The sequence below is a fragment of the Streptomyces sp. NPDC007157 genome, from assembly GCF_040634235.1.
In the GTDB taxonomy this organism is placed as follows: domain Bacteria; phylum Actinomycetota; class Actinomycetes; order Streptomycetales; family Streptomycetaceae; genus Streptomyces.
On record NZ_JBEYFE010000016.1, the window covers coordinates 1 to 113,935 of the forward strand.

Sequence of the window (113,935 nt, forward strand, 5' to 3'; positions counted from 1 at the left end):
CGCGGCGCTCCCCGGGGTCCGGCCTTCCCCACGGCCCCCTCCGGTCGGAGGGCCCCTTCGTCATGCCGTCACGCCTTCATTTCCGCGTGCCGTCGCGCGTCCTACGCGATGTGGTCTTCCTGCAGCTCCGCCGTGTGGCGGTTGGTGAAGCGGTTGACCATGCGCTCCGCGTCACGCTGCGCGAGCGTGATGCCGTAGGTCGCGTCCACGTCGCCCCGGAACTGGCTCGAACTGGGGTAGCCGCCGTCTATCGACTTCTTGAAGACCAGGTAGAAGTCCTCCTCGGTCGGCTCCGGAGAGCCGCCGCCCTCGCCGAGTTCACGGGTGCGGCCCGGGCCGGAGGGGATGGGGAAGCTGCCGGTCGTCTCCGACGGGGACTCCTCGGGCAGGCCCTGCTGCTCCGGCGGGAACTGCTCCTGCGCGAACTGCGCGGGCGGGAACTGCTGTTGCTGCCGGAGCAGCTCCTGCTGGTAGAGGTCCTGCTGGTACTGCTGCTGCGCCTGCCAGGCCGCCGCGTACTGCTCCTCGGTGTACTGGGGCTCGAACGTCGGGTCGTAGTCGCCGTGGTACTCGATCTGCTGGGGGTCCCTCGCGTGCAGCCAGGGGTTCAGCTGGGGGTCGGACGCATACGCGGGCTGGTCGGCGGCGGAGGCGGGGACCAGCTCGGGGCGCGGCTCGCCGGGAGGCGCCGCCTGCTGCGGGACGGGTGCCGCCCCGGCGGCACGGCTGCCCGCGGCCGAGTCGGGGGCGAGAGCGGGCGCGGCGGCCGCCGGAACGGGGGCGGGGACAGCTGCGGGCGCCGGAGCCGGCAGGAGCGCCGGCAGGTCTATGCCCGCCGCCGCCAGGCCCTCCGGAGCCGTCTGGGCCAGGGGGACGCCGTAGCGGGCCAGCCTCAGGGGCATCAGGGACTCCACCGGGGCCTTGCGGCGCCATGCCCGGCCGAAGCGGGAGCGCAGTCTCGCCTGGTAGACGAGACGTTCCTGCTCCAGCTTGATGACCTGGTCGTAGGAGCGCAGCTCCCACAGCTTCATCCGGCGCCAGAGGAGGAACGTGGGGACCGGGGAGAGCAGCCACCGGGTGAGGCGGACCCCCTCCATGTGCTTGTCCGCCGTGATGTCCGCGATCCGGCCGATCGCGTGGCGGGCGGCCTCGACGGCGACCACGAACAGGACCGGGATCACCGCGTGCATGCCGACGCCCAGCGGGTCCGGCCAGGCCGCCGCGCCGTTGAAGGCGATCGTCGCGACGGTCAGCAGCCAGGCCGTCTGCCGCAGCAGCGGGAAGGGGATGCGGATCCAGGTCAGCAGCAGGTCCAGGGCGAGCAGGACGCAGATGCCCGCGTCGATGCCGATCGGGAAGACGTAGGCGAAGTTCCCGAAGCCCTTCTTGATGGCCAGCTCACGGACGGCCGCGTACGAGCCGGCGAAGCCGATGCCGGCGATGATCATCGCGCCGGTCACGACCACACCGATGAGAACGCGGTGCATCCGAGTCAGCTGTATGGGCGCGGCCACCGGTACTCCCCTCCCCTTGCGTGTTGTTGCGCGCAACAGGGTGGCACATCAGTGCGGCGCGCGTGTTGCCGGTCAGCCCTTCTTGGCGGACGACTTGGTGGGCGACGCACTCGCGGAGGGCGACTTGGAGGCCTGCTTCGAGGGTGTCGCCGCAGGTGAACTCGGAGCGGTGGCCGAGCCGTTGGCCGTCGCGACCGAGGCCACCGCCTCCTTGGTGGCCTTCTCCGCGGACTTCGTGAGAGTGTCCGCGTCCGGCGTCTTCTCGCCGGCCAGACCCGCGCCGTTGTAGTCGACGGTGACGACCACGTTCGCGACCCGGGCCACGACCGTCTGCTGCCGGAAGGCGCCTTCCTTCTTCTTCAGGTCGTAGCGCACGACGGTCGCCTGGTCGCCGGTCCCGGTCACCGGCTGCGACTTGGTGTTCTTGGCGCCGGTCACGGACTGCGCCTCCTGCAGCTGGCTCGTGTAGTACGCCTCGGCCTGCTTCTCGCCGGAGCCGCGGCCGGCGTCCGAGTCGAAGCGGAGGAAGGAGATGTTCAGCCAGCGGAACTGCGAGCCCTTGACGCCGTTGTTGTCCAGGCTGCTCCAGGAGCAACTGCCCCGCGTGGCCACATCGTCCGAAGCGCCCTTCTTGCCCGACTTCGCACCCTTCGGTACGAGTGCGGTGAGCGTCTTCTTCGACAGCACCGCGCACGGCTCCGGCAGCTTCCGGTACTTGGCCGCCTGGACGGTCGGCGAAGCGGCGGTGCCGGAGCCGGGATCGGTGGGGGCGGTGGCCGGGTTGGAGCCGCCGCCCGTCTCCTTCGCGGCGTCGTCGGAGCCCGAGGAACAGGCCGCCGCGAACAGCGTCACGGCGGGGACGACGGCCGCACAGACGAGGCCGCGGCGCAGGCGCCCTGCCCGTCGCTGTGCGTTCCGTTCGTTCCGGTCGCGCTGGTCGGCTGGCTGGACTGCTACTCGCTGCATGGTTCCTTCACTCATACGTTCGGGGTTCCTGCGGTCGGATCGGGTCCGAGGGGCCACGGTACGCGGTGAGGGAGCTGTGCGGTTTCGGTTCGCGGGCTTTGTGGGCGGGGTGCGGAGGGCGTGCCCGGGTGCTCAGCTGTTGAGGGCCTCGGCCAGCTGCGCGGCCAGATTCTGGGCCCTGTCCTGCAGTTCCTCGCTGTCCGGAACGGTCCCGGTGGCCATCGGCTGCTCCTCGTACTCGATGGTCACCACGACGTTGGACGTGCGGAACACCACAGTCACCGTGCGCTGTTCGGCCGTCGAACCGGAGCCGCTGAGCTGGTCGTCGAGATACGCCTCGTCGCCGAGGTCGGCGAGGGTGCGGGGCTGGAGGTCGGCCGGGGGGGTCGAGGCGGACGCCGAGGTGGACGCCGAGGCGGTGGGGCTGGTGGAGTCCGAGGGGGACGTGGTCGACGCGGAGGCGGACGGGGACGGTGTCCCGGACGCCGCCCCGGACGGCGACTGCGACTCGGTCGGGCTCGGGGGTGCGGACTCGGGGATGCCGGCCGCCGACTCCCGCTGCGTGTAGATCGTCTGCGCCTCGTCGTCGTCGCTGACCGCGTTGTCGTAGGAGACCACGCGCTCGAAGTCGACGGAGAGCCGGTCCGTGGCGTCGGTGGACTCGACCTTCCAGCGGCAGCCGACCTTGCGGTCCGTGTCGTAGGTGAGCGTGGCCTCGCCCGCGTACGCCTTGTCGCGCTGCTCCTCGTCGGTGATCTGGGCGATGCCCGGGAGCAGGGAGTCGAGGGTGTTCTGGCCGACCGCGCCGCAGGGCTCGGGGAGGGAGCGGTACTTGCCGGGCTGTGCGGCGACGGTGGAGGTGCCGGTGTCCGCGTTCTTGTCGCTGATGTCGTCGCCACCGCTGGAACCGCTCGTGCAGCCGGCCAGCAGAGCCGCGAGGAGGGCGGCGATGCCGGTTACGTACGCCTTCCGCTGCACGGTCAGGCTCCCTTCCGTTCACTGGGTCGCTCGGTCCTGCTCCAGTGTCCCCGCTGGTTAATCGCTTGCCGCAGCGGGGCGCCCCCTGGAGACAATGTGTACCGCACGCACTGCCGTGAACGCCGGTCCCAAGTCCGATTTCGGGGGCCTTGGCGACGCATTTGCGTAATGACTTCATTAAGTCTTTTGTCCTTTTTTTGTTTGTCTGTCCGCGGGGGAATGGGGAAGTTATGTCGTACGTGGAGATGCCGGGCGCGAAGGTGCCGATCCGGATGTGGGCGGACCCCGCCGCCGTCGAGGAGGTGGCGCTCCAGCAGCTGCGCAATGTCGCGACCCTGCCGTGGATCGAGGGCCTGGCGGTCATGCCGGACGTCCACTACGGGAAGGGTGCGACGGTCGGGTCGGTCATCGCCATGCGGGGAGCCGTGTGCCCGGCGGCGGTCGGCGTCGACATCGGCTGCGGCATGTCGGCGGTGAAGACGTCACTGACCGCCAACGACCTGCCCGGGGACCTGTCCCGACTGCGGTCGAAGATCGAGCAGGCGATTCCGGTGGGGCGCGGGATGCATGACGACCCGGTCGAGCCGGGGGACTTCCACGGGCTGGCGACGGCCGGGTGGGGGGAGCTCTGGGGGCGGTTCGACGGGGTCGCCGATGCGGTCAAATTCCGTCAGGGGCGGGCTCATCAGCAGATGGGAACGCTCGGATCCGGAAATCACTTCATCGAGGTGTGCACGGATACGGCCGGTTCTGTATGGCTGATGCTGCACTCCGGTTCCCGGAACATCGGCAAGGAACTCGCCGAGCACCACATCGGCGTGGCCCAGAACCTTCCGCACAACCAGGGCCTGGTCGACCGTGACCTCGCCGTCTTCGTCGCGGACACCCCGCAGATGGCGGCGTACGAGCACGATCTCTACTGGGCTCAGGAATACGCCAAGTACAACCGCTCGCTCATGATGGCCCTGCTCAAGGACGTGATCCGCAAGGAGTTCAAGAAGGCCAAGGTCACCTTCGAGCCTGAGGTCAGCTGCCACCACAACTACGTGAGTCGCGAGCGGTACGAAGGCCTGGACCTGCTCGTGACCCGCAAGGGTGCGATCAGCGCCCGGGTCGGGCAGTACGGCATCATTCCCGGCTCCATGGGCACCGGGTCGTACATCGTGAAGGGCCTCGGCAACGAGAAGTCCTTCAACTCCGCTTCACACGGCGCGGGTCGGCGCATGAGCCGGAACGCGGCCAAGCGGCGCTTCTCGACCAAGGACCTGGAGGAGCAGACGCGGGGCGTGGAGTGCCGCAAGGACTCCGGTGTCGTGGACGAGATCCCGGGCGCGTACAAGTCGATCGACCAGGTCATCGACCAGCAGCGGGACCTGGTGGAGGTCGTGGCGAAGCTGAAGCAGTTCATCTGCGTGAAGGGCTGACAGGTGAGTCCTCCGGTAGGAGCCGGAGGACTCACCTCGTCGGTTACGGCGCGGCAGGTTGTGCGGCGCTCACTTCGCGTGCCGGATCGCGTAGATCATCACGAACGCGACGACGTGGATGCCGAAGAGGAAGTAGGCCAGGAAGTACCAGACCTGGCGTTCGTTCCTGGTCTCCTGCTTCAGGCGGCGTTCTTCCAGTTGCCGGTCCAGGGCGGCGGCGGGGTCCTCGTCCGGACGGCTCTGCATCACAGGTCCCGGTGGACCTTGGAGTTGGAGGCCTGGGCGCGGGGGCGGACCACCAGGAGGTCGATGTTGACGTGGCTGGGGCGGGTCACCGTCCAGGTGATCGTGTCCGCCACGTCCTCGGCCGTCAGGGGCTCGGCGACGCCCTGGTAGACCTTGGCCGCCTTCTGCTCGTCGCCGCCGAAGCGGGTCAGCGCGAACTCGTCCGTCTTCACCATGCCGGGGGCGATCTCGATGACCCGGACCGGCCTGCCGACGATCTCCAGGCGGAGCGTCTCGGCGAGGACATGGGCGCCGTGCTTGGCGGCGACATAGCCGGCGCCGCCCTCGTAGGTGCCGTGACCGGCGGTGGAGGAGACCACGACCACCGTGCCGTCGCCGCTCGCCTCCAGCCGGGGCAGCAGGGCCTGGGTGAGGTTGAGGGTGCCGATGACGTTCGTCTCGTACATCGTGCGCCAGTCCGCCGGGTCGCCGGTGGCCACCGGGTCGGCGCCGAGCGCTCCGCCGGCGTTGTTCACGAGGACGGCGATCGTCTTGAAGGCGGACGCGAACTCGTCCACGGCCGCGCGGTCCGTCACGTCCAGCGGGTAGGCGGTCGCCTGGTGGCCGGCCTCGTTGATCTCCTTGGCCAGCGCTTCGATGCGGTCCTCGCGGCGGGCGGTGAGGACCACGCGGTAGCCGGCGGCGGCGAGCTTTCGGGCGGTCGCGGCGCCGATTCCGCTGCTCGCACCGGTGACGACGGCGATGCGGGAGGCGGCGGACGGTGCGGTGGCCATGCGGTGCTCCTGATGCTCGGTGGGAGGTCGGCTCTCTCCAGCGTAGGTGAGGGTCAGCCGCCGTTCCTCGGCGCCCACATGATCACGGCCATGCCCGCCAGGCAGACCGCCGCGCCCGTGAGGTCCCAGCGGTCCGGGCGGTAGCCGTCGGCCACCACGCCCCACAGGATCGAGCCCGCGACGAAGATTCCGCCGTATGCCGCCAGGATGCGCCCGAAGTGGGCGTCCGGCTGGAACGTGGCGACGAAGCCGTAGGCGCCGAGGGACAGGATGCCGCCGGCGATCCAGAGCCAGCCCCGGTGCTCCCGTACGCCCTGCCAGACCAGCCAGGCGCCGCCGATCTCGAAGAACGCGGCGACGACGAAGAGGGCGGCGGAGCGGAGAATGAGCATGCCCGCAGCCTGCCACGCCGTCCGGTTGTCACCTGTTGGAGGGCGCCTGCGGCGGGGCCCGGGTGGCATACATCCGTACGAACGCCGGAGACGGACGGGACGGACAGCATGGACGGGACGGGTGGCATGGCGATGCGTCGTTACGGGCTTGCGGTGGTCGGGGCGGTTGCGGTGGGCGCGCTGGTGGTCGGGGCGGGCGGTGCCGCGTGGGCCGGGGACGCCGATCTGGAGGTGCACGGGTCGGTCGTGATGACGGGGGACCTGGTGGAGGTCAGGGTGACCCCGCGTGACCTCGGGCCGCAGGACGTCTCCGACGCGACCGTGCGGTTGAGCTGGTCGGCGCCGCTGGCGGACACGCAGCGGCTGCCGGCCGCCTGTGCCCGCTCCGGCGACCGGGAGGTGGTGTGCGGTACCGGGCCGCTCGCCGTCGACCTGCCCGGTGAGCAGCTGGTGGTTCCGGTGCGGCTGGAGGGGCAGCCGGCCGAGGTGACGCTGGAGGTAGACGTGGCGTGGGGCGGGGGCGCGGTGGACCACGACCGTACGAACGACCGGCAGCGGGTGCTGGTGCTGGCGACCGGGGACCCGTACGCCTTCTGAGGGCGCCTTCCGACCGGGCGCTAGGTCGTGCCGAAGGTCACCCGGTAGTAGCAGGCGCCCTTGCAGGGCATGGTCGCCGCGTCGTCGAAGGCGTACGAGTAGGCGTACGGTGCGGCCCGTTTGAAGACCTGGGTGTAGTCGACGGGCCATTTGGCGGGGACGCAGTGGTCGCGGCCCGCCCAGGCGCCGCGGCAGCAGTACGTGTCGCCGCCGAACGCCGCGCACGGCGGTTTGCAGCCGATCTCCCGACCGCCGGAGAGGGCTCGCATCGCCTTGGGGCAGTCGATCTCCGTGGTGCAGACGCCCCGGTAGCAGCCGGAGTCGCTGACCGGGTCGGTGGTCGTGGTGTGGGAGATGTTGATGTACATGGGCAGGTTGGCGCCGTCGACCATGCTGACGTCGTAGAAGTCCATGCCCGCGTACGCGTCGAAGGTGAACTCGCCCAGGGTGGTGGGCGGGTTGGCGCCGGTGCAGACACTGGTGCAGTCGCCGGAGGCGCAGGGGCCGGCGGCGGTGCCGGTGCATCCGGTACGGCCCCAGATGCGGCCGCCCCAGTTGTCGGCCACGGTCAGCGAGAGGCTCTGTCCGGGGGCGAGCCTGCGGCCCGCCGGGTAGACGGAGGTGTTGGTGACGACCGCCCAGACCGGTTGCGCGGTCCGGTTGACGACCGTGATCAGGCGCCGGCCGGCCGGGGCCGACGCCGGGGCCTGCCGGCGCGGCGCGGTGGCCGGCTTCCGGGCGGTCGTGGCCGACGGCTCGGCCGAGCGGGACGCGGACGAGGACGGAGACGGGGACGCGGAGGGGGACGGGGACGCGTTGTGGCCTGCGGAGGGGGCGGGCGAGGTGGCCGTCGGTGCGGCGGGGTCGGCCGCGGCCGTCCGGTGGTCCACGGTGCTCGCGGTGTCGGTTCCGGGTGACGGTGTCCATGCGCCGTAGGTGATCAGCACGGTGGCCGCCGTCGCGAGGGCGGCGGCCGCGGAGGCGTACCACCAGCGGCGTCGCGGTGGTCTCGCGCCGTGTCTTCTGCGTCCTCGTGCCATCCTCGGGCCTTCCTCGGGCGGTGGCGGATGTGTTGCCTGCCTCTCGGAGACCTCGTGCACGGCGGCCGTACAACATAAATTGCGGACCCGAACAGGTTTCGACGTCGGCCGCCGGTTTTCTGTTGTCCCCGTGCGTCTCGGGGGGTCTCCGTTCCAAGAGCCGGCCCCACAGCCGGTCCCACAGCCGGTCCAAGAGTCGGCCCCACAGCCGGATCCCTGCGCGGAGGAACAGACCCACATGATCGAGAACCACCGGAGGGGACCCGATCCCGGCCTGGTGACGGCCGCACGCGCGGGCGACGGGCGGGCCCTGGAGCAGTTGGTGGCCCACTGCCTGCCGCTGGTCTACAACATCGTCGGCCGGGCCCTGAACGGTCACGCCGACGTCGACGACGTCGTACAGGAGACGCTGTTGCGCATGGTGCGGGGGCTGCCGAAGCTGCGGGACACGTCGGCGTTCCGGTCCTGGCTGGTCGCGATCACGATCCGGCAGGTACGGAACCGGGAGAGCCTGCGGGCCACCGACCGCGACCGCCGGGCGCGGCTGGAGGACGCGGAGGTGCTGGCCGACCCCGACCTGGACTTCGCCGGCCTGACCATCCTGCGGCTGGGCCTGACCGAGCAGCGCAGGGAGACCGCCGAGGCGACCCGCTGGCTCGATCCGGACGACCAGGAGCTGCTGTCCCTGTGGTGGCTGGAGGAGACCGGTGAGCTGGAGCGCGCCGACCTCGCCGGGGCGCTGGGGCTGTCCGACCGGCATGCCGCCGTGCGGGTGCAGCGCATGAAGAAGCAGATGGAGGTCTCGCGGTGCGTGGTGCGCGGGCTGGGCGCCGATCCGCGCTGTGCCCGGCTGGACGAGATCGCCGCGCCGTGGGACGGCACGCCGAGCCCTCTGTGGCGTAAGCGGTTCGGCCGTCACATACGTGGCTGTGGGGAGTGCGCGGGCCTGGAGCGCGGGCTGTTGCCGATGGACCGGCTGCTGAGCGGTCTGCCGCTGGTGGCGGTGCCGGCCAGTCTTGATCCGGCGCGGGTGCTCGCCCACGTCACGGCGTCCTCCGGTACCCCGGGTACTCCTGGTACTTCGGGTGCGTCCGGTGCTTCTGGTACGTCCGGTACTTCTCGCGGGCGGCACGGGCATCCGGGGCGGCGGGTCCGGCGGGCCGGCCGGGCGGTGAGCAAGCGGGTCGTGGTCGGCGGCTCGGCGGCGGTCGCGGTCGTCGCGGTGGCCGCGCTGGTCGCGGCCCGGCTGACGGCGGGCCCGGCGGCCCCGGTGGCCCAGACGGCTCCGCGTCCGTCGGCGCCGGTGACGGTCACCTCCCCGAGCCCCACGCACTCGTCCTCCCTGTCGCCTTCCCCGTCCGCCAAGCCGAGCGCGTCCCCGAGCCGGTCCGCGAAGCCCACTCCGTCCAAGCACACCGTGGCTCCCGTGCGGGTGGCCTCCAGCGCCCGTAAGGGCGTCGGTGTGTGGTCGTTCGACGGGGTGAGCCAGGCGCTGGCCGCGAGCGGGGCGAGCTGGTACTACACCTGGAACACCCAGCACCAGGGCGTGACGACCCCGGGCGCGGCCTCCTTCGTGCCGATGATCTGGGGCGCCGCCTCCGTCACCGACGCGTCGCTCGCGCAGGCCCGTGCGCAGGGGCCGTACCTGCTGGGGTTCAACGAGCCCGACATGGCCCAGCAGTCGAACATGACGGTCGATCAGGCGCTGGAGCTGTGGCCCAAGCTGATGGGGGCCGGCAAGGTGCTGGGCAGCCCGGCGGTGGCGTACGGCGCGGACACGGCCGGTGGCTGGCTGGACAGGTTCATGTCCGGGGCGAAGGCGAAGGGGTACCGGGTCGACTTCATCACGCTGCACTGGTACGGCGGCGACTTCCGCACCCCGCAGGCCGTGCAGCAGCTGACCTCGTACCTGGCCTCGGTGTACGAGCGGTACCACAAGCCGATCTGGCTCACCGAGTACGCGCTGATCGACTTCTCGCAGGGGACGCGTTTCCCGTCGGCCCAGCAGCAGGCGGACTTCGTCACCGCGTCCGCGAAGGCGCTGGACGCGCTGCCGTACCTCCAGCGTTACGCGTGGTTCGGGCTCGGCGCCGACCCGTCGAAGCCGAGCAGCGGGCTGTTCACGAACGGTACGGCGGCCACGGCGGCGGGCCGGGCCTTCCAGTCGGCGCGCTGAGCGGAGGGGGCCGGTGCGACCGCCGTGCGGCGGTGGGCGCCGGCCCCCTCGGGGTCATGGGCTCACGCCCCAGGTGACGCGGTAGCCGCACTCTCCGGAGCAGGTGAGCACGCTGGTCGCGTCGTCGTTGACGTAGGAGTAGGCGTCGGGCTCGGCGGCCTTGAAGACGGCCGCGGAGTCGACGGGCCAGGAGGACGGGACGCACTGGGGGCGGGCCGCGTAGGCGCCCGTGCAGCAGGTCTGGTCCGTCTTGAACACCAGGCAGGCGCTGAGGCAGGCGACGACATGGCCGTCGCGGACGCGCTGGAGCTTGGTAGGGCAGGTGGCGTTGGCGTCCCGGGTGCAGCCGGCCGGGGAGCAGCCGTTCGCGTCGATCCTGTCGCGGGAGGAGCCGCCGAAACTGTTGATCCACATCGGCAGGTTGTTGCCCTCGACCAGGCTGACGTCGTAGAAGTCCATGCCGTTCCAGGCGTTCAGGTTGAACTCGGCGAGCGTGGAGGGGAATTCGCCCCAGGTCGAGCCGCACTGGAAGCGGCCGCAGTCACCGGTCAGGCAGTGGCCGTGGCCGGCGGCGTCGAAGGAGCAGCCGGTGCGGGCCCAGAGGCGGACGTCCCAGTGGTCGGGGATGCGGAAGGTCAGGCTGGCGCCGGGGCGCAGGACCCAGCCGGTCGCCTCGACCGGGTGTTTGGGGTCGGCGGCGATCGCGGGCCAGATGGTCTGGCCGAGGCGGTTGACGAGGGTGATCGTCCGTTTGCCGGGGGTGCCGGCGGTGGTCGTGGTCGTGGTCGTGGTCCTGGTCTTGGGGTGGGCGCCGACGGCGGGTGCCGTCCGTGGGGTGGAGGTGGGGGTGGGGGTCGCGGAGTGTGCGGGTGACGTCGTCGGCGAGGACGGGGTGGGGCGGGGAGTCGCGGTGCCGGCCGCGGTCGCGGTGGGTGCCGCCGCGGCCGCCCGGTCGGCCGGGGGCGCGGCCGGACGGGTACGGGCCAGCAGGACGCCGATGACTACGGCGAGGCAGGTCACGAGCGCGGCGGAGGCCAGGCCGACGGCTCTCGCCCGTCGGCGCCGGCGTCGGCTGCGGTCGCGGCTGCGGGACAACCGGCTCTGTTGCATGGCGGAAGGCTCCTGTCTGGTCCCCTGGCGATGGCTTCTGCAGGGGAGACCGGAGCGGTCGGCGCGGGATAACCGAAATGAGAGGGGAGTGTCCGGGTGCCGGTGGGTTGGGAGGGCTGGTCACGCCCCCGCGGCGGGGGCTGGTCACGCCCCGCGGCGGCAGCCGCGGATTCGGAACCGCCCCGAGCCCCCCTGCGGGCGCAGGGCGCCATGGGCGCTGGAGTTTTCCCGTGCCGTCTCAGAGGTCGGCCGCGGAGGCGTGGGGAGGCGGCGTGAGGAGGCGTGGGGAATACCGGTGGGTGGGGTCTCGTTGTCCAGGTATAGTTGAAGCGTAAACAACCTGGAGGGTGAGCGAGCATGCAGTTCGGGATCTTCACGGTCGGCGATGTCACGCCGGACCCCACGACGGGTCGGACGCCGAGCGAGCGGGAGCGCATCAAGGCGATGGTCGCGATCGCGCTGAAGGCCGAGGAGGTCGGGCTGGACGTCTTCGCGACCGGTGAGCACCACAACCCGCCGTTCGTACCGTCGTCGCCGACCACCATGCTCGGTTACGTCGCCGCGCGCACGGAGAAGCTGATCCTCTCCACCTCCACCACCCTGATCACCACCAACGACCCGGTGAAGATCGCCGAGGACTTCGCGATGCTCCAGCACCTGGCCGACGGCCGGGTGGACCTGATGATGGGCCGCGGCAACACCGGACCGGTCTATCCCTGGTTCGGCCAGGACATCCGGCAGGGCATCAACCTCGCCATCGAGAACTACGCCCTGCTGCACCGGCTGTGGCGCGAGGACGTCGTGAACTGGGAGGGGAAGTTCCGGACGCCGCTCCAGGGCTTCACGTCCACGCCGAGGCCGCTGGACGGGGTGGCGCCGTTCGTCTGGCACGGCTCGATCCGCTCGCCCGAGATAGCCGAGCAGGCCGCCTACTACGGCGACGGCTTCTTCCACAACAACATCTTCTGGCCTGCCGACCACACCAAGCAGATGGTCGAGCTGTACCGGGCCCGGTACGCCCACTACGGGCACGGCACGCCCGAGCAGGCGATCGTCGGCCTGGGTGGCCAGGTGTTCATGCGGCACAACTCGCAGGACGCGGTGCGCGAGTTCCGGCCGTACTTCGACAACGCGCCGGTCTACGGCCACGGTCCCTCCCTGGAGGACTTCACCGACCAGACCCCGCTGACCGTCGGTACGCCCGAGCAGGTCATCGAGAAGACGCTGGCCTTCCGGGAGTACGCCGGCGACTACCAGCGCCAGCTGTTCCTGGTAGACCACGCGGGGCTGCCGCTGAAGACGGTCCTGGAGCAGATCGACATGCTGGGCGAGGAGGTCGTGCCGGTGCTGCGCAAGGAGTTCGCGAACGGCCGTCCGGCGAACGTCCCGGAGGCGCCCACGCACGCGTCGCTGCTCGCCGCGGCCGCCTCGGAAGCTTCGGACGCGGAGAAGAAGGAGGTCGGGGCATGAAGCTCGTCGTCGTCTCGGCGGGACTGAGCGTGCCGTCGTCCACCCGGCTGCTGGCCGACCGGCTGGCGGCCGCGGTGGGCCGGCAGGCCTCCGGTGCCGAGGTCGAGGTGGTGGAGCTGCGCGACCTCGCGGTCGAGATCGCGCACAACTTCACCAACGGCTTCCCCGGGCGCAGGCTGGCGGCCGCGCTGGAGGCGGTGGCGGAGGCGGACGGCGTGGTCGCGGTCACGCCGGTGTTCACGGCCTCGTACAGCGGCCTGTTCAAGTCGTTCTTCGACGTCCTGGACAAGGAAGCACTGGTGGGCAAGCCGGTGCTGATCGCGGCGACCGGGGGTACGGCCCGGCACTCGCTGGTGCTGGAGCACGCGCTGCGGCCGATGTTCGCGTACCTGCGGGCGGTGGTCGCACCGACGGGCGTCTACGCGGCGTCGGAGGACTGGGGCGCGGAGGGCCTGGAGGACCGGATCGAGCGGGCGGCGGGGGAGCTGGCGGCGCTGATGACGGGGCTGACCGGTGCACGGCCGGCGAAGCCGGAGGCTCTGCCGGCGGTGGTGCCGTTCGGGGAGCAGCTGGCGAGGCTGGCGGCGAGCTGAGGTCGGCCGGGGGGCGCTTACCGGCGCCGGCAGCGTGCCGCTGCGCCCACCCTCCCCCCGCTCTCGGCTTCGCTGGAGATGGGGGACCCCCATCTCCAGCGGCACGACCGCCCGCGGCCAGGTGAGCCGACAGGCGTGCCCCCACCCGGCGACAGCCAGAACGCGACGCCCGTTGCCTCCGTGACGGTGAGAGCCAGGTAAAAAGGGTGATCGTAGGCCCGCTCACCCCGGCCGAACCGCCGAAGGCCTTGGCAGACTGGGTGCGTGCCCCAGACTGTGCTGCTCGCCGAAGACGACCGCGCCATCCGCCACGCCCTGGAGCGGGCCCTCACCCTGGAGGGTTATGAGGTGACGGCGGTCGCGGACGGTGTGGAAGCCCTGGCACACGCCCACCGTGTCCAGCCCGACGTCCTCGTCCTCGACGTGATGATGCCCGGCATCGACGGCCTCCAGGTCTGCCGCGTCCTGCGCGCCGGGGGCGACCGCACCCCCATCCTGATGCTGACCGCGCTGGTCGAGACCGCCGACCGGATCGCGGGCCTGGACGCCGGCGCCGACGACTACGTCGTCAAGCCCTTCGACGTCGAAGAGGTCTTCGCGCGGTTGCGGGCCCTGCTGCGGCGCACCTCCCCGGTGACCGCCGGCGGCGTCTCGGGCGGCACCGCCCCCGACCCCGGCCGGGAACCGCAGATCTCCGACCGGCAGATCGAGGCGGCCGGCCTGCGGATGGACCTCCAGGCCCGCCGGGCCTGGCGCGGCCGGCGCGAGCTGGAGCTGACCCGCACCGAGTTCGAGCTCCTGGAACTGCTCGCCCGCAACGCCGGGATCGTCCTGGACCACTCCACGATCTACGACCGCATCTGGGGCTACGACTTCGGCCCCGGCTCCAAGAACCTCGCCGTCTACGTCGGCTACCTGCGCCGCAAGCTCGACGAGCCCGGAGCCCCGCAGCTGATCCACACCGTCCGGGGCGTGGGTTACGTGCTGCGGGAGGACTGAGTGGGCCGCCTCCAGCGGCTCCGGCGGGTGCTGGTCGGACGGCGGCCCAGGCTCGTCTCCCTGCGCACCACCTTCGTCGTCTCCTTCGCGGCGGTCACCGCCGCCGTCACCATCGTCGTCGGCATCCTGTCGTACAACGCCGCCGCCCGGCTGGTCCGCGTCGACGAGCAGTCGGTGTTCGCCCAGGTCGTCTCCGACGTCCAGGACGAGGTCAAGCAGGACCGGATGGTCCCGGAGGACTTCTTCTCCTCCTCCCGGCCGGGACACGACCTGGTCCGGTCGGTCCGCACCGACGTCCAGGTGCTCGGCGCGCGGGGCGAGGTCGTCGACCACGGCAGCCCGGCGCTGCCCGTCACCGGCACGGACCGGGCGGCCGCCATGGCCGCGGCGGCCGGGACGACGGCCCAGCACAAGGACGTCCGGGTCGGCGACGACCTGTTCCGGGTCGCCACGGTGGCGCTCGGCGACGGCCGGGGCGCGGTGCAGGTGGCGCAGGAGTTCAGCGACACGGAGGACCTGCTGCAGGCGCTCCAGCAGCGGACGCTGGCGCTGATGGCGGCGGTGGTCGTGGCCGCGGGGCTGTTCGGCTGGTGGCTGGCCCGCCGGATCACCCGCCGGCTGGTGATCCTCACCTCCGCCGCCGAGGACGTGGCCCGGACCCGGCAGCTCGGCATCCAGGTCCCGGTGACGGGACTGGACGAGGTGGGCCGGCTGGGCAGGGCCTTCGACCGGATGCTGGGGCGGCTGGCCCAGTCGGAGGAGGACCAGCGGCGCCTGGTCCAGGACGCCGGCCACGAACTGCGCACCCCGCTGACCTCGCTGCGTACCAACATCTCCCTGCTCCGCCGTATCGACGAGCTGCCGCCCGCCACCCGCGACGATCTCGTCGCGGACCTCGGCCAGGAGGCGCGCGAGCTGACCGACCTGGTCAACGAGCTGGTCGACCTGGCCGCCGGGCAGTCCGACATGGAGCCGCCGCAGCGCGTCGACCTGGCCGACATCGCGGAGGACGTCGCCGGGCTGGCCCGCCGCCGTACCGGCCGCGAGATCCTGCTGCGCGCCGCCGGTGACACGACCACCGACGGCCGCCCCGGCATGCTCCAGCGGGCCGTCTCCAACCTCGTCGAGAACGCGGCGAAGTTCGACCGGGACGGCAAGGCGCCCATCGAGATCAACGTCACCGGCCCCGCCCGGCCGGGCACGGTCCGCGTCGAGGTCCTCGACCGCGGCCCCGGTATCGCCGAGGGCGACCTGATCCGCATCTTCGACCGCTTCTACCGCGCCGCGGACGCCCGCTCCCTTCCCGGCTCCGGCCTCGGCCTCTCCATCGTCCGCGAGGTGGCGATGGCCCACGGCGGCGCCCCGTTCGCCTTCCGCCGGGCGGGCGGCGGCGCGGTCATCGGCTTCACGGTGGGCGGCGGGTTCGCGGGGGGCGGAGTGCCACGCGGGTGAAGCCCGCCCCTGCGGCACGGGCCAGGGGGTGCGCGGGTGGCGCACGGCGCGGAGACGCGGGGCCGGTGGGGACCGCGCGGGCGGACTGGCACGAGCCGACGGGGGCTCACCGCTTGCCCCACAGGGCGCGAATGATCGCCGCGACGGCGGTGAGAATCCGTGCCCTGTCCTTGGACTCGGTGTCGCCGAGCGCGATACGGACAATGAGCACGGTGGCGACGGCCAGGATCAGAAGGACGACGACACGGCAGACGGCGGAGACGAGGACGGGGTCCATCGGGTTCCTTCCGGGGTTCGGATCGATGCCGCCGACTGTGCCCACGTGCCCGGCTCAAGGTTGTGGCCGATGTGCCCAAGTCCCGGTGATACCGCAGGTCAAGGCGGTAATCTGCGAGTTCGCGAGTCGTACGAGTCGTACGGGTCGGGTTGGGAGGGGGCGGCCGGTGACGTACGAGGAACAGCTGGAGAGGCTGGTCAAGGCGGCCGGGGGACCCAGTTCGGTGGCGGTGAGCGGGGAGATCGCGCGCAAACGCGGCCTCACTGTTCCGCCCACCACGATCGACGGCTGGCGCCAGTGCAAGGTCATTCCCAGGGACACGGCCAAACTGCACGCTTTCCTGCAGGTGTTGACGGAACTCGCGCAGATCCGCAACCCCGGTTCCGTGCCACCTCTCACACGGGGCCAGTGGGACCGCCTCGCGAACGCGTCCCGCAGAGCCCGCGAAGGCAGGGCGGCCGGACCCGAGGAACCACCGGTCCGGTCGGCCTTCGGCCAGCACTGGCTGGACGCCGTGACCACCTCCCGGGCCTGGCAGCTCGTCCTCGCCGCCGAGCGGGAGCGGGCCGTGACGGTGCGGGAGCGGACGCTCGACGTCGTACGACGGCTCGCGAAGCTGTACGACGAGCGGCGCGGCCCGCTGGACCAGGACCCGTGGCACGACCCGGAGTTGGCCCACCGTATGACCCAGGCGGCGGAGCTCCTGCTGCATGAGATGCACGGACGTCTGCAGCGGGCGAGCCTGGCCCCCGCCGAGGCCGCCCTGATCGCCCTGCTGCCCTTTCTGTACCAGGTGCACGGCGCGTACACCGTCGCCGAACTGGGCCACGTGGATCCCGCGAACCTGGACGACCGGGTGCGGGGCGGCCCGTACCGGGAGAAGCACAACGCCCTGCTGCGCAGCCACCGGCGGCTCGTCCGGCAGGCCGAGCGCGGCCGCACGCTGCCCGACCGCGGCGACGGGCGCCCGGAGATCGGCTGGTGGCTCTTCCACCAGTGGGCGAGGCAGGAGACCGGCTCCCTGCGCGCCCTGCTGGCCGAACTGAACCTCGCTGACACCGGCCTGGGCATGCTCCTCGACCGCCGACTGCTCGCCCGGCTGCTGGCCTGCGCCCATCTCCCACCGCGCAAGCTGTACGCCAGGGGCCACGACGGCCTGCTGAACCATGAACCGTTCCCGGTCGAACTCGAAGGCGGGGAGTGGCAGAAGGTCCGGGAGGACCTGGTGGGGCCGTTGTTCGCGATCGCCCACGCCATGGCCCTGGAGGCGACCGACCTGCCCATGGACGTCGTCGAACACGTAGGCATCCCGGAGCCGGTGACAGCCGCCTCGCTGCGAAGCGTGCTGAACGAGGCCCGGTGGATTCCGCGCGGCGACGCGCTCGGTCTCCAGGCGGCCTGCGGCCACCCCGCCGTGGTGGCCGCGCTCGTCGACCACACGCGGCACATCGACACCCTGCTGCGGGACGCGCGCCGCACCCGGCCCACGGACGAGATCGGCGAGTTGCCGGTGTACGCGCACGCCGACGAGGTGCACGAGGTCGACGACACGGGCGAGCCCAAGCGGGGCGGCGAGGTGATCCGCTTCCGCCTTGACGAGGCCCGCATCCAGGAACTCCTCATGGGCGAGAACCTCTACCGGGACCGCTCCCTGGCCATCCGCGAGCTGTACCAGAACGCCCTGGACGCCTGCCGGCTCCGCAAGGCCTGGGAGCACGCCCGCAACGGCGAGGACGACTTCAAGTGCCGGATCGAGTTCGAGCAGGGGTACGACAAGGACGAGCAGCGCTACTACCTGGAGTGCCGGGACAACGGCATCGGCATGGACGAGACCGTCCTCGCCGAGGTGTTCTCCCAGGCCGGAGTCCGGTTCGCGGAACACGCCCGGTTCCGGGAGGAGTCCGAGGCGTGGCGCAGGGACGGCATCGACGTCTACCCGAACAGCAGGTTCGGCATCGGTGTGCTCAGCTACTTCATGCTGGCCGACGAGATACGTGTCACCACCTGCCCCGCGAGAGGCGGTTCGGAACAGCTCACCGTCCTGATCACCGGTCCCGGGCACTACTTCCGGGTCAGGCCCAGTGAGGAGCGCAGGCGTGTCGGGACCACGGTCCGCCTCTATCTCCGGGACGGAGGCAACGCCCCTTCCTGTGTGCAGGAGCTGCGCAGGCTTCTCGGCATCGCCGAGTTCCTGACCCACGCCAGGCACGACAGGCAGGAGGCGACCTGGAAACCCGGAGAACTCCGGCCCCGGGAAGCTCCCTTCGGCGGACCGGACGGATTCCTGGCGCACGGCAGGACGGTCGGCCCTCCGGAGGGCGGCTACGGCGTCCACGGCCAGGTGGTGTGGTGCGAGCACGGCGGCGGCATCCTGGCCGACGGGATCTTCATCGAGCCCCGGGTGCGGCGTGGGGTACTGGCCGATCCGGAGGGCAGGCGGCGGCTGAGGGGTGCGGTCGTGAATCTGACCGGCCTGACGCGGCCCAAGGACCTCTCGGTCGACCGTACGGAGATCCTGGACACCGATGTCGGCGAGCGGGTCGAGGAACTCATCCGGGACGCGCTGCCCGTGTTGCTGGCGGCCGATCCACCGCTGCTCACGACGGAGTGGCTGGCCGATGTCGCCGGGCTGAGCCCTCGGCTCGCGGACCTGGTGACGGAGGTGGCGGGGGAGGCGGGGTACGAGCTGCGACTGCACGGGCAGGCGGCGCCCGTGGCCACCGTGGGGTTCTTTCCGCCCGATGAGGCCTTGGTCCACCAGGCGCATGCGGATCCTGAGCGGGAGGACAGAACCAGGGCGATCGACCCCACCGGCGTACCTGACGATGTCACCCTGCTGTGGCGGCTTCTCGCCCATCGGCCCAACGCCGAACTCGCCGCCCTGACCGAACTGGTTCCGGAACTCTCACGAGTCGAGGCGGTCCTCGCCGCCCGGCCCTCGGACGTACTGCTGCGCACCGTGGTGGGCTCACACTGGAACTCCCGGAACTGGCCCATACCGAAGGACTTCTCCGACGAACTCGTGAGCCCGGGGCACGCCTTCTCCATCGCCGAGATCTGCGCTCTGCCGTACCGGCAGGTGGTGTCACGGATGGAGTTGCTCGGGCTGGTGCCCGCACCGGCGTCAGCCGGTGACATCGAGGTCGACCCGACCGGAACGGCACTGCTCGACACCAAACTCCGCGGTGTGTACGACGACTCGGCGGCCGTCTGGTACGGGCTGGAGACGGACGTGCCGCCGGGGCACCTCCTCAAGGCGCACCTCATGCTGAACATCAGGATCGACGAGGCGCTGACCCGGATGAAGGCGCTCGGCTTCCGGACTCCCGCCGAGGGCATGCCGACGGACACCCCGGAACCCTGGGTGGTGGTCGTGCTCAGTTTGTCGCTGAACGCCGAGCGGCCTTGGCTGAAACTCGACGAACCCGTACCGGTCGGTCATGTCCTGGCCGCGATGGCGGAGACCGGTCGGTCATTTGCCGAAGTCGTCGGGGTCTTGCGGGTCTACGGATTGCGCCCGGACCTTGGCCCGATGGACGAGGCTACGGCCCGGGAGGTGGTACGGCGAAGCACACAGTGGGGCTGGAAGACCGCTGAACTGAGGCGACTCGACGTGTCTGCGCCGTTGCCGGTGGAGCTGCTGGCGCGGGCGGCGCTCGCGTCGGCCGTCTCCCTCCCCGACATGGCCCGTCAGATGGAAGAACTCTGCCTACCGGTCGGTGCCCTTCCCGACGAGGTGGCGCCGGCGGACATCAAAATCCTCAGCGCCCGGGCTCTTGGCCTGCCGGGGTGGCCCGTCCACGGGGTTCAGCTCCACTCCCTTGTCGAGGCAGCAGGGGACACCGGGGTGTCCCCGGTGTATCTGGCCGCGCGGCTTCGTGCGTACGGGCTGGAGCCTCCCGAGACGCCTCTTCCCGAACGCGTGGGATCCGACGATGCGGCGATACTGCGCGAGGTGGTGGATGCACTCGGCGGATGGGAAGGGCTCGGGCCGGAACGCAAGGTGCCCGTGAGCGCGGTGGTCCGGGCCGCCTACAAGACGGAGCAGGCACCGAAAGCCGTTGTCGACCGTCTGGCCTGCTACGGCCTGGACTCGCCGCTGACCGCGCCGCCGGCCACGCGCAGCAGATTCGACCCCGACCTGACCGGTGTGGAGATCCACGGCCTGTCGAAGCCGGGGGTCGAGTGGGACAGGCCGGTGCCGTTGTACCACCTCGTGTCCGTAGGCCGCAGTCTCCTGATGGAGCAGGAGGAGGTCGTGGCACGTCTGACGGCGTTCGGGTTCCGTATGCCCGGCCTCGGTGCCGACGACCTGGACGAGATCGATCGCAGCCTGTGCATCGACAAATACGACCAGGGGGGTTTCGCCAGGAACCTGCCCCTCGACCTGGGAAGCCCGATCTCCGACTATCTGCAGATCACCAACTACGCCGGGCTCTCCCTGGACGAGCTGCTCCCCCGCCTGACCCGTCTGGGAGTCGACCTCCCCCGGGTGGCCGAAGCCGTCCGGGCTGCTCTCCCCGCGGTCCCCGGCCTCGTCATGACCCCCAGGGAACCGTGAGGAAGCCCTCCGCGCGGGCGCTGGCCAGGCCGATGCGGGGGATGTCGCTGCTCCGGGCGAACAGCAGGTAGCGCGGTTCCCATATCGGGCGGTACTTGGCGTTCGCGCGGTACAGGGACTCGATCTGCCACCAGCGGGAGAAGAACGTCAGGGTCGCGTGCCACAGGCGCAGGACCGGGCCGGCGCCGAGGCGGGAGCCGCGCTCGAAGACCGAGCGGAACATCGCGAAGTTCAGCGAGACGCGGTCCACCTTCAGGTCGGGTGCCTTGAGGAGGAGTTCCACGACCATGAACTCCATCAGGCCGTTCTCCGCGTCGCGGTCGCGGCGCATCAGGTCCAGGGAGAGGCCCTGTTCGCCCCAGGGGACGAAGCTGAGGAGGGCGCGGGGGACGTCGTCGGCGTCCCGGCACTCCAGCATCACGCAGCGGCCGTCCGCCGGGTCGCCGAGACGGCCGAGCGCCATCGAGAAGCCGCGTTCCGTGGTGCCGTCGCGCCAGTGGTCGGCCCGGTCGATCAGCAGGGACATCTCGTCGGGCGGGATGTCCTCGTGGCGGCGGACGCGGACCGTGTAACCCGCCCGCCGGACGCGGTTGTGGGCCTGGCGGACCACACGCATCGCACGGCCTTCGAGGGTGAAGTCGGCGATGTCGACGATCGCCTCGTCGCCCAGTTCCAGGGCGTCCAGGCCGTGCCGGGCGTAGATCGTGCCCGCCTCCTCGCTCGCGCCCATGACCGCGGGGGTCCACGCGTGCTGCCGGGCCTCCGTCAGCCACGCGTCGATCGCGCCGGGCCACGCCTCCGGGTCGCCGATCGGGTCGCCGGAGGCCAGGCTGACGCCGCCGACGACGCGGTAGGTGACCGCCGCCTTGCCGGTGGGCGAGAAGATCGCCATCTTGTCGCGGCGCAGGGCGAAGTAGCCGAGGGAGTCGCGGGCGCCGTGCCGGTCCAGCAGACACCTCAGCTTCGACTCGTCCTCCGCGCTGAGCAGGCGGCGGCCGCGCGGGGACCGGAAGCCGGCGTACAGGACCAGGCAGAAGGCGGCGGCGAGGAGGGCGTTGATGATCACGTCGGTCCACCGCGGGGCGTGCACCGCGGTGACGTGGTCGGCGAGCGGGCCGACGCTGATGCCCCGCAGGAGCGTGTAGGCGATCTCGTCGGGGAGGGTGGCGCCGGGGAGCTTGTTCGTGGCGTGGACGAGGAGCGTGCCCAGGACGCCGGTGACGGTCACGCCGCCCACGCCCACCGCCAGCGCCAGCCTCGGGTTCGACGGGTCGCCGACCGCGTCGAACTCCCGGCGGCTGATCAGCAGCGCGGCCACGAACAGGCCGGTGAGGGCGGCGGAGACCCAGTTGAAGACGTGGGCGCGGTACTCGTGCTGGGTCAGGGCGAGGACGTAGAGGGCGAAGAGGGCGGTGGACAGGAAGATGTTGACCACCCACGCCGCTCGCTTGCGGCGGCGCATCACCAGCACGAAGAAGATGGCGAGGGCGGCCGAGACCAGGCCGGCCGTGGCCAGGTACGGGGTGAAGAACTGGCCGGAGTGGTGGGCGTGCTCGCGGTGGAGGTGCAGGGTGAGGCGGCCGTTGTTGTGCTCGTCGACCTCGTGCCGGAACGGCAGGGACATGACCGCCGCTATGTTCAGTACGGCGATCAGCCGCAGGTACCAGACGGTGGCGTCGGCGGCCCGCCTGCGGAGTACGCCGCCGGGCGTGGTGGCGGGGGCGCGGCGGTCGGCGGACGCGCGCGCGGGGATCAGGGTCGGCTGCTGTGCGGGCATGGGGACCGGTCACCTTGGGGGACGGGGACGGAGACGATGGCGGAGGGAGCTGACCCTACAGTCCGTAGGGTAACGGCAGGAGTCGGCGGAGAGGCCGACCGTGGTGCGGAAGCGGTGCGGAAAACGGTGTGAAATGGGGAGCCCCCTTCTTACGGACGCGCCCCTCCTTGCGGATGCTCCCGTTCCTGCGGACGTTCCCGTTCTTACGGATGCTCCCGCTCGTGCGGACGTTCCCGTTCCTACGGATGCTCCCGTTCCTGCGGACGTTCCCGTTCTTACGGATGCTCCCGCTCGTGCGGACGTTCCCGTTCCTACGGATGCTCCCGCTCGTGCGGACGTTCCCGTTCCTACGGATGCTCCCGTTCGACCCGCCGTCGGGCGACCAGCACCCACGCGAGGTTCCCGATCGCCGCCCCCGCCGCCACCGCCGCGACGATCACCCCGCCCGTCGCCAGCCCGTCGCTGAACAGGTGCGGGCGCCGGTCGAGGCTGTGCAGGCCGAAGCCGGACAGCTCGTACACCCCCACCGCCGCGACCAGCAGGCTCGCCACCAGCACCGCCACCGTGGGGGCGAGGCCGCGCCGCGTCTCCTGTGTGTCCGTGCCCTGCATGAGTACCCCCGATGAGCTGACGAGCCGCCGTGGCCGATGGGGAACCTACAATACGTAGGGTCCGGATAGCCTCAGGACGTGCGTATTTACATCAGCGTGGACATGGAAGGCATCACCGGGCTCGTCGACCGGGACGATGTGCAGCCCGACGGCCGGGACTACGAGCGCGGCCGGTCGATGATGGCGGAGGACGTGAACGCCGCCGTGCGCGGCGCGGTGGCCGCCGGGGCGACCGAGGTGCTGGTCAACGACGCCCACGGCCCCATGCGGAACCTGCTGCCGGAGGCACTGCACCCCGCCGCCCGCCTGGTGCGCGGCAAGCCGAAGAAGATGGTCATGCTGGAGGGGCTCACCGAGCGGGACGACGCGGCGATATTCGTCGGCTACCACGCCCGGGCCGGTGCCCTCGGTGTCCTCAGCCACAGCTTCATGGGGCACGAGATCGAGGACATCTGGCTGGACGGCAGGCCGGTCGGCGAGATCGGGCTCGCGCACGCCACCGCCGCCGCGCTCGGCGTCCCCGTCGTGGCCCTCACGGGTGACGACGCGGCGTGCGCCGAGATGACGGCGTGGGACGAATCCGTCGCCACCGTCCCGGTGAAGTACGCCCGCGACCGGTTCGCCGCCGAGCTGCGCCCGGCCGAGGAGGCCCGCCGGGCGATCGAGGAGGCCGTGTCCGAGGCCCTCGCGCCCGCGCCGAAGCGGCCCGCCCCGCCGGACGGCGACGCCACGCTCGCCGTCCGCTGGCAGTCCGCCTCGGTCCCCGCCGTTCTCCTCGGCATCCCGGGAGTGACGGCCACGGACAGCCGTACCGTCCAGGCCCGTGGCCCGCTCCCCGCGCTCTACCGGCAGTTCGGCGTCTGGATGCGGGTGGCCGCCTCGCTCACCAACCAATCCCCGTACTGCTGAGCCGGCTCAGCCGAACCGGCCCGCCACGTAGTCGGCCGTGCGCTGGTCCTGCGGGGAGTTGAAGACGGCGTCCGTGGCGCCGTGTTCGACGATGCCGCCCGGGGTGCCCTGCTCGGCGAGGAAGAACGCGCACTGCTGGGAGACGCGCGCCGCCTGCTGCATGTTGTGGGTGACGATCACGATCGTGACCTGGCCGGCCAGGTCGTGGATGGTCTCCTCCACGCGGCGGGTGGAGGTGGGGTCCAGGGCCGAGCACGGCTCGTCCATCAGCAGCACCCGGGGACGGACCGCCAGCGCCCGCGCGATGCACAGGCGCTGCTGCTGGCCGCCGGAGAGGGCGCCGCCCGGCTGCCGGAGCCGGTCGCGGACCTCCTTCCACAGGCCCGCCCGGGTCAGGGACTTCTCGACCAGCCCGTCCTTCTCCCGGCGGTTCACCTTCGTGCCGGTCAGCTTCAGGCCGGCCACCACGTTGTCGTAGATCGACATCGCCGGGAACGGGTTCGGCTTCTGGAAGACCATGCCGATCCTGCGGCGCGCGTCGGTCAGGCGCCACGACGGGTCGTAGATGTCCTCGCCCTCGAAGAGCACCTCGCCGCCGAACTGCGCCGAGGGGATCATCTCGTGCATCCGGTTGAGGGTGCGCAGGAACGTCGACTTGCCACAGCCGGACGGGCCGATGAGCGCGGTGACCTCGCCCGCGGGCATGGTCAGCGACACCCGGCTGAGCACCTGGTGGGAGCCGAACCAGGCGGAGACGGCACGGGCTTCGAGGGTGGCGGGGGCGGGGCCGTCCACCACCGGGACGGCGGCGGGCAGCACGGCGGTGTCGGTCGCGGCGGTGTGGGTCGCGGCAGTGTCGGTCGTCGCGGTCTCGGTCATCTCATTCACCTGGTTCACAGCAGATTCGGCAGCAGTTCGGTGGTCCGCGTCGCGACCTGGAGGCCGAGCACCGCGACGACCGGGGCGAAGACGATCCATGTCTGGTGGCGGCCCCAGCGGTGCCAGGCCCAGACGGCGGCCACGGCGGTGAGCAGCAGCGCCTGCAGCCACATCACCAGCGGCCACGGCACCCCGGAGGGGTGGGCGAGGGGTTCCTCGGAGGCCGGCAGGGTGCCGGCGCGGATCACGGCCGACGGGGTCCGGAACGGCTCGGAGACCAGGTCGGCGTCGACGCGCAGGACACCCGAGGGGACGAACTTCGGGCCCGTCGCCGTGATCAGCACGAGGCGGCTCTTGCCGGCGGCGAGCGCGGTCGGTGCCGGGTCCCCGGCCCGTCGTACGTCGATGACCTGGTAGTCCGCCTTGCCCTGGCCGGTGATCACGGTGAAGGTGTCGCCGCTGGTCAGCTCGGAGAGCCTGCCGAACGGGCCGCCGTAGGCCGCCGCCCGGCCCATCAGCACGCTGGTGCCGGCCTGGCCGGGCATCGGGGTGTCCCGGCGGTGTCCGGGGCCGTCGGTCAGCACGGCGGAGTCGGTGCCCTCCAGGACGACCTGGCTCAGGCCCAGCTTCGGCACCTTGACGATCGCGAGCGGGGTGCCCGGTGCCAGCAGCTTGCCGTCCTGGCCGGTCTGGGCCACCGGGGCGGTGCCGAGGGCGAGTTGTTCGCGCAGCTGGTCGAAGTCGGCGTGCTGCGAGGCGTGTTGCTGGGCGCCGCTGACCACCAGCAGCTGCACGGTGATGCCGAGCAGCAGGGCGGCGAGGCTGAGCAGTCCGCCGCGCGAGAGGTGGCGGACGACGGTGAGGCTGTGGACGGGCCTGCGCGGCACGGCCGCGGCCAGAGCTTTCGGTGTCGGTACGGCGACGGTCACGGGGCCCGCCTCCTTCGGAAGACGCGTGCGGGGCCGCCGGGAGCCGCATGGCTCCCGGCGGGCCCGTCAGGGGGTTACTTGGAGGTGATGGTGAAGTTGGCGCCGGTCTTCGAGTTCACGGTCGAGGAACCGACGTAGAAGGCGTGCAGGGTGTGCTTGCCCTTGGCCAGCTTCGGCAGGGTGATGGTGACCTTGCCGCCGCTCAGGGTGCCGGTGGCGATCACCTTGGAGCCCTGGTAGACGCGGACGGTGCCGCCCGGGGTGGTGCCGGTCGCGGTGACCTTGACGGTGACCTTGCCCTTGGCGGTGTGGCTCACCGAGGTGGGGTGCGAGGTGGAGACCGCCGCCGTCGCCTTGGTGATCTTCAGGGAGACGGTCGTGGCGGACGCGTTGAGCTTGGAGGTGCCCGGGTAGGACACCGACAGCGAGTGCGTGGCGACCTTGAGGTGGTTCGACAGGCTGACGCTGACCTTGCCCGACGAGTCCAGGGTGCCGGTGCCGACGACCGTGGTGCCGTCCTTGACGGTGACCTTGCCGGTCGGCTTCACGCCGTGCGTGCCGGTGACGGTGACGGAGACCTTCGGGGTCTTGCCGTAGGCGGTGGTGGCGGTGGTGGCCTTGGTGGTGCTGGCGTACTTGACGGCACCGGTCCAGGTGGCCGCCGCGCCCGTGCCGTTCAGGTTGTCGGCGGTGACGGTGGCGGTGTAGGTGCCGGTCGCGAGACCGGTGAAGGAGTACGACCGGGTGGTGGCCGAGACGTCCTTGACGGCGACGAGGCCGCCGTCCGCGTCGGTCAGCGTGATCCGGTAGTCCGTGACCGGCAGGGCCGGGACGGTGGCGTTCGGGGTCCAGGTGAGCTTGACGCTCGCGTCGCCGACCGTGCTCTTCACGGCGGGCGCGTTCGGCACCGAGGAGTCGAAGGTGCCGCCCTCCTCCAGGCCGCCGAGCTTGGCGTGCTTGGCGACGGAGATGGAGCCGTTGTAGGACTCGTTGACGAAGCCGAACTTGGCGATGACCGACTCGGCGGCGTCCGACGCCAGCTGCGCGGTGTGGCTGCCGCTGGTGACGAAGACGTCGTACACGTCCTTGTCGAAGAAGATGCTCGTGGTGTCGATCGCCCGGCTCGGCACGACGTTGTAGACGTCACGGCCGAACGTCGAGTTCTCGTAGTAGGCGTTGACCGGGGCCAGCTTGCCGTTCACCGTGGTGATCGGGCTGGTGGCGCCGTCGTCGCCGGGCAGCTGCACGGAGGCCAGGTGACCGCCGGCGGCGGCCGCCGTCTTGCTGTAGTCGGGGGCGACGCCGTTGTTCTGGGCGATCCAGGAACCGACGGAGAAGGGGACGAGCGCGCCGTCCTCGGTGAGGGCCGGGTTGGCCTGGTTCTCCTGGACGACGGTGACGTTCGCGGCGACGTCGCCGTCGGCCACGCCGATCGCGTTCAGGAAGAACTTGCGGGTGCCGGAGTTCTGCTGCGGGATCTTCGGGTGCACGGTCTGGCCGTTCACCACGGTCAGGCGGCCGATGTAGATGTCGTGCAGCTGCTGCACGGTCAGGGTGTCCAGGGCCGAGCCCTTGACGGCGACACCGACGGCGTCACGGGCGAACGGGATGTAGGTGAGCGCGGTGCCGGAGTTGGACGGACCGCCGGAGGAGCGGGCGAAGTCGACCTGGCCCTTGACCGAGGCACCGGAGGCGTCCAGGTCGCCGGTCAGCGACTGGCTCAGGGCGGTGCGACCGGCGCCGGAGCCGTTCGGGCGCAGGAAGGTGGTGCCGCCGGAGCGGGTGGTGATCTTGGTGCCGGTGGCGCCGGTGCCGGGCTCGATCGCGTCGTACGACGCGATGCGCGCGCCGTTCGTCGACTTCACGGCGGTGGCGGAGTAGCTGGTGCTGTTGACGGTGTCGCCGGCCAGGGCGTTGAGGACGTCCTGGGTGGTGTCCGAGCCCACGCCGACCAGCTGGCGGAAGGCACTGGCGTCGGGGTCGGCGACCGCCGGGCTGGCGAGGGCGATGCCGCCGGCCACCACGGCCGCGGCGACGAACGCCGCCTGAGAGCGCAGTCTGCGCATCGAGAGTCTCCTGACGAGAACTAGCTGGCTGGGGTGTTGCCAGAGGGATCTGGCAGGGTGGTACGGGCCGTCCGCCCCGACTGCCTTTCGGGGCGGGCGGCCGTCTGTGGGGAGTACTCGACTCCGGTGGGGGGCAGCGCCCCTTCAGGGGCGCGGGGAACTGCGCGACCAGCCACGACGCATCCGTAGACGACGTACTGCCGTGGTCACGGAAGCAATCGACAGCTGCCGACCGCCGGCAAAGGGCGCGCCCACTCCGGCAACGGCCCCGAGCGCGGCCCCGACCGGCACCGCGTAGCGCAGCGGATTCGCGGGGTCGGCCGGGGTGTTGCCGGCCGCGGTGGTCTGCAGTGCCTCGCCGCCGCCGAACGAGGCCTTGGCGCTCGGCGAGGCACTCGCGCCACCGGCCGGCGCGCCCGTACCGGCGCCGCCGGTCGTGCCGCCGGTGTTTCCGGCGTCACCGGGGGCGCCGCCCCCGCTCGTGTCGGTGCCGCCGCCGTCCGCCGGGCCGCTGCCGCCGCCGGTGGCGGGGCCGGTGTAGTCGATCAGGGCGTTCGCCGCCCTGACGGTCTCGGCGCGCAGCTTCGTGGAGAGCGGGGCGTACCCGGCGGGCAGCCTGCCCGGTTCGGAGCCCGGCGTCTGACCGGTGGCCGAGGCGTAGCGCAGCAGGGCCGCGTAGTCCTGGCGGGCGGCCTTGCTCACCTTGCCGGGCCGCACCGCCGCGTACACCAGCTCGGTCAGCGGGTAGGCGCCCTTGGCCGTGGCGTTCGCCGGGGTGACCTCGGCGACACCGGAGCCGGTGGCGGTCGCGGCGGCCGCGGTCAGGGCCGCCGACGTCGGGGCGACGTACTTGCCTGCGGTGTTCTTCAGCTCGGCGGTCTGGAGGCTGTAGCGGGCGGCGGAGGCCGCGTCCGTGATCGTGATGACGAAGCGCGAACCGACCAGCTGCGGACCGGAGTTCTTGTACGCGGGCGGGCTGGCCAGACCGTCCCACGTGGACTTCCACAGGGTGTCCGCGCGCCGGGTGTGCAGGGCGCCGGAGTGCATGTCGTCCACGTAGGGGTGGTAGTCGATCATGCACTGCTTGTTCGTGTCCGGTGCGCCGGAGCCGGGCGGGACCGTGCACCACGGGTCGCTCTTCGGGTAGTCGTCGGCGTTCGACGCGTCGAAGGCGGCGCCGGTCGGGTTCAGGTCCGCGTTGGTGCCGTAGTACGGGTTGACTCGCATGCCGTCGTCGTCGGGGACACCGGCGAGGAACTGCCGGGCGTCCTTGTCGGCGAGGATCCACTGCCACACCGCGCGGGCGGTGTCGGAGTGGCCGATCGAGGTGACCAGGTCGGTGTCGGTGGACGGCGTCTCGGCGACCGACAGGTAGGCGAACTCCGGGTTCAGGGCGATGAACTCGGGGTCCGTGGTGAGGCCGGCCGGGTTGTTCTTCGCCCAGCCGTAGCCCTTGGCCGCCTTGCCGCTGATGACCGAACCCCAGGTGGAACTGCGGTACGACTCGGTGAGCAGCTTGGCGACCAGACGGGGATCGAGCTTGATGGACTCGACCTTGGTGCCCGCGAGCTTCTTGATGCTGTCCGGTGCGTCGGACGCGGGTCTGCGTTCGATCGTGAACCCGATGACGGCTCCGGAGAGCGCGACCGGCGCGTACGTCGTCGTACCCGGGGGTGCCGGCGCGGCCGGGTCCGCGCCCAGTTTCCGGGTGGTGAAGGCGAGCCCCGACGTGCCGTCGGCGATCAGCCGGGACCGGGTGTCCGGCTCGCCGAGTTCGGTGTAGCTGTACACCTTGCCGACCGAGCAGAGCTGGGCCTGCCAGCTGGTCATCGCCTCCGCCGCCAGCTCACTGCCGGTGGTGGGACGTTCGTCGGCGCCCAGGGCGCAGTTGTTCCCGACGCTGTTGAAGTCCAGTTCGACCGCGATCCGGTTCTTCCAGTTGGTGGAGGAGACCGGGGACCCCGCGTTGACCTGGCTCTGGTCCGCGTACGGCTTGCCGTCCAGGTCCAGATGGCCCTGCGGGACGATCACCAGCCAGCAGGAGCGGGGTTTGGTGACGCCGTCGGTGCTGACCGGGACACCGCAGCCCAGGTGGGGTGCCTCGTTGGCGGTCTGGACCTCGAAGAACTCCTTGCCGGTGCCGTCGGAGCCGGTCCGGCCGAAGTCGATCTCGTTGGTGGTGTTGTAGCTGTACAGCGCGTTGTTCTGGGTGTTCGTGGTGATCGTGGTGCCGTCGACCGACTTGAAGGGGACCTCGCCGCCGGCGTTCGGGTTGGCGGCGCCGTACCGGTTGTCCTGGCCGTAGTTCGTGGGGTCGGCGCTGTAGAACACCTGCCGGGTGTCGTCCTGGCCGTTGCCCGGCCAGGTGGTGCGACTGGTGGTGGGCGAGGCGCCGTACTGGCACTGGGTGCGCGCCGGGCCGGGATTCGACGGGACCGTCCCGTCGTCGTCGCCCCAGCACTGCATGATCTGCACGAAGTCGGTGTTGAACTGCGTGCCCGCGAAGGTGGTCGGGGTGCCGCCGGACCAGCTGACCGTGACGGCCTGGCTGGTGAGGGCCTTGGTCTGGCTGACCGTGAACTTCATGTCCTTGAACTCACCGCGTCCGGAGACGGTCACGGCGGAGCCGGTGGCCGCGGCGGCGGTGGGGGCGGTCTGGGCGACCGCGAGTCCGGCGAGGGCGCCGACGGTGGCACCGGCGAGGAGCCGTATCAGCGCGTTGCGTATCCGGGTGCGTCTCATCGCGAACTCCCGTCTTCGGAGCGGCTGTTGACGTTGCCGCCGTTGCCGTTGGCCTTGCTGCCGACCAGCCGGGAGACCAGCGAGGGCAGCAGAAGCAGGCCGAAGACAAGGACCGCGGCCAGCAGCATCAGCGTCTGGGTGGCGGTCCAGCCGTGCCCGGTGGCCACGGCGACCGGCTGGGCGAGGGCGACGGTGCCGCCGGCGGTCGTACCGCCGGCCGAGGCGGTGCCGCCGGAGCCGGTGCCGTCCGGGGAGATGGTCTGGCCGGTGTCGGGGTCGACGGAGGGCGTGGCGCTGCTGCCCCCCGCGGAGCCTCCGCCGGCGCCGCCGGTGCCGGTCGCGCCGCCGGAGCCGGTGCCGCCGCTGCCGCCGGAGGTCCCGCCGCCGTTGTCGCCGGTGCCCGCCTTGGTGCCGCCGGTGCCCGTGGTGCAGGGCGCGGCGCCCTTCTTGTCACAGGCGGCGGGGTAGGGCGCGGTCTGGGCGAGCCGGTTCTGCCCGCCGGCCGTGAAGGTCGGGTTGTTGCAGTTCTTGATGTTGATGTTCCGCGCCTGCACACCCGGGATCCGGCGGATCTGGTCGAAGCCGGCCTGCACGAGGTTGATCGGGAGTGGCGAGTAGCCGAGCTTCGGTGCCTGTTGCTGTCCCTGGCACATGAAGTAGTACGAGAACGCGCCGAGCGTCTTGCCCTTGGCCTTGGTGAAGGTGCCCTGCACCTTCAGCGGCAGGATCATGTACGAGTAGCTGGACAGCGGGTAGTTGCGCCGGTCGGAGTCGTTGTAGACGCCGTCGAGCTGCTGGGTGAGGTAGTCCGCCGAGCTCTTGTTGGTGTTGATCTTCGCCTTGAGGAGCGAGACCGCCACGTTCTGCGGGGTGGGCTCGGTGTAGTAGCCCGCGTGGTTCAGGACCTTGGCGACCGGGTAGTGCGCGTTGAGCGCGTACGAGTAGTTGACGTACCCGATCGCGCCCTCGCCGTAGTTCTGGGCGACGTAACCGGCGACACCGAGGTCACCGGACTGGGCGATCATGCCGGAGACGGTGGGGTAGTACGAGGTCTGGCCGCAGGACCCGGACCGGCCGACCTTCGCGCAGTACGCGTTCCACAGCGACTTGTGCTGGTTCGCCATCCACATCGTGAACTGGGCGGTGGAGCCGGAGCCGTCGGAGCGGACCACCGGGACGATGGTGCGGTGCGGCAGCTGGAGGCCGGGGTTGTCGGCCTTGATCACCGGGTCGTCCCAGGTCTTGATGACCCCGGTGAAGATCTTGGTGACCACGTCTCCGGAGAGGCGGAGGTTGGTGACCCGCTTGCCGTTGACGGTGAGGTGGTACATGAAGACGGTGCCGCCGGCCACGATCGGCATGTAGGCGTACGACCCGGAGGCCGGGCGTTCGGCCGCGCTGCCGTCGGTGGGGTTCGTCTGGAAGGGGATGTCGGAGACGGCGAAGTCGACGGTGCCGGAGAGGAACTGGCGGCGGCCGTCGGAGGAGCCGGTGCCGGCGTAGCTGATCCGCATGCCGTACTGGTTGACGGCGCGACGCCATTCGTCGACGGCGTTCTCGGCCCAGGTGGAGCCGGCGCCGGCGATGGGGGTGTAGCTGTCGGCGGACGCGCTCTGCGCGATGCCGATGACGGTGAGAGGGCTCAGGATGCTGAGAAGCGCGGCGAGGATGCCCAGCCGTCTCAGGGTGTTGATGACAGGGCTGGACATCAGTGACGGTCTCCGTCCGTGGGGCCGTGTTCGGTCTCGTTGTCGGGTGCGGGTGGGTGGGGGCTGGTCGCGCCGTTCCCCGCGCCCCTGGGTTCGTTGCTCTCGCCCGAGTTGTCACGGTTCTCGGTCTCGAACAACTCCGGTCCCGGCGTGTGGAGTTCCGCGAATCTCTGCGCATCCCTCCGCGAAGCCCGCGTCGCCCTCTTCGCCTGCCGCTTGTTCTGGTGGCCGGGGCCGCGGCCGCCGATCACCCGGGCGATCGTGAAGAGGACCAGGACCAGGGCCATCAGGACCGCCGCCGAGCCGAAACCGCGGGCGATCATCGTCGGCTCGGGGGACTTGACGAAGTTGAAGACGGCGAGGGGGAGGGAGACCATCGGGCCGCTCGTCGGGTCGGCGTTGAGCGCCGCCGTGAAGCCCGCCGTGAGCAGGACCGGGGAGGTCTCGCCGATGCCGCGGGCCGTGCCGAGGATGACGGCGGTGGCGAGACCGGAGCGAGCCGTCGGCAGGACCACGTGCCACACCGTCCGCCAGCGCGGGGCGCCGAGGGCCTCCGACGCCTCCGTCAGGTTGCCCGGCACCAGGCGCAGCACCACGTCCGCCGCGCGGATCACGATCGGCAGCATCATCACGCTGATCGCGAAGCCCGCCGCCAGACCCGACTTCTGCATGCCGAGGCCGAGGATCCAGACCGCGTACACCATCAGACCGGCCACGATCGACGGCAGCGCGGTCATCGCCTCGACGATCGTACGGACGAACCGCGAGAAGCGGCCGCGGATCTGGTTGAGGTACACCGCGCAGGCCAGCCCCAGCGGGACCGTGATCGCCAGCGCGATGGCGATCATGATGAGCGAGCCGAGCATGGCGTGCGCGATGCCGCCGTGGGTCAGCGGGTCGAGCGGGCCCGCCGCCTGCATGTCCTGGGTGAAGAAGTTGCCGTGCGGCAGGGCCTCCCGGCCGCGCCACGCGGTGAAGCCGACGACCATGGCGAGCGCGAAGAACATCAGCCCGCCCGCGGTCCACAGGACGACGGTCATCACCCGGTCCCGTACCGCCTGCCCGTCCTCCTCAAGGCCTGTCAACACCGCGTAGACACCTACGAATGAAAGGTATGCGGTGACGAAGAACCCCAATGCCCCGGAGAACGGCGCGAGTTCACCGAAGAGCAGGACGGCGGTGCACAGCCCGGAGGCGGCCGCGCCGAACAGCGACAGCACCCCGGAGCGGGTGAACCCGCCGATCCGGCGCGGAATGTCGGGGAGCTCGGCGACGGCGTCGTTCGGGATGCCGTCGGCGGGCACGTCCCGGGGGGCGTCCTGCGGAACGTTCTTCTCAAGGTCTACGACGGTCATCGTCACGCCTCGCTCTGCGCGCCGGACCGTGACCGCGCCACGATCGAGGAGGCGGTGAAGTTGACCGCCAGGGTGAGCAGGAACAGCGCCAGGCCCGCGGCCATCAGCGCCGACATGCCGAAGGTGGAGGCATCGCCGTAGTGCAGGGCGATGAGGGAGGAGACCGAGTTCGAACCGGTCTGCAGGATGTGCGGCTGGATCACGAAGACCGGGGAGATGATCAGGTAGACCGCGATGGTCTCGCCGAGCGCCCGGCCCAGGCCCAGCATGGTGCCGCCGATGATCCCGCCCATCCCGTACGGCAGTACGACCGCGCGGATCATGCCCCAGCGGGTGGCGCCGAGCGCGTAGGCGCCCTCGCGTTCACCGGCCGGTGCCTGGGCGAACACCTCGCGCATCACCGAGCACTGGATCGGCGCGACCATCAGGGCGACGACGATTCCGGCGACGAAGGTGGAGGCGGTGTAGACGCTCTGGGAGGCCAGGGGTTCGCCCGGCTGGACACCGTCGACGTGCAGGAACGGGATCCACCCGAACCAGTCCGACAGCCAGCGGGAGAGCCCGATCACGTGCTGCTGGAGGAAGAACAGCCCCCACAGGCCGTAGACCACGGAGGGCACCGCGGCCATCAGGTCCACCATCGTGACGAGCGTGCGGCGCAGGGGCCGGGGCGCCACGTCCGAGATGAACAGGGCGGTGCCGATGGCCAGCGGCACGCTGATGGTGACGGCGACGGCGGCGATGAGCAGCGTGCCGGTGAGCACGGCCGCGATGCCGAACCTGTGCACGTCCGGCTGCCATTCGGCGGTCGTCAGGAAGGCCCAGACGCCTCTGGCCCGCAGTGCCTGCCCGGCCCGGAGCAGCAGGAACAGCCCTACGGCGGCCATGATGGCGAGGACGATGCCGCCCGTGGCCGTCAACTGGTACCGGAACATCCGGTCCCCGAGCCCCCGGGCGGCGGACAGCCGCCTGGGCACGGGTCTTTCGGATTCCGCCCCGGCGGAACCCTCAAGTGCGGACACCACTGTGCCCCCCCTATACGAAACGATTCTCCCCACACGGCCCCGAATGGGGTGCCGCGCGGGGAGAGTCAATGGCCGGTTCCTTGCGCACCAGCGCGTCGAATATGGAGGACAGGTGAACTGTTCATGCCATTTCAGTGGGGGAGATGTGGGCGCCTGTGTACTGGAGGGTCGGGCGGGGCGACACCGGCGGGGCGGTACGCGGGCGTGGCCCGGCTCAGTGGTGGGCGGCGTTGTCCAGGATGCGTTTGACGGCGTCCTCGTTTCGGCCGAGCACCGCCTTCTCCAGGCTGTGGTCGTCGTGCCGGGAGAACCGCTCGCCCTCGGCGACGTCCTCCTTGCTCAGTACCCGTCCGCACCACTCGCCCTGGTCGCCGGTGTGGTCGTCGAAGGGCACGGCCGCGCCCTCGCCGAGGACCACCCAGCCGCCCTCGCGCCAGCGCAGGGCGAGCAGATAGGTGTGTCCGACCTGGAGCCGGGGCGCGTCGGTGGCCGGCTGCGCCACCCGGGTGCCGCTGGACCGGTAGACCTCCCAGCCCGGCGCGACCATGTCGAAGTCCGACCCGACGGCGCGGCGGGGTGAGCTGCGGGACCACAGGCGGCTCTCGGTCCGGAAGCTCACCAGCCGGTCCATCGCGTACGCGATCGACCCCTTGCTGTAGTTCCGCCGGTTGGTCTCCTCTTCCCGGGTCGGGCTGGCGACGACGACATGATCGGCGTACGACACCCAGTCCCGCGCGGTCTGCGACGGATAGAGGTCCCCCGAGGTCCCGCACCCGGCCACCGACTCCAGCCCCGGTCTGCCGACCAGCACCCCGGCGACGACCCCGACGGCGGCCAGAACCGCGGCGACGGGCCGCGCCGGCACACGCCGGGGCATGACAGATCGTTCCCCCATGATGAAAACGCCCCCCAGTGCGTAAAACCAGTCCCTGCGGAGCCGGACCCGGTCAAGATCCGTAACCGCGATGATCACCCTAGGCACGGTCCGGCGAAAGTGAACAAGGATCACCCCTCGTCCGGCACAGAACTGTGACGCGGGGCGGCCCGCCGGGCGTGTCACACGCAACCGTTCCTGGAGACTGAGCGGGAGTGAGTCCTGTTGCCAGGATTCGTGCTCAGCCGGACGCCCCGGACGGTGTTGGGCGTTCTGGTCGACCGCGTTCGCGCCGCGTCCGGGCGGCACGGATCGTGTCCGTGGTCCGGGGATGCGGGGGCGGTGCCCCTCACGGCCTGGGGCCACCGAACTGGCCTGGACGGTCCGATGCCCGCACCCATCGCTCTGGTGGGTGCGGGGCGGTGCCGTCCGACGCCGGATCGGGTGCCCCAGGGCGCGTCTTCATTCCGTCACCCACCCAACGACCACCACCGAGTGAGGTCACGCATTCGAGACAGGAAACTTCGTTCCCCACCCGGCGCGTGCGCCCGCCACCGCCCGGAGACTCACTCATTCGTGCCAGAACGCGCTCACCTACCGTCGATCACCACCTGTTCACAACCCCGCTGCGAGCGCCGGGCGGGCCGGGTATAGCGTCGCGCAGTGGGTCTGACCTGACCCGTTTCGTCCCGGGCCGTAGGGCCGCAGGGCCGCAGGGCCGTAGGACCGAGGGACCCAAAGACCCGAGGAGGGTGAGCGGGATGAGCGCGATGGCCGAGCTGACCGCGGGCCGGCTGCTGACGTCGTGGCAGCTGGACGTACCGGCGCTGCTGCTGGTCGTGGTGCTGGGCGGGCTGTACGGCTGGGGCGTGCTGCGGGTACGCGCCAAGGGCGAGCCCTGGTCACCGGCCCGCACCGCCGCCTTCACGGTCCTGGGTCTGGGCGCGCTGGTGGTGGCGACGATGTCGGCCCTCGCCGTCTACGACCATGTGCTGTTCTGGCCGGCCGCCGTCCAGAACATCCTGCTCGACCTCGTCGCGCCGCTGGGCCTGGCGCTGGGCGACCCGCTCCGTCTCGCGGTGCAGGCGCTCCCGGAGCGCGCGGCGGCACGGCTCCGCCGCACGATGACCGGCCGGGTGCTCCGCCTCCTGACCTTCCCCCTGGTCAGCACGGGGCTGGTGCTCGCCACCGAGCTGACCGTCTACTTCACCCCGTACTTCGGTACCGCCCTGCGGGTGGGCTGGCTGCACGAGCTGATGTACCTGCACCTGCTGGCGGCGGGCTGCCTGTTCGTCGTACCGGTGCTGACCCGGGAGGAGACCCTCCCCGCCTGGTGCACCCACCCGGTCCGGGCGGGCCTGGTCTTCCTGGACGGCGTGATCGACGCGATCCCGGGCGTGGTCGTCATGACGCACGGCACGCTGATCGCCGGTGCCTGGTATCTGCACCACCACCCGTCCTGGTCCCCGGACGTCCGGCAAGACCAGCAGATCGGCGGCGGCGCGATGCTGAGCATCGCCGAGCTGGTCGCGCTGCCGTTCCTGCTGATGATCCTGTTCCAGTGGGCGCGGGCGGAACGGGTGCAGACGGCGGCCCTGGACCGCCACCTGGACCAGCAGCAGGCCGCCGCAGCGGTCGCCGTCTCCACTCCATCCACCGCGTCCACCGCCTCTGCTCTGTCGACCCCGTCCACCCCGTCCGCCCAGCCCGCCGCGTCCGCCGAACGGGTCCGTCCCTGGTGGGAGACGGAGAAGAACGAGGTGGCCGCCAGAATCCGCCGCCAGCACGGCGAGCACGGCGAGCAGTGACTGCGATGCGGGTGACTGTGATGCAGGAGTGACAGCAGAGGTGCTCGGAACTGCAACCCCGGTGGGGGAAAACGCGTCCAACTGACGTGGCTCAGTTGCTCGATGAAATGGACGCGATGGAACACCCCCGGGCTCGCCGGATCGCGGGGTGGGCTCCCGGCCGTCCACCCGTCGATGTCCGGGAGCGACTTGTCCCGCCGTTTCCGGAACCGTCCCCCCGCCTGGGGGCGCTCGTCGGGCTCGCGCCCGCGGCGGCGGGCCGCGTCGCGAGGGCGATGGAGTGGCTGGGGCCGGTGCTGGTCGCCGTACTCGCGGGGGCGATCCGGTTCTGGCGGCTCGGCCGGCCGCGGGAGATCGTCTTCGACGAGACCTACTACGCCAAGGACGCCTGGTCACTGCTGCACCTCGGCTACGAGGGCACCTGGCCGGACCGCAAGATCGCCGACCCGCAGATCCTCGCCCACCCGCAGATGATCCCGCTCTCCGACGCGGGCTCCTTCGTCGCGCACCCGCCGACCGGCAAGTGGGTGATCGCCCTGGGCGAGGGGCTGTTCGGCCTCACCCCGTTCGGCTGGCGCTTCATGACCGCGCTCCTGGGCACCCTGTCCGTCCTGATGCTGTGCCGGATCGGGCGCCGCCTGTTCCGGTCCACCTTCCTGGGCTGTCTGGCCGGCGCGCTGCTGGCGATGGACGGCCTGCATGTGGTGATGAGCCGTACCGCGCTGCTGGACCTCGTCGTGATGGTCTTCGCCCTGGCCGCGTTCGGCTGCCTGCTGGTCGACCGGGATTGGGCGCGGGCCCGGCTCGCGGCGGCACTGCCGGCCGGCGCGGACGGCCGGATACGGCCGGACGGCGACACCGGTGACCGTGCGGGAACGGGCTGGCGGCCCTGGCGGCTCGCCGCCGGTCTCTTCCTGGGCCTGGCCGCCTCCACCAAATGGAACGGCCTCTACTTCCTGGTCTTCTTCATGGTCCTGACCGTGCTGTGGGACGTCGGCGCGCGCCGGGTGGCCGGGGCCCGCCACCCGTACCGGGCGGTGCTGCGCAGGGACCTCGGCCCCTCGCTGCTCTCCCTCGCGCCGGTCGCCGTCGCGACCTACCTGGTGACCTGGACCGGCTGGTTCCTGTCCGACGACGGCTGGGGGCGCCACTGGGCGGACGGCCGCGGCGGCACCTGGTCGTGGATACCGGCCCCGCTGCGCAGCCTGTGGCACTACGAGTACCTGGTGTACCAGTTCAACGTGGGGCTGCACACACCCCACAAGTACCAGTCGAATCCCTGGAGTTGGCTGGTCCTCGGCCGCCCCGTGCTGTTCTCCTACGACTCGCCGGAACCCGGCGAGGACGGCTGCCACGCGGCGTCCGCCTGCACCCGGACGGTCCTCGCCCTGGGCACGCCGGTCCTGTGGTGGGCCGCGTGCTGCGCCCTGGTCTATCTGCTCCACCGCTGGGCACTGCGCCGCGACTGGCGGGCCGGCGCCGTGCTGTGCGCGGTCGGCGGCGGCTATCTGCCGTGGTTCCTGTACCAGGACCGTACGGTCTTCTCCTTCTACGCCGTCGTCTTCGTGCCCTACCTGTGCCTGGCCGTGACGATGATGATCGGAGCCATGCTGGGACCGCCGGGCGCGACGGAACGGCGGCGGCGGACGGGCGTGGTGGCCGCGGGCGTACTGGTCCTGCTCATCGCCTGGAACTTCGTCTACTTCTTCCCGATCTACACCGGCCAGACCATCCCGTACTCCGGCTGGCAGGCCAGGATGTGGCTCGACAGCTGGGTCTGAGGGCCGGGAGACGCGCATGCCCTGCGCTTCCCAAGTCGGCCCCTGTGCAAGGCAGATGAGAAGCCCGAGTACGATCACCGCGAACTCGCTCTGTACTTCTCACCGGCGCGATGGAGTTGCCATGACGACCGACCCTCAGCCGTCTCCGTCGATCGACACCGGCAGGGCACACCCTGCACGGGTCTACGACTGGCTGCTCGGCGGCAAGGACAACTACCCGGTCGACGAGGCGGTCGGTGAGAAGCTGCCGCCCGAGGCGAGGGACGCCGCCCGGCAGAACCGTCAGTTCATGCACCGGGCTGCCGCGTGGCTCGCCACTCAGGGCGTCGACCAGTTCCTGGACATAGGCACCGGAATCCCCACCGAGCCGAATCTCCACCAGATCGTGCAGAACGTCGTGCCGTCGGCCAAGGTCGTCTACACCGACAACGACCCGATCGTCCTGCGGCACGCGGAGGCGCTGCTGATCAGCCGCCCCGAGGGGGAGACCGACTACATCCAGGCGGACGTGCGCGACCCCGAGGCGATCGTCCGGCACGCCCGGCACATCCTGGACTTCGACCGCCCGGTCGCGCTGTCGCTCATCGCGCTGATGCACTTCATCAGCGACGAGCAGGGCGCCCACGACATAGTCCGTGCCCTGGTCGACACGCTGCCCTCGGGCAGCCACCTGATCCTGTCGCACGCCGCGTCCGACCTGTTCCCGGACCTCGTCGAACAGGTGGTCGCCGAGTACGCCAGGGGCGGCATCCAGCTCGCCTTCCGCACCCGTCCGGAAGTGGAGCGGTTCTTCGACGGCATGGATCTCGTGTCACCCGGCCTGGTGATGGCGACGGAGTGGTCCCCCGCCGCCCCGGCCCAGGAACCGGAGGGCAGCGGCATCTACGCGGGCGTGGCCCGCATCCGCTGAACCAGCGCGCAGTTCACGCACGCACGGACCGTCGCCGGCCATGACAGCCTGCGGAGCGCCGGTAGGACCAGGACTCGTCCCGGCACGGCGCGAAGAAACAGGAAGCCACGGATCCCCGCCCGAACCCTGTGCCGCGTAGCGGCACAGTAACGGACGAGAAGGCCAGAATCCTCGGGCTCCAGCCCGAGGAGCAAGTCAATCCTTGACCGCTCCGGCGTTCGCGTCCTGCACGAAGTAGCGCTGGAAGCAGAAGAACAGGGCCGCGACGGGGAGGGTGGACAGCAGGGCCGCCGCCAGTTTCAGGGGGTACTGGGTGCCGCCGCCCAGGCCGCCGGAGACCAGACGGGCGAGGCCGGTGGTGAGGGTCTCGTACTGGCTGGACTGGGTGGCCACGAGGAAGTGGGTGAACTCGTTCCACGAGCCCTGGAAGGACAGGATCGTGAGGGTGAGCAGGGCGGGGCGGGCCATGGGCAGGACGATCGACCAGAAGATGCGGAAGACTCCGGCGCCGTCGACGCGTGCGGCTTCCTCCACTTCGCGGGGGATCGACTCGAAGAACTGCTTCATGATGAAGATGCCGGCCGCGTCCACCATCAGCGGCAGGATCATGCCGGTGTAGGTGTCGAAGAGTCCGAGCGTGTTGAGGACCAGGAACCTCGGGATCAGCAGGGCCACGCCGGGCACCGCCATGACAGCGAGGACGAAGCCGAACAGCACGGCGCGGCCCCGGAATCGAAGCCGGGCCAGCGCGTACCCCGCCATCGAGTCGAAGAGGACCCGTCCCGCGGTGACCACTACCGCGATGAACGTCGAGTTGCCCAGCCAGCGCAGGAACGGCACGCCCTCGCCGGCCTTGCTGAGTCCGAACAGGCGCTGGTAGGCGGCGGTTGTCGGGGTGGTGGGGAGCAGGCCGAGGGGGTGGGCCGCCGCGTCCGGGTCCGTCTTGAATCCGGTCACGAGCTGGATCACGAACGGCATGAGGTACAGCAGACCGACCGCCACCACGGCCGTGTATCCGAGGACCCGTAGCGCCGGCGGGAAGCGGCCGAGTACGGGAAGCCCTCGTGACCGGGCCTTCGCCGGGACCGGCACGGACTCGACCTTCGTCCGGACCGGCGTGGACTTGGCGGTCATCGCTTCCTCCGGGGGCGGTGGGCGCCGCGCTCGCGGAGCGCGAGGCGTTGCAGGGCGGTCATGGTCAGGATCAGGGCGAGCAGGAGGAACGCGATGGCCGCGCCCTGCCCGTAGTTGGCGTCGTCGAAGGCGGTCGAGTACGACAGGAAGGCCGGGGTGAGGGTGGTGTTGCCGGGGGCGCCCTGGCTCATGACGTACACCTGGTCGAAGACCTGCCAGGTGGAGATCAGGCCGAGGGTGAGGACGAGGAAGAGGACGGGCCGCAGGGCGGGCAGCGTCACGTGGCGCAGCATCTGGAAGCGGTTGACGCCCTCGATGGCGGCCGACTCCTCCAGTTCCCGGGGGATGTTCTGGAGCGCCGCGAGGAAGATCAGCATGAAGGTGCCGGAGGTCGTCCACACCGCGAGCAGGATGATCGTGCACATCGCGACGGACGGTCCGGACAGCCAGTCGAACCAGGACAGCCCCATGAAGGAGTGCTGGGCCAGGGCGCCCGAGGGCTTGTCGGGGTCGACGAGGCCGAGGCCGCCGAGCAGGAGGGAGAGGACCCCGCGCGGGTCGTTGAACCAGTTCGGGCCCTTCAACCCGAGCCAGGACAGCAGGGTGTTGACCGCGCCGCTGCCCTGGAACAGGAAGAGGAAGACCGTGGAGACCGCGATCGAGCTGGTCACCGAGGGGAAGAAGAACACGGTGCGCAGGGCGCTACGGCCGCGCAGCATCCGCTGGTTGACGATCAGCGCCAGGCCCAGCGCCAGGACGGTCTGGAGCGGCACGGTCAGCAGCACGTAGTAGAGGTTGTTGCGCAGGGCGGTGGCGAACAGGGTGCGGTCGAGGCCGTTCTGGGTGAGCAGGGCCCGGTAGTTGTCGAGGCCGACGAACTCGGCGTGCCCGCTGAACGGGTTGGACTGGCCGTCCCAGTGCAGCAGGCTGACCCACAGGGCCATCAGGATCGGCAGGACCAGGAAGAGGCCCAGGACGATCACCATGGGGCTGACGAACAGCCAGCCCCAGGTCCCTTCGCCACGGCGCCCCACACGCGGGGCGGGCCTGGTGCGGGGCGCCGCGGCCGGGCCGGACCCGCCGGGCGCGTCAGGTGCGCCCTGCAGGTCGGCCGTCTGGAAGGTGCCGCCTGTCACCGTAGGTGTGGTGTCACGGGGAGGCATGGCGGCTCAGTCGCCCTTCGTCAGGGCCTGTTCGCCGTTGCTCTGCAGGTCGGCGAGGATCTTCTTCGGATCGGTGGTGGTCAGCGCCGCGAGCTCGGTGTTGAACTGGGTGAGGACCTTGTCGAAGCCGGCGATGGTCACCGGACCCTGCGCGTAGGCGCTGCCGTCCACCCAGGCCCTGGCGGAAGGATTCTCCTTCGCGTACTCGGCCTGGGCGCTGGTGCGGGACGGCATCACGCCGAAGGCGGCGGCGTTCTTCACCTGCTCCGCGCTGGTGGTGAGGTACTTGACCAGGTCCACGGCCGCGGCCCGGTGGGCGCTGTCCTGGGCCACGCCCCAGCACTGGCTGAAGGCGAGCGTGCCCTTGCCGGACGGGCCGGCGGGCAGCGGGACCACCTTGTACTTCACGTTCGGGTAGTCGGCCTTCATGCCGCCGGTGAGCCAGTTGCCCTCGACGGTCATGGCGGCCTTGCCGGTGCCGAGGGCCTCGCCGCCCCAGTTGGTGTCGACCTGCTTGGCGAACTTCAGCGAACCCGACTTCAGCAGGGACTGCACGTAGGAGAGAGCCTGGGCGTTCTGCGTGCTGTCGGCGGTCATCTTCGTCTGGTCGGCGTCGGTGATCCAGCCGCCTGCCTGCTTCATGAAGACGCCGAGCCGCGCGTACTCACCGTTGACGACCAGCCCGGTGACCTTGCCGGAGGTCAGCTTGGCCGAGACCGTCTTCAGCTGGGCCCAGGTGGTCGGGTAGTCCTTGTCGGTCAGCCCGGCCTTCTTCCACAGGTCCGTGTTGATCGCGAGGCCGAGCGTGGAGGTGTCCTTGGGCAGGCACACCAGCTTCCCGTCGTACGTGAACGAGGTCCGCAGCTGCGCGGAGAAGTCGTCCGCGTCCTCGACCTGGTCGCCGTACGGGTAAAGGGAGCCGGCCTTGGCGTAGTTGGCGAACTGGTCGGAGTTGACGTAGAAGGCGTCCGGCGGCTTGTGCCCGGCGAAGGACTGGGCGAGCTGCTGGTTGATGTCCTTGGCGACGTCCACGGTCACCGTGTTGCCGGACTCCTTCGCGTACGCGGCCGCCGCGTCCTTGACGGCCTTGGTCTCCGCGTCGCCGGAGCTGGCTATCAGCACGGTCAGGTGCTGCTTGGAACTGCTGTCCTGGGCTGTCTTGTCGCCGCTGTCGAAACTCGACGAGCAGCCGGTGGCGGCCAGCAGCACCGCGCAGGTGACGAGGGCCGTGGCGGCCGGACGGTTGACCATGGAAATCCTCCGATGGTTACGGGTGTTGCGTGCGGCTCCACCCGGTCGACGCGGGGACGCGGGCCCGGGGTGGGGGAGGAGGGGAGGGACGTTTCTGGGGCGACACGGAGCCGGGGCGGGTCAAGTGCCCGGCGGGTCGCTGCCCGGTTGAGGCGTCGGCGGCGGCCAAAAGATCGAGGCGTTCGCCGAAGGACCGAGGCGGTTCGCTACTCGGCTAAGGCGGTCTCCGTCGCCTCGCCGCCGCCCGGCGCGCGGACACTGTCGCGCACGACCAGCGACGGCTCCAGCAGCAGACGCTCCGGCGCCGCGTCGGGCGCGCCGATCCGGGCCAGCAGCAGCCGTACGCACTCCCGGCCGACCTCCTCCAGCGGCTGGGCCACCGAGGTCAGGGCGGGGTAGAGGATCTCGGCGGTCGGCGAGTCGTCGAAGCCGACCACGGCCACGTCCCGGCCGGGGGTGGCGCCGCGCTCGCGCAGCGTCTGGTAGCAGCCGAGCGCCAGCATGTCGCTGGCCGCGACCACGGCGGTCGCGCCCCCGTCCAGGAGCGGTTGCACGGCGGTGCGGGCCGCGTCGATCTCGTTCACGCTCTGCGCGCGCCGCCCGCGGACCGGCAGGCCGTGCCGGCGCATGGCCCGCTGCCAGCCCTCGGCGCGGTCGTCACCGGCGGCGGAGGAGCCGCGCTCCCAGCCCAGGAAGGCGATCCTGCGATGTCCGAGGGAGACCAGGTGCTCGACGGCGGCGTCCGTGCCCGAGGCGCCGTCGACGTCGACCCAGTCGCCGATCTGCCGTCCCGACCACATACGCCCGAAGCCGACGAACGGCACCCCGCGCTTGGCCAGCCATGCCTGGCGCGGGTCGCCGTGCTCGGTGCCGCTGAGGACGAAGCCGTCGACCTCGTGCTGGTCGAGGAGTTCCTCGTACCCGTCCAGGGACGGGAGGCCGGGTGGGGAGGCGAACAGCAGGATCCGGTAGCCGGCCTCGTCGGCGGCCTGCGACAGGGCGTGCAGGAACCGGTCCAGGACCGGGGAGCTGGCCGGGCCGGGCTGGATGCCGTAGCCGATCAGCCTGCTGGAGCGGGTGCGGAGCGTCTGTGCGGCGCGGCTGGGGCGGTAGCCCATCTCGTCGACCACGCGGCGGACCCGTTCCAGGGTCTCGGGCCGCAGCATGTCCGGCGAGTTGATCGCGTTCGAGACGGTCTGCGGGGAGACCCCGGCCCGGGCGGCGACCATCGCGAGGGTCACCTGGCCACCCTTGGCCGAGGAACTTCTGCTGGAGCGGGGCATGCGGCTCTCCGACTTGCTGAGACCTGCTGAGGAGATGTCGTGTTGGTTTTAGCGTTCCAAACCCGTTGTCATCGCTCTGACATCTGACTTAGTGTTTTTTGAACGATCCAACGCTGAGAGGTTCTACTTCCTTGGACACCACTGTCAAGACCCAGGACACCAACGGCCCGGTCACGACGCCTCCGTCCGCGACCGGCGGCCTGCAGCCGTTCCTGCATGACGCGGTCGTCACGCTGCACGCGCCGAGCCTCGCGATCTCGCGTGCGGACGGGCAGCTCAGCGGAGGTGCGGACGGCTTCTACCACGGCGACCGCAGAGTCCTGTCCCGGCTCACCGCCAGGGCCGAGGGCATCGCCCTGGCCCCGGTCCAAGGCGGCCTGCGCGGCGCCGACCGCGCCGGCTTCCGGGCGATCCTGCGCGGCCTCGGCGAGGTGACACCCGACCCTGCCGTCACCCTGCACCGCCGCCGCAGCACCGCCGACGGCCGGTTCGAGGAGGTCTTCGAGGTCACCAACGCGGGCGGCGAACACGTCCGCTTCCGGCTCACGGTGAGCGCCGGGACCGACCTCGCCACCATGGAACAGGTCAAGTCGGGGCACGTCATCGAAGAGGCACCGGCGCAGGTCGCGGACGACGGCACCATCGCACTGACCTGGTCCGCGGACGACTTCACCGTACGGTTGACCGCCGACCCTGCGCCGGACGCGCTTGAGGTGCCGACGGGCGAACTGTGCTACGACGTCGAGCTCAAGCCCGGTACCTCGTGGAGCGTGACACTGACCTGTACGGCGGCCTACGCGGACGGCGACCAGTTCCCGGCCCCGCCCGCGGACCGATTGCCCTGGCGCGTCCCCATGTTGGACAGCTCGGACCGTCACTTCGACCAGTGGCTGTCCCAGTCCCTTGCCGACCTGGACCGCCTGCGTCTGACGGACCGCCAGTCATCCGACCCGGACCACCCGGACCAGTTCCTGGCCGCCGGCGCCCCCTGGTTCCTGACCCTTTTCGGCCGCGACGCGCTCTGGGCCGCCCGCATGCTTCTCCCGCTCGGCACGGACCTCGCCGCCGGCACCCTGCGCACGCTCGCCCGCCGCCAGGGCTCCGCCTCGGACCCGGCCACGGAGGAGCAGCCGGGCAAGATCCTGCACGAAGTGCGCCGCGCCACGCTCCAGTTGGGGGACCGGCTCTCCCTCCCGCCGGTGTACTACGGCACGGTCGACGCCACGCCGCTGTGGATCAGTCTGCTCCACGACGCCTGGCGCTGGGGCATGGCACCGGCCGAGGTCGAGGAACTGCTGCCGCACGCCGAGGCGGCGCTCGCGTGGCTGCGGGACGCGGCAGGCACCGACGGATTCCTCCAGTACGTCGACCAGACCGGTGGCCACGGCCTGTCCAACCAGGGCTGGAAGGATTCCGACGACGCCATCCGCTACCGCGACGGCCGCCGCGCCCACCCGCCGATCGCGCTGTGCGAGGTGCAGGCGTACGCCTATGAGGCGGCCCGGGCCGGAGCCGCACTGCTGCGCGCGTTCGGCCGCCCGGGTGCGGACGACTGGGAGGACTGGGCGGACCGGCTCGCCACCCGCTTCCGCGAGCGCTTTTGGGTGCGGGACGAGAAGGGCCCGTACCCGGCGGTGGCACTGGACGGCGACGGCCGACCGGTCGACTCGGTCACCTCCGGCTTCGGCCACCTGCTCGGCACGGGCCTGCTCAACGCGGAGGAGAGCGCGCTGCTGGCCGCCAGGCTCACCGGGTCCGACCTCGACTCGGGGTACGGTCTGCGCACGCTGAGCGGCGAAGCCGTGGGCTACAACCCCTACGGCTACCACGTCGGTTCGATCTGGCCGCACGACACCGCGATCGCCGTGCACGGCCTGGTACGGGCTGGTTTCCCCGACGCCGCCGCCTCCCTGGCCGACGGCCTGCTGACGGCATCGGCGTCCTTCGACGCGCGCCTGCCCGAACTCTTCGCCGGCCACGGCAGAGAGGCGGGTACCGGGCCCGCCCCCTACCCCGCGTCCTGCAGGCCCCAGGCATGGGCGGCGGCGTCCTCGGTCCTGATGCTCCGGGCGGCCCTCGGCCTGAACGCGGACGTCCCGGGCGGCACGGTCACGGTGGCTCCCACCTTCGCCCGCAACTACGGTCCGCTGACCGTGAACGGACTCCAGGTCGACGGGGGCCGGCTGGACGTCACGGTGACGGCAGACGGAACGGCCCAGGTGACGGCGCCGGAGGGAGTCACCGTGCTGACGCCCTGACCACGCGGGGCGTTCCGGCCCCGGCTCCGCCCCCGGCAACAGGAGTCTTCGACCTGGCGGACGCGTACCTGTACACGTGTACCGCTGGGACTGCTCGGACGTACGCCTACCTGCTGGAAGACCGGTTGAAGGGGGCGCGCGAGAACAACCGCCTTCTCGACAGGCGTGTCGCCGAACTCGAAGCTCAGCTTTCTTGAATGCCTCGTGCAGCGTCTCCCTACCGGGGCTGACCGTTCACGTTGTCCTCGAACAGTTCCCGGGTACGGCGCAGCAGCGCTGTCCGCACGTCGTCCGGTGACAGGACCCGCAGCGGTGTGGCCAGGCTGAGGAGGTACTTGGCGAGCCCGTCCGCGTCGGGGCCGCCGATGTCGACGATCGTGGCGTCGCTGCCCTCCGGGCGGTGGGTACCGACCGTCGGCGGGATCAGCCGAAGCGCCTGCTCCACGGGCAGAGGGAGGCGGATCGTCACATAGAGCGGGTAGGCGCCCGTCGCTATGGAGCGGGAAACAAGCAGAGCCGGGTCAGGTGGGTCGATGAGTTCCACCTGGCGCCCTGTCGGCTGTATCCGGCCGACCCTGTCGGCCCGGAAGGTACGCCACTCGTCCCGCGTCACGTCCCGGGCGACGAAGTACCAACGGCGTCCCGTGTGCACCAGGCGGTACGGGTCGACGTCCCGGACCGTGGCCTCCCCTTCCCGATCGCGGTAGGACAGGCGGCTGCGCTCGCCCCGGAGACACGCGCCGGCCAATTCCAGCAGCATGCCGGGCGCGATCTGCGGCTCGTCGAGCCTTGTGGTGTGAACAAAGGCGGCGTCCATCTCGCCCAGCCGGTCCGCGATCCGGCGTGGCAGAACCTGACGCAGTTTCAGCAGAGCGGACAACGCGGCCTGGTCGCCGCCGAGAACGCCGCTGAGCGCGGCCTCGCGCAGCGCGACGGCCACGGCGAGTGCCTCTTCGTCATCGAGGATCAACGGCGGCACCCGTGCTCCGGCGCGGAGGTGATAACCGCCCCATGGCCCGGGGTCGGACTCGACTCCGTAGCCGAGTTCTCGGAGCCTGGCGATGTCCCGCCGCACCGTGCGCTCGGTGACGGTCATCCGGTCGGCCAGCTCGCGGCAGGTCCACGACGGCCGCGCGGACAGCAGCGAGACCAGTCGCAGCAGACGGGCGGATGTGCTGATCACGTTCCGAAGTGTCCCGCATGACCAGGACCGAATCTGTCCTGGTCCCGTCATAACGTCTTCCTCATGAGCACTGGAAACCCGTCCGCACCCGCGATCCGCTACTCAGCCGTCACTTTCGACTGCCCGGACCCCGCCGAACTGGCCCGCTTCTACGGCGATGCCCTCGGCCTGCCCGTCGCCTACTCCAGCGACGACTTCATCCTGCTCGGCCAGGAGGGCTCGGCCGGACTGGGGTTCAATCGGCTGACCGACTACAGGCGTCCCACCTGGCCGGACCCTTCCCAGGAGAAGCAGGCCCACATCGAACTGGGCGTCGACGACCTGGAGTCCGCGCAGGCTCACCTGCTGGCCCTGGGCGCTGTCGAGGCCCCGACCCAGCCCCAGCCCGACCGGTGGAGGGTCCTGCTGGACCCCGCCGGCCACCCGTTCTGCATCACCACTCTGGTCTGAACATGATCGGCAGACTGATGACCATGACCGCGCATCCGGGCAGGGGCGGCGAACTCGCCGCCGTTCTGCTGAGGGTCGCGGAAAGGCTGCACGGCTTCCCCGGCTGTGAGATCTACCTGATCAGCCAGGACACAGCAGACCCGGACACGGTACACGTCACCGAGGTCTGGCAGGACGACACCAGTGCGCAGGCCGCCCTTGCCGCTCCGCCACCCGCCGACGGTCCCCGCCCCGCAGAAGTCCTCGCGCTGCTGTCGTCCCCACCGCACCGCACCGACCTCACCGTCCTCGGCGGAGTAGGCGTTCCCACCGCCGACGGCCGGCCGTGACAGACGCCCCTGGCCGCAGGAATGGCCCGCTCGGCCGCCTGACGGCCCCTCCAGGGACATGAAAAAGGCGGGATCCGAAAACCCCGCCAAGTCTGCAAGAAACCCCAGTTCAGGGCCACACCAGGCAATAAGGCTGATGCCCCGCCTCATGCAACCGATGGCTGAAGTCCTGCCACTCGTGCAGCAGCTGGTACACGTTGAACGCGTCCCTCGGGCCGCCTCGGTCCGGGACCGTCGACCAGATGAAGGCGGCCGCGCCGACCGCTTCCTCGCCTATGCCGCGCAGCGGGTCGACGACCGTCATGGGGAGCTTGACCACCGCGTAGTCCGGGTGCAGGACGACCAGCTCCAGGGGTGGCACCTTGTTCAGAGGCACGCCTTCGATGCCCGTCAGCACCATCGCGGCCATGGTCTCCGGCTTGATCTTCGTGAACATGCCGTTCATGCCGAGCTCGTCGCCGCCGAGTTCCTCGGGGCGCATCGAGATCGGGACCCGGGCCGCGGTCGCGCCGTCCGGTGCGCCGAAGTATTTGTACGTCACCCCCACCCGACCACCATTCCTGCTCCCGCTCTCGAGACGGTCGATTCCGCGATCGATCCGCCGGGCCATCTGGTCCCACTGATCGATACGTCGGTCGCGCCGCTCGGACTCACTCGGTACGCCGCCCTGTTCCTGACGTGCTGCCTCAGCCGCTTCCTCCGCGTCGCGTCGGTGCCTTCCCCGCCGGGCACGTCGAGGACCCAGGTCATCAGTCCCCTCGCCCAGTCCGCCACCGCGATGCATATCTCCACCCGACTGCTTTTCTAGGACGCGTGGCCCCCGCCGCGCAACCCGATCATCGTGTCAGTGACCTCCCCCACGGCCGCCCGCCGAAACGTGCGTCGAAACATCAGTCCGCAGGATCTTTACAGCCTCCGGCCGGCTATGTACCGGATGAGCTGGGTGTATCGGGTCACAGTCTCGCAGATGCCCCGGGCACCGCGCGGGGACCGCTGACTTCCGCCGACTTCCGCCGTGAGAAGACCCCCGTGACTGCCACAGGGTCCGCCGTCCGCGTCGCGCGGAGGCCGTACGAGGGCGGTACGAGGGTGGTGCGGAGGCCGTGCCGAGGCGTATGGAGGGCGGGTACGAGGGCGGTACGGAGGCCGTACCGAGGCGTACGGAGGCGGGTACGAGGGTGTTACGGAGGCCGTACCGAGGCGTACGGAGGCGGCGCGAGGGCCGCCCAGGTCGCCGCGGCGGCCACCCCCCGCGCCCCGCGAAGCCCACCGTCGCTGCGAGCAGAGCACCCTCCTCCGCCTACCCTGAGGAGGTCACCCAGCAACCGGAGTCCGAGAAGCCGGAGAAGCCGCACCTCATGAGCGCCCAGAGCGAAACGCCCTATCCCTACGACGCGCCCGCCTCACAGGCGCTCTTCGACCGCGCCTCCGCGGTCACGCCCGGCGGCGTGAACTCCCCGGTGCGTGCCTTCCGTGCCGTCGGCGGGACCCCCCGCTTCATGGTCTCCGGCAAGGGGGCCTACCTCACCGACGCCGACGGCCGCGAGTACGTCGACCTCGTCTGCTCCTGGGGACCGATGATCCTCGGGCACTCCCACCCCGAGGTCATCGCCGCCGTCCAGGACGCCGTCTCCCGCGGTACCTCCTTCGGTACGCCCGGCGAGGGCGAGGTCGCCCTCGCGGAGGAGATGGTCGCCCGGATCGAGCCCCTGGAGCAGGTGCGGCTCGTCAGCAGCGGCACCGAGGCCACCATGAGCGCCATCCGGCTGGCCCGCGGCTTCACCCGGCGCAGCAAGGTGATCAAGTTCGCCGGGTGTTACCACGGTCACGTCGACTCGCTGCTGGCCGCGGCCGGGTCAGGGGTGGCGACCTTCGCGCTGCCCGACACCCCCGGTGTCACCGGCGCCCAGGCCGCGGACACGATCGTGCTGCCGTACAACGATCTCGAAGCCGTGCAGGAGGCCTTCCACCGGCACCCCGGGGAGATCGCCTGTGTGATCACCGAGGCCTCGCCGGGCAACATGGGCGTCGTGCCGCCCGCGCCCGGGTTCAACCAGGGCGTCCGGGACACCTGTCAGAGGCACGGCGCCCTGTACATCTCCGACGAGGTCATGACCGGGTTCCGGACGAGCCGGGCCGGGTGGTTCGGGATCGACGGGGTGGTGCCGGACCTGATGACCTTCGGGAAGGTGATGGGGGGCGGCTTCCCGGCCGCCGCCTTCGGCGGGCGGGAGGACATCATGGCGCACCTCGCCCCGGCCGGGCCCGTCTACCAGGCGGGCACCCTCTCCGGGAACCCCGTCGCCACCGCCGCCGGGCTGGCCCAGCTGCGGCTGCTCGACGACGCGGCGTACGAGAAGGTGGACGCCGTCTCCGCGCAGATCCAGGCGCTGGTCACCGAGGCGCTCAGCAAGGAGGGCGTGGCGCACCAGGTGCAGCACGCCTCCAACATGTTCTCCGTGTTCTTCACCAACCGTCCGGTGCGGAACTACGAGGACGCGCGGGGCCAGGAGTCCTTCCGGTTCACCGCCTTCTTCCACTCCCTCCTCTCCGACGGCGTCTACCTGCCGCCGTCGTCCTTCGAGTCCTGGTTCGTCTCCACGGCCCATGACGAGCGGGCCATCCAGAAGATCGCCGACGCCCTCCCGGCGGCGGCCCGAGCGGCCGCGGAGGCCACGGCAGCATGAGCGAGCAGCAGGACATCACCGTCGTCCATGTGATGCGGCACGGCGAGGTCGCCAACCCCGATGGGGTGCTGTACGGCAGACTTCCCGGCTACCACCTCTCCGAGCTCGGCCGGCAGATGGCCGACCGGGTCGCCGAGCACCTCTCCTCGCGGGACGTGACGTACGTAGTCGCGTCGCCGCTGGAGCGGGCGCAGGAGACCGCCACCCCGATCGCCAAGGCGCACGGTCTCGACCTCGCCACCGACGAGCGGCTCATCGAGGCGGAGAACATCTTCCAGGGCAAGACCTTCGGTGTCGGTGACGGGGCGCTGAAGAAGCCCGCCAACTGGAAGTACCTGGTCAACCCGTTCCGGCCGTCCTGGGGCGAGCCGTACGTCGACCAGGTCGTCCGGATGAAGGGCGCGCTGGACGCGGCCAGGGACCAGGCGCGCGGTCATGAGGCGGTGCTGGTCAGCCATCAGCTGCCGATCTGGATCCTGCGGTCGTACGTCGAGAAGCGCCGGCTCTGGCACGACCCGCGCAAGCGGCAGTGCACGCTCGCCTCCCTGACGACTTTCACATACGAGGGGGACAGGATCGTTTCCGTCGGGTACAGCGAGCCGGCCATCGACCTCGTCCCGGTCCACCTCCGCGCCGGTGCCAAGCCGGTGAAGGGGAAGGACAAGGCCTTCGGGGCGTAAGACCCCCATGGCATACGGTACTTATCCGCCTCTTCGTCACATTCGGCTTGAAACAGCGAAGAAGTGAAGGAACCCGATCGTTCGTCGCGCCCTCTGACTGGGTGACCACCAGAGGATGCGACGAATCGGGGAACCATGCGGACCTTCACCCGAAGGGGAATGCTCGGCGCCGGTGCGGGCGCCGCGGCCGGACTGGGCCTCGCCGGCTGCGGGACCACTCACACATCGTCGGACGGCACCACCCATGCCGGCGGTTCCAGCGGGAAGCCCTCCGGAAAGCCCGAGCCCACCGCCCGCCCCCTCGGTGACGGCTCCACCTCGAACAGCGGCAAGCAGCCCCACCAGCCCGGCGCCCCCGAGCCGCTGGAGCCCGGCCAGACCCCGCCGCAGTTCGTGATCTTCTCCTGGGACGGCGCCGGCGAGGTCGGCAACGGCCTCTTCCCGCGCTTCCTGGATCTGGCCAAGGAGCACGGCGCGTCGATGACCTTCTTCCTCTCGGGTCTCTATCTCCTCCCGGAGTCGAAGAAGCGGCTGTACAACCCGCCGAACAACCCCCGTGGCGCCTCCGACATCGGCTACCTCACCGACGAGCACATCAGGGCGACGCTCACCAACGTCCGCCGCGCCTGGCTCGAAGGGCACGAGATAGGCACCCACTTCAACGGGCACTTCTGCGGCGGCTACGGCACGGTCGGCAACTGGACGCCCAAGCAGTGGCGCAGCGAGATAGACCAGGCCAAGGGGTTCGTGAAGGAGTGGCGGACCAACAGCGGCTGGACCGACCTGCCGTCCCTGCCCTTCGACTACGACAAGGAACTGGTCGGCGGCCGCACCCCCTGCCTCCTCGGCCAGAACAACCTGCTGCCCACCGCCCGCGAGCTCGGCTGGCGCTACGACGCCTCCTCGCCCGGCGGCCGCCAGACCTGGCCGGACAAGAAGCTGGGCATCTGGGACCTGCCCCTCCAGCAGATACCGTTCCCCGGTCACTCCTTCGAGGTCCTGTCCATGGACTACAACATGCTCGCCAACCAGTCGGTGAACTCGACGAAGGCCCCCGCCTACAACTACCCGGGCTGGCGGCGGCAGTCCGCACAGTCGTACATAGCCGGATTCGAGCGGGCGTACACGACAAACCGGGCGCCGTTCTTCATAGGCAACCACTTCGAGCAGTGGAACGGCGGCATCTACATGGACTCCGTCGAGGAGGCCTTCAAGCACATCGCCCGCGAGAAGGAGAAGGGCGCCGACGTCCGCATGGTCTCCTTCCGCCAGTTCGTGGACTGGATGGACGTACAGAAGCCGGAGGTCCTGGCGAAGCTCCGCACGCTGGACGTGGGGCAGCGCCCGACGGGGGGCTGGAAGGGATTCCTCCAGCAGGGGACCGCGGCCTGAAACGGGCGTTTCCCGGACCGAGGGGGGTGCGCAAGATCCTCAGAACGGGCATGCGAAACTTTTCACATGAGTACCCGTAGCCGCGCCGTCCTGCTAGGCGCCATGGCCGCCGCGGCGGCCCTGACCCTGTCCGCGTGCGGCAACGGCGGCACCTCCGGCGGAGGCGGCAACACCAACTTCGTCACCGGCAAGGACGGCATCGACACGGTCGCGAAGGGCCACCGCGCGGCGGCCCCCGACCTGTCCGGCAAGACGATCGACGGCAGCACGCTGGACGTCGCGAGCTACAAGGGCAAGGTCGTCGTCATCAACGTGTGGGGCTCCTGGTGCAGCCCGTGCCGCGCCGAGGCGCCCTACTTCGCCTCCGTCTCCAAGGAGTACGCGAGCAAGGGCGTCCAGTTCGTCGGCATCAACACCCGCGACACCAGCACCGGTTCCGCGGTCGCCTTCGAGAAGCAGAACGGCATCGGCTACCCGAGCCTGTACGACCCGACGGGCAAGCTGATGCTCCGCTTCAAGAAGGGCACGCTCAACCCGCAGGCCATCCCCTCCACCCTGGTCCTCGACCGGCAGGGCAACGTCGCGGCGCGCTCGCTGGCGGCGCTCAGCGAGGAGAACCTGCTGAAGATGCTCAAGCCGGTCGTCGCGGAGAAGTGACGTGAGCGCACTCCTCACGGTCGCGGCCGTGACAGACGGACCGAACACGACCGTCATGAACGGCGCGCTGCTGCTCGCGCTGCCGATCGCGCTGCTCGGCGGACTCGTCTCCTTCTTCTCCCCGTGCGTGCTGCCGCTCGTACCCGGTTACCTCTCCTACGTCACGGGCGTCGCCGGCACCGACCTCGCCGAGGCCCGGCGCGGCCGCATGGCCACCGGCGCCGCGCTCTTCGTGCTCGGCTTCACCGCCGTGTTCGTGTCGGGCGGAGCCCTGTTCGGCTACTTCGGCCAGGACCTCCAGGAACAGTCCGGCACGCTCGGCAAGGTGCTCGGGGCCCTGATGATCGCCATGGGTGTGTTCTTCATGGGCCTGATGCCCTGGTTCACCCAGCGCGAGTTCCGCTTCCACCGGCGGCCGGTGGCCGGTCTGATAGGGGCACCGCTGCTCGGCGCGCTGTTCGGCATCGGCTGGACGCCGTGCATCGGCCCGACGCTCTCCGCCGTGCTGACCCTCTCCGCCCAGCAGGGCAGCGCGGGCCGCGGCGCCATACTGACGGTCGCGTACTGCCTCGGCCTCGGTGTGCCCTTCGTGCTCACCGCGGTCGCCTTCCGCAAGGCGCTCGGCGCCTTCGGCTGGGTCAAGCGCCACTATGTCTGGGTGATGCGCATCGGCGGCACGATGATGATCGTGACCGGTGTGCTGCTGCTGACCGGGGCCTGGGACAGCCTCGTACAGGACATGCAGGGCTGGTCCGACGGCTTCACTGTAGGGATCTGATCGATGAGTACGACTTCCAGGAACGCCTCCGACGATCAGGAACTCGGCGCGGCCGGCTCGCAGCTGTCCACCGCGCCCTCCCAGGACGAGCCGCCGATCGTGCCCGGCATCGGGGTCATCGGCTGGGCCCGCTGGTTCTGGCGGCAGCTGACCTCCATGCGGGTCGCGCTGCTCCTGCTCCTGCTGCTGTCGCTGGGCGCGATCCCCGGGTCGCTGATCCCGCAGTCCGGCGCCGATATCTCCAAGGTCGACGACTTCCGTAAGGCCCACAAGACGCTGTCGCCGGTCTACGACAGGCTCGGCCTCTTCCACGTCTACAGCTCGGTGTGGTTCTCGGCGATCTACATCCTGCTGTTCGTCTCGCTCGTCGGCTGCATCATCCCGCGCGCCTGGCAGTTCGTGGGCCAGCTGCGTGGCCGTCCGCCGGGCGCCCCGAAGCGGCTGAACCGCCTCCCGGCGTACACCACCTGGCGGACCACGGCGGAGCCCGAGGAGGTCCGTGCGGCGGCGCTGAAGCTGCTGAAGAAGCGGCGCTTCCGTGCCCACCCGGTCGAGGACGCGGTCGCCGCCGAGAAGGGCTACGTCCGCGAGTTCGGCAACCTCGCCTTCCACATCGCGCTGATCGTGCTGCTGATCGCGTTCGCCTCCGGCCAGATGTACAAGTCGGACGGCACCAAGCTGGTCGTCGAGGGCGACGGGTTCGCCAACTCGATCCTCCAGTACGACGACTTCAAGTCCGGCTCCCTGTTCACCACCGACGACCTGGTGCCGTTCAGCTTCGACCTGAAGAACTTCCACGCCAGCTACCAGACCAGCGGCCCCAGCAAGGGCACGCCGGTCACGTTCAGCGCGGACATCGACTACAGCCAGGGCGCCTACGGCAAGCCGAAGCGGACCACCATCAAGGTGAACGAGCCGCTGCACATCGACGACGCCAAGGTCTACCTCGTCAGCCACGGCTACGCCCCCGTCATCACGGTCCGCGACGGCAAGGGCAACGTGGTCTACCACGACGCCGTGCCGCTGCTCCCGCTCGACGCCAACGTCACCTCCCAGGGCGTGGTCAAGGTGATGGACGGCTACAAGAACGCCCAGGGCCTCAGTGAGCAGCTCGGCATCTCGGCGTTCTTCCTGCCGACCTACGGCGGCGGCTCCTCGGTCCTGTCCACGTTCCCGGCGCTGGAGAACCCGGTGCTGAACCTGACCCCCTACCACGGTGACCTCGGCGTCGACTCGGGCATCCCGCAGAGCGTCTACCAGCTGGACAAGACCCATATGAAGGAGTTCAAGGACTCCAAGGGGCAGCAGCTGCGCGACAACCTCAAGCCCGGGCAGACCATGCAGCTGCCGAACGGCGCCGGTTCCGTGACGTTCGAGAAGGACGTCAAGGAATGGGCCGGCTTCGAGATCGTCCAGGAACCCGGCAGTGGCTGGGCGCTGGGCGGTGCCCTCACCGCGATCTTCGGTCTCGCCGCCTCGCTGTTCATCCAGCGCCGCCGTGTCTGGGTGCGGGCCGTGCCGGGCCCGGACGGCGTCACCGTCGTCGAGATGGCCGGCCTCGGCCGCAGCGAGTCGGCGAAGGTGCCCGAGGAGCTGGGCGACCTCGCGGGAATCCTCTACGACCAGGCGCCGGGGGCTCCAGACCCCGACGAAGACGACCGTTCCGCAGAATCCCCCGTACCTGCCGAAGGGGCTGAGAAGCGATGACTTCCGCCGCCGCAACCACGCTCGCCGCGACCAACGAGCATCTCGCGAGCATGAGCAACACGCTCATCTACTCCTCGATGGCCGTCTACACGTTGGCCTTCTTCGCCTACATCTTCGAGTGGCTGCTGGGCAGCCGCAGCCGGGTCGCCCGGACCGCCAACGCGCTCACCACCGAGGGCGCGGCGAAGAAGGCGCCGGCGGTCACGGTCAAGAAGGCCGGCGGCACCGCCGTACTGGAACGCCCGAAGATCGTGGTGCGCTCCGCGGCCGGCTCGCGTGACGTGCCGGACGGTCCCGGTGCCCACGGCGGCGACGAGCAGGGCGACCTCTACGGCCGGATCGCGATCTCCCTCACGGTCCTCGCCTTCCTGGTGGAGCTCGCCGGTGTGATCACCCGGGCGGCCTCCGTGCAGCGGGCGCCGTGGGGGAACATGTACGAGTTCAACATCACGTTCTCCACGGTCGCCGTCGCCATCTACCTCTCGCTGCTGGCCCTGAAGAAGAACGTCCGCTGGATGGGCCTCTTCCTCATCACCACGGTCCTGCTCGACCTCGGGCTCGCGGTCACCGTCCTCTACACGGCGAGCGAGCCGCTGGTCCCGGCCCTGCACTCGTACTGGCTGTACATCCACGTCTCCACCGCCATCTTCTGCGGCGCGGTCTTCTACGTCGGCGCGGTCGCCACGATCCTCTACCTCTTCAAGGACTCCTACGAGAACAAGCTGGAGACCGGCGGCACCCCCGGCCGCTTCGCCGCCTCGGTCCTGGAGCGCCTGCCGGCATCGGCCTCGCTGGACAAGTTCGCCTACCGCGTCAACGCGGCGGTCTTCCCGCTCTGGACCTTCACGATCATCGCGGGCGCGATCTGGGCGGGCAGTGCCTGGGGCCGCTACTGGAACTGGGACCCCAAGGAGACCTGGTCCTTCATCACCTGGGTCGCCTACGCCTGCTACCTGCACGCCCGGGCCACCGCGGGATGGAAGGGCCGCAAGGCCGCCTACCTGGCGATGCTCGCCTTCGGCTGCTGGCTGTTCAACTACTACGGCGTCAACATCTTCGTCACCGGCAAGCACTCCTACGCGGGCGTGTGAGCCGCCGAGGGGCGACACTGATGCCATGGCCGTCCTTCAGCTGCTGATACGACTGCCGAGGCCCATGGGCCAGGTCTGGCCGAGCCTCTCCACCCCGGAGGGCCTGGCCGCCTGGCTCGCCCCGGTCGACGTCCTGCAACCGAGACATGGCGGCACGGTCACCCTCGGTGAGCTGGGCACGGGCAGGGTGACGGCCTGGGACGTCGACCGGATCGCCGAGTACACGGTGGCCCCCGGCGGCCGAATCCGCTTCCACCTGGAACCGGACGGCGAGTCCGGCACGGCCCTGCGCTTCACCCACGAGTCCGAGGGAGAGGCGACGACGGAACAGGCCTGGCGGACCCGTTTCGAACGCCTGACCGATCTGCTGTCCTAGCCGCCTACGACGGCGGCAGGCACTCCGCCCCCGGCGGCTTCCCCTCCGGCCACGCGATCGTCACGAACCGCGACCCGCCCTCCGGCCGCAGCTCCACCACCGGCACCGCCTTGTCGTACGGATTCCCGTGCGCGTCCAGGCAGATCCACCCGCTCGCCCCGTCCACCCGCAACGACCCCTTCACCTGAGGCCACTGCAACCCCACGTCGGCGAGCGTCGGCACCGACTTCCCCTCCGGCACCGCCTCGCGAATGCCGTGCACCGCGAGCCGCGTCGCGTCGTACGCGATGATCAGCTGCCCGTCCTCCAGGGCCACCGACCCGATCGGCCCCACCGGGGACTTCTCCGCGCTCTTCAGCAGCCGTGTCAGCGCCGCCATGTCCGCCGCCGAACCGCCCGTCCTCGGGCTGCCCTTGTCCCATGCGTCCGGATGGGCGAGGGCGGTGTACCGGACCGAGAGATTGTGCCGGAGCGCGTCCCGGTCCAGGTCCTTCTCGCCGGTGAGGTACGACCCCTCGTCCCCGGTCAGTACCGTGAACCTCCGGTCCTGGCAGCCCCGTCCGCCCAGCGCGTTGATGAACTGCCGCAGCTGCGTGTGCCGGCCGGCGAACAGGATCGTGTCGGTCGACCGCGAGGTGTCGCAGATCAGGTTGGTGATCTGCCGGAACGTGTTCGCGGTCGTCCCCTCCTCGCTGCGGTCGGCCGGCGGTGTGAACGGCTGGGGCTCGTAGGGCGAGCCCTTGATCAGCGCGGCGAACGACGTCTGGAGCGTCCGCGTGTAGGGGTCGCCCGGCTTGTCGTAGACCAGCAGCGCCCGGCCCGCACCGACCCTGGCGAAGGAGGCGAGCGCCCGGGCCTCGTCGGTGTTGGTCGGGGACACCCGCGCCAGACCGGGGTAGGGGTCCTTGCCGCCCTGTCCGTTGGCGAGGTCGTCGGCGGTGATCGACGAGCCCACGACGGGGATCCCCAGCCGGGTCAGCTCCTTGACGGCCTTCTTGTTGTCGTCGGTGCTCTGCCCGACCCCGGCCACCGCCCGCAGCCGGTCCGTGGAGCCGGTCATCCGGGCCAGCTGTGCGACCATCTCCTGCCAGTACTGGCTGGTCGCGCCGGGGTTGGCCAGCACCAGCCGGATCGCCGGAGCCTCCCCGTTGGAGTCGTGGTTGGCCTGGTACTGGGCCAGGTAGGCGCCCTGGAGCTCGTGCTGGATGTCGGCGAGGCTCGCCGCCGCCGTCGCGGTGTACGGCAGCATCACCGCCACCGTCACATAACGCCCGGGTCTGAGGCGGGCGTTCTCCCGGGCGATCGCCCGGACCGTGGCCCGCAGCTGCGGGTGCCCGAAGTCGAACGCCGTCGTCGCCACGCCCACGCACTCGTCGCTGTCCTCGGGCCGGGCCACCCCCGGCGCGCAGGACCGGTCGTCGTGAACGGCCGCCCGCACCCCGATCACCAGGCCGGCGATCAGCCCCGCCGTGACCAGCAGGGCGAGATAGCGGCGCAGCGGGATCTCCCAGACGCCTTCGCGCAACCGTGTGCCCATGCCCCGCCGCGCCATCACGCCACCCCGCTCCGCTCGTCGTCGCCCTCTTCGTCCTCCGGGTCGGCGGGCGGACGGCCCGCCAGCGCGGCCGCGGGCCAGTCCCGGGAGGCCCGCCACAGCAGCGCGTTGCCGGCCGGGCGCAGGTTGGACAGCTGCTCCAGCTCGAAGCGGAGCCGGTCGCCGACCTTCGGGTCGGGCAGCACCAGTGGATCGGTCAGATGCCACACCGCGTGCAGCAGCCGCCGGACGCGCAGATGCAGGACGGGATCCACGCCCTCCGGCACCGACTGTCCGGCGTCCGTGCGGCCCAGCGCCACCGCCGCCCGCCGGTCGCCGTGCCCGGCGAAGTCGCGGCCCTCGGCGTCGTGGGCGTGGAAGTAGGGCGCCGAGGCGACGAACCGCAGGGTCCCCAGCCAGGCGCGGGTGTCCAGGACCGGGAAGGTGTCGCGGAGGTGGGCGACCGCCGACTCGGAGCGGCCCAGGGCCAGTTGGTGGTGGAGCCGGTAGCGGGCCTGCCCGTCCGGGCGGTCCTGCGTGTAGTAGGCGACCAGCGTCTCGTGGGCGGTGCGCCAGCCGCCGTGGTCGGGGTCGCGCAGATGCAGCCGGAGCAGCAGCAGGGTCCGCACGAAGGGATCGCCGACGAACTGCCCGGGCACCACCGGCAGCCCCTCCCCGGCCAGCCGGCTCTGCAACGCCCGTACGTCCGCCGGACCGAAGTCGTCCGGGAGCAGCGCGGCGGCCAGGGCGCACGCCGAGTCGTGGTCGTGCGCGGCGGCGAGCACGGTCAGTTCGTCGAGCCGGTCCTGCGGGACCAGCCGGTCCAGGAGTTCGCGGTAGACCGGGGCGGTGGGTCCGTCTTCCGTGAGGCCCACCTCGGCGGTGAGCAGGTCGCCCAGTGCGCCGGCCCGGTCCGGGTGCTGGGCCGCGGCCTCCGCGAGCACGGCGATGCCCAGCGGGTTCCCGCCGGTCAGCCGGTGCACGGCGTGCGGGAGCTGGGGTGCGGCCGGGGTGGCGACGAGGTGCAGGGTGTCGTCGGGGGAGAGCGGCGGTAACGCCACCAGCAGCGCCCGCGAGGACGGTACGGCCGCGTCCGGTGTCCACTCGGTGCGCCGGGCGACCTCGGCGAGCTCCCGTCGTACGCCGTTGCGCAGCAGCTCCCGGCCGTCGCCGCGCAGCCCGGCGACGAACGCCACCTGGTCGGCGACCCCGTCGGCGCGGTCGCGCAGTACGGCGTCCAGCAGGCCCGGACCCGGCCCGGTCCCCGCGTCGTCGATGAGCACCAGCGGGCGGCCGAGCCGCTGCATCCGGGGCAGTACCCCGCTGTACGCCTCGGTCAGGTCGGCCAGCAGGGCCCGTACGAGATAGCGCTCGGCGTGCTCCCGTGAGGTGCCGCCGGCCCGGAAGTGCCCGGACAGCAGGATCAGTCCGCGCTGTGCGTGGCCGCCCGCGTTGGGGTACGTGCGGTACCAGACCGACGCCTTCTGGTGCCGGCGGCTGGCGAAGCCCTCCGCGATCGACTCCAGGGTGGCCTCGATGGCGCCGGATACCAGCGGTCCGGTGCCGGTGGCGGCGGCGACCACCTTCGCGGCCACCTTCCCGGCCCACCGCCCGGCGAACCCGCTGATCCAGGAGCCGCTCTCGTTCAGCAGCAGGATCCGCTCCACCTCGCGCCGGATCCGCTCCGAGTCGGCGTCGCCCCAGCCCCCGGCGGCCACCGCGACCAGCCCGGACATGAGGCGCGGGAAGGTGATCCGGCCGGCTCCCGTCACCGGTTCGGCGAGCTGCTCGGCGACGACCAGCAGGGCCTGCGCGACCGGCGACCAGGACTCGGCGGGCCGCTCCGCGGGCGGCGCCGTGAACTGCGCCTCCGCGCAGTCGACGAGCGCGACCGGAGTGTGCCCCTTGTAGGCGTCCCGCAACTCGCCGAGCACCGCGCTCTTGCCGAGCCCCCGGGCCCCGGTCAGCACCACGAACGGCAGCTCGCCGGGGTGTTCGAGGGGAAGGGCACGGTGCTGGTGCGGCCGTAACCCGACGATCCTCGGTATGAGCCCGGCCGGCTCCGCATCGAACAGCGCCCCACGCCCGTGCAACCGTCTGTGCAAGGCAGTCCCCCTTCAACGCAAGTGTAGGAAGAGGCAGTTGCTTCGGGCCAGACCGAGTGATGTCCGTATGGTTACGAAACCGGCACCGGGAGTGACACCGCCGGCCGTGATGGTGGTCGGCCGTGGCGGTGGTCGGTCGGCCGTGATAGTGGCCGGTCGGCCGTGACGGTGGCCGGTCGATCGCGACGGTGGTCAGGCGACCGTGATGGAGTCCAGCTTCTCCCGCAGGTAGACGTGCGAGTCGACCGGCGGGTACGCCACCCGGCCGACCGGCGCCGGGACCGACTCGACGACCGTGCCCGGGGTGCACTCGCCGAAGTAGACCAGGGACATCAGCTCCTCGTTCGGCGCGTCCGTGGGCGGCGGCAGCACCCGGTGCCGCCCGGACCGCCACCGGTCGCCGGTCCAACGGGCCATCAGGTCACCGATGTTGATGGTGAAGGCGGCCGGGTCGAACGGCGCGTCCTCCCATCCGCCCTCGTCGGTGTACACCTGGAGCCCGCCCTTGCCCGCCTGCCGGTCCAGGATGGTCACCGTTCCGAAGTCGGTGTGCGGCCCGATCCGGAACTGCCCCGGTTCGGGCTCGCCGACGACCTCGGTCCCCGGATACCAGTTGATGTTGAAGCCGTACGTCGGATGGCCCATGTGCCGGGAGAAGAAGTCCCGTCGGAGCCCGAGTGCGTACCCCAGCAGCTCCAGCAGCGTCTTCTCCAGCTCGCCCATCCTCTCCAGGTACTCCTCGCAGACCGCCCGCAGCTCCGGCACCTCGGCCGGCCACACGTTGGGCGCGTACCACTCCGCGTTGGTCACCGGGTCCTCGAAGGGCTCGTGGGTCGCGAAGGTCAGCGACTCCTTGAGGTCGGGCGGGGTCTCGGTGCCCTCCGAGTAGCCGTTGGCCTCCGCGCCGGGCCCGAGCCAGCCACGCCCGCCGACCTTCGCCGTGTAGGCCGCCTTCACCTCGGCCGGCAGCGCGAAGAAGGCCCGCGCGGCCGCCCGTACGGCGTCGCGCAGCTCGCTGTCGACCCCGTGCCCGGTGACGAGCAGGAAACCGGCGGTCCGCAGGGCCGCGTCGACGGTCCGGGCGACCTCCCGCCGGGTGTCCTCGTCGCCGTCGAGCCAGGGCCGCAGATCGACGGTGGGGATACGGGGTCCGGGGCCGGTGCTGGTCGTGTCACTCATCGCCGATGTCCTCGTTCCACAGGGCCGGATGGTTCTTGATGAAGGCGCGCATCACGTCGACGCACTCCGGGTCGTCCAGCAGGACGATCTCCACGCCGTGCTCGGCGAGCCAGTCGTGGCCGCCGTGGAAGGTGGTCGCCTCGCCGATCACGACCCGGGAGATGCCGAACTGGCGGACCAGACCCGAGCAGTACCAGCACGGCGACAGGGTCGTCACCATGGTGGTGCCCCGGTACGACCGCTGCCGTCCCGCCGCGCGGAAGGCGGCGGTCTCGGCGTGCAGGGACGGATCGCCGTCCTGCACCCGCCGGTTGTGGCCGCGGCCGAGCAGGGCGCCGTCGGCGCCGTAGAGGGCGGCGCCGATCGGGATGCCCCCCTCGGCGAGCCCGGCGCGGGCCTCGGCGACGGCGGTGGCGAGCCAGGTCCGTGCTTGCAGCTGATCCATGTCTTCACTCTCCTGTGGCCGAAACACGAGGGCAACGTGCGGAAAGTACCCTCCGGGCAACCCGCGGCAGGACGAAATGTCAGCGCCCGTGCCCGTCCCCTGGAGGTCCCCGTGCCCGCACTCACCCTCCGCGAAGTCCTGGCCCTCGACCCGGTGCGGGCGGCCGGCCCCGAACTGCTCGCCGGCGCGGACGCCCTGGACCGGCCGGTCCGCTGGGTGCACTCCAGCGAGGTCTACGAGGGCGCCAACTTCCTCGACGGCGGCGAACTGCTGCTCACCAACGGCTTCGGGCTGACCGACGTCGGCGACGAGGTCCGCCGCCGTTACGTCCGTGAGCTGGCCGCGCGCGGTGCGGCCGGGCTCGCGGTGGAGGTCGGCCGGTCGCTGCCGAGCATGCCGCCCGAGGTGACCGACGAGGCCCGCGCCCGCGGCCTGCCCCTGCTGGCCCTGCACCGGGTGGTGCCCTTCGTACGGATCACGGAGGCCGCCAACCGGGCGATCGTCGCGCGCGGACTGTCCGGGCGGGCGGTGGTGCGGCCCTGGGGCGACGATCACACGGCGGCCCTGCTGGCCGACCTGGCCGACCGGGCCGCGCTGAACCAGCCGGAGGTGGAGGCCCGCTCGGCGCTCGCCGGGTTCCATCCGGGGCCCGGGGCGCGGCTGATCGGGGTGTCGGTGCACGGGACGCGGGAGACCGGGGCCGTGGACCGGGCGGTGCGGCTGCTGGGCGGTGCGGGGTCGATGCGGGCGGCGTTCCCCGGTGACGTACTCGCGCTGGTCGCACTGCCGGGCGCCGGCGGCCGGGCGGGCGTGAGCCGGAGCGGTGCGGGTGCGGGCGTCGGCCGGGGCGGTGCGGGTGCGGGCGGGAGTCGGGGTGGCACGGGTGCGGGCGTGAGCCGGAGCGGTTCGGGGGCGGGGGCGGGCGTCGGCGCGGGGCTCGGCTCTCGCGACCCCGTGCGCGCGGTCCAGGAGGTCTTTCGCACGGTCGCCGGCGCCGGGCTCACCGTCGCCGTCGGGCACGCCGTCGACGCGGGCGGCGGCTGGCTGCACTGGAGTGAGACGCTGCGCGCGGCCCGCACCACCCTCGAACTGGCGCTGACCGTGCCGCCCGCGGAACCGGCCCCGGCGCAGGGCCCGTTGGTGACCTCCGCCCGCGCCCTCGCCCTGGAACGGGAGCTGACCCGGGGCGGGATCGCCGCCAACCGCGAACGCCTCACCGCCCTCGTCCTGCACACCCTCGGCCCGCTGCTGGCCTGGGAGGCCGCCCACGCCAGCGACCTGGTCCGCACCCTGGAGGTGCACCTCCGCCATGGCTGCTCCCCGACCCGCACGGCCGCCCTCCTGCACATCGGCCGCCAGTCCCTCTACCAGCGCCTGGAACGCATCGAGAGCCTCCTCGACCTGGAGATAGACGACCCCGATCTGCTGGGCGAACTGCTGACGGCGGCCTGCGCGCACCGGGTGGTACGGGGGACGGCGGTCGCGGTGGGCGGGCTGCGCACGGTGGCCTGAGCGAGCCGGGCCCTCACCCGTTGGTGGCCGCCCCGCCCGGCATCCGGGCGCTTCCGAGTGCGCGGACCGGGGACCGCACGGACGCTGGGACCGTGGCTGACGGGATCAGCGGTGAGGTGATGATCGTAACGAGGGTGTCGGTGCCGGACGGGGGCACGACGCGCATCTCCGTGCCGGAGGCCCGTCGGCGGCTCGCCGGGGACCCGTTCCTGATCCTCGGGGTCCAACTGCCGCAGGAGGCCGACCCGGCGCAGGAGTCGGTGGCCCGGCGGCTCGGTCTGGACGACGAGGACCTGGACTGGTTCGGCGTGCCGGACGAGTCGGCGCGGGCCGAGTTCCTGGGGGACGTCGCGGGTTTCGTCGTACCCGTGGTCGTCGACGACCGGGTCACCCACGTGCACGCCCTGGCCGGCGAACGCTTCCTGGTGGCCGCCCACTGGGGCCGGCCCGTCCTCGCGCCGGGCCTGAGGGCGCAGCTGCGCCGGGAGCGGCCCCATGACGCGGTGGCCACCCTGTTCCTGCTGCTCCAGGAGGCGCTGGCGACGTTCCGCCGTGCCACGGTGGACGCGCTGCTCCAGGTGGAGGAGCTGGAGGACGCCATGTTCGAGGACCGGCACCCCGAGCAGATCTACCTGCTGTCCCAGCTGCGCCGCCGTGCCGCCCTCCTGCACCACTCGCTGCTGCCCTACCTCCAGGCGGTCGACGAGGTGGTCACCCGCCGGATGATGAGCAGCGACTTCCCGGCCGAACGGCAGCGCCTCGCCCAGGAGTTCGCTCGCGCGGCCCGCCTGGTCCGCACGGACATCGAGTCCCTCCAGGACGCCGCGCGCCGCGCCCTGGCCAGCTACTCGTCCCTGGTCGCGGGCGAACAGAACGGCGTGATCAACCGGCTGGCCATCGTGTCGGTGATCTTCCTGCCGCTGTCGTTCCTGACCGGGTTCTTCGGCATGAACTTCACCTTCCTGACGGACCGGCTGGAGACCCGGGACGAGTTCTGGCTGCTCGCCGTGGGCCTCCAGCTGGTCGCCCTGGCCGGGGCCGTCTACGTGCTGCACCGCACCCGTGCCTGGCGGCGGCTGCGGGACGACGACTAGAGCGGGCGGACCGTCACCCGGGTGGGGTAACCGTGTAGTTACGCCGGGTGGTGCGGGTGGCAGGCTGATGGCGCCGACCGAACTCGAAGGAGCCGCCGCATGTACCCGTCAGATCTCAAGTACACCCGGGAACACGAATGGATCCGCATGAACGGCGGCACCGCCGAGATCGGGATCACCGAGTGGGCTCAGAAGCAGCTCGGTGACATCGTGTTCGTGGAGGTGCCGGTGGTGGGCCGGACGGTCGATGCGCAGGACGAGTTCGGCACCGTGGAGTCCGTCAAGGCGGTGTCCGCGCTCTACATGCCGGTGGGCGGCAAGGTGACCGCGATGAACGAGGCCCTGGGCGACGAACCCGAGCTGCTCAACACCGAGCCGCACGACGCGTGGGTGATCAGGATCGAGGTCTCCGACAAGAAGGCTCTCGACGGCCTGATGAGCGCCGAGCAGTACGAGAAGTACCTCAAGTCGGAGAGCGAGTAGCGCTCCCGGTCACCCGGGCCGGGTCACGGCGTCCGCCGGACCCGGCTCCGCAGCGCCGCGTACAGCAGGGCGCTCACCGCGAAGCCGACCACCGGCGTGATGTCGCCGAAGGCGGGGTGGTGCTCGGGGACCCAGCCCACGTAGTCCTCCTGGTTGGAGAAGAGCGGGACGGAGACCGCGACGCCGATCAACAGGGACGCCAGCCCCGGCCAGTTGGCGAAGGAGCGGTCGGTCAGCCGGGCGGCGAGCTGCTCGTCGGTCGCGGTACGGCCCTGGAGCCACCGCTCGACCAGGACGACCCCCAGCCAGGGCGCCACCCAGTACGCGATGACCAGCAGGAACGCCTCGTACGCCGCCCCCGCGTCGTCCAGCGAGGCCCAGGCCGCCGCCGTACCGGCGATGCCCGACACCACGACGAGCGCGCTGCGGCTCAGCCAGGTGGGGAGCTTCAGGCCGAAGGAGGCGATGGAGATCGCCCCGGAGTACACGTTGAGGGCGTTCGCCGAGACTCCGCCGAGCATGATGGCGAGCAGGACGAGGTCGCCGAGCCAGCCGGGCAGGTGACCGGTGAAGGCCGCCGTCGGGGTGGCGTCCTTCGGGGCGATGATCGTGGCCGAGGCGGCACCGACGACGGCGACGATCGAGACCGACACGAACAGGCCCAGCGCCGGGTAGACGACCGTCCTGACCTTGTTCGCCGTGCGCGGCAGGTAGCGCGAGTAGTCCGTGGCGTACGGGTTCCAGCCGGCCGCGTACCCCCAGGCCGCGCTGAACGCGAGCAGGAAGCCGCCGACACCGCCGCCCGAGCCGCCCCCGCCGAGGTCCGCGTCCTTGAAGGTCCACACCCCGGCCAGCAGGAAGATCACCGCGAGGGCCGGGAACGCGTACTTCTCGAAGGTGTGCACGAAGTTGTGGCCGATGAACCCGATCAGGATCTCCGCGACCACGACGAGGAGCAGGGAGGGAAGCGGTCGTAGTCCGGTCAGCGTGTTCAGGGCGAAGGCCGCGCTCACGCTGTTCACCGCGAACCAGCCGACGCCCGCGAGCAGGCCGTTGGCGGCGGAGGGGAGGATGTTGCCGAGGTAGCCGAAGGAGAAGCGGCCGACCACCATCTGCGGGACGCCGAACCGTGGCCCGTCCAGGGACAGCACGCCCTGGGTGACCGCGCCGATCGCGGTGCCCAGCAGGATCGCGGCGGTGGCCGTCCAGAAGTCCAGGCCGAAGAAGAGGACCGCGATCACGCCGATGTAGACGGTCGCGAACTCGATGTTGGGGGAGGCCCAGGTCCACAGGAGCTGGAGCGGGCCGCCGTGGCGTTCGGCGTCGGGGATCGGTTCCGAGCCCGCCGCCTCCACGGCGATGACCCGGTCGCCGTACTCGGGCGCGATACTGGTGGTGGAACCGGCGGGAGCAGTCGTCATACGAGGTAAGTGTCGGGTTCGCGCCCGGTCCGGCCCAGGGGCGCATTGTCCGTCTCGGACGGCTCACCGGCGTACAACCTGCACGCATGCGGAAGCTTCCGGAGGCGGGTCGGTCCTCCGGAAGCTTCCGCGGGCAGCGCTCCGGTCAGCCGTTGGTGCAGGCGTTGGCGGCCGCCGGGTTGAGCAGGCCGATCACGCTGATGCTGTCGCCGCACAGGTTGACCGGGATGCTGACCGGCACCTCGACGACGTTGCCCGACAGCACGCCCGGGCTGTTGGCCGCGGAGCCGGTGGCGTCGGCACCGTTGTCGGCGAAGGCGGCGGTGGTGCCGCCGAGGACGAGGGCGGTGGCGAGGGCGCCGGTGGCGGCGATGGCTCGGATGCGCATGAAGGCCTCCTGGTAGCGGGGTGCGAACGCGTCCATCACAACCGGCCGCCACCGGGCCCGCATCCGGAGCTGGGCCGATCGGCGCAACCCGCTCCGCCGGGGGCGCTACGCGGCGAGACGTCCGGCCAGGTCCTTCGCCTTGTCGGCCGCCTCCTGGAGGGCGCGGTCGCGGGAGGCCTCGTAGAGCGGCACGAGCTCGGCCATGGCCGGGTTCTGCGGAGCCATCGTCAGTTCCGGCACGATGAAGTCGACTTCGAGGCCGAGACCGTCGGCCAGGACCGCCCTCAGGTAGTTCTGCACGTACTCGAACGGCTCCCGCGGGGTGCCCGGCGCGTACGAACCGCCGCGGCTGGCCACGACGGTGACCGGGGTGCCCTTGGCGGAGGGGTTCTCGCCCATCGTGCGGTTGAACAGGACCACGTTGTCCAGCCACGCCTTGAGCGTCGACGGGATCGTGAAGTTGTACATCGGCGCGCCTATGAGGATCGCGTCCGCCCGCTCCAGCTCCTCGATCAGCTGCACACGGTCGGCGAAGGCCGCCGCCTGCTCGGGGGAGTGCGCGGCGGGGTCGACGAAGCCGGCGCTGTGGGAGGCCGCGGTGATGTGCGGCACCGGGTTCGCCGCCAGGTCGCGGTAGATCACCGTGCCGTCGGGGTGCTGCTCCTGCCATGCCGCGCGGAAGGCCTCCGTGACGGCACGGGAGGCGGACGCCTCGCCCGGCATGAGCGACGAGTCGATGTGGAGAAGGGTGGCCATGGGTGTCTCCAGACACAGGGGTAGCGAGCCCGGCGCGAGACGCGATGGGCTGAGAATTCGTACTCAGCTATAGATAACACAGGTGCTTACTTTTTTTCAGCCCCGTCCCGTGATGGACCTGTACTCTGATTCCATGGCGGTGGACCAGGTGCACGACCCGGAGCAGTGCAAAGGCGTGGACGTCGGCATCACGCGCGTCTTCCAGGTGCTGGGAAAGCGCTGGAACGGCCCGATCCTGTCCGTCCTGATGGACCAGGCGACGCACTTCGCCAACCTGCGCCGCGCCATCCCCGGCATCAGCGAACGCATGCTCTCCGACCGGCTCACCGAACTCGGCGCCGCGGGACTCGTCGTGCGCGAGGTCGACGAGGGTCCGCCGCTGCGGGTCTCCTACCGCCTGACCGCGGCGGGCGCCGCGCTGGAGCCCTCGCTGAAGGAACTCGGCGAGTGGGCGAAGGAACACCTGCCCGACGATTCGCCCTGCTGACCCCGGTCAGGGCCGCGCGCCCTCCGGCTCCAGCACCGCGTAGTCCGTGAAGCTGCGGCGGTAGCGCAGGTGCCGGGTGTCCCGGGTGTGCCGGCGCTGCCACTCCTCCACCGCCTCCGGGGACCCGCAAGGCCCCGACGCCGCCCCGCAGTCCCTCTCCTCCCCGGAGACGCAGTACGCCTCGTACTCCGGCTCGGCGGTGTCGTCCTGCGTGATCAGGTACGGCACGAAGCGGAAGAAACGACGGGGTCGCGTCCCCCAGTGGTCCCGGCGCAGATGCCTGCGCAGTAGCACGTCGGCGTCGGTCGCCGCGCTGGCGTCGGACCGGGCCGCCGCCTGCTCCCGCTTCCCGGCGAACTCCGCGCAGGCGGCGCAGCCGGGGACCGGCTCCGGCGCCGGGGAGTCCATGACCGGGTAAGTGAGTGCGGTGGACCGCCGATTGGCGGCCCGCACCTCCGCGCTGAGCCGCTCCTCCGCGGTCGCCGGCCGGATCGACTCCGGCCGCGCCTCCCACTCCCGGCCGCCGCCGAGCGGTCGTACCAGGGCGTAGGGACCCGCGTCGCCGCGGTACTCGCCGACCCTGTCCGTACGGGAGTCGTAGACGACCGTTCCCGTTTCGATCCCGCTTTCGATGTGCTCAGTCATGTGCGCTCCGACGCCACTTCGTGACTCTGTGTGTATCGAGCGTGGCGGACGGGAACGGTCGGTAGCAATGCCGGGCGCGTGCCACCGGCACCTGTCACAGAGGGGGCCGGACACGGTGACCACCAACGCGGAGTTCTTCGGGGAGCTGTTACGGCACTACCGCGAGGAGGCGCTCCTCACCCAGGACGCGCTGGCCAGGCAGATCCCCTGCGACCGGTCACTGGTGGCGCGGGTGGAGGCCGGGACCCGGGTGCCGTCGGACTCCTTCGCGAAGAAGTGCGACGAAGTGCTCGGCACGGGTGGGGTGTTGGGGCGGTTGTGGGGGCGGGTGGACTGGTATCCGCAGGTGGAGCATCCGGATTGGTTCGCGCGCCGGGTGGAGATGGAGGAGAAGGCTGTTGCGCTGTACGAGTACCAGTCCATGGTCGTGCCGGGTTTGTTGCAGACACCGGATTACGTGCGGGCGCTGCTCTCGCGGCGAGCTGGTGGTGAACTGCTCGAAAACCGGGTCAGGGCCCGACTGAGTCGACAGCCGCGCTACCTCGCCGAAGGCGGACCCGCGTACATCGCCGTGCTGGATGAGACCTGTCTGCGCCACGGGGTGGGGAGTCCCGTCGTGATGCGGGATCAGTGCGCACACCTGCTGAAGGTGGGGCAACTCCCCAACATCCGCATCCAGGTCGCTCCGATCGGGCACTTCGATTTCCACCGCCCCAACCAGCCGATGTCGCTTCTCGTGTTGCCCGACGGCGAACGCTGGATCTATTCGGAGTCGCTGAGCCGCGGCTACTTCAACAACGATCCAGACGCCTACGCCGAGATGAGCCGAATCTATGATGTGCTCAGGGCGGACATCCTGTCGGCTCGGGAATCGGCCGCTTTGATCAGTGACTTGATGGAGGGGTACGGCGACCATGAACCAGCAGCAGCTGAGCGCGGCGACCTGGATCAAGAGCAGCTACAGCGGCGACGACGCCGGCAACTGCCTCGAACTCGCCCCCGAGTTCACCTCCGTCGTCCCCGTCCGTGACAGCAAGGCCCCCGACGGCCCGGTCCTGTTCCTCGGTCGCGCCGCATGGGACGTTTTCGTCGCGTCGGTGTAGCGGCTTCCACGCGTCCGGTCAGTCGGTGCGCGGATCCTCCGGCTTCAGGGACTTCAGGAACTCCGGGTTGTCGTCCGGGGCGACCCACCGCTCCCGGGGCTGCCGTGACCTGCCCGCGATCAGCCAGGCCACCGGGCCGACCAGCACCTCGCCGAAGAGCAGGATGACCAGCACCCACACCAGTTTCGGCAGGGCACGGACCTCGTCCTCGGGGGTGTTCAGGCAGTCCACGAAGGCGTAGATCCACAGCGCGAGGACCAGCAGAATAGGCAGATACCTGAGCATGGCGGCCAGAGTAGCGGGTGGCCGACGTCCGGCGCCGGGGCCGTGGGCATGATGGGTCCCCTCGATTCGGAGGGGGATCCGTGACGGTGCGTGGGTGGTCTCGCAGGGGACGGGTGGCGGCCGGGGTGGCCGCGGCCGGGCTGGTGGCCGGTGCCGGACTGGTGGCGTACGAGCTGGACTCCCCGGTGTTCGGCCTGGCGCAGGCGCCGCTGGCGAAGGGCCCGGCGTGCGCGCGGCTCGCCGACCGCTACCCCGACCGGCTCGACGGCGTCGGCCGCGACCCGGTCACCTTCGAGGGCCTCGCGGTCTGGGGCCACGGCGCGGTGGAGCTGCGCTGCGGCCTCACCCCGCCCGGCCCGACGACGGACGCGTGCGTCAGCGTGGACGGTGTGGACTGGGTGTGGCGGGAGCGGGCGGGGGGCCGTACCGGGGACCGCAAGTACCTGGTCACCTACGGCCGCAGCCCGGCCGTGGAGGTCTCGATCGCGGACTCGGTGACCCGCCCGGACGCGGTGCTGCTGGACCTCAGCCACCTGGTGGCGCCCGTCAGGGCGAGCGCCAAGTGCCTTGACAGCAACGGTGACTAGTCACGTCTTCTCGGCCAGCAGCGGCCGGACGATCGTGCGCACGTCCGCCGCCGTGAGGGGGCTCAGGTACTTTGCGGCGATCTTCCCGTCGCGGTCGATGAAGAGGGTGTACGGCAGCGCCTGCGGCGCGTAGCCCCGGGGCAGCCGGAGCAGCTTGCGGCTGCCGGGGTCGTGCAGACTCGGGTAGACCAGCCCGTGCGCGCGCTCGAACGACCGCCCCTTGTCCCGCCGGGCGTCCGTGTCCACCCCGAACACCTGGACCCCCTTGGCCGCCAACTCCTGCTGAGCTTTGGACAGTTCGGGGGCCTCCGCCCGGCAGGGCCCGCACCAGGACGCCCACACGTTCAGCACGACGACCTTGCCCCGGTAGTCGGCGAGCCGTACCGCCCTGCCGTCCAGGCCGCTGCCCGACAGGTCGGGGGCCGCCGCGCGGTCGGCGGCCGGCACACGGGTCAGCACGGAGACCGGCGAGCCGCCGGTGTCCTGACGCGGCGCGCAGGCGGCGAGCACGAGCAGCAGTGCGAGCAGCGGTAACCGGCGTATCCGGCGGCGGACGATCATGGCCGACGAGTATCGCAGGGGGTATCGCAGGGGGCGGTGACCGGGCCCGGGCCCCGGGTGGCCGATACTGGGACGCATGGCTTACGACGATCTTCGCTCCCTGCTCCGGGCACTGGAGCGCGAGGGAGACCTCAAGCGTGTCAAGGCCGAGGTCGACCCGTATCTGGAGGTCGGGGAGATCGTCGACCGGGTGCAGAAGGCGGGCGGACCGGCGCTGCTCTTCGAGAACGTGCGCGGCTCCAGCATGCCCCTCGCCATGAACGTCTTCGGCACCGACCGGCGCCTGCTCAAGGCCCTCGGCCTGAAGTCGTACGGCGAGATCTCCGAGAAGATCGGCGGGCTGCTGCGCCCCGAACTCCCGCACGGCTTCGTCGGTGTGCGTGAGGCGTTCGGGAAGCTCGGCGCGATGGCCCACGTACCGCCGAAGAAGGTCAAGGAAGCGCCGGTCCAGGAGGTCGTCCTGCACGGCGACGACGTCGACCTGGACCAGCTGCCGGCCCTGTTCACCTGGCCGCAGGACGGCGGCTCCTTCTTCAACCTGGGCCTGACCCACACCAGGGACCCGGAGTCCGGCATCCGCAACCTGGGCCTGTACCGGCTCCAGCGGCACGACCGGAACACCATCGGCATGCACTGGCAGATCCACAAGGACAGCCGCAACCACTACCAGGTGGCGGCCCGCAGGGGCGAGCGGCTGCCCGTCGCGATCGCCTTCGGCTGCCCGCCCGCCGTCACCTACGCCTCCACCGCCCCGCTCCCCGGTGACATCGACGAGTACCTGTTCGCCGGGTTCATCGCGGGCCGGCGGATCGAGATGGTCGACTGCAAGACGGTCCCGCTCCAGGTCCCGGCCAACGCCGAGGTCGTCCTGGAGGGCTGGCTGGAGCCGGGGCAGATGCTCCCCGAGGGCCCGTTCGGCGACCACACCGGCTTCTACACCCCGCAGGAGCCGTTCCCGGCGCTGACCATCGACTGCGTGACGATGCGGAAGCGCCCGCTCCTCCAGTCGATCGTCGTCGGCCGCCCCCCGACGGAGGACGGCCCCCTCGGCCGCGCCACCGAGCGGTTCTTCCTGCCCCTCCTGAAGATCATCGTCCCGGACATCGTGGACTACCACCTCCCCGAGACCGGCGGTTTCCACAACTGTGCGATCGTCTCGATCGACAAGAAGTACCCGAAGCACGCGCAGAAGGTCATGCACGCGATCTGGGGGGCGCACATGATGTCCCTCACCAAGCTGATCGTGGTCGTCGACTCCGACTGTGACGTCCACGACCTGCACGAGGTCGCCTGGCGAGCCCTCGGCAACACCGACTACGCCCGTGACCTCACGGTCGTGGAAGGCCCCGTCGACCATCTCGACCACGCCTCCTACCAGCAGTTCTGGGGCGGCAAGGCGGGCATCGACGCGACGAAGAAGTGGCCCGAGGAGGGTTACACCAGGGACGGGGGCTGGCCGGACATGGTCCTGTCGGACCCGGATACGGCGGCGACGGTCGACCGCCGCTGGAAGGAGTACGGACTGTGAGCTCCGCTTCCGCAGCGCTCCCGCAGCCGGGACGCACGAAAGCCTTCCTCCGTCTGGTGATGATCGAGCACTCGGTCTTCGCCCTGCCCTTCGCGTACATCGCCGCGCTGACCGCGATGTTCGAGTGGGACAAGAACATCCACTGGGCGCGGCTGCTCCTGGTCACGATCTGCATGGTCGGCCTGCGGACCTTCGCGATGGCCGTGAACCGGATCATCGACCGCGAGATCGACGCCCGGAACCCGCGCACGGCCCACCGTGAGCTGGTCACCGGCGCGATGAGCGTGAAGCACGCCTGGACCGGCGCGCTGATCGCGGTGGTGGTCTTCCTCGGCGCCGCGGCCCTCCTCAACCCGCTCTGCCTGGCCCTCGCCCCCGTCGCGGTGATCCCGATGGTGGTCTACCCCTACGGCAAGCGGTTCACGAACTTCCCGCAGGCCATCCTGGGTCTCGCCCAGGCCATGGGCCCGATCGGCGGCTGGCTGGCGATCACCGGCGAGTGGTCCTGGGACGCGGTGATCCTCGGCCTCGCGGTCGGCGTCTGGATCGGCGGCTTCGACCTGATCTACGCCTGCCAGGACGTGACGACCGACCGCGAGATCGGCGTCAGGTCGGTCCCGGCCCGCTTCGGCATCCCGGCCGCGATCTGGGGCGCCCGCGCCTGTCACCTGGTCACGACGGCCCTGTTCGTCTGGTACGCCGTGGCGACGGACGCGGGCGGGTTCTTCTGGCTGGGCCTGGTGATCGTCGCCGGCGCCTTCGCCTACGAGCACTCCATCGTCCGCCCGCACGACCTCTCCCGCCTCAACCGTGCCTTCTTCAGCGTCAACGGGTTCATCGGCATTGCCCTCTTCGTGTGCGCCCTGCTGGACCTGCTGGTCCGGGGCCTGACGGTCTGAGTACGGTCGGCCACCGCGGCCCCGTCCTGAACTCGGTCGGGCGCGCCGGTACGCTCAAGGTGTGAACGCAGGAGAAACACAGCGCGTGCCTTGGATCGTGGGGGTGTCCGGGGCGTCCGGTACGCCCTACGCGGCCGCTGTGCTGCGTGCGCTGCTGGACGCGGGCGAGAGCGTGGACCTGGTGGTCAGCCGGGCGTCGCGGCTCACCCTGCTGGACGAGACCGGGATCTCCTTCCGGGACGCGCACTGGCAGGACGACCTGGGGGAGTGGCTGGCCCGGGGGGCCGACGGCAAGCCGGGGACCTTCCAGGCGGACCTGGCGCGGGTGCGGTACTGGAACGCCGGGGACCTGGCCGCCGGGCCGTCCTCGGGGTCGTACCGGACCAAGGGCATGCTGATCGTGCCGGCGTCCACCGCCGCCGTCGCCGGGGTCGCGCTCGGGCTCTCCAAGGACCTGCTCCAGCGGGCGGCCAGTGTCAACCTGAAGGAGCGCCGGCCGCTCGTCGTCGCCGTCCGCGAGACCCCGCTGAACGGCCAGACGCTGCGTCACCTAGTCACCCTGGACGACCTGGGGGCGGTCGTCGTTCCCACCTCTCCGGCGTTCTACGCGGGCGCGACGCACATCCAGGACCTGGTGGACTTCGTCGCCGGGCGGGTGCTGGACGCGGCCGGTGTGGGGCACCGGCTGTACCGCCGCTGGGAGGGCGACCTCGGGGGCGGCAGCAGGTAGCAGGACCCGGAACCACCCGGCACCACCAGGCACCACCTCTGCAGTACCTCTCATCTACTTCGGGAACTTTCAGCGGAAGGCTTCGATCGCATGGACGCCGTGGACAGGCAGCTCATCCAGGCCCTGAGGGAGAACGGCCGGGCCTCGTACGCGGAGCTGGGGCGCCTCGTCGGACTGTCGGGACCCAGCGTCACCGACCGCATCAACCGGCTGGAGGCGGCCGGGGTCATCACCGGCTACCGCGCCACCGTGAACGCGGCCTCGCTCGGCCTCGGTGTCATCGCCCTGATCGGCATCTCCCTCTCCGACGCCGCCGACCACGAGGACGTGGCGCAGCGGCTGCGGGACCTGCCCGAGATCGAGGACTGCTGGTTCATCGCCGGCGACGACTCCTTCATGCTCAAGGTGCGCTCGACGGACGTCGACGGTCTGGAGAAGACCATCCGGCGGCTGTCCGGGACCAAGGGCGTCTCCCGGACCCGTACCACCATCGTGCTGTCCACGAAGTGGGAGAACCGGGTCGGGGAACTGCCCGAAGAGGTCTAGCCGTACGGTGGGGTGGTCGTGGTCGTGACGAAAGGTGTGGGCATGGATGTCGGGCTCAAGCGTGAGCTGGAGGAGAAGGTCAGGGCCGGTGAGCGGCTGACCCGCGAGGACGGCATCGCGCTGTACGAGTCGGACGACCTGGCCTGGCTGGGCGGCCTCGCCCACGAGGTGCGGACGCGGAAGAACGGTGACGTCGTCCACTTCAACGTCAACCGTCACCTCAACATGACCAACGTGTGCACCGCGTCCTGCGCGTACTGCTCGTTCCAGCGCAAGCCGGGCGAGAAGGACGCGTACACGATGCGCATCGAGGAGGCGGTGAAGCTCGCCAAGGCGATGGAGGGCGAGAACCTCACCGAGCTGCACATCGTCAACGGCCTGCACCCGAACCTGCCGTGGCGGTACTACCCGCGGTCGCTGCGGGAGCTGAAGGCGGCCCTCCCGGACGTCTCTCTCAAGGCCTTCACGGCCACCGAGATCCACCACTTCGAGACGATCAGCGGGCTGTCGGCCTCGGAGATCCTCGACGAGCTGATCGACGCGGGCCTGGAGTCGCTCACCGGCGGCGGCGCGGAGATCTTCGACTGGGAGGTCCGCCAGCACATCGTGGACCACCGCACCCACTGGGAGGACTGGTCCCGGATCCACCGGCTGGCGCACGAGAAGGGGCTCAAGACGCCCTGCACCATGCTCTACGGGCACATCGAGGAGCCGCGCCACCGGGTGGACCACGTGCTGCGGCTGCGCGAGCTGCAGGACGAGACGAACGGCTTCCAGGTCTTCATCCCGCTCCGCTACCAGCACGACTTCGTGGACATGAAGGACGGCAAGGTCCGCAACCGGCTCCAGGCGCGCACCCAGATGGCGACCGGCGCGGAGGCCCTCAAGACCTTCGCGGTCTCGCGTCTTCTCTTCGACAACGTGCCGCACGTCAAGGTCTTCTGGGTCATGCACGGCGTCCAGACGGCGCAGCTGGCGCTCCAGCACGGCGCCGACGACATGGACGGGTCGGTCGTCGAGTACAAGATCACCCATGACGCGGACAACTACGGCACGCCGAACAAGCTGACCCGCGAGGACCTGCTGGACCTCATCCGCGACGCGGGCTTCCGCCCGGTGGAGCGGAACACGCGGTACGAGATCATCCGCGAGTACGACGGGCCGGACCCGGCGCGCCGGGAGTCCCCGCAGCCGATGCGGGTCTGAGCGGGCCGCGGGGTGCGTTCTCGGGCGCGGGTGCGTCGTGGCTTGTCGCGCAGTTCCCCGCGCCCCTGAAGGGGCGCACTGCAGCCGGCCTTCTTTCAGGGGCGCGGGGAACTGCGCGATCAGCCCCCACGCACCCGCAGTCGACGACGCGCCCCGGTCCGCATGGTGAATAGTCGTCGCACCCGCCTCCATGTAATGGATAGCATCCAGACGTGTCCCTTACCTTTACCCTGGACCCGGCTGTCATCCCCGCCCTCCGCGACGGCATCCTCGACCTGTGGACGGACGTGTCCAACGCCGGTGGAGCCGTCGGGTTCGTCGCCCCGGTGACCCCCGAGGAGATCCGCCCGGAGCTGGTCAAGCACTTCGTCGCCATGGCCGAGGGGCGCAACAGGCTCCTCGTCGGCCACGACGAGGCCGGTACCGTCGCCGCCACCGCCTTCTTCTCCTTCAACACCCACCGCCTCATGAAGCACTGGGTGTGGCTGTACACGGTGATGGTGCACCCCAAGCACCAGGGGCAGGGCTACGGCCGGGACCTCCTCGCGGCCGCCGCCGACGCGGCCCGCGGCTTCGACGGCATAGCCGCGATACGCCTCGGCTGCCGCGGCGGCCACGGCCTGGAGAAGTTCTACGGCGCCTGCGGCTACCAGGAGGTGGGCCGTGTTCCCGCCGCGATCCGCGTCGCCCCCGGCGACGACCGCGACGACATCACCATGCTGCTGCCGCTCGTCTGACCCCGCTGCAAGATCGGCCCCGGCCCGTGCTTCACTGGACGGTGCCCCTTTTCGTCATCGGAAGACTGGATTGAGATGCTCCGCTACACGCTGATGCGCCTCGGTATCTTCGCGGGCTGCCTCGTTGTCGTCTGGGGCCTGGTCTACGCCGGCGCGTTCCCGCGTGGCTTCGGCGACTCCAACCTCCTGTGGGTCCTGCTGCTCTCCCTGGTCCTGTCGGCACCGATCAGCTTCGTCGTGCTGCGCAAGGAGCGGGACCGAGCGTCCGTCCAGGTCTCGCAGCGGGTCGACCGGATGAAGGCCAACATCGAGGCCAACCGCAGCCAGGAGGACGAGGCCGTCGACGAGGCGGCGCCGGCGCAGCCCCAGGGACAGGCCCAGACCTCTTCCTGAGCGACTCCCTCGCCGCCGGCCCCCCGTAGGCTTTGCCCATGGGTGCCGTGAAGACCAAGCGCATGCCGCGGGCGGTCCGGGAGCAGCAGATGCTGGACGCCGCCGTGCGAACCTTCGGGCAGCGCGGCTACATGGCCGCGTCGATGGACGAGATCGCCGAACTCGCGGGTGTCTCCAAGCCGTTGGTGTATCTGTACCTCAACTCCAAGGACGACCTGTTCACGGCGTGCATCCGCCGTGAGGCGAAGGCGCTGACCGAGGCGGTCCGCGGCGGCGTGCACCGGGACCTGCCCGCCGACCGCCAACTCTGGGACGGACTCCAGGCGTTCTTCGCGCACACCGCCGAACACCCCGACGGCTGGTCGGTGCTGCATCTGCAGGCGCGTACACACGGTGAGCGGTTCGCCTCCGAGGTCGCGGCGATGCGCACGGACATCGTGGAGTTCGTGACCCAGCTCATCGTGGCCGCCGCCCGTGAGGCGCGCCGCGATCCCGATCTGCCCGAGCGTGAGGTGGCCGGGCTCGCCGAGGCCCTGGTGGGCGCCGCCGAGTCCCTCGCCGCCTGGGCGAACGTCACTCCCGGTGTCACCGCGGGAGAGGCGGCGACGACCCTGATGAACTTCGCGTGGGCGGGCCTGGGCAACCTGATGGACGGGCACCCCTGGACGCCGACGCCACCGGACCCGGCCGGGGCGGCGGACGCCGGTACTCACACGGCGCCCCAGCGGCGCAGGGCGGGCGCGAGCCGCTGATAGCCCACGCGGTACAGCCGCCGGGCGCCCCGCCGGGCCACCTTCCGCACCACCCGTCGCACGCGTCCCTGACCGCCGGCGCCCAGCGGCACGGGCAGCGGGCGGCCCTGCTCGTCGAACCCGTTGTACCGGAGGATCGAGCCGAGGTAGGTGCCGGCGGTCTGCGGGGTGTAGTACGGGCGCAGCGGCTTCAGTGGACCGGCGGCCCGCAGCACGGCGACGCGGGCACGGGCCGCCGCATACGGGTCGCTCTTGCCGATGCCGTGCGCCGCCGCCCATTCCGGGGCGGGCCGCGGAAGCGCCCCCGCGTCGATGTCGTCCCAGGAGGCCAGGCAGCCGGAGTGCACGAAGTAGTGGTTGCCATGGGCCTCACGGACGCCGAAGTCGGTGAGGATCGCGGTGGGGATCCGCCGGTGCATCGACTCCATGGCGGCCGTCGAACTCACCGTGACCAGCAGGTCGGTGCGGTCGAGCACCTCGCCCATGTTGCCGTAGACCAGCCAGAGGTTCTCGGGGGCCGGTTCGGCGAGGGAGTCGACGAGCAGCTGGTACGGGGCGGACTCGACATGGGTGGTCTGCTCGCCGGGCAGACTGCGCAGCTTGATCAGCACCAGCCGTTCCGGATACCGGCGCGCATGCGCCGCGGCGCGCTCCAGCAGCGTGAGCCGCGCGCCGCGGTCCTTGGGCACGGAGGGCTGGACCGCGAAGGTGACGGTGAACGGCCGGTCGGGGGCCGGCCGGTAGGGATCCCCGCCGAGGAAGGGCAGCGCGCACTCGACCACCGAGTCGGGATCGACACCGACGCTCGCGAAGACGGACCGGAAGTGCCGGGCGTCATGGCCGGAGTTGGCGAGCACGATGTCCGTGCCGGCACGGGTCATGAGGCCGTCGACCATCTTCTCGTAGACCACGCCGACGTACCCGCTGACCGTGACCGGCCGCTGTTCCCGGCCCGCCCAGGCGAGCCCCAGGCTGTGGGCGAGCGCCAGGACGGTGCCGCCGGCGACCGCCAGCACGACGAGGTCGGCGTCGGCCAGCTCCTCGTCGTCGACCAGTCCGGCCGCGGGCACCTCGCGCCGGGTGTCGGGCACGATGCCGATCTCGGCGAGCTGCCGTTCGGTCGGGGTGGACCGGCTCCGCAGGAAGTACGCGTCGAGCGCGTGGTCGGGGGCGATCTGCCGGGCCACCGACGCACCCCATTTCCAGCGGGTGTCCGAGTCCGCGAGTACGGCGACGCGTCTGGAAGGCATGCTCAGTGCCCTTCGTGCAAGGGATCAAGGGAGTGAGCAGAGGTTAGGAATGCTCTCTTTGCGAAATATGAGGAAAGCCTTCCAGGAGCCTTGGACAGGGTGAGGTTTTCCTGTGGGAAACGCGGTGACGGCTCTTCCAGCTGCGGTTCCGCGATCCGCCCACAGTCGTCGCACAGGGAGGTGAAACGCATTCTTTGCACAGCCCCGGGGGAGGAGGGTCAGCCGGCGTACGGCCGCACACCGCCCGTCACGTGCACCCGTCCGGTCGCGCCGCGCAGCTCGAAGCGTCCCGCCCGCGCCGCGTAGGTGACCGTCCCCGGCAGCAGTACCGGCGTCCTGAACTCCGCCTCCACCTGCGCGCGTTCCGGCACCCCGTGGGCGGCGAGACACCGGGCCGCGGTCCACATGCCGTGCGCGATGGCCCGCGGAAACCCGAAGAGCCGCGCGGTGAGCGGGTGCAGATGAATGGGGTTCCGGTCCCCGGAGGCGGCCCCGTACCGCCGCCCGACGTCGGCGGCGATCCGCCACTCGGCGACGGCGGGCAGCGGCGTCCGCTCCTCCCGGGAGGTCTCGGCCGTCCGCGAGGTCGGGTGCCGCGCCAGATACCTGCTCCGCGACTCCCATACGACGGTCTCCCCGTGCCGCACCTCGGTGACGACGACGGCCTCGGTCCCTCGCCGGTGCGGGCCCAACCCGGCGACGTGGACGGAGAGTTCGTACGTCCCCCCGGCCGCCATCTCCGCGTACCGGGAGATCTCGACGGACGTGTGCACAAGCCCCAGCAGGGGCAGCGGGAACTCCCGCTCACTCATCAGCCGCATGGCGAGCGGAAACCCGAGCACGTGCGGATAGGTGATCGGCATCCCCTCGTCGCCGGTGGCGAACCCGCAGACACGTTCATAGGCGGCGAGCCTGCCGAGATCGGGCCGAAGTCCGGGAAGGACCAGTCGGGTGCGAGGGAACGCGGCACCGGCGGCGGGCTTCTTGAACGGCGACAGCAGGGCACCGCGCGCGAGGAGCGGCGTGAGGGAGGGCGCGCTGCTGAGCACGATCACGGGGTTCACCTTTCAGCGCCGGCGAGGCTTCGGCCCCCAAGTGCTTACTTCGGAGTAAGGTTACCGAAGGTAAGTCTATGTCACGGCCGTAAAGGTCCGGAAGTGGGGCCTAATGTGAGAGACCCTCACGTAACCTTCGGGATTGCACAGGCCCGGCCCCGGACCATCCCCGAAACCCCACACCCCCGCCACAGCGGCCCCGTACGATCTCCAGACCTAACCGCCGGTAACGCCTTGCTGAGGCCCGGCCCCGGTGAACGCCTCGGTGCGCGAGGCGCGTACGACATGCAGCAAGCAGTTCACCCGCTGCACGCCCGAGGAGCCGCCCCGTGTCCACTTCGTCTTTCCAGAACGCCGCCCCTGTCTCCCCGGGTGTCGCGATCCAGGCCACGGACTACGACGGGAAGCCGATCCTGGTCGAACCCCTCGTCCAGCGGCTGGACGGGGTGGTGCGGGAGGCCTCCGTTCCGCTGTTCGCGCCGCCGGTCCGGCACGGCTCGCTCGCCGACCTGCCGTTCGAGAACGCGGAGTTGGATCCCGGCGCGATCGTGCTCAGCCGCAAGCCGGCCGCGGGCGAGGGCCGTTGGGAGCATGTGACGGCCGCCGAGTTCGCCGCGCAGGTGCTGGCGGTGGCCAAAGGGCTGATAGCGGAAGGGCTGATGCCGGGCGACCGGATCGCCGTCATGGCCCGGACGACGTACGAGTGGACGCTCCTCGACTTCGGCGCCTGGGCGGCCGGACTGGTGACCGTTCCGGTCTACCCGACCTCGTCGGTCTTCCAGACCCGCTGGATCCTGCACGACTCCGGTGCCGTGGCCCTGGTCACCGAGACCTCCGCACAGGCCGCCGCGCTCGGCCCCGAACTGGACCGGCTGCCCGACCTGCGCCACCTGTGGGTGATGGAGAAGGGGCACGTGGACCGGCTCGCGGAGGCGGGCGGCCACATCCAGGACCCCGAAGTGGGCGTACGGCGCGGCATGCTGGGCCCCGACACGATCGCCACCCTCATCTACACCTCGGGCACCACCGGCCGGCCCAAGGGCTGCGCGCTCTCGCACGGCAACTTCTTCGCCGAGGTCGACAACGCGATCGAACTCCTCTACCCGATCTTCAAGGCCCGCAAGGACGAGGAGGTCTCCATCCTCCTCTTCCTGCCCATGTCCCATGTCTTCGGGCGGATGGTGGCGATCGCCTGCATCCGCGCCCGGGTCCGGCTCGGCCACGCCCCCAGCCTCAAGGCCGAGGACCTGCTCCCGGACCTGGCCGCCTTCAGACCGACCTGTCTCCTGACCATCCCCTACATGCTGGAGAAGGTCTTCAACTCCGCCCGGGCGAAAGCGGAGGCGGGCGGCCGGGTCGCGGTCTTCGACCGGGCCACCGGGGTCGCTCGGCGGTACGGCGAGGCCCTTGAGGCCAAACAGACCGGCACCGGCAGCGGCCCCGGCCGCGCGCTGAAGACCGCCCGCTCCTTCTACGACCCGCTGGTCTACCGCCGTATCCGCACCGCCATGGGCGGCCGGGTCCGGCACATCATCTGCGGCGGTTCCCCGCTGGGCCGCCGGCTCGCCGCGTTCTACGCCGGCGCCGGCATCGAGATCTACGAGGGCTACGGCCTGACCGAGACCACCGCGGCCTCCACCGTCACCCCGCCGCTCAAACCCCGGCTCGGCACGGTCGGCTGGCCGATGCCCGGCACCAAGGTCCGGATCGCCGCCGACGGCGAGATCCTGCTCGCGGGCGACCACGTGCTGCGCGGCTACTGGGACCCGCAGGCCGGCGGGGTCGTCCCGGCGACCCGGGACGGCTGGCTGGCCACCGGCGACATCGGCGAACTCGACGACCAGGGCTACCTCACCATCACCGGCCGCAAGAAGGAGTTGCTGATCACGGCCGGGGGCAAGTCGGTGGCCCCCGCCCCGCTGGAGAACTGGCTCCGCTCCCACCCGCTGATCTCCCAGGTGATGCTGGTCGGCGACGGGCTGCCGTACGTCAGCGCGCTGATCACCCTCGACCGGGACGGCCTCACCCACTGGCGCCAGATGAACGGCAAGCACCCGGTGCCACCGGAACTCCTCCTGGACGACCTGGAGTTGCAGGCGATCCTGCAACGGGCCGTCGACGAGGCCAACAAGCTGGTCTCCCGCCCCGAGTCCATCCGCCGGTTCGTGATGCTCCCCGTCGACTTCACCGAGGAGGACGGGCATCTGACCCCCTCGATGAAGCTCCGCCGGGAGGCGGTCATGAAGGACTTCGCGACGGAGATCGAGAGCCTCTACACCAAGGAGAGGTAGCCGGGCCAAAGGCTCGGCCGAAACCGGGCTGTGCCTGCTCGCGCCGGCCGCGTCCTGCCCGCGCCGGACGGGGACACCGGACGGCCCGCCGTACCCCGAGCTCGCCCGGGGCGACCCTCCGCGACCCGTGGGAACGCGCGGTGGAGCCGGGCGCGCAGGACATGCCCTAGCCGGGGGGCCGGGCGTCGTCGGCCAGGCGGTCCAGCCATTCCGTCAGGAGGTGCTGCTCCGCGCTGCTGAGGGGCGTCTGGTCGGTGAGGCCGGCGCGCAGGGCGCGGGCGGCGCCGGCCGGACCCGCGGTGCGGACGGCCGGCCTCTCGTCGGTGACGGCCGTGACCATGGCCTCGCGGAGGGTCGTCAGCAGGGCCGGGTCGCGCTCGGACTCCGGCGTGGACAGCCAGGTGAGGACGGCGCCGCGGGCCGTGGCGTGGATGACGTTGGCCGCGAGGGTCTCGCCGACCCGCAGCCGGCCGCCGACGGCGAGCCGTCGCACCCGGCCCCTCAGGATCCCGAGCCCGGCCCGGAAGGCGGCCGAGTCGCTGCGCGTGGCGTCGCCGTACATCAGCGAGTAGAGCGCGGGGTTCTCCAGGCCGAACTGGACCGCCAGGTCCCAGCCGTCGCGCAGGTCCTGGATCGGGTCCTCGGGGTCCGGGTCGACGTGCTTGCTCGCGAGGAACGTGGCGAAGCCGTGCTCGGCCACCGCGTCCAGCAGCCCCTCCTTGTCACCGAACAGCCGGTAGAGGGCCGGGGGCTGGAGCCCCGCCGCGACGGCGACCGCCCGGGTGGTGACGGCGTCCCGTCCGTCGCGCTCCAGCAGCCCGATGGCGGCGTCGATGACGCGCTGACGGGTGTCCGGGGCGGAACCGGTGGTGGCGGGGGGCGTGTCACGTGATCCGGAAGCCATGGAATCAACGATATCGCGCACTTGATTCCATCGTTAGTATCGATGTTACGCTCAACATGTTTCCACCGTTACCGCCTTCCTCTGGAGAACCTCGTGATCATCGTCACCGGAGCCACCGGACAGCTCGGAAGCCAGATCGTGGAGCGGCTGCTGGACCGGGTACCGGCCGTGGAGGTCGGCGTCAGCGTCCGCGACCCGCACAAGGCGCGGTCCCTCGCGGACCGGGGGGTGCGGGTGCGGCAGGGCAGCTTCACCGAACCGGCCGGCCTGGCGCACGCCTTCGAGGGCGCGTCCCAGGTCCTGATCGTCTCCGTCGACCGCATGGGCGAGGAGACCGTACGGCAGCACCGCACCGCGGTCGACGCGGCCGTCGCGGCCGGCGCCCGCCGTGTCGTCTACACCGCCCAGATGGGCGCGAGCCCCACCTCCCGGTTCCAGGCCTGCCGTGACCACGCGGCCACGGAGCAGGCCCTGGCCGCCTCGGGCGTCGCCTGGACCTCCCTCCGCAACGGCTTCCACGCGGCCAGCGGGCTTGATTTCCTCGCCCAGGGCCTGGAGTCCGGGGAGGTCGCCCTGCCCGCCGACGGCCCGGTCTGCTGGACGGCCCACGCCGACCTGGCGGAGGCGGCCGCCGTGATCCTCGCGGACGAGGGCCGCTTCGAGGGCCCGACGCCCCCGCTGACCGCCCCCGAGGCGCTGACGTTCACCGACCTCGCCGCCGTCGCGGCCGAACTCACCGGCCGCGCCATCACCAGGACCACCGCACCGGACGACGTGTTCCGCGCCCACCTGGTGGCCGGCGGCGTCCCGGCCGAGACGGCCGGTCAGCTCCTGAGCATCTTCACCGCGGCCCGCGAGGACGAGTTCGCGACCGCCGACCCGACCCTGGCGAAGCTGATCGGCCGTGCGCCGGTGACCATGCGGGAGCTGCTGCGCGAGCGGCTCTCGGGCGGTTGAGCGGCGGCGCGGCCCACCGGCGTCCCGTCCTCGGCCGGCAGCGGATTCAGCCGACGCTGGTGAACCCGGTTTCCCTGCCCGCGGGTTCACGGTCCGCGACGGTGCCGCGGGTCAGCCGTTCGCCCTCGATGTCGACGTGCGGCAGGCGGCGGTCGATCCAGCCGGGCAGGGACCAGGCGCGGCGGCCGAGGAGGGCGAGGACCGCCGGGACGATCGTCATGCGGACCACGAACGCGTCGAAGACGACCGCCGCGGCCAGGCCCAGCCCCAGCGACTTGATCATCGCGTCGTCGCCGCCGATGAAACCGGCGAAGACGAACGTCATGATCAGCGCGGCCGCGGTGACGACCCTGGCACTGTGCCGGAAGCCCTCGACGATCGCCTCGCGCGGACCGGCCCCGTGGACGTGGGCCTCGCGGATCCGGGTGACCAGGAAGACCTGGTAGTCCATGGCGAGGCCGAAGACGATGCCGACCGTGAGGATCGGGACCAGGCTCATGATCGGGCCGGTGGTCTGCAGCCCGAACAGGTCCTTGAACCAGCCCCATTGGAAGACGGCGACCATCGCGCCGAAGGCGGCGAGGACGGACAGCAGGAAGCCGAGGGCCGCCTTGAGCGGCACCAGGAGGGAGCGGAAGACGAGGATGAGGACCAGGAAGGCCAGGCCGACGACGAGCAGCATGTAGGGGACGATCGCGTTGGCGAACTTCGCGGCGATGTCGATGTTCAGGGCGGTCGTGCCGGTCACCAGGGCTTCGGCACCGGTGGCGGCACGGGTGTCCGCGGTCTGGTCGCGGAGGGCGTGGACGAGGTTCTTGGTCGCCTCGCTGGAGGGGGAGCTCTTCGGGACGACGGTGATGATCGCCGTGTCGCCGGCCGGGTTGTAGACGGCCGGGGCGACCGCGGTCACGTCCTTCACCCCGCCCATGGCGTCGGTGAGTTCACCGACGGCCTGCTTCGCCGTCGCCGGGTCGGAGTCGCTGACGACGACCGTGAGCGGGCCGTTGAAGCCGGGGCCGAACGACTCGGCGAGCATGTCGTAGGCCTTGCGCTCGGTGGTGGCGGGGGGCTTGGAACCGTCGTCGGGCAGGCCCAGCTGGAGCTTGGTGGCGGGCAGGGCGACCAGGATCAGGCCGGCGACCGCGACGAGCAGCACCTTCCAGGGGCGACCCAGGACGAAGACCGCCCAGCGCTCGCCGAGCGGCGTCTTCGTGACCGTCCGCGGCTTGCGGGCGGCGCGGCCGAGGACACGTTCGGGGGCGAGGGCGAGCAGCGCCGGGACCAGGGTGACGGCGACCAGGACGGCGACGACGACCGCACCGGCGGCGGCCAGGCCCATGGCAGTGAGGATCGGGAGATCCACCACGGCCAGGCCGACCAGGGCGATGACGACGGTCAGCCCGGCGAAGACCACGGCGGAGCCGGCCGTGCCGTTCGCACGGGCGGCCGCCTCCCGGGCGTCGTGTCCGGCGGCCCGTTCGGAGCGGTAGCGGGAGACGATGAACAGCGCGTAGTCGATGCCCACCGCGATGCCGAGCATGGTCGCAAGCGCCGAGGTGCTGCTGTTGAGGTCGAGGGCGCTGGTCAGCGCGGTCAGGGAGCTGATCGTGATACCGACGCCGATCACGGCCGTCAGCAGCGGCATGCCGGCCGCGGCCAGGGAGCCGAAGGTCATGACCAGGATCACCGCGGCCAGCACGAAGCCGATCGCCTCGGAGGAACTGCTGGACTCGGCGGCCGCCAGCGCGTCGCCGGACGCCTCGACGGTCAGCCCCTTGGCACGGGCGTCGTCGAGGGCGTCGTCGAGGTGCCGGTGGTCCGCGTCCGTGAGGTCGGTGGACTTGGCCGTGTAGGTGACCTGGGCGTAGCCGGTGGTGCGGTCGGCGCTGACGGTCCTGGCGGTGAAGGGGTCGGTGACCGAGGCGACGCGCGGGGAGGAGTCCCGCAGGTCCTTCAGCAGCGCGCGGACCTCGGCCTTCGGGCCGCTGCCGGTCAGCTTCTCCCCGCCGGGCGCCCGCAGCACGACCCGGGCGCTCGCGCCCGAGGCGTTGGCGGCGGGGAACTTCTTGCCGAGCAGGTCGTACGCCTTCTGTGCCTCGATACCGGGCAGGGTGATGTTCGAGTTGCCGCCGCCGGTGCTGTTGGCCGCCGCGGCACCCGCGACGCCCAGCACGACCGCCCAGAGCAGCAGGACCAGCCAGCGGCGGGTGAAGGCACCCCGGCCTATCCGGTGCAGGAATGTAGCCATGAGGAAGACAGACTCCGAATGTCAGGACGTGAAAGGGAGGGGAACGGAGAGGAACCGAGGGGAACGGACGTGAGGGGGCACCTGCGGCGGCCCCGAGGTGACGGCCCTGACGGGCGACCGCCCTGACGGGCGGCCGGTGCCGGCAGGTGCCGGGCACGGGGCGGTGCTTTGGGCGGCCCGTCGTCGTCGGCGGGCGGACGGGAGGGCACCGGCGCCGGGGACCGCCCGTGCCCGGACTCCATGCTGCGCGGCCCCGCCCCGCCGCCGTGTCGGCCGTTCGTCCGGGGTGTGTCCCGCCGTGTCGGTCATCCGGCCGACACCACCGGGTCCGGCCGGTTTCCTACGCTGGAAGCGTGGACTGGAAGCTTCCGTTCTCGCCGCTGGTACGACGGCTCCTCACCGGCGCCGTCCTGCTGGCCCTCGCCCTGACCTGGGTGGTCGACCTCGTCGCGCTGTACCAGCCGGCCGGGTCGAGCGCGCCCGTCCGCTGGCTGCCGGTGTTCGTCACCGGCCCGCTGGCCGTGCTGGCGTTGCCCGACACCCGCCGGTCGCCCTCGCTCACGGCCCGCGCGGTGGGCGTCGCCGCCATGTCCGTCGTACTGACCTGCGTCTGCCTGTCCGTGTCGGGGAGAGTGGCGAACTGGGGCCTCCTGGAGACCCTCGCGCTGCTGTTCCTGATCGTCCGGGTGCTCGCCGGGACGGAGTCCGACCGCACCACGGCCTGGACCGTCGCCGTCCTGGTCGCCGCCGTGCTGATGCTGCCGCTGCGTGGCCGTACGGTGGCCACTTTGGTGGCCGGGCAGTACGTGCTGACGGTCGCGCTCGCCCTGGCGGTCCTCGTCGGCTGCTTCCTGCGCGCCATGGAGGCCCGCAGACAGCGTGCCGTCCAGGACGTGCGGTACGCCGAGCGGCTCGCCCTCGCCCGTGACCTGCACGACCTCATCGCCCATCACATGACGGGGATCATCGTGCAGGCCAACGCGGCCCGGACCGTGCACGCGATCGCGCCCGAGAAGGTCGATCCGGCCCTGGAGGCGATCGCCCGGTCCGGGACGGAGACCCTGGAGTCGATGCGGCGCCTGGTCCGCGTCCTGCGCGAGGACAACCACCAGGCCCTGCGCCCCGCCGACCTGCTCTCCGGCCTCGGCGACCTCGTCACCGACTTCTCCGGGCGCCGGCCCGACGCCCCCGCCGCCCGGTTCGAAGCCGGCGCGGCGGCCCGGACCAGCAGGTTCAGCCCCGAGGTCGAGACCTCCGTGTACCGAGTGGTCCAGGAGGCCCTCACCAACGTGCACCGCCATGCCCCGGGCGAGCGGGTCGTCGTACGGCTGGACGCCGACCCGGACTGGCTCCATGTCACGGTCACCAACAGCCTGGCCCACCGCCGTACCGGCAGTCCGGCGGGCGGACAGAGCGGGCTCGGGCTGATCGGGCTGCGGGAGCGCATCGAGGCGCTCGACGGAGAGTTCTGGGCCGGGGCCGTCGACCCCGCCCAGTGGGAGGTCCGCGCCAGCGTGCCACGCTCCCCGGCGGACCCGCCGCCGCGCCTTACGGGATGAGCCCGCTCAGTGGTGCCGCGAGGTGACCACGCCGTGCTCCCAGGCCCAGGCCGCGACCTCCACCCGGTTACGGGCGCCGGTCTTGGACTGGATCCGGGCCAGATACGTCTTCACCGACGACAGCGACAGGAACAGCGCCTCGCCGATCTCCTGGTTGGTGCGGCCCACCGCCACCAGCCGCATGATCTCCGTCTCCCGGGCACTCAGCCCGGCCGTGTCGGGGCCCGCGCCCGTGCCGGGACCCGCGCGCAGCTCCCGCAGCAGCCGGACGGTGACGGCCGGCGCGACCAGCGCGTCCCCGCGCGCGGCCGCCCGTACCGCCTCCACCAGCAGCGCGGGCGAGGCGTCCTTCAGCAGGAACCCGCAGGCCCCGAACCGCAGCGCGTCCCTTACGTAGTCGTCCTGGTCGAAGGTGGTGATGACGACGACGTTCGGCCCCTGGCCGCCGTCGCGTTCGGCGGTCAGCGTCCGGGTGACCTCCAGCCCGTCCAGCCGGGGCATCCGCACGTCGACCAGTACGACGTGCGGCTTCAGCCGCCGGGCCAGCTCCACGCACTCGGCGCCGTCGCGGGCCACGCCCACGACCCGGATGCCCGGCTGGGCGTCGAGGATCATCTCGAAGCCGGCCCGCACCAGCTCCTGGTCGTCGGCGATCACCACGTCGATCGGTTCGTCGGCCATGCGCGGTCCCCTACTCCGCTCGCCGTTCGGGCAGCGGGATCGGCGCCCCGGTGCCCTCGTGCAGCATCGCGATGATCCGGTCCGCGTAGTCGGCGGGCGTCGTCCCGTCGAGGGTGTCGCGCGCATGGTCGTGCGCCATGCCGACGATCGTGAGCGTGAGGTGGGCGGCGGCCGCGTTCCACAGCGGGTCCCGGCCGCTGCGCTCGGCGATCGCGTCCTCCAGCAGCAGCCGCTCCCGGTACACCAGGTCCCACAGCCGGGCCCGTGGCCCGGGCGCGCGGTCGAGCTGCGCCCGCAGCCGGCGGATCCGGGCCAGTTCGTCAGGATCCAGGTCGAGGGCGGCGCGTACGACCCGTCCCAGCGAGACGGCGACGGCCTCGCCCTCGGGCCGGGCCCGGAGGAGCCCGGCGAGCCCGCCGACGGTGCGTTCGATCGGGTCGAGCAGGATCGCGTCCTTGTTGGCGAAGTACCGGTAGACCGTGGAGACGGCCACCTCGGCCCGCTCGGCGACCTGCTCCAGCGTGGCCGCCTCGTACCCGTCCCGCTCGGCGAGCGCGATCATGGCGTCGTAGATCGCCGCCCTGACCTGCTGCGCCTTCTTCTCCCTCAGCCCCACGCGGCAACCGTAACAGAATGAGAAGTCTTCTCATTTTGTACCGGCTCGTGCGAACAGGAAGGCCTGTGGGCTCGTTTCACCGAGGGCGGTGTCGGCCTCCCGCACCGTGCTGGAGTGGAGCGTGAAGCCGGCCTCCGTCAGCAGCCGTGCCATGGCCTGCGGCCGCCGCCGCTCGAAGTCCAGCGCCACCGGATGCCCCCACGGGTCCTCCAGCCGCCGTGCCACGTCACCCACCTGGAACGCGAGCAGCAGCCGGCCGTCCGGCCGCAGCACCCTGCGGAACTCCCCGAACAGCAGCGGCAACAGCTCGTCGGGCGTGTGGATGGACGAGTACCAGCACAACACCCCGTCCAGCGCCCCGTCGGCCACCGCCAGCTCCAGCATCGAGCCCGGGACGAAGCGGAGGCCGGGGTTCTCCCGGCGGGCGACGGCGAGCATCGACTCCGACAGGTCGAGCCCGAAGACCGAGAGGCCGAACGCGGCCAGCCGGGCGGTGACCCGACCCGGCCCGCAGCCCAGGTCGGCCACCTCCCCGCCCTCGCCGACCCACTCGGCGAACGCGGCCAACAGGGCCCGCTCCAGCGGCCGGTCGGCGAGATCCGTACGGAAGTGGTCGGCGTAGTCCTCGGCGATCGTGTCGTAGAAGGTACGGGTGGCGGCGAGAAAGTCGGCAGTCATGCCCGCGGACGCTAGCGGCCGCCACTGACAACGGCCGCCACTGACAACGGCCCTCACTGGGCAACGGCCCTCACCGACAACGGCCCTCACGGGAATGCGCATATCCCCGCGATGCGGCGGCCGGGAAAAGGCAGGAGCCCCGTCGCCGGAAGGCGCGGGGCTCCTTGGGTACTGCACTCAGTCTGAGATCAGACTTCTGGGTGTCTGGATCAGTGAGATCAGACGGGGGTGACGTTCTCCGCCTGCGGGCCCTTCGGACCCTGCGTGACGTCGAAGCTCACCTGCTGGTTCTCCTCGAGCGAGCGGAAGCCGCTCGCGTTGATCGCGGAGTAGTGAACGAAGACGTCCGGGCCGCCGCCCTCCTGGGCAATGAAGCCAAAGCCCTTTTCGGCGTTGAACCACTTAACGGTTCCGGTAGCCATAAGCCCTCCTTGGGCTCAAAAGGGTCGCCCTGCTCCAGAACCTGCAAGTGTGAAAACAAACTAAGTGCCGCACAACTGCATACGTCTGAAAACGACGAGAGCCTGCGGTTACATGCTCCGCAGGCTCTGTACTGCAAGGGAAACCAAACTGCAACTTGCGGCGAGCCTAGCATGTGGGCAGCCGAAAGCAACAGAGGCCAAGATCACGTCACCCGGACGTTTGAACGGCCTCGCAAGTGGGTTGACGCCCGGGGTGGCTTCGATGCCGACGGCGGGGGCGGTCTCAGCACCGTACCTCATGGGGTCTAGTGTCGCGATGTGGACAATTCTCGCACCCGGCCGCGCGTCGGCCACATCCAGTTCCTGAACTGCCTGCCCCTCTACTGGGGGCTCGCGAGAACCGGCACCCTTCTCGACTTCGAGCTGACCAAGGACACCCCTGAGAAGCTCAGCGAGCAGTTGGTGCGCGGCGACCTCGACATCGGGCCCATCACCCTCGTCGAGTTCCTGCGCAACGCCGGCGACCTGGTGGCCTTCCCGGACATCGCCGTCGGCTGCGACGGCCCGGTGATGTCCTGCGTGATCGTCTCGCAGGTGCCGCTGGACCAGCTGGACGGCCGCCGGGTCGCCCTCGGCTCGACCTCGCGCACCTCGGTCCGCCTGGCCCAGCTGCTGCTCGCCGACCGCTACGGCGTCCAGCCCGACTACTACACCTGCCCGCCCGATCTCAGCCTGATGATGCAGGAGGCGGAGGCGGCGGTGCTCATCGGCGACGCGGCCCTGCGCGCCAACCTGCTGGACGCCCCGCGTTTCGGCCTCCAGGTGCACGACCTCGGCGCGCTCTGGAAGGAGTGGACGGGCCTGCCGTTCGTCTTCGCGGTGTGGGCGGCGCGCCGGGACTACCTGGAGCGCGAGCCGCACATCACCCGCGAGGTGCACGGCGCCTTCCTGGACTCCCGCAACCTCTCCCTGGAAGAGGTCGCCAAGGTCGCCGAACAGGCCGCCCGCTGGGAGGCCTTCGACGAGGCGACCCTGGCCCAGTACTTCACCACCCTCGACTTCAGCTTCGGCGCGCCGCAGCTGGCCGCGGTCGAGGAGTTCGCCCGCCGGGTCGGCCCGACGACCGGGTTCGCGGCGGATGTGAAGGTCGATCTGCTGGAGGCCTGACAGGCAATAGGCTGCTGCCCGGACTTACTGGGGGGTGGGGACATGCAGCCGCTCGCGGGTGACGAACCTACGACCGTCGGACCGTACCGGCTGCTCGGCCGGCTCGGCTCCGGCGGCATGGGCCGCGTCTATCTGGGCCGTTCGGCCGGCGGCCGGACCGTCGCGGTCAAGATCGTGCATCCGCACTTCGCCCTGGACGAGGAGTTCCGGGCCCGCTTCCGCCGCGAGGTGGCGGCCGCCCGGCGGGTCGGCGGTGCCTGGACGGCACCGGTCCTGGACGCCGACCCGGACGCGCCGGTGCCCTGGGTCGCCACGGCCTACGCGGCGGGCCCGTCGCTGGCGGCCGCCGTCGTGGACGGCGGGCCGCTGCCCGCGCATTCGGTACGGGCGCTGGGCGCGGGCCTCGCGGAGGCGCTGGCCGCCGTCCACGAACTGGGGCTGGTGCACCGGGACGTCAAGCCGTCCAACGTGCTGCTGACCCTCGACGGCCCGCTGCTCATCGACTTCGGCATCGCCCGGGCCACGGACGGCACGGCCTCGCTGACATCGTCGGGCGTCTCGATCGGCTCCCCGGGATACATGTCCCCCGAGCAGATCCTCGGCAAGGGCGTCACCGGCGCCGCGGACGTCTTCTCGCTCGGCGCGGTGCTGGCCTACGCGGCGAACGGCGTACCGCCCTTCCCCGGCGACTCCTCCGCCGCCCTGCTCTACAAGGTCGTCCACGAGGAACCCGAACTCGGCTCGCTGAGCGGAGCGCTGCGGGAGGTCACCCAGGCCTGCCTGGTGAAGGAGGCGGGGGCGCGGCCGACCCCCGGGGAGGTGGCCCGGCGGCTGGCTCCGGAGGGGGCCGCACGACTGGTGGCGGGCGGCTGGCTGCCGGGGGCACTGGTGGAGCGGGTCAGCCGGAGCGCGGTGGAGGTGCTGAACCTGGAGGTGACGGAGGCGGCGGTACCGGCGTCCGGTCCGGTGGAGTTCAGCACGCCTTCGGTGGACGCCTTCGGGGGCGGTTCCGCGGGGGCCGGTGCTGCTGCGGACGCTCCCGCGGACGTCCCGGCGGGCGTTCCGGTGACGGCGGGGGAGTTCGGGCCGCCGCCGACGGTGCGGCCCGCAGTCGTACCCGAGCAGCGTGACGCCGTGCCGCCGGGCGTACCCCCGGGGAAGGTCTCGGTGAGCGTCGCGGCGACCGCCGTACCGGCCGGGGAGGGCGGGCGCGGGCGCCGGGTGAGCTGCACGGTCGCGCTCGCGGTGGCCGGGGCGCTGGCGGTGGTGACCGTCGGGGCGGGGTTCCTGCTGAAGCCGTACCTCGGCGGCGACGGCGGCGGCCCGAACAGCGACACCGGCGCCACCGGCACCTCACCCACGGCGTCGTCGCCTTCTTCCTCTTCCTCGTCGGGCAGTGGGCCCGTCCCGGCCGCCTACCTGGGCACCTGGGAGGGCTCGGCCACCGCCCTGGACGGCAATCTGCCCATCGGCACCTTCCGGGTCACCGTCCGGCAGACCAAGGTCGGCCGGGAGCTGGGCCGCCTGCGCCAGACCGACCAGCTGGGCGGCGTCTGCACGGACGTACTCACCCTGACGTCGGTCACCGCCAAGAAACTCGTCGCGACATCGAAGGGCGTCGAGGGCAACCACGACGGCTGCGACCCGGACCCCACCACGGTGTATCTGACCCCGAGCGACGGCGAGCTGATCTACACGTCGGACAGCTCGGCGGAGGGAAACCCGGTGGCGGTCATGTCGCGGGCGGGGGACTGAGCCCCCCGCCCGACCGCCCCAGGACTACTGCGGGGTGGTCACCGTGACGTGCTCCCCGCTGCCCAGGTGCAGCATGCCCTTGCCGGGGGTGACGGGCCCGCCGACCATGTTGCGGGTCGTCCGGATGCCGATCAGCTCGCCGGAGCCGGACTCCTGCGGGGAGAGCAGGATGCCCCGGCGGGCCTTCTTCGCGTCGACCTGCCAGCCGGAGAAGCCGTCGCAGATCTCGTCCTCGTCACCGGCGATGACCACGGCGAGTCCCTCCTCGGCCCCGCTCTCGACGATCCGCTTGAAGACGTCCTCGGCGTCGCAGTCGTCCAGCACCTCGGCGTCGTCGACCAGCACGACGATCGGCTCGGCCCGGGACGCCGACGCGATGACCTCGGTCAACTCGTCCTCGTCGATGTCCCGCCCGGTGAACACCTTCAACACGCCTTCCTGGCCTTCGAGTTCCCGCAGCGGGGACATCCGGGGCGCGGCGACGACGAGCCGCACGCCGTTGGCCAGGTAGGAGCGGGCGAAGCCCAACAGGGTCGTGGAACGGCCGGACTTGGCGGGACCGCCGATCACGAAGGCCGGAACGCCCTGCGCCAGGTCCGGCCCGAAGGCGGTCAGTTCGTCGCCGCCGACCCCCACCAGGGCCCACAGCGGAGAAGCCGCCGCGGCGGGATCCCGCATCGCCCAGGCGTCCTCGAAGGAGATCCGGCCGGGCAGCACGTCCACCCGGAACGGGCGCCGGGCACGCGGCACCTGGGCGTCCCGGGTCTGGGCCGCCTCGCCGATCGCGACGATCGCGGCGGCCTGCCCCTGCCCGGTGGTGTCCGCGGACAGCAGCGCGAACTGCGTCTCGGCGGCCGTCTCGCTGCGGAAGGCGCGGCCGGGCGGGATCTCCTCGGGCACCTTGCGGGAGTTGATGTCCAGCATGGAGAAGTCGGCGCGGTCGGCGAGCCGCAGACCGTACTTGTCCTCGGTGAGGGAGGAGATCCGTCCGGCCAGGATCTGCCGGTCACCGGTGAGCACGAGATGGATGCCGACGCTCGCGCCCTCCCGCATCATCACCATGATCTGGTCGGTGAGATCACCGTGGTTCAGCTCGCCGAGGGTGGGCAGCCAGCCCTCCCAGCGGTCCAGGAACAGCACGATGTGCGGCAGCCGCTCCGCCTCCGTCACGGCGGCCCGCTGCTCGCCGATGTCCGCGAACCCCCTGTCGGCCAGCAGCTCCTGGCGTCGACTCAGCTCCCCGGAGAGCCGGGCCATCAGCCGCTCGACGCGCTCGGTCTGGTTACGGCCGACGACCGCGCCGCAGTGCGGCAGCCGGGTCAGCGCGTTGAGCGCGCCGTTGCCGCAGTCGATGCCGTACAGGTGCACGTCCGCACAGGAGTTGGTGCGGGCCAGCGACCCCGCGATGGTGCGCAGCACCTGCGAGCGTCCGGTGCGCGGAGCACCGGCGACGATGAGGTGCCCGAAACTCGCGAAGTCGACGGCGACCGCACGGCGGGCCTGGTCGGCGGGCAGGTCCTCGACACCGTACGGGGCGGCGGGCAGCGCGCCCTGCGCCTGCACGGCCGGCACGTCCTCCAACAGCAGCATGTCGTCCAGGGCGGGCAGCCACGGCGAGTGCTGGGCCGGGATCGCGAGCGCGGTGTTGGCCTCGCGCACGGCGTCCACCAGCACCTTCAGGTCCGTGATCTCGTCGTCCTCCTTGGCCTCGGACTTGGGCTTGCGCAGCGCGGCCCGCCCGAGGTCCTGCCAGGACAGCGCCCCGGCCCAGGGCGCCAGGGTCGCGGGGTCGGCCGCACCGGGCCGCCGGCCGCCGACCCGGCCCGACTGGAAGGGGATCAGCGAGGCGTGCCCGAGCCGGACGTACGCCCGGCCCGGCGTGCTCTTCGCGATGTGCCCGGCGTCGGGCGCGTCGATCACGTCCGTCGACTCACCCGCGTCGGTCACACGCAGCGCGATCCGCAGGTTGGTGTTCGCGCGGATCTCCGGGGAGACCACACCGGAGGGCCGCTGGGTGGCCAGCAGGAGGTGGATCCCGAGGGACCGGCCTCGCTGGGCGATGTTCACCAGGCCCGTGACGAAGTCGGGCAGGTCCCGCACCATCGACGCGAACTCGTCGATGACGATGAGGAGCCGGGGGACGGAGGGGTGCGAGGGGTTGCGGCGCACCAGGTCCTGGTAGTCCTCGATGTCCTTGGCGTCGGAGGCGGCGAGGATGTGCTCACGCCGCTTCAGCTCCGCGCCCAGCGACTCCAGCGCCCGCTCCACGAGATGGGCGTCGAGGTCGGTGACCATACCCACGGTGTGCGGCAGCTTCACACAGTCCTTGAACGCCGAGCCGCCCTTGTAGTCGACGAGCACGAAGGTCATGTTCTCCGGCGTGTTCGCCACCGCCAGCGCGGCCACGATCGTCTGCAGCAGCTCGGACTTGCCGGAACCGGTCGTACCGGCGATGAGGCCGTGCGGCCCGTCGCGCCGCAGGTCGATGCCGAACGGGCCGTCGTACGACTCCCCGATGACCGCCATCGTCGACTGCCCGCCCATCCGCCAGCGCGCGGCGATCCCGTCCCGGGTCGGCGGCTCCAGCTGGAGCACGTCGAGCAGCCGGCTGGCGGCGGGCAGCGCCGAGTCCTCGGCCTCGCCGCTGATGTCCCGCAGCGGGGAGAGGGAGCGGGCGAGCCGGGCGCACCAGGCGGGGGAGACGAAGTCGGGCCGTACGCCGCGCTTGCGCAGCGCTCCGCTCTGCTCGACCCGCAGCCGCAACTCCAGGTCCTGCGGAGCCTGTTCGGCGCCCTGTTGGCCCTGCTGGGCCTGCGGGTGCCAGGCCTGGAAGGAGGGGAACCCGCCGGCCGCCTGCTGCGCCACGGCCGTCGCGGGCGCGTCCTTGGCCGCCACCGGCTCGGCGACGACGACGCCCTGGCACTCGCCCGGCAGGAACCGCTCCTCCTCGTCGAGACAGATGGAGCGCAGGGCCACCCCCGGCCCCTCCTTCAGCAGCCGCACCACGCCCGGCATGGACCGCAGCCGCCGCGACCCGTCCCACACGATCACGATGTCCGGATCGGAGAAGGCGGGTCCGTCGGTCTTGTTGCGCCCGCCCTGCTGAAGGGCCTTCTGCCGGCCGTCGAGGAGCTGGGTGAGCTCGCCGACGCGGGCGGCGACCGTCTCCGAGTCGGTGCCGATCAGGACGTTCACGTCCTGGCCGCCGCCCGGCCGGGAGTGCGGCAGCCAGCGCACCCAGTCCCAGCGGGTGCCGGCGTCGTTGTCGGTGAGGACGTAGAACTGCACGTCCATCGGGCTGTGCAGGACGGCGGTCTGGGCGACCGCCCAACGCCCCAGCGCATGCGCCGCGTCACCGGGCCCGGCCACGCCGATCACCCCGAGGTCGCGCAGCGACAGGGCGACCGGGGCGTCCTCGATGTACCAGCGGACCTTGCGCTTGTGCTCGTCCTGCTCGGGGTCGTCGAGCTCGACCTCGGAGGGCACGCGCCCGGTGCCGAAACGGATCAGCAGATGGTCGGCGTCGGTACGGCGCCGCTCCCAGAGCCGGGTGCGCGGCCCGGTGCCGTACGTCAGCACAGCGGCGGGGTCGGGCACGGCGGCCCGCCGGTCGCTCCGTTCGGTCTTCAGGGCGTCCTGGGCGTCGTTCTCGATCCGCCCCTTGTGCTCCTTGTACTCCTTCAGCTGCTTGGCATGGGACTTGCGCCCGTGCTTCTTGTCCATGAAGTAGTTGCCGAAGAGCATGACCGGGCTCATCACGGCCATGATCAGGTAGTACCAGCGCCCGAACATCAGCACGGAGACGACGGCGCCGACGAGCGGCAGCAGCGCCATCAGCCAGGGCAGCGGGCGGGCCTCGTAGTCGCCGGGCGGGTTCGGGAGCGAGAAGTGCGTCTGGTGCTCGGCGGGGCGCAGCCGCGGGGGCCGGTTGTAGTCGAGCCCGGCACCGTCGTCGGACCACTTGAGGGCGGCGTTGGGCGGGGCGTACCCGGTGATCTCCAGCAGGGTGTTGCCGAGGGCGAGTTGGGCGCCGAGCGGCCAGTCACCGCCGCTCTCGAACTCCTCGCCGTCCAGCCGGGCGTTGTCGGTGTGCGTCTGCACCTTGCAGGTGCCGTCGATGGCGATGGTGAGGGTGGCGGCGCGGGCCGGCAACTCCGGGTCCTCGACGCGGATATGGGAGGCGGGGCCGGTGCCGATGTCGTACCGCCCGACTCCGAGCCGGTGCACGGCACCGGCCGCGGGACCGCCCGCGACCCGGAACTCCACGATCCCGGTGGGTTCGCCGAGCAGACACCCGGCGGGGTCGTGCAGGCTGACGACGACACCGTCGCGCAGCGGCGAGCCGACGACGGTGGCGGCGGGGTCGAGGGCGTAGCCGTCGACGTAGGCGAGGGGACCGGCCGTCCGGACGGCCGCGGCACCCCTGGGGGAGCCGATGGGTATGACCTGGGCGACCTCGCCGCTGTCCGGGTAGCGCAGACCGACCTGCCCGGCCAGCTCCCGGGCCACGTCGCCGACCGTCGACTCGGGATCGGCGTCGAGTACGACGTCGGCGGTGGCACCGCCGACCGGGTCGACGACGGTCAGACTCAGGCGCACGTTCGTCCTCCTCGCAGGCCCGGCACATTCGGTGTGACCTTAGCCGGACGGGCTTTCCCGGGTGCAACGGGATTGCGTCGGTTCACGATTCCCTCGCACGAGGCCCCTGCGGCCACGTGCCTCCCACCCGTAGGATCTTTGCTCATGGGACGGCCGGGTCAGGACCGGCCGATCCGTCCGAGCAAGCCACGGGGGCGAGCCCTGGGGCGGCCACAACACAACGGGAGGGATGCCGACATGGGCAAGGGTAAAGACACAGACCTTACTTATGCCGAGATGGAGAAGGTCGCGGGCGACCTGATCAAGGACATGCACGAGCTCGAAGACAAGATCAAGAACATCGAGAAGCGTGTCTCGGCACTGGTGGAGGAGGGCTTCACCACCCAGAAGGCCTCGGGAGCGTACGACGACTCCATGAAGGACTTCACCAAGGGTGCGACGAAGACGATCCAGGGCCTGCACGGCCTCTCGGACTTCCTGAAGAAGGCCAAGGAAGCGTACGAGCAGCTGGACGACCAGCTGGCGAAGCAGGCCAAGGGTTAGTAAAGTCCGAGGTCTTTGAACGACTGGATGCGACGGAGCACGTCAAGTGCTCCGTCGCACCCGGCTGTCAGGCCTCGGTGGCCTGGGTCTCGCCCGGCTGCGGACGACGCATCAGGTAGGTGTGCAGCTCGCTGCCCCACTCCTCGGTCGTGAGCGTGAGCCACGAACCGTCCCTGAAGCTCAGGAGCAGCCGGTCGTTCTCGAACGCGGGGAGGGGGTCGGCGAGGGTGGCGTCCCCGGCCGGAATCTCGGTGACGACCCGCATGAGCGCGTCCCGGCGGACGGACACGCGTTTGGGCGGAGCGGCCAGCAGGATGCGGTCCCCGGCAAGCGCGACCAGGCGTTGGTGGTGGGAGGAATGGCCGTACCACTGCAGGAGGAGACGGCCGGCCGCTCCGTTCCAGTCGCCGTCGAAGGTCCTGTCGAGACCGAGTTCGACGACGGCCTCGTCCCGCCGCTTCTCGTCGAGCTTCGCGGCGCGGTGGCGCTCCTGCTCCCCCGTGGTCGACAGCATGCGCTTGAGGGCCTCTTCACCGGCGCCGAGAAGGCTCAGCAGCTTGCCGATGAACAGCAGGGGCGATCCCAGGGCGACGCCGAGCATGCCGAGCGGTCGTATGGAGGCAGGACGCAACGGCCCTGCTCCTGCTGCCCGGTGTGCTTCGGCGGGCGGCTCGGGGATCTTGCCGATCGTGCACCAGGCTGCTGCGTCGGGTGTGACGCCTAGTCGGTCCCGTACGGTGCGGTCGGTGCTCGTGGACAAATCCGTTCCACCTTCCAAGTCGTTTGCCGAAGGAAGTCTCGCGGCAGTGTCTCATGTCCATGATGGGGGATTTTTTCAATGGCGGACAGAATCAGGTACGACCTCGACATGATCAAGGGGTGCTCTCGGACGCTGGGCAAGCTCCACAATGAGTTTGACCAGCACGGGAACCCCTCGGACGGTTACGAGGACGAACTGGGGCACGGCGGCCTGAAAGACGCCTTCGACGAGTTCAGTACCACGTGGAAGAAGACGCGGAAGAAACTGTCGAAGGAACTGAAGAAGCTGGCCGAGTACACCGGAGCCGCGGCCCAGAAGTACGAAGAGATCGACCATGAGTTGGCCAAGGCAATTGCCGACAACACGGGGAAGGGTAAGAAGTGAGCAGGCGATCCGGTGATTGGCCGCCGCTGTGGGACGAGGATCCCACTCCGGGGGATCCTGACGAAGTCGCCGCCCTCGGGCGGAAGTTGCGGCAGATGGCCGACATGATCGACGAACAGGCGCGGGTCATCAAGGCGCTGTCCTCGGTGGAGGGCTGGGACAGTGATGCCGGCCGGGCCTTCAACGAGATCGCGGACGGTGCCGGCGACCGGCTCAAGAAGGCGTTCGAGCGGTACGACGAGGCGTCCAAAGCCGTGGGTACCAAGGTGGCCGAAGGCGAATCAAAGGAATTCGCCGGCGAGTTGCACCGGGCTCAGAAGAAGGCCGACAAGGCTTTGGCGGATTACCGTGAGGCCGAGTCCGATCACGATCTCGCCGACCGGGAAGTGAAGAAGTTCACGGACAAGTACCTCGTCAGTCAGATACCCGAGGCGGACAAGCCCGAGTACGAGCGCTGGGAGAGGAAGCGCGACGAGGCGCTGCACCGTATCGGTCGGGCGCGTAAGGAAGTCAAGGACGCCAGGGACATCTTCGACGACGCCGGAGACCGTGCCGCCCGCCATATCAAGGATGTGGTCCACCACGACGCGGTGCGCGACCCGGGCGGATTCATGAACTGGCTCGCCGACTGGGCGGACACGTTCTCCAACATCTCCGCGATCCTGTCCGTCCTCGCGGTCGTCTGTGCGTTCATCCCGCCGCTGCAGTTCCTGGTGCCCATCTTCGCCACCCTCGCGGTGCTCAGCAGCGCGGCGGCCCTGGCCGGCCACGCCTACGACATGACGGTGCGCGGTGGAAAGGTCAACTGGCTGACGCTGGGGACGGACTTCCTCGGAGTCCTTCCGGGGCTCGGCGCGCTCAAGGGTTTCAAGGCCGTGTCCAAACTCAAGGGGCTGGCCAAGCTCAAGGCCTTCGGCAAGGTCGGCACCTGGGGCGAGGCCTCCCTCCGAGGGCTCGACGGGGTCGGGCACAACTTCCTCAACGGCCTCAGTGTGAGCATGACGAACAAGGTTCTTGCCCAAGGCCTCAAGCTCGGACAGAGGCTCAACGTCGCCGGTCTGCCGGAGAAGTTCGCACCCATCGGCGGAAAGCAGATCACGGCGGTCATCAAGGGGAACGGCCTCGCAAGCGCGCTCCACCGGATGTTCAGCGGTGAGAACGGCGGGACCACTGGTTACCAGGAGCCGGAAACGGCCAAGCCGACCCCGACCCCGAGCCCGTCGCCCCAGCCTTCGCCGAAGCCGTTCCACGCGGCTCTCGCCGCGTAGCCGTGGCGGTTCCGAAGCCGGTGCACACCGCATGAAAGGAGGTCGATCCAAGTGAGCGACTCGACTGACCTCGACGAAGGGGAGTTCGTCGGCCGCAGGGGCACGGATCCCGTCCGGCTCGTCCCCGGCGAGGTCATCGCCGCTGTCCCTGCCGCCAAGGCGCTCGCGGACCGGTCGAGCGGAGAACTCCGCTTCGACTTCCTGGACGACGGAGCCGTCCTTCGTATGCTGCGGCTTCGGCACGAGGACGAGACCGCGATGTTCAACGCGGGGTTCAAGACCGGTGTCCCGCTGGCGATCATCGGCTTCGGCGCCGCGGTGTACTGGGGCGGCGTGGTCCAGTACTGGGAGTCGGGCACCGCACGCGTCGTCTATGCGGCCGTGACTGCCGCCGTCGTACTGATCCTGCTCGCCGTGTACGTGCGCACCGCCGTGGCTCACTGGGGCGACCCGGTACGTCAGAATCTCCGTTCCCGGGCGAGGAGATACCGGGAGCTGGCGCATCTTGCGCGCAGGGAGGGGGCGGACATTCCCGCCCACTATCCCCACTACGGGCCGTATCCCTTCGCGGCCACGTTCCACCCTGAAGCGGACGAACCGCAAACCACCGATGGAGAAGGCCAGTCGTGAGCGCCGTAGCAGCTGAAGAGAATGTTCAGGGCTCGATCGGTGGCCCCGGCATCGACGTCCGCTGGATCATGCCGGAGGGCTTTTTCGAGATCCCGATGGACTCGGAGAGCCTGGACGAGACCGCCGAGCAACTCGTCGAACTCGCCCGTGCCGTGATGCCGGAGGCCACCTTCGACGTGCAACTCGAGTGGGCGGTCATGGTCGCCGCGCACTACGACACCTTCGTCGAGGCCGGCGTCCAGTACTCCGGCTTCGTCCTGACAGAGGTCGACGGGGAGCGGTGCACGGCGACGGTCACCGTCAGCATGACCGATCTGGACGAGAGGGCAGGCGCGCATCCCGTGGGGTTCCTGGGCTCGACGATGCGGCACCTCGGCATGGGAGAGGTCAGCGAGATCGAGCTGCCGTGCGGTCCCGCTGTGTCCTGCATCGGGACCCGGAAGGGGAGTCTGCCGGGCAGCCTCACCGCGTCCGGATCCGACGAGCCGGTGGTGACCTCCTTCATCCAGGTCCAGATACCGCTCAGCAACGGGACGGTCCTGGTTCTGGAGATGGGCACCCCCACACCGCGGGCCTGGGAGGTCTTCTCGGCCATGTTCGCCGGCGTCGTGAAGAGCGTCCGCCTGTTCAACGAGTCGGGCAAGCCGATGGTGATGTCCTGATGACCGCGGAGCCCGACGCGACGGCACCTCCCAAGGACTACCGGATCCTGGTCCCCCGGGACTGGTTCCGCATCGATCTCACCCAGGACCGCTGGCGTGCCCAGCTGAAGACGTTCGTGGACCACCAGGCCGAGGGCAGGAACGTTCCGGCCGAGCTCAAACAGGAGGCCTGGGCCACCCTGCGCAACACCGCCGAGGCCGGGGTCAGGACCGGTGCGCTGGAGTTCTTCCTGAGACCGGAACTGGACGGCGGCGGCATCCTGCCCGCCTCGCTCATCGTCTCCTTGATCCCTCGCCCCGGGGGACTGACCCCCCGGGATCTCCAGGAGTCACTCGAAGCGAAGCAAGGGCAGAACGCGTCCGCCGCGGAGGTCTCGACCGTCGTCCTTCCCGCGGGGGAGACCGTACGGGTCCTCGGCCCGACGACTCTGGACCTGTACGTCCGGATGCCCGGTGGCGTCGGCTATCTGGCCCTGGCCTTCGCGGTGCCGCTCAGCGGAGTGACCGGCCCCATGCGCCGACTCTGCGACTCGATCGCGGAGTCGTTGCGGTGGATCGTGTGACGACCACCGCTTTCGGACCCTTCCTGATCGGACACCCCGACGCGGTCACACGCGTCTGATCAGCGGTTGACGGCTTGGATTTCCTGGACGGTGACGTCCTGGGTGGTGCCGAAGGTGCCGTCGGGCAGGTCTCCGCCCGCGCCGCCGGTGCCTGTCCAGGAGATCTTCCAGGTGATGGTCGCGCGGAGCTTGAAGACGCCGTCACCGGAGGAGTGCAGGTACCTGATTCCACAGGGCGGCGTCTTGTCGGCGTCTCCCTTGGAGTAGGGCCGGCCGATGGAGCTGTCGGCGTTGATGGCGCACTCGCCGGAGGCGGGGAAGGTCTCGGCGTCCGCGGTGCCGGGTTCGAGCTTGAGGGAGACGGGCTTCGCGGTGGTCGTGGCCTGGATGCCGAAGCCGGGGACGTTGATGGCGGCGGTGGCCTGGACCTCGTCGAAGACGGCCTTGTCGAGCCAGGCCCAGGTCGGCAGATTCACCTTGGTGGTGGCCTCAGGCGCGAGGGTCACCTTGGTGTCGGGCAGTTGCATGCGCTGGTACGCGAGGGCGGCGAGGATCTCCGGTTTGATGGCCTCTTCGTACCGGGCCGGTGGGGTGTCGCCGTTGTCGACCCAGAAGGGGAGGTCGTTGCAGGAGCTCCGCTTGAGTATGTCGGGTTCGTCGGGATTCTCGACGGCGGCCCAGAACATCCCCTTGCCGTCCTTGTCGACGTTGTAGTCCTTGTAGCCGGGGGTGTCGGTCCAGCCGTAGTCGTCCTCGTAGTGGCGCTGCATCTCGCCGATCGCCGCGCCCGCGGTGCCGCCCATGCCGGGCGTGTTCTTGGCGCTCTCGATCTGCCCGGACATCTTCTTCTTGAAGTCCTTGGCACCGAGGTAGGGGGCGTACCAGCAGGGCGGGGGCGTCCAGTTGACGTCGGAGGACGTCACGTTTCCGGTGCCGCCGGTCTTGGTGACGGCGCCGGAGTACTGGATCTTTGCGGCGGCGTAGATGCTTTTGTCGCCGCTGCCAGCCGACTGCTCTGTGCCGGCCCCCGTGCCAGTGCCAACTCCCGTTGCTGCGTGGGCGGGCCCTGTGAGGACGAGGGGGCTGAGAGTCAGTGTCAGTGCCAGTGCTGCGATGGTGACGAGCGGACGGCGTGCTTCCTTCACTGGCACTTTGTCGCCTCCGTCTCGACGTATACCTTGGACGCCTGCCACAGGTCCGCACCCGTGGGGTACTTGACCATGATGATCTTAAAGTAGTCGAAGTCCTTGACGCTGGGATCGGTCTTGAGGACCTTCCCGGTCTTGGTCTCCTTGCCGTAGAACTTGCTCGAATCCGAACAGAACGCCACCTCCACCGACTTGCCGTTCGTGGTGGACCGCGTGGTGGCGTTGTAGTGGCGCCGGGTGCCGGTGACCTTCCAGCCGCCTTTGATATAGGCGTTGATCTGCGCATCCGCGTACTTCAGTCCACCGTCGGTGGCGTACGTGGCGACGGCCGCGTCTTGGGTTGTGCGTTTGTCGACGCCTCGGTAGATGGCGCGGAGGAAGTTTGCGGCATCATCCATCGCCGCCGCCTCGTTCTTGTCCTTCGGCTTCTCCCAGTCGAAGACCAGGTTCACGTCCTTGGGCAGGGACACGTCCACGCCGTCCGGCTTGTCCTCTGCTGGGGCTCCCGAAGCGGATGCCGAAGGCGTCGGCGTCTTCGTTTCCTGGTCGGCGCCGGCGATCTTGTCTTTGTCGCTGGCTTTGTCGTCCCCACTGCCGCAGGCGGTCAACAGCAGTGCTGCGGTTGCCGCCAGCGCGGCAGCGGCGGGCAAGGTGCGGCGCTTCACAGTGAACTCCCCGTGAGAAAAAAGTCCATTCAAGAGACCCGACGCTATCGGGGAGGTTCTCGGTTTCGCCAGAGCGAACTTCCCTGTGGATGGTGACAATTCGGGGCGCATGGGGTGCACGGAGGTGTGACCTGTGTCCTGATCGTGCCTGAAAGGATGACGACTCGGACGTGTCGGGCGCTGCGCTCGGCTGCCGTGAGGGGTGAGTTGCGTTTCGCTATCGCGGTGTCGGCCGTCTCGGGTACGTGCGCGCGGGTATGCCGATGTGTACGGCACCGGTTCGGCCCGAATGCCGGCCACCGCGCCCTCCGCGTCGACCTGGTAGCAGCTCAGGAGCAGCCGGAGGCCGTGCTGTCCCGCAGGCTCCTGGCGGAAGGCCAGGGGAAGGCTGAATCGATTGGAGGTAAAGGATTATTCAAGGCGGCTGGCGGTGCCGTGCGAACGGAGGTTCGCCAACGTGAACAGCCAGAGGCTGGGCGGTCGAAGGTATCCGTGCTTCTTTGTCGCGCTTTGTGTTCGATCGGGTGTGCGGAGCGAGCGGCAAACTCCATGCCCCGTAAGGGGCGTCCCGGGCCTCCGGTGCCGCCAAGGCGGCCGGAGTGGACACGGCCGTCGCCTGTAACGTGTGTGCTGCAATGGATCGGTCGGCAGTCGTCGTGCACGTGATGAGCAGTAAGCTCCGACGGCCGCATTGCAAAAGCGACTTCTGCCATGGCGGCGCAATCTGAGGTATTGGGGGATACCGGACATGTCCAACGGCGATCTCGTCCTGAGCCTTGCCGGCCTCGACGACCTGGCGGGTCAACTGCGGTCGATCAAACAGCGCATGGACGACACCGGCCAGGTCGACCGGAAACTGGGCGACGGAGAGCTGGGCTCGAGCACGGCCTTCGACGCGATGGAAGACTTCATGCACGGCTGGAAGGACGGCCGCAAGGAGATCGACGTCGGCCTCGAGAACGTGGCGAAGATGGCGCAGGAGATCGTCGACAAGATGACCAAGCTCGACGTCGATCTCCGGAACGCCGTCCGAAAGCACGAGAAGGAGGGCAAGGGTGGAAACTGACGCCCCCCGCACCGAAGAGCCCGCCGCCGAGGACCCTTTCGCCGGAGCGGCCCCCGGGGACGTCATCGGCATCAACATCCAGGTCCCCAGTACCTGGTACGAGTTCGACGTCCACCCCGCCACGGTGAACCGCTCGATCCGCGACGTGGTGGCCGAGCGGGTCAAGCAGCGGCCGGAACTGGCCGAGCACCAGGCCGATCTGGTCAAGACCCTGAAGAAGGTGGCCCGCGAGGCCCGCAAGAACAACGTCGTCTACTCCGGTTCCATGTGCGAGATCGTCGACGACGAGCCGATGGTGGCCAGCCTCACGGTCAGCGTGAGCGCGGCGGTGAACGAGACCACCGGCGAGACCGCCGTCACGGGACTGGACACGCTCATGGGTGTCTTGACGCCGATCGCCCCCGGCCGTCGGCCGACCGATCCGTGGCGTCGCGTGCGCCTCGTGGAGCTGCCGGACGCCGGCCAGGCCGCGCGCACCGAAGGCATCGAGGACATCGAGATTCCCGACGACAACCGCAGCTATCGCGCGGTGATGATGCAGACCCTCATCCCCTTCCCGGACGGCAACCCGAAGGTCGCCGTCATCAGCGCCAGCACACCCCAACTGGCGCTGGTCGAGCCGATGCTGGAGCTCTTCGACCTCATCACCGGCACCTTTCGCTTCGTCTACCGCGCCGACCTCGACACGGAGAGCTGAGCCCAATGGTCCGCCCCGCCGACTGGCACAACCTCGACCTGCACGACGACCCGACGCCCGGCGATCCGCACGAGGTCAAACTCCAGGGCCAGCGGTACAAGACCTTCGTCGAAGACGTGGCCACTGTGCTCAGGGGAATCCGCTCCGCCTCGAAGGACTCCGTCCTCAAGGAGTCGGCCGGCAAGGCCATGGAGGCGTTCAAGGAGCAGATCGGGAAACTGCCCGGCCAACTGCAGAAGCTGCACGACTCGTACGAGATGGTTTCGGGCGCCCTGGTGACCTACGCCGGGAAGCTGGAACTCGCCCAGACGACGGCGGACCACGCGCTCGCCAAGGCCCGGACGCTGCGCGGCGACCTCTCCCGGGCGCAGTCCCGGCTGGCCAGTGCCACCACCGCGGCGAACCGCGCCAAGTCGGCACAGGGCAAGCTGAACAACCCCACCGGCGGCGCCCCCGCACCCGACCCGGAGAAGGTCCGCAAGGCGACGCGGGACGCCCAGCACGCCAACGAGCATCAGAAGGCGGCGCAGGGACAGGTCGCCAGCCTGAACGCGCAGTTGGCGGAGCTCAAGGCCAAGGCGGAGAACGCCGGCAAGGACCAGGACAAGGCCGCGACGAAACTCGTCCACGACATCCACAGTGCCTCTGATGCTGGGATTCACAACAAGAAGTGGTACGAGAAGTTCGGCGACTGGGTGGCGGACCACTGGGACGGCTTTGTCACGGCATGCAAGATCGTGGTGGCGGTCGCAGGCATCATCGCGCTCTTTGTGGCCGCTCCCTGGCTTGTGATCATCATCGTGGCCGCAGCTCTGGTCGTCCTGGCGGACACAATAGCCAAGTTCGCACAAGGCAAAGCAGGCTGGGGAGATCTCGTTTTCGCGGTGCTGGACTGCATTCCCGTTGTCGGCAGGCTGGCCATGGTGGCGAAGGCCGGCAAGCTGGTGGGTGGCTTCAGGACTGCACTGCGGGTCAGGAAGGCCGAGATCGCGTGTAGCCGGCTCATTAAAATGTGGCGTATGGGCGAAGACCTCAAGGGCTTCCGTAAGGTCGCCTACGCGTTCGCCACCGGAGAGCTCAAAACCACCCTCAAGGATGCCTTCAACGGAGGCTGGAACGATGTCCAGAAGAATGCCCTGGGCAATCTTGTCGGTAATGCCATCGGAGCCGGTATGACGCCCTTGGTCAGCAAGGGTTTCAAAAAGCTTCCCAAGGTTATTAACGACAGCAGGTTCACCAACCTCTCCCGCAGAGAGTATCGGGATCTCGGCACGACCCTCGCCGGGAAGAATCCCAGGGGTCAGATGATCACCGGCGGCGTCGAAAGCCTTGTGAAAAGCGTGACCCGAGCCACGGTGAATTCGGTGTTCTTCGGCGCGAGCTTCGACACCAACGGTGTCATCCTGGATGGCTTGAGTGGCGCGGGTGGCGGCGGTGGCTACAAACCCGGCATACTGCCTGCCAGGGCACAGTTCAGCTCGTAAGTGACTGGCGTGCTTCCTGGAACCTCGACATGGCTGCAGGCAACTGAACTCGGTAGTCGATGTACCCGATGTTGCCGTCTTCCATGATGTCGGTGTGTTCAGTCGATGTCGTGACACGCGCCAGGAGGCTGTCCGACAGCCTCTGCGATGCGGTCCAGACCGCATCGGCGACAGCCTGCGGCGACGACTCGTCGATCACTTTCAGACGGTGCTTGATCGACATGACGCCGCCCTTCAGCTTGAACGTCAGCGTCGGCCCCATGCCGGAGGTGGCGAACCTGCCGCGCCCGCGCCGCAATAGCTCCGCCACGCCGTCGAGCAGGTCCACCAAGTCGGGGAAGAGGATGATTCCCATACCGCCGTCCGGTCGGCCGGTGGTACGTGTGGTGGCGGTCCCTGCGTTTCCTGTGACGTCCAGGTGACCGAGGAAGAGCCCGTCCTCGACGTCTTCCTGGTCGGCAAGCGGGGTGTAGATGAATTCAGGCACGGAGCATTACTTCCCCTCTGCCTGCAGTTGTCGGACTTCTTCTTCGGTCAACGGTGATTCCCCGGAGATGCCGGCTGCTTGAGCGCGCTGCCAAGCCGTCTCGCTGACACCGTCAGGCCGGGCTCCCTTGCTCAGGGCGAGCACATGCGTGGGCCTTGCCGTGCCCAGCTCATTCACGCCCTGAAGCGCGATCACAGTGCCGAATCGCGGGTCCCCGGCGAACTTGAAACCCCGGCTCCTGGCGTTGGCCACCGCGCTTCGCCAACGCCTGCCCGTGAGCCCGTATCGCCGGACGGCGACGCTGACACCCTTTTGTCGGTTGTCAGGGTTGGGGAGTTTCAGGTAGCTGATGTCCGCCGGAGCGTTGCTTTTGAGTGGGGCGTGGTCCTGCCAGGGATAGGTGGCCAGGATTCCCCGCATGTTCTTCAGCTGTACCCGGCGGGAGTCGGACACGGCAATCCCGACGACCGAGACAATGATGGGAACTACCATCACGTACACCGGGAGGGAGCCGCCGACCAACGACTCCCAGAGAACCGTCTCCAGCACGAAAAAGCCCGGCAGGGACAGCACCCACAAAGTCGTTGTCGTGATGGTCCGCCGACGCACACGCTGCCACGCACGCAATGTGTCCGGATCATCGAAGGCGGTACGAGTCGTTACGTCCCCCATGCGCTGAATCCTCCCGACGGTTGGTTAATTGTTCCGATTCTGTTGTTCGCTTAACGGAATCGGCAAGCAATTCGGCGCTTCTGGCCGACGGTATCAGGAGGACGTTGCTCCGCCAGTGGGGCGAACGGGCCGTGGGAGTGGTGCGGCTCTTGCCGTCCACGCTTCCCGGCACGAGTCGCAGCCGATGGGAGAGCGCCGCGCGCTGGGTCCCTGTCGGTCGTGTGCCCGCGCCCCTCCTTCACCGCTCTTTCCGCCCTTCGTCCAAAGGCGATTCGAAGCTGGTGAGTTCCGCGATGCCGTGGAGCATCGCGCGGTATTGGACACGTCGTTCCACCGCGGTGGTGCTCAGTGTGAGAACCGCCATGCGCTTGTGGTCCGGGTGGGGAAGGCAGGCGTGGACCTGGAGCAGTGGGGTCGGCGGAAGGCCCGACTCCGCCGCTTCCTCGCCGGCCCGCAGGGCGTTCACCGCTCCACGGGCGCCCAGGCCCACGGCACCCACACCCGGAATCGCGCCAAGAACGTCGCCATCGAGGCTGACCACGTTGCCCCAGAAGTCGGAGTCGAACTCCCCCTTGGTGAAGCCGTCCTTCAGGGAGGCGAGCACCTCGGAGTCACTCAGCCGCATGGTGAGGGCGGTCGCGCTCAGCGCGGCGGCCGTGAGCAGCAGGACGGCCGCGGCCACACCGCCGGTCGCCACGAACAGCGCCACCAGGCCGATGACACCCGCGGTGAAACTCAGGATGTCGGGCAGGTTCTCGGTGAACCAGTCGCCGAATTCCTCCAGCCGGCCGGGTTCGTGCGGTGCCAGTCTCTGTGTGGCGTCGCGAATCCTTCCGGCGCGGTACTGGGCCTTGTCCTCGTGTTCCTCGGCGAGCTTCTCGGCACGGCCGATGATCTTGTCGAGCTCGGACTGGGCCGTTTCCACCGCCGTGTTGGCGCTGGTCCGACCCTTCTGCGCCTTGTCGTGCTCGCTTCCCTTGCCCTTGAGGCCGGGGTCGTTCTTCGCCTTCGCGGCGTTCCCCTTCGCCGTGTCCAAGGTGTCCTGCGCGTCCTTGGCCTCCTGCTCCAGCTTCTTGGCCCGCCGCTGGAACTCCTCGAGTTCGCCCTCCCAGCTGTCGAGCTGGCGAGCGGCCTTGCGAATGGAGTGCGCCGCGTTCTTCAGATTGAGGGGGAGGGGGCCTCCTTCTGGGCCCGTGGGGCACTTCGAAGGGGGAGTCGCGTCGTGCTCAATCGACTGATGTACGTCGGCGGCTCCCCGGTCGGGGCCGTCGCATCACGTGCGTGTGCGCCTCGCTGCGCATCTCCTCGGCGGTGACCGTTCATCGGTGGAGTGCTCGGTTTCGCCCTGGTGGACGTCCCGGCAAACCCGGTGCGCGGGGGTGCGAGGGTGGGGTGTGGTGTCCGGCCCGGGCCGGTTGTGAGGGTGGCGTGGATGCGAGGTGGGGGCGGTGTGGTCCGTAGGGCGTTGGGCCCGCTCCTTTGGGTTTCCTTGGGTTCCTTTTGTAGTTCGTTGGTTGTGGCTCCGAAAACCCTTGACACACAGTGACCGTGGCCGTCTGTGTCCTACGGGGCGGACGGGTAGGCAGGCGTTCACGGGGGTTAGCGGTGGCGGATCACGTCAAGGTGTCCACGAGCGAGTTGCGGGAGATCAGCCGGTCTGTCGCGAAGCTGAAGTCCAACTTTGAACATGCGAAGGATCTCGTCGACTCGTACGGCTCCGAGATCGGGTCCGGTGATGTGGCCGGTGCCCTGGACGACTTCGCCGACGACTGGAAGAAGAAGCGCAAGCAGCTCTGCGACGGGCTGGAGTTTCTCGGGAAGACCGCGGGCGAGGCGGCCAAGGCCTACGACGGGGTCGATCAGCATCTCGCCGGCGCGTTGCTCAAGGCCCAGTCGGGGGACAAGTGAGCGATCACGACTTCTCCGGTGTCGACTGGCAGACGGCTCGGTACGACGACAAGGAGTTCACGCCGGGGGATCCGTACGAGGTGGCCCGGCTCGGCAAGCGGATCTCCGACACCGCCAAGCTGATCGAGGAGCAGGCCGGCAAGCTGAACAACCTCGTCGACGGGAACGGGTGGGACTCCGACGCGGGCAGGGAGTTCACCAAGAAGACCGGCGACACCGTCAAACTGCTCGGTCAGTCGCACCAGCGGTACGCGGCGGCGGGTGCGGCCCTCGGATCCTCCGTGCCGTACGAGCCCATCGCCGACACCGTCCGGGAGAACTGGGCCACCGCCCTCAACCACGCCCAGAACCGGGTCCGTTCGGCGCTGAAGAAGGCCGCCGCGGCCGATACCGACAGCAGTAACTACCAGAAGCAGATCGATCAGCATCCGTCGAGTAACGACAGCCATCCCGACAAGCAGAAGCTGAAGCGGCAGAAGGAGGCCTCCGACGGGGAGCTCGACGCCGCCAAGCGGGAGCTTCGGGCCGCGCTCGACTACCGGGACACCCAGGCCGGGTACGCCGCCAAGGCGATACGGGACGCCATCGACCACGACGGTCTGAAGGACCCCAAGCACCACTGGTGGGACAACTGGAAGGACTGGGTCGCCGACATCGGGCACTGGGCGGGGGTGGCCGCGGCGGTGCTGGGCGTGCTGGCCCTCGCCCTCAGCTGGGTGCCGGTCCTCGGCGAGGTGCTCGGCGCGCTGGCGCTCATCGCCTCGGTCGTCGCCCTGGTCTGCGACACCATCTCGGCACTGGACGGCAAGGGCACCTGGCTGGACGTCGCCATCGACGCCGTCGGCGTGCTGTCCTTCGGCGCCGGACGGGTCCTCGGGACGACGGCCAAGGAGGCGGCCATGGCCGCCCGGGGCGCCTCCGCGGTCAAGGATCTCCAACTGGCCCGGGAGATCGGGCTGAATCCGACGGCGGCCCGCGAACTCGCCGAGACGCTCAACGGGGTCAAGCCCGGCGAGATCGGCAAGGCGCTGTCCGAAGGGCCCGCCAAACTCCTGCCGCGGATGCGCTCGGTGGTCAA

Annotated in this window: 103 protein-coding genes and 2 pseudogenes (1 of these 105 cut by a window edge); 54 read left to right on the plus strand and 51 right to left on the minus strand. The window is 70.6% G+C overall.

What is annotated here, in order from left to right; translation table 11 throughout:
- Positions 1-101 precede the first annotated feature (101 nt).
- From ABZ642_RS26855 to ABZ642_RS26865, 3 genes are all read right to left on the minus strand, one after another.
- Positions 102-1,487: a DUF2637 domain-containing protein gene (locus ABZ642_RS26855; protein WP_360488999.1), complete on the minus strand. Its 1,386-nt coding sequence runs from the start codon at positions 1,485-1,487 to the stop codon at positions 102-104.
- A gap of 99 nt (positions 1,488-1,586) precedes the next feature.
- Positions 1,587-2,480: a DUF3558 domain-containing protein gene (locus ABZ642_RS26860; RefSeq protein WP_360489000.1), complete on the minus strand. Its 894-nt coding sequence runs from the start codon at positions 2,478-2,480 to the stop codon at positions 1,587-1,589.
- Positions 2,481-2,612: 132 nt separating this feature from the next.
- The gene (locus tag ABZ642_RS26865) at positions 2,613-3,458 is read right to left on the minus strand and encodes a DUF3558 domain-containing protein (RefSeq protein ID WP_360489001.1); all 846 of its coding nucleotides are present in this window, start codon (positions 3,456-3,458) and stop codon (positions 2,613-2,615) included.
- A 230-nt stretch (positions 3,459-3,688) separates the two neighbouring features.
- On the opposite strand from ABZ642_RS26865, the gene ABZ642_RS26870 reads away from it, so the two are divergent.
- Positions 3,689-4,882 carry an RtcB family protein gene (locus ABZ642_RS26870; protein ID WP_360489002.1) on the plus strand — a complete coding sequence of 398 codons (1,194 nt, stop codon included), beginning with the start codon at positions 3,689-3,691 and terminating at the stop codon, positions 4,880-4,882.
- A gap of 69 nt (positions 4,883-4,951) precedes the next feature.
- Here the strand turns inward: ABZ642_RS26870 and ABZ642_RS26875 are convergent, their stop codons facing one another.
- The 3 genes from ABZ642_RS26875 to ABZ642_RS26885 are packed head-to-tail and all read right to left on the minus strand — an operon-like array spanning position 4,952 to position 6,293.
- The gene (locus tag ABZ642_RS26875; protein WP_360489003.1) at positions 4,952-5,128 is read right to left on the minus strand and encodes a hypothetical protein; all 177 of its coding nucleotides are present in this window, start codon (positions 5,126-5,128) and stop codon (positions 4,952-4,954) included.
- Positions 5,128-5,901 (minus strand): SDR family NAD(P)-dependent oxidoreductase, encoded by a 774-nt coding sequence (locus ABZ642_RS26880; protein ID WP_360489004.1) that lies wholly within the window; start codon positions 5,899-5,901, stop codon positions 5,128-5,130. Before ABZ642_RS26880 ends, ABZ642_RS26875 begins: the two co-directional genes overlap by 1 nt.
- Before the next feature lie 53 nt (positions 5,902-5,954).
- Positions 5,955-6,293 (minus strand): YnfA family protein, encoded by a 339-nt coding sequence (locus tag ABZ642_RS26885; RefSeq protein WP_360489005.1) that lies wholly within the window; start codon positions 6,291-6,293, stop codon positions 5,955-5,957.
- A 126-nt stretch (positions 6,294-6,419) separates the two neighbouring features.
- On the opposite strand from ABZ642_RS26885, the gene ABZ642_RS26890 reads away from it, so the two are divergent.
- A complete protein-coding gene (locus ABZ642_RS26890) occupies positions 6,420-6,890 on the plus strand; it encodes a hypothetical protein (protein ID WP_360489006.1) in 471 nt (156 codons plus the stop codon).
- Positions 6,891-6,910: 20 nt separating this feature from the next.
- Here the strand turns inward: ABZ642_RS26890 and ABZ642_RS26895 are convergent, their stop codons facing one another.
- The gene (locus tag ABZ642_RS26895; RefSeq protein ID WP_360489007.1) at positions 6,911-7,930 is read right to left on the minus strand and encodes a thaumatin family protein; all 1,020 of its coding nucleotides are present in this window, start codon (positions 7,928-7,930) and stop codon (positions 6,911-6,913) included.
- A 238-nt stretch (positions 7,931-8,168) separates the two neighbouring features.
- On the opposite strand from ABZ642_RS26895, the gene ABZ642_RS26900 reads away from it, so the two are divergent.
- Positions 8,169-10,106: a sigma-70 family RNA polymerase sigma factor gene (locus tag ABZ642_RS26900; protein ID WP_360489008.1), complete on the plus strand. Its 1,938-nt coding sequence runs from the start codon at positions 8,169-8,171 to the stop codon at positions 10,104-10,106.
- 54 nt (positions 10,107-10,160) lie between these two features.
- Here ABZ642_RS26900 and ABZ642_RS26905 read toward each other — a convergent pair whose 3' ends face one another.
- Positions 10,161-11,216, minus strand: a complete 1,056-nt coding sequence (locus ABZ642_RS26905) for a thaumatin family protein (protein ID WP_360489009.1) — start codon at positions 11,214-11,216, stop codon at positions 10,161-10,163.
- 357 nt (positions 11,217-11,573) lie between these two features.
- On the opposite strand from ABZ642_RS26905, the gene ABZ642_RS26910 reads away from it, so the two are divergent.
- From ABZ642_RS26910 to ABZ642_RS26925, 4 genes are all read left to right on the plus strand, one after another.
- A complete protein-coding gene (locus ABZ642_RS26910) occupies positions 11,574-12,686 on the plus strand; it encodes an LLM class flavin-dependent oxidoreductase (RefSeq protein WP_360489010.1) in 1,113 nt (370 codons plus the stop codon).
- Positions 12,683-13,279 (plus strand): FMN reductase, encoded by a 597-nt coding sequence (locus ABZ642_RS26915; protein ID WP_360489011.1) that lies wholly within the window; start codon positions 12,683-12,685, stop codon positions 13,277-13,279. Before ABZ642_RS26910 ends, ABZ642_RS26915 begins: the two co-directional genes overlap by 4 nt.
- A gap of 264 nt (positions 13,280-13,543) precedes the next feature.
- Positions 13,544-14,278: a response regulator transcription factor gene (locus ABZ642_RS26920; protein WP_360489012.1), complete on the plus strand. Its 735-nt coding sequence runs from the start codon at positions 13,544-13,546 to the stop codon at positions 14,276-14,278.
- Positions 14,279-15,730, plus strand: coding sequence for a HAMP domain-containing sensor histidine kinase (locus ABZ642_RS26925; RefSeq protein WP_360489013.1), 1,452 nt, complete (start codon positions 14,279-14,281; stop codon positions 15,728-15,730).
- A 106-nt stretch (positions 15,731-15,836) separates the two neighbouring features.
- Here ABZ642_RS26925 and ABZ642_RS26930 read toward each other — a convergent pair whose 3' ends face one another.
- On the minus strand, positions 15,837-16,007 hold the full coding sequence (locus tag ABZ642_RS26930) for a hypothetical protein (protein WP_360489014.1): 171 nt from the start codon (positions 16,005-16,007) through the stop codon (positions 15,837-15,839).
- Positions 16,008-16,173: 166 nt separating this feature from the next.
- On the opposite strand from ABZ642_RS26930, the gene ABZ642_RS26935 reads away from it, so the two are divergent.
- A complete protein-coding gene (locus ABZ642_RS26935; RefSeq protein WP_360489015.1) occupies positions 16,174-20,568 on the plus strand; it encodes a hypothetical protein in 4,395 nt (1,464 codons plus the stop codon).
- On the opposite strand, the gene ABZ642_RS26940 is transcribed toward ABZ642_RS26935, so the two are convergent.
- Positions 20,546-22,345 carry a phosphatidylglycerol lysyltransferase domain-containing protein gene (locus ABZ642_RS26940; RefSeq protein WP_360489016.1) on the minus strand — a complete coding sequence of 600 codons (1,800 nt, stop codon included), beginning with the start codon at positions 22,343-22,345 and terminating at the stop codon, positions 20,546-20,548. The two genes, ABZ642_RS26935 and ABZ642_RS26940, sit on opposite strands and share 23 nt — an antisense overlap.
- A gap of 347 nt (positions 22,346-22,692) precedes the next feature.
- Complete coding sequence (locus ABZ642_RS26945) at positions 22,693-22,956, minus strand: hypothetical protein (RefSeq protein ID WP_360489017.1); 264 nt, start codon at positions 22,954-22,956, stop codon at positions 22,693-22,695.
- 78 nt (positions 22,957-23,034) lie between these two features.
- Here ABZ642_RS26945 and ABZ642_RS26950 point away from each other — a divergent pair, with 78 nt between their 5' ends.
- Positions 23,035-23,865, plus strand: coding sequence for a M55 family metallopeptidase (locus ABZ642_RS26950; RefSeq protein ID WP_360489018.1), 831 nt, complete (start codon positions 23,035-23,037; stop codon positions 23,863-23,865).
- 6 nt (positions 23,866-23,871) lie between these two features.
- Here the strand turns inward: ABZ642_RS26950 and pstB are convergent, their stop codons facing one another.
- From pstB to ABZ642_RS26995, 9 genes and pseudogenes are all read right to left on the minus strand, one after another.
- Positions 23,872-24,744 (minus strand): phosphate ABC transporter ATP-binding protein PstB, encoded by an 873-nt coding sequence (gene pstB, locus ABZ642_RS26955; protein ID WP_360489019.1) that lies wholly within the window; start codon positions 24,742-24,744, stop codon positions 23,872-23,874.
- 14 nt (positions 24,745-24,758) lie between these two features.
- Positions 24,759-25,673, minus strand: a complete 915-nt coding sequence (locus ABZ642_RS26960) for a sortase (protein ID WP_360489020.1) — start codon at positions 25,671-25,673, stop codon at positions 24,759-24,761.
- A 74-nt stretch (positions 25,674-25,747) separates the two neighbouring features.
- The gene (locus ABZ642_RS26965; protein ID WP_360489021.1) at positions 25,748-27,739 is read right to left on the minus strand and encodes an Ig-like domain repeat protein; all 1,992 of its coding nucleotides are present in this window, start codon (positions 27,737-27,739) and stop codon (positions 25,748-25,750) included.
- A gap of 144 nt (positions 27,740-27,883) precedes the next feature.
- Positions 27,884-30,481 carry a hypothetical protein gene (locus tag ABZ642_RS26970; protein ID WP_360489022.1) on the minus strand — a complete coding sequence of 866 codons (2,598 nt, stop codon included), beginning with the start codon at positions 30,479-30,481 and terminating at the stop codon, positions 27,884-27,886.
- A complete protein-coding gene (pstS, locus tag ABZ642_RS26975; protein WP_360489023.1) occupies positions 30,478-32,190 on the minus strand; it encodes a phosphate ABC transporter substrate-binding protein PstS in 1,713 nt (570 codons plus the stop codon). The genes ABZ642_RS26970 and pstS overlap by 4 nt, the downstream gene beginning before the upstream one ends.
- A complete protein-coding gene (pstA, locus tag ABZ642_RS26980) occupies positions 32,190-33,545 on the minus strand; it encodes a phosphate ABC transporter permease PstA (protein WP_360489024.1) in 1,356 nt (451 codons plus the stop codon). Before pstA ends, pstS begins: the two co-directional genes overlap by 1 nt.
- A gap of 2 nt (positions 33,546-33,547) precedes the next feature.
- Positions 33,548-34,522 (minus strand): phosphate ABC transporter permease subunit PstC, encoded by a 975-nt coding sequence (gene pstC / locus ABZ642_RS26985; protein ID WP_360489025.1) that lies wholly within the window; start codon positions 34,520-34,522, stop codon positions 33,548-33,550.
- Positions 34,523-34,784: 262 nt separating this feature from the next.
- Positions 34,785-35,447, minus strand: coding sequence for a hypothetical protein (locus tag ABZ642_RS26990; protein WP_360489026.1), 663 nt, complete (start codon positions 35,445-35,447; stop codon positions 34,785-34,787).
- A gap of 198 nt (positions 35,448-35,645) precedes the next feature.
- Positions 35,646-35,906, minus strand: a pseudogene (locus ABZ642_RS26995) (transposase); the annotation flags it as partial.
- A 299-nt stretch (positions 35,907-36,205) separates the two neighbouring features.
- On the opposite strand from ABZ642_RS26995, the gene ABZ642_RS27000 reads away from it, so the two are divergent.
- The 3 genes from ABZ642_RS27000 to ABZ642_RS27010 all read left to right on the plus strand — a co-directional run bounded on the left by ABZ642_RS27000 (position 36,206) and on the right by ABZ642_RS27010 (position 39,943).
- Positions 36,206-37,252 (plus strand): cytochrome c oxidase assembly protein, encoded by a 1,047-nt coding sequence (locus tag ABZ642_RS27000; protein ID WP_360489027.1) that lies wholly within the window; start codon positions 36,206-36,208, stop codon positions 37,250-37,252.
- A gap of 116 nt (positions 37,253-37,368) precedes the next feature.
- Complete coding sequence (locus ABZ642_RS27005; RefSeq protein ID WP_360489028.1) at positions 37,369-39,033, plus strand: phospholipid carrier-dependent glycosyltransferase; 1,665 nt, start codon at positions 37,369-37,371, stop codon at positions 39,031-39,033.
- A 121-nt stretch (positions 39,034-39,154) separates the two neighbouring features.
- On the plus strand, positions 39,155-39,943 hold the full coding sequence (locus ABZ642_RS27010) for an SAM-dependent methyltransferase (protein WP_360489029.1): 789 nt from the start codon (positions 39,155-39,157) through the stop codon (positions 39,941-39,943).
- 195 nt (positions 39,944-40,138) lie between these two features.
- Here the strand turns inward: ABZ642_RS27010 and ABZ642_RS27015 are convergent, their stop codons facing one another.
- The 4 genes from ABZ642_RS27015 to ABZ642_RS27030 form a co-directional block, all read right to left on the minus strand.
- Entirely contained in the window at positions 40,139-41,077 is a 939-nt protein-coding gene (locus tag ABZ642_RS27015; protein WP_360489030.1) for a carbohydrate ABC transporter permease, read from the minus strand.
- On the minus strand, positions 41,074-42,213 hold the full coding sequence (locus ABZ642_RS27020; protein ID WP_360489031.1) for a sugar ABC transporter permease: 1,140 nt from the start codon (positions 42,211-42,213) through the stop codon (positions 41,074-41,076). Before ABZ642_RS27020 ends, ABZ642_RS27015 begins: the two co-directional genes overlap by 4 nt.
- A gap of 33 nt (positions 42,214-42,246) precedes the next feature.
- Complete coding sequence (locus tag ABZ642_RS27025; RefSeq protein WP_360489032.1) at positions 42,247-43,491, minus strand: extracellular solute-binding protein; 1,245 nt, start codon at positions 43,489-43,491, stop codon at positions 42,247-42,249.
- Positions 43,492-43,697: 206 nt separating this feature from the next.
- A complete protein-coding gene (locus ABZ642_RS27030) occupies positions 43,698-44,774 on the minus strand; it encodes a LacI family DNA-binding transcriptional regulator (RefSeq protein ID WP_360489033.1) in 1,077 nt (358 codons plus the stop codon).
- Positions 44,775-44,905: 131 nt separating this feature from the next.
- On the opposite strand from ABZ642_RS27030, the gene ABZ642_RS27035 reads away from it, so the two are divergent.
- Complete coding sequence (locus ABZ642_RS27035) at positions 44,906-47,032, plus strand: glycogen debranching N-terminal domain-containing protein (protein WP_360489034.1); 2,127 nt, start codon at positions 44,906-44,908, stop codon at positions 47,030-47,032.
- Between the two features lie 217 nt (positions 47,033-47,249).
- On the opposite strand, the gene ABZ642_RS27040 is transcribed toward ABZ642_RS27035, so the two are convergent.
- Positions 47,250-48,215 (minus strand): WYL domain-containing protein, encoded by a 966-nt coding sequence (locus tag ABZ642_RS27040; RefSeq protein ID WP_360489035.1) that lies wholly within the window; start codon positions 48,213-48,215, stop codon positions 47,250-47,252.
- Positions 48,216-48,278: 63 nt separating this feature from the next.
- Between ABZ642_RS27040 and ABZ642_RS27045 the strand changes: the two genes are divergently transcribed.
- Both ABZ642_RS27045 and ABZ642_RS27050 read left to right on the plus strand, forming a co-directional pair.
- Positions 48,279-48,665: a VOC family protein gene (locus ABZ642_RS27045; protein ID WP_360489036.1), complete on the plus strand. Its 387-nt coding sequence runs from the start codon at positions 48,279-48,281 to the stop codon at positions 48,663-48,665.
- Between the two features lie 2 nt (positions 48,666-48,667).
- Positions 48,668-48,994 (plus strand): antibiotic biosynthesis monooxygenase family protein, encoded by a 327-nt coding sequence (locus tag ABZ642_RS27050; protein ID WP_360489037.1) that lies wholly within the window; start codon positions 48,668-48,670, stop codon positions 48,992-48,994.
- Positions 48,995-49,103: 109 nt separating this feature from the next.
- Here the strand turns inward: ABZ642_RS27050 and ABZ642_RS27055 are convergent, their stop codons facing one another.
- Positions 49,104-49,778 (minus strand): hypothetical protein, encoded by a 675-nt coding sequence (locus ABZ642_RS27055; protein ID WP_360489038.1) that lies wholly within the window; start codon positions 49,776-49,778, stop codon positions 49,104-49,106.
- 574 nt (positions 49,779-50,352) lie between these two features.
- On the opposite strand from ABZ642_RS27055, the gene hemL reads away from it, so the two are divergent.
- The 8 genes from hemL to ABZ642_RS27095 all read left to right on the plus strand — a co-directional run bounded on the left by hemL (position 50,353) and on the right by ABZ642_RS27095 (position 58,362).
- On the plus strand, positions 50,353-51,681 hold the full coding sequence (gene hemL / locus ABZ642_RS27060; RefSeq protein ID WP_360489039.1) for a glutamate-1-semialdehyde 2,1-aminomutase: 1,329 nt from the start codon (positions 50,353-50,355) through the stop codon (positions 51,679-51,681).
- A complete protein-coding gene (locus tag ABZ642_RS27065) occupies positions 51,678-52,361 on the plus strand; it encodes a histidine phosphatase family protein (RefSeq protein ID WP_360489040.1) in 684 nt (227 codons plus the stop codon). Before hemL ends, ABZ642_RS27065 begins: the two co-directional genes overlap by 4 nt.
- A 135-nt stretch (positions 52,362-52,496) precedes the next feature.
- Entirely contained in the window at positions 52,497-53,753 is a 1,257-nt protein-coding gene (locus ABZ642_RS27070; protein WP_360489041.1) for a hypothetical protein, read from the plus strand.
- A gap of 66 nt (positions 53,754-53,819) precedes the next feature.
- A complete protein-coding gene (locus tag ABZ642_RS27075; RefSeq protein ID WP_360489042.1) occupies positions 53,820-54,410 on the plus strand; it encodes a TlpA disulfide reductase family protein in 591 nt (196 codons plus the stop codon).
- A 1-nt stretch (position 54,411) separates the two neighbouring features.
- Positions 54,412-55,188, plus strand: coding sequence for a cytochrome c biogenesis protein CcdA (locus tag ABZ642_RS27080; protein ID WP_360489043.1), 777 nt, complete (start codon positions 54,412-54,414; stop codon positions 55,186-55,188).
- Between the two features lie 3 nt (positions 55,189-55,191).
- Positions 55,192-56,895, plus strand: a complete 1,704-nt coding sequence (locus tag ABZ642_RS27085) for a cytochrome c biogenesis protein ResB (RefSeq protein ID WP_360489044.1) — start codon at positions 55,192-55,194, stop codon at positions 56,893-56,895.
- The gene (ccsB, locus tag ABZ642_RS27090; RefSeq protein WP_360489045.1) at positions 56,892-57,986 is read left to right on the plus strand and encodes a c-type cytochrome biogenesis protein CcsB; all 1,095 of its coding nucleotides are present in this window, start codon (positions 56,892-56,894) and stop codon (positions 57,984-57,986) included. Before ABZ642_RS27085 ends, ccsB begins: the two co-directional genes overlap by 4 nt.
- 25 nt (positions 57,987-58,011) lie before the next feature.
- The gene (locus tag ABZ642_RS27095; protein ID WP_360489046.1) at positions 58,012-58,362 is read left to right on the plus strand and encodes an SRPBCC family protein; all 351 of its coding nucleotides are present in this window, start codon (positions 58,012-58,014) and stop codon (positions 58,360-58,362) included.
- 4 nt (positions 58,363-58,366) lie between these two features.
- On the opposite strand, the gene ABZ642_RS27100 is transcribed toward ABZ642_RS27095, so the two are convergent.
- The 4 genes from ABZ642_RS27100 to ABZ642_RS27115 all read right to left on the minus strand — a co-directional run bounded on the left by ABZ642_RS27100 (position 58,367) and on the right by ABZ642_RS27115 (position 63,625).
- Entirely contained in the window at positions 58,367-59,914 is a 1,548-nt protein-coding gene (locus ABZ642_RS27100) for a hypothetical protein (protein ID WP_360489047.1), read from the minus strand.
- Entirely contained in the window at positions 59,914-62,001 is a 2,088-nt protein-coding gene (locus ABZ642_RS27105; protein ID WP_360489048.1) for a hypothetical protein, read from the minus strand. The genes ABZ642_RS27100 and ABZ642_RS27105 overlap by 1 nt, the downstream gene beginning before the upstream one ends.
- A 192-nt stretch (positions 62,002-62,193) precedes the next feature.
- A complete protein-coding gene (locus tag ABZ642_RS27110; RefSeq protein ID WP_360489049.1) occupies positions 62,194-63,180 on the minus strand; it encodes a 2-oxoglutarate and iron-dependent oxygenase domain-containing protein in 987 nt (328 codons plus the stop codon).
- Positions 63,173-63,625 carry a nucleoside deaminase gene (locus ABZ642_RS27115; RefSeq protein WP_360489050.1) on the minus strand — a complete coding sequence of 151 codons (453 nt, stop codon included), beginning with the start codon at positions 63,623-63,625 and terminating at the stop codon, positions 63,173-63,175. The genes ABZ642_RS27110 and ABZ642_RS27115 overlap by 8 nt, the downstream gene beginning before the upstream one ends.
- A gap of 111 nt (positions 63,626-63,736) precedes the next feature.
- Here ABZ642_RS27115 and ABZ642_RS27120 point away from each other — a divergent pair, with 111 nt between their 5' ends.
- The 3 genes from ABZ642_RS27120 (at position 63,737) to gcvH (ending at position 66,714) form a co-directional block, all read left to right on the plus strand.
- Positions 63,737-65,137, plus strand: a complete 1,401-nt coding sequence (locus tag ABZ642_RS27120) for a PucR family transcriptional regulator (protein WP_360489051.1) — start codon at positions 63,737-63,739, stop codon at positions 65,135-65,137.
- A 92-nt stretch (positions 65,138-65,229) separates the two neighbouring features.
- The gene (locus tag ABZ642_RS27125; protein ID WP_360489052.1) at positions 65,230-66,231 is read left to right on the plus strand and encodes a CorA family divalent cation transporter; all 1,002 of its coding nucleotides are present in this window, start codon (positions 65,230-65,232) and stop codon (positions 66,229-66,231) included.
- 99 nt (positions 66,232-66,330) lie between these two features.
- Positions 66,331-66,714: a glycine cleavage system protein GcvH gene (gene gcvH, locus ABZ642_RS27130; protein ID WP_360489053.1), complete on the plus strand. Its 384-nt coding sequence runs from the start codon at positions 66,331-66,333 to the stop codon at positions 66,712-66,714.
- A gap of 23 nt (positions 66,715-66,737) precedes the next feature.
- Here gcvH and ABZ642_RS27135 read toward each other — a convergent pair whose 3' ends face one another.
- The 3 genes from ABZ642_RS27135 to ABZ642_RS27145 form a co-directional block, all read right to left on the minus strand.
- The gene (locus ABZ642_RS27135) at positions 66,738-68,135 is read right to left on the minus strand and encodes a cytosine permease (RefSeq protein WP_360489054.1); all 1,398 of its coding nucleotides are present in this window, start codon (positions 68,133-68,135) and stop codon (positions 66,738-66,740) included.
- A 145-nt stretch (positions 68,136-68,280) separates the two neighbouring features.
- Positions 68,281-68,523, minus strand: coding sequence for a chaplin (locus tag ABZ642_RS27140; RefSeq protein WP_360489055.1), 243 nt, complete (start codon positions 68,521-68,523; stop codon positions 68,281-68,283).
- 105 nt (positions 68,524-68,628) lie between these two features.
- Positions 68,629-69,279, minus strand: coding sequence for an NAD(P)H-dependent oxidoreductase (locus tag ABZ642_RS27145; protein WP_360489056.1), 651 nt, complete (start codon positions 69,277-69,279; stop codon positions 68,629-68,631).
- 133 nt (positions 69,280-69,412) lie between these two features.
- Between ABZ642_RS27145 and ABZ642_RS27150 the strand changes: the two genes are divergently transcribed.
- The gene (locus ABZ642_RS27150; protein ID WP_360489057.1) at positions 69,413-69,766 is read left to right on the plus strand and encodes a helix-turn-helix domain-containing protein; all 354 of its coding nucleotides are present in this window, start codon (positions 69,413-69,415) and stop codon (positions 69,764-69,766) included.
- A 6-nt stretch (positions 69,767-69,772) separates the two neighbouring features.
- Here ABZ642_RS27150 and ABZ642_RS27155 read toward each other — a convergent pair whose 3' ends face one another.
- Complete coding sequence (locus ABZ642_RS27155) at positions 69,773-70,411, minus strand: hypothetical protein (protein ID WP_360489058.1); 639 nt, start codon at positions 70,409-70,411, stop codon at positions 69,773-69,775.
- 115 nt (positions 70,412-70,526) lie between these two features.
- Here ABZ642_RS27155 and ABZ642_RS27160 point away from each other — a divergent pair, with 115 nt between their 5' ends.
- Both ABZ642_RS27160 and ABZ642_RS27165 read left to right on the plus strand, forming a co-directional pair.
- The gene (locus ABZ642_RS27160; protein ID WP_360489059.1) at positions 70,527-71,441 is read left to right on the plus strand and encodes a helix-turn-helix transcriptional regulator; all 915 of its coding nucleotides are present in this window, start codon (positions 70,527-70,529) and stop codon (positions 71,439-71,441) included.
- Positions 71,410-71,514: pseudogene (locus ABZ642_RS27165) on the plus strand (DUF397 domain-containing protein); the annotation flags it as partial. The gene ABZ642_RS27160 and the pseudogene ABZ642_RS27165, both read left to right, overlap by 32 nt.
- A gap of 18 nt (positions 71,515-71,532) precedes the next feature.
- Here the strand turns inward: ABZ642_RS27165 and ABZ642_RS27170 are convergent.
- Positions 71,533-71,799: a PLD nuclease N-terminal domain-containing protein gene (locus ABZ642_RS27170; protein WP_360489060.1), complete on the minus strand. Its 267-nt coding sequence runs from the start codon at positions 71,797-71,799 to the stop codon at positions 71,533-71,535.
- 80 nt (positions 71,800-71,879) lie between these two features.
- Between ABZ642_RS27170 and ABZ642_RS27175 the strand changes: the two genes are divergently transcribed.
- Entirely contained in the window at positions 71,880-72,386 is a 507-nt protein-coding gene (locus ABZ642_RS27175; protein WP_360489061.1) for a DUF3515 family protein, read from the plus strand.
- Here the strand turns inward: ABZ642_RS27175 and ABZ642_RS27180 are convergent, their stop codons facing one another.
- A complete protein-coding gene (locus ABZ642_RS27180) occupies positions 72,387-72,947 on the minus strand; it encodes a TlpA disulfide reductase family protein (protein ID WP_360489062.1) in 561 nt (186 codons plus the stop codon).
- Positions 72,948-73,023: 76 nt separating this feature from the next.
- Here ABZ642_RS27180 and ABZ642_RS27185 point away from each other — a divergent pair, with 76 nt between their 5' ends.
- The 8 genes from ABZ642_RS27185 to ABZ642_RS27220 all read left to right on the plus strand — a co-directional run bounded on the left by ABZ642_RS27185 (position 73,024) and on the right by ABZ642_RS27220 (position 79,738).
- Complete coding sequence (locus tag ABZ642_RS27185; RefSeq protein ID WP_360489063.1) at positions 73,024-74,475, plus strand: menaquinone biosynthesis decarboxylase; 1,452 nt, start codon at positions 73,024-73,026, stop codon at positions 74,473-74,475.
- The gene (mqnP, locus tag ABZ642_RS27190; RefSeq protein WP_360489064.1) at positions 74,472-75,374 is read left to right on the plus strand and encodes a menaquinone biosynthesis prenyltransferase MqnP; all 903 of its coding nucleotides are present in this window, start codon (positions 74,472-74,474) and stop codon (positions 75,372-75,374) included. Before ABZ642_RS27185 ends, mqnP begins: the two co-directional genes overlap by 4 nt.
- Before the next feature lie 85 nt (positions 75,375-75,459).
- Positions 75,460-76,104 carry a UbiX family flavin prenyltransferase gene (locus tag ABZ642_RS27195; RefSeq protein WP_360489065.1) on the plus strand — a complete coding sequence of 215 codons (645 nt, stop codon included), beginning with the start codon at positions 75,460-75,462 and terminating at the stop codon, positions 76,102-76,104.
- 90 nt (positions 76,105-76,194) lie between these two features.
- A complete protein-coding gene (locus ABZ642_RS27200; protein WP_073901832.1) occupies positions 76,195-76,650 on the plus strand; it encodes an Lrp/AsnC family transcriptional regulator in 456 nt (151 codons plus the stop codon).
- Between the two features lie 42 nt (positions 76,651-76,692).
- The gene (gene mqnE / locus ABZ642_RS27205) at positions 76,693-77,856 is read left to right on the plus strand and encodes an aminofutalosine synthase MqnE (RefSeq protein WP_093499805.1); all 1,164 of its coding nucleotides are present in this window, start codon (positions 76,693-76,695) and stop codon (positions 77,854-77,856) included.
- A gap of 212 nt (positions 77,857-78,068) precedes the next feature.
- Positions 78,069-78,593: a GNAT family N-acetyltransferase gene (locus ABZ642_RS27210; RefSeq protein ID WP_360489066.1), complete on the plus strand. Its 525-nt coding sequence runs from the start codon at positions 78,069-78,071 to the stop codon at positions 78,591-78,593.
- 75 nt (positions 78,594-78,668) lie between these two features.
- Positions 78,669-78,986 (plus strand): DUF4229 domain-containing protein, encoded by a 318-nt coding sequence (locus ABZ642_RS27215; protein ID WP_360489067.1) that lies wholly within the window; start codon positions 78,669-78,671, stop codon positions 78,984-78,986.
- A gap of 38 nt (positions 78,987-79,024) precedes the next feature.
- Positions 79,025-79,738, plus strand: a complete 714-nt coding sequence (locus ABZ642_RS27220; protein ID WP_360489068.1) for a TetR/AcrR family transcriptional regulator — start codon at positions 79,025-79,027, stop codon at positions 79,736-79,738.
- Here ABZ642_RS27220 and ABZ642_RS27225 read toward each other — a convergent pair.
- Both ABZ642_RS27225 and ABZ642_RS27230 read right to left on the minus strand, forming a co-directional pair.
- Positions 79,696-80,988 (minus strand): DUF6716 putative glycosyltransferase, encoded by a 1,293-nt coding sequence (locus ABZ642_RS27225; RefSeq protein ID WP_360489069.1) that lies wholly within the window; start codon positions 80,986-80,988, stop codon positions 79,696-79,698. The genes ABZ642_RS27220 and ABZ642_RS27225 overlap by 43 nt on opposite strands.
- Before the next feature lie 218 nt (positions 80,989-81,206).
- Complete coding sequence (locus tag ABZ642_RS27230) at positions 81,207-82,043, minus strand: MaoC/PaaZ C-terminal domain-containing protein (protein ID WP_360489070.1); 837 nt, start codon at positions 82,041-82,043, stop codon at positions 81,207-81,209.
- Positions 82,044-82,423: 380 nt separating this feature from the next.
- Between ABZ642_RS27230 and ABZ642_RS27235 the strand changes: the two genes are divergently transcribed.
- Positions 82,424-84,334: an AMP-binding protein gene (locus tag ABZ642_RS27235; protein ID WP_360489197.1), complete on the plus strand. Its 1,911-nt coding sequence runs from the start codon at positions 82,424-82,426 to the stop codon at positions 84,332-84,334.
- A gap of 166 nt (positions 84,335-84,500) precedes the next feature.
- Here ABZ642_RS27235 and ABZ642_RS27240 read toward each other — a convergent pair whose 3' ends face one another.
- Entirely contained in the window at positions 84,501-85,238 is a 738-nt protein-coding gene (locus ABZ642_RS27240; protein ID WP_360489071.1) for a TetR/AcrR family transcriptional regulator, read from the minus strand.
- A 93-nt stretch (positions 85,239-85,331) separates the two neighbouring features.
- Between ABZ642_RS27240 and ABZ642_RS27245 the strand changes: the two genes are divergently transcribed.
- Positions 85,332-86,195: an NAD(P)H-binding protein gene (locus ABZ642_RS27245; RefSeq protein WP_360489072.1), complete on the plus strand. Its 864-nt coding sequence runs from the start codon at positions 85,332-85,334 to the stop codon at positions 86,193-86,195.
- A 46-nt stretch (positions 86,196-86,241) separates the two neighbouring features.
- On the opposite strand, the gene ABZ642_RS27250 is transcribed toward ABZ642_RS27245, so the two are convergent.
- Positions 86,242-88,443, minus strand: coding sequence for an MMPL family transporter (locus ABZ642_RS27250; protein WP_360489073.1), 2,202 nt, complete (start codon positions 88,441-88,443; stop codon positions 86,242-86,244).
- 353 nt (positions 88,444-88,796) lie between these two features.
- Between ABZ642_RS27250 and ABZ642_RS27255 the strand changes: the two genes are divergently transcribed.
- Positions 88,797-90,002 carry a histidine kinase gene (locus ABZ642_RS27255; RefSeq protein ID WP_360489074.1) on the plus strand — a complete coding sequence of 402 codons (1,206 nt, stop codon included), beginning with the start codon at positions 88,797-88,799 and terminating at the stop codon, positions 90,000-90,002.
- Positions 90,003-90,008: 6 nt separating this feature from the next.
- Here ABZ642_RS27255 and ABZ642_RS27260 read toward each other — a convergent pair whose 3' ends face one another.
- The 4 genes from ABZ642_RS27260 to ABZ642_RS27275 form a co-directional block, all read right to left on the minus strand.
- Positions 90,009-90,683 carry a response regulator transcription factor gene (locus ABZ642_RS27260; protein WP_360489075.1) on the minus strand — a complete coding sequence of 225 codons (675 nt, stop codon included), beginning with the start codon at positions 90,681-90,683 and terminating at the stop codon, positions 90,009-90,011.
- A gap of 10 nt (positions 90,684-90,693) precedes the next feature.
- Positions 90,694-91,299: a helix-turn-helix domain-containing protein gene (locus tag ABZ642_RS27265; RefSeq protein WP_360489076.1), complete on the minus strand. Its 606-nt coding sequence runs from the start codon at positions 91,297-91,299 to the stop codon at positions 90,694-90,696.
- A gap of 30 nt (positions 91,300-91,329) precedes the next feature.
- A complete protein-coding gene (locus ABZ642_RS27270; RefSeq protein WP_360489077.1) occupies positions 91,330-91,977 on the minus strand; it encodes a methyltransferase domain-containing protein in 648 nt (215 codons plus the stop codon).
- Between the two features lie 218 nt (positions 91,978-92,195).
- Positions 92,196-92,399, minus strand: coding sequence for a cold-shock protein (locus ABZ642_RS27275; RefSeq protein ID WP_003992177.1), 204 nt, complete (start codon positions 92,397-92,399; stop codon positions 92,196-92,198).
- Between the two features lie 318 nt (positions 92,400-92,717).
- On the opposite strand from ABZ642_RS27275, the gene ABZ642_RS27280 reads away from it, so the two are divergent.
- Both ABZ642_RS27280 and ABZ642_RS27285 read left to right on the plus strand, forming a co-directional pair.
- Positions 92,718-93,566: a menaquinone biosynthesis protein gene (locus ABZ642_RS27280; RefSeq protein ID WP_360489078.1), complete on the plus strand. Its 849-nt coding sequence runs from the start codon at positions 92,718-92,720 to the stop codon at positions 93,564-93,566.
- A gap of 42 nt (positions 93,567-93,608) precedes the next feature.
- Positions 93,609-95,321 carry a serine/threonine-protein kinase gene (locus ABZ642_RS27285; protein ID WP_360489079.1) on the plus strand — a complete coding sequence of 571 codons (1,713 nt, stop codon included), beginning with the start codon at positions 93,609-93,611 and terminating at the stop codon, positions 95,319-95,321.
- A 24-nt stretch (positions 95,322-95,345) separates the two neighbouring features.
- Here the strand turns inward: ABZ642_RS27285 and ABZ642_RS27290 are convergent, their stop codons facing one another.
- On the minus strand, positions 95,346-99,920 hold the full coding sequence (locus tag ABZ642_RS27290; protein WP_360489080.1) for an FtsK/SpoIIIE domain-containing protein: 4,575 nt from the start codon (positions 99,918-99,920) through the stop codon (positions 95,346-95,348).
- A gap of 237 nt (positions 99,921-100,157) precedes the next feature.
- Here ABZ642_RS27290 and ABZ642_RS27295 point away from each other — a divergent pair, with 237 nt between their 5' ends.
- Positions 100,158-100,463, plus strand: a complete 306-nt coding sequence (locus ABZ642_RS27295) for a WXG100 family type VII secretion target (RefSeq protein ID WP_351317920.1) — start codon at positions 100,158-100,160, stop codon at positions 100,461-100,463.
- A gap of 67 nt (positions 100,464-100,530) precedes the next feature.
- Here the strand turns inward: ABZ642_RS27295 and ABZ642_RS27300 are convergent, their stop codons facing one another.
- Entirely contained in the window at positions 100,531-101,094 is a 564-nt protein-coding gene (locus ABZ642_RS27300; protein WP_360489081.1) for a hypothetical protein, read from the minus strand.
- Positions 101,095-101,301: 207 nt separating this feature from the next.
- Between ABZ642_RS27300 and ABZ642_RS27305 the strand changes: the two genes are divergently transcribed.
- From ABZ642_RS27305 to ABZ642_RS27325, 5 genes are read left to right on the plus strand one after another with little or no spacing between them, the layout of a single operon-like run.
- Positions 101,302-101,607 carry a hypothetical protein gene (locus ABZ642_RS27305; protein ID WP_360489082.1) on the plus strand — a complete coding sequence of 102 codons (306 nt, stop codon included), beginning with the start codon at positions 101,302-101,304 and terminating at the stop codon, positions 101,605-101,607.
- Entirely contained in the window at positions 101,604-102,875 is a 1,272-nt protein-coding gene (locus ABZ642_RS27310; protein WP_360489083.1) for a putative T7SS-secreted protein, read from the plus strand. Before ABZ642_RS27305 ends, ABZ642_RS27310 begins: the two co-directional genes overlap by 4 nt.
- 51 nt (positions 102,876-102,926) lie before the next feature.
- Positions 102,927-103,505, plus strand: a complete 579-nt coding sequence (locus ABZ642_RS27315) for a hypothetical protein (protein WP_360489084.1) — start codon at positions 102,927-102,929, stop codon at positions 103,503-103,505.
- Positions 103,502-104,167 carry a hypothetical protein gene (locus ABZ642_RS27320; protein WP_360489085.1) on the plus strand — a complete coding sequence of 222 codons (666 nt, stop codon included), beginning with the start codon at positions 103,502-103,504 and terminating at the stop codon, positions 104,165-104,167. Before ABZ642_RS27315 ends, ABZ642_RS27320 begins: the two co-directional genes overlap by 4 nt.
- Positions 104,167-104,730 carry a hypothetical protein gene (locus ABZ642_RS27325; protein WP_360489086.1) on the plus strand — a complete coding sequence of 188 codons (564 nt, stop codon included), beginning with the start codon at positions 104,167-104,169 and terminating at the stop codon, positions 104,728-104,730. The genes ABZ642_RS27320 and ABZ642_RS27325 overlap by 1 nt, the downstream gene beginning before the upstream one ends.
- Positions 104,731-104,789: 59 nt before the next feature.
- On the opposite strand, the gene ABZ642_RS27330 is transcribed toward ABZ642_RS27325, so the two are convergent.
- Together ABZ642_RS27330 and ABZ642_RS27335 are read right to left on the minus strand one after the other, a co-directional pair.
- On the minus strand, positions 104,790-105,881 hold the full coding sequence (locus ABZ642_RS27330) for a hypothetical protein (protein ID WP_360489087.1): 1,092 nt from the start codon (positions 105,879-105,881) through the stop codon (positions 104,790-104,792).
- Complete coding sequence (locus ABZ642_RS27335) at positions 105,872-106,543, minus strand: hypothetical protein (protein ID WP_360489088.1); 672 nt, start codon at positions 106,541-106,543, stop codon at positions 105,872-105,874. Before ABZ642_RS27335 ends, ABZ642_RS27330 begins: the two co-directional genes overlap by 10 nt.
- A 748-nt stretch (positions 106,544-107,291) precedes the next feature.
- Between ABZ642_RS27335 and ABZ642_RS27340 the strand changes: the two genes are divergently transcribed.
- From ABZ642_RS27340 to ABZ642_RS27350, 3 genes are read left to right on the plus strand one after another with little or no spacing between them, the layout of a single operon-like run.
- Complete coding sequence (locus ABZ642_RS27340; RefSeq protein ID WP_360489089.1) at positions 107,292-107,609, plus strand: hypothetical protein; 318 nt, start codon at positions 107,292-107,294, stop codon at positions 107,607-107,609.
- Positions 107,599-108,306, plus strand: coding sequence for a hypothetical protein (locus ABZ642_RS27345; protein WP_360489090.1), 708 nt, complete (start codon positions 107,599-107,601; stop codon positions 108,304-108,306). Before ABZ642_RS27340 ends, ABZ642_RS27345 begins: the two co-directional genes overlap by 11 nt.
- Before the next feature lie 5 nt (positions 108,307-108,311).
- Complete coding sequence (locus ABZ642_RS27350) at positions 108,312-109,790, plus strand: putative T7SS-secreted protein (protein ID WP_360489091.1); 1,479 nt, start codon at positions 108,312-108,314, stop codon at positions 109,788-109,790.
- Here ABZ642_RS27350 and ABZ642_RS27355 read toward each other — a convergent pair.
- The 3 genes from ABZ642_RS27355 to ABZ642_RS27365 form a co-directional block, all read right to left on the minus strand.
- The gene (locus ABZ642_RS27355; RefSeq protein ID WP_360489092.1) at positions 109,780-110,277 is read right to left on the minus strand and encodes a hypothetical protein; all 498 of its coding nucleotides are present in this window, start codon (positions 110,275-110,277) and stop codon (positions 109,780-109,782) included. The two genes, ABZ642_RS27350 and ABZ642_RS27355, sit on opposite strands and share 11 nt — an antisense overlap.
- Before the next feature lie 6 nt (positions 110,278-110,283).
- On the minus strand, positions 110,284-110,949 hold the full coding sequence (locus tag ABZ642_RS27360) for a hypothetical protein (protein WP_360489093.1): 666 nt from the start codon (positions 110,947-110,949) through the stop codon (positions 110,284-110,286).
- A 238-nt stretch (positions 110,950-111,187) separates the two neighbouring features.
- Positions 111,188-111,985 carry a hypothetical protein gene (locus tag ABZ642_RS27365; RefSeq protein WP_360489094.1) on the minus strand — a complete coding sequence of 266 codons (798 nt, stop codon included), beginning with the start codon at positions 111,983-111,985 and terminating at the stop codon, positions 111,188-111,190.
- Between the two features lie 569 nt (positions 111,986-112,554).
- Between ABZ642_RS27365 and ABZ642_RS27370 the strand changes: the two genes are divergently transcribed.
- Together ABZ642_RS27370 and ABZ642_RS27375 are read left to right on the plus strand one after the other, a co-directional pair.
- A complete protein-coding gene (locus tag ABZ642_RS27370; RefSeq protein ID WP_360489095.1) occupies positions 112,555-112,857 on the plus strand; it encodes a hypothetical protein in 303 nt (100 codons plus the stop codon).
- A protein-coding gene (locus ABZ642_RS27375) for a hypothetical protein (RefSeq protein ID WP_360489096.1) crosses the window boundary here: on the plus strand, positions 112,854-113,935 show its 5' portion. It continues 325 nt past the right edge of the window; 1,082 of the gene's 1,407 nt are visible here — the first part of the coding sequence; it begins with the start codon at positions 112,854-112,856; its stop codon lies off the right edge, out of view. The genes ABZ642_RS27370 and ABZ642_RS27375 overlap by 4 nt, the downstream gene beginning before the upstream one ends.

Coding starts and splice junctions, on each gene's coding strand:
- ABZ642_RS26855 (WP_360488999.1), bottom strand. CDS start 1,487: ATGCACCGCGTTCTCATCGGTGTGGTCGTGACCGGCGCGATGATCATC.
- ABZ642_RS26860 (WP_360489000.1), bottom strand. CDS start 2,480: ATGCAGCGAGTAGCAGTCCAGCCAGCCGACCAGCGCGACCGGAACGAA.
- ABZ642_RS26870 (WP_360489002.1), top strand. CDS start 3,689: ATGTCGTACGTGGAGATGCCGGGCGCGAAGGTGCCGATCCGGATGTGG.
- ABZ642_RS26875 (WP_360489003.1), bottom strand. CDS start 5,128: ATGCAGAGCCGTCCGGACGAGGACCCCGCCGCCGCCCTGGACCGGCAA.
- ABZ642_RS26880 (WP_360489004.1), bottom strand. CDS start 5,901: ATGGCCACCGCACCGTCCGCCGCCTCCCGCATCGCCGTCGTCACCGGT.
- ABZ642_RS26885 (WP_360489005.1), bottom strand. CDS start 6,293: ATGCTCATTCTCCGCTCCGCCGCCCTCTTCGTCGTCGCCGCGTTCTTC.
- ABZ642_RS26890 (WP_360489006.1), top strand. CDS start 6,420: ATGGCGATGCGTCGTTACGGGCTTGCGGTGGTCGGGGCGGTTGCGGTG.
- ABZ642_RS26895 (WP_360489007.1), bottom strand. CDS start 7,930: ATGGCACGAGGACGCAGAAGACACGGCGCGAGACCACCGCGACGCCGC.
- ABZ642_RS26900 (WP_360489008.1), top strand. CDS start 8,169: ATGATCGAGAACCACCGGAGGGGACCCGATCCCGGCCTGGTGACGGCC.
- ABZ642_RS26905 (WP_360489009.1), bottom strand. CDS start 11,216: ATGCAACAGAGCCGGTTGTCCCGCAGCCGCGACCGCAGCCGACGCCGG.
- ABZ642_RS26910 (WP_360489010.1), top strand. CDS start 11,574: ATGCAGTTCGGGATCTTCACGGTCGGCGATGTCACGCCGGACCCCACG.
- ABZ642_RS26915 (WP_360489011.1), top strand. CDS start 12,683: ATGAAGCTCGTCGTCGTCTCGGCGGGACTGAGCGTGCCGTCGTCCACC.
- ABZ642_RS26930 (WP_360489014.1), bottom strand. CDS start 16,007: ATGGACCCCGTCCTCGTCTCCGCCGTCTGCCGTGTCGTCGTCCTTCTG.
- ABZ642_RS26940 (WP_360489016.1), bottom strand. CDS start 22,345: ATGCCCGCACAGCAGCCGACCCTGATCCCCGCGCGCGCGTCCGCCGAC.
- ABZ642_RS26945 (WP_360489017.1), bottom strand. CDS start 22,956: ATGCAGGGCACGGACACACAGGAGACGCGGCGCGGCCTCGCCCCCACG.
- pstB (WP_360489019.1), bottom strand. CDS start 24,744: ATGACCGAGACCGCGACGACCGACACTGCCGCGACCCACACCGCCGCG.
- ABZ642_RS26965 (WP_360489021.1), bottom strand. CDS start 27,739: ATGCGCAGACTGCGCTCTCAGGCGGCGTTCGTCGCCGCGGCCGTGGTG.
- ABZ642_RS26970 (WP_360489022.1), bottom strand. CDS start 30,481: ATGAGACGCACCCGGATACGCAACGCGCTGATACGGCTCCTCGCCGGT.
- pstS (WP_360489023.1), bottom strand. CDS start 32,190: ATGTCCAGCCCTGTCATCAACACCCTGAGACGGCTGGGCATCCTCGCC.
- pstA (WP_360489024.1), bottom strand. CDS start 33,545: ATGACCGTCGTAGACCTTGAGAAGAACGTTCCGCAGGACGCCCCCCGG.
- ABZ642_RS26990 (WP_360489026.1), bottom strand. CDS start 35,447: ATGCCCCGGCGTGTGCCGGCGCGGCCCGTCGCCGCGGTTCTGGCCGCC.
- ABZ642_RS27000 (WP_360489027.1), top strand. CDS start 36,206: ATGAGCGCGATGGCCGAGCTGACCGCGGGCCGGCTGCTGACGTCGTGG.
- ABZ642_RS27005 (WP_360489028.1), top strand. CDS start 37,369: ATGGAACACCCCCGGGCTCGCCGGATCGCGGGGTGGGCTCCCGGCCGT.
- ABZ642_RS27010 (WP_360489029.1), top strand. CDS start 39,155: ATGACGACCGACCCTCAGCCGTCTCCGTCGATCGACACCGGCAGGGCA.
- ABZ642_RS27015 (WP_360489030.1), bottom strand. CDS start 41,077: ATGACCGCCAAGTCCACGCCGGTCCGGACGAAGGTCGAGTCCGTGCCG.
- ABZ642_RS27025 (WP_360489032.1), bottom strand. CDS start 43,491: ATGGTCAACCGTCCGGCCGCCACGGCCCTCGTCACCTGCGCGGTGCTG.
- ABZ642_RS27030 (WP_360489033.1), bottom strand. CDS start 44,774: ATGCCCCGCTCCAGCAGAAGTTCCTCGGCCAAGGGTGGCCAGGTGACC.
- ABZ642_RS27045 (WP_360489036.1), top strand. CDS start 48,279: ATGAGCACTGGAAACCCGTCCGCACCCGCGATCCGCTACTCAGCCGTC.
- ABZ642_RS27050 (WP_360489037.1), top strand. CDS start 48,668: ATGATCGGCAGACTGATGACCATGACCGCGCATCCGGGCAGGGGCGGC.
- ABZ642_RS27055 (WP_360489038.1), bottom strand. CDS start 49,778: ATGCATCGCGGTGGCGGACTGGGCGAGGGGACTGATGACCTGGGTCCT.
- hemL (WP_360489039.1), top strand. CDS start 50,353: ATGAGCGCCCAGAGCGAAACGCCCTATCCCTACGACGCGCCCGCCTCA.
- ABZ642_RS27065 (WP_360489040.1), top strand. CDS start 51,678: ATGAGCGAGCAGCAGGACATCACCGTCGTCCATGTGATGCGGCACGGC.
- ABZ642_RS27070 (WP_360489041.1), top strand. CDS start 52,497: ATGCGGACCTTCACCCGAAGGGGAATGCTCGGCGCCGGTGCGGGCGCC.
- ABZ642_RS27075 (WP_360489042.1), top strand. CDS start 53,820: ATGAGTACCCGTAGCCGCGCCGTCCTGCTAGGCGCCATGGCCGCCGCG.
- ABZ642_RS27085 (WP_360489044.1), top strand. CDS start 55,192: ATGAGTACGACTTCCAGGAACGCCTCCGACGATCAGGAACTCGGCGCG.
- ccsB (WP_360489045.1), top strand. CDS start 56,892: ATGACTTCCGCCGCCGCAACCACGCTCGCCGCGACCAACGAGCATCTC.
- ABZ642_RS27095 (WP_360489046.1), top strand. CDS start 58,012: ATGGCCGTCCTTCAGCTGCTGATACGACTGCCGAGGCCCATGGGCCAG.
- ABZ642_RS27100 (WP_360489047.1), bottom strand. CDS start 59,914: ATGGCGCGGCGGGGCATGGGCACACGGTTGCGCGAAGGCGTCTGGGAG.
- ABZ642_RS27110 (WP_360489049.1), bottom strand. CDS start 63,180: ATGAGTGACACGACCAGCACCGGCCCCGGACCCCGTATCCCCACCGTC.
- ABZ642_RS27115 (WP_360489050.1), bottom strand. CDS start 63,625: ATGGATCAGCTGCAAGCACGGACCTGGCTCGCCACCGCCGTCGCCGAG.
- gcvH (WP_360489053.1), top strand. CDS start 66,331: ATGTACCCGTCAGATCTCAAGTACACCCGGGAACACGAATGGATCCGC.
- ABZ642_RS27135 (WP_360489054.1), bottom strand. CDS start 68,135: ATGACGACTGCTCCCGCCGGTTCCACCACCAGTATCGCGCCCGAGTAC.
- ABZ642_RS27140 (WP_360489055.1), bottom strand. CDS start 68,523: ATGCGCATCCGAGCCATCGCCGCCACCGGCGCCCTCGCCACCGCCCTC.
- ABZ642_RS27145 (WP_360489056.1), bottom strand. CDS start 69,279: ATGGCCACCCTTCTCCACATCGACTCGTCGCTCATGCCGGGCGAGGCG.
- ABZ642_RS27150 (WP_360489057.1), top strand. CDS start 69,413: ATGGCGGTGGACCAGGTGCACGACCCGGAGCAGTGCAAAGGCGTGGAC.
- ABZ642_RS27155 (WP_360489058.1), bottom strand. CDS start 70,411: ATGACTGAGCACATCGAAAGCGGGATCGAAACGGGAACGGTCGTCTAC.
- ABZ642_RS27170 (WP_360489060.1), bottom strand. CDS start 71,799: ATGCTCAGGTATCTGCCTATTCTGCTGGTCCTCGCGCTGTGGATCTAC.
- ABZ642_RS27180 (WP_360489062.1), bottom strand. CDS start 72,947: ATGATCGTCCGCCGCCGGATACGCCGGTTACCGCTGCTCGCACTGCTG.
- ABZ642_RS27185 (WP_360489063.1), top strand. CDS start 73,024: ATGGCTTACGACGATCTTCGCTCCCTGCTCCGGGCACTGGAGCGCGAG.
- ABZ642_RS27200 (WP_073901832.1), top strand. CDS start 76,195: ATGGACGCCGTGGACAGGCAGCTCATCCAGGCCCTGAGGGAGAACGGC.
- mqnE (WP_093499805.1), top strand. CDS start 76,693: ATGGATGTCGGGCTCAAGCGTGAGCTGGAGGAGAAGGTCAGGGCCGGT.
- ABZ642_RS27215 (WP_360489067.1), top strand. CDS start 78,669: ATGCTCCGCTACACGCTGATGCGCCTCGGTATCTTCGCGGGCTGCCTC.
- ABZ642_RS27220 (WP_360489068.1), top strand. CDS start 79,025: ATGGGTGCCGTGAAGACCAAGCGCATGCCGCGGGCGGTCCGGGAGCAG.
- ABZ642_RS27225 (WP_360489069.1), bottom strand. CDS start 80,988: ATGCCTTCCAGACGCGTCGCCGTACTCGCGGACTCGGACACCCGCTGG.
- ABZ642_RS27240 (WP_360489071.1), bottom strand. CDS start 85,238: ATGGCTTCCGGATCACGTGACACGCCCCCCGCCACCACCGGTTCCGCC.
- ABZ642_RS27250 (WP_360489073.1), bottom strand. CDS start 88,443: ATGGCTACATTCCTGCACCGGATAGGCCGGGGTGCCTTCACCCGCCGC.
- ABZ642_RS27260 (WP_360489075.1), bottom strand. CDS start 90,683: ATGGCCGACGAACCGATCGACGTGGTGATCGCCGACGACCAGGAGCTG.
- ABZ642_RS27270 (WP_360489077.1), bottom strand. CDS start 91,977: ATGACTGCCGACTTTCTCGCCGCCACCCGTACCTTCTACGACACGATC.
- ABZ642_RS27275 (WP_003992177.1), bottom strand. CDS start 92,399: ATGGCTACCGGAACCGTTAAGTGGTTCAACGCCGAAAAGGGCTTTGGC.
- ABZ642_RS27285 (WP_360489079.1), top strand. CDS start 93,609: ATGCAGCCGCTCGCGGGTGACGAACCTACGACCGTCGGACCGTACCGG.
- ABZ642_RS27295 (WP_351317920.1), top strand. CDS start 100,158: ATGGGCAAGGGTAAAGACACAGACCTTACTTATGCCGAGATGGAGAAG.
- ABZ642_RS27305 (WP_360489082.1), top strand. CDS start 101,302: ATGGCGGACAGAATCAGGTACGACCTCGACATGATCAAGGGGTGCTCT.
- ABZ642_RS27325 (WP_360489086.1), top strand. CDS start 104,167: ATGACCGCGGAGCCCGACGCGACGGCACCTCCCAAGGACTACCGGATC.
- ABZ642_RS27340 (WP_360489089.1), top strand. CDS start 107,292: ATGTCCAACGGCGATCTCGTCCTGAGCCTTGCCGGCCTCGACGACCTG.
- ABZ642_RS27350 (WP_360489091.1), top strand. CDS start 108,312: ATGGTCCGCCCCGCCGACTGGCACAACCTCGACCTGCACGACGACCCG.
- ABZ642_RS27360 (WP_360489093.1), bottom strand. CDS start 110,949: ATGGGGGACGTAACGACTCGTACCGCCTTCGATGATCCGGACACATTG.